The following is a 101,695-nucleotide window of genomic DNA, read 5'->3' as shown; positions in this document are numbered from 1 at the left end:
GATCGCGATCGGCTCATGCCTACGCCCCTGATCCTCGGACAACCGCTGACGAGCCTCCGCCAGCTCCACCATGACCTTCTTCAGATACGCCCGTAACTTGTCTTCATTCGCCATGGTCCGGCCTTTCCTGCGGTGCCCTCAGGGGAGACGTCATCGCCCGGTTGTCGATCAGGGCGAAGATCTCCTCGTCGGAGGCTGAAACGATCTCCTCGGCCGCGCCGTTGGATCCGTTCTGCGCGGCGGTGCTGACAGGGGAGGTGCCGATCCTGGTGAGCGCGCTCCGCAGGATGGCGACGAGCCGGCCGCGTACGGCGTCCGCTTCGCCGTTGGCGGCCCGCATCATGGACTCGGCCTGGTCCACCGCCGTCCGCAGGGCGTCCTCGGCGGAGGGCGTCTCGGGGGCGAGCGTGCGGAGCAGGTATTCGGCCAGGGAGCGGATCGTCGGATGGTCGAAGATCAACGTGGACGGCAGCCGCAGCCCGGTGCCCGTGGTGAGCCGGTTGCGCAGCTCCACGGCGGTCAGCGAGTCGAAGCCGAGATCGTTGAAGGCCAGGTCCGGGTCGACCTGGTCGGGGTCGCCGTGCGCGAGGACGGCGGCGACATGCGAGCGGACCAGCTCGGTCAGGTGGGTCAGCGCGCCGGCCTCACCGAGCGCGGCGAGGCGCTCGGTCAGCCCCGCCGGTCCCGCCGTTCCGGCCACGGCGCGGACGACCGGGCCGGTGGTACGGCGCGGCAGGCGTACCAGCCCGCGCAGCACTCCCGGCAGATCGCCACCTTCGGCCCGCGCCCGCAGCCCGGCCACGTCCCACCGGGCTACCACCACGACCGGCTCGGCGTCGCCGTCCAGCACGCCGTCGAACAGGGCCAGCCCTTCTTCGACCTGCAGCGGTCCGATCCCGGCACGAGCCAACCGGGTCACATCCAGACCACCGGTCATCCCGGACTCGACATCCCACAGCCCCCACGCCACCGACACCGCCGGCAGCCCCGCAGCCCGCCGATGAACGGCCAGCCCATCCAGGAAGGCGTTCGCCGCGGCATAGTTCCCCTGCCCCGCGTTACCCACGACCCCGGCCAGCGAGGAGAACAACACGAAGAACCGCAGCGACATCCCGCTGGTCAACTCATGCAGGAACCAAGCCGCATCCGCCTTCGGCCCCAACACCACATCCACCCGCTCAGGCGTCAGACTCCCCACCACACCGTCATCCAGAACCCCAGCCGCATGTACGACCCCCGCCAACGACCCCACCGAAGCCACGACATCTGCCAGCGCATCCCGATCCGACACATCACAAGCCAGCACCCGAACCCGAACCCCGACCCCTTCCAGATCGGCGACCAGATCCGAAACCCCCACAGCGCCCGGCCCCCGACGCGACACCAGCACCAGATCCCGAACCCCATGCCGCTCCACCAACCGCCGCGCCACCAACGCCCCCAGCCCACCCGTCCCGCCGGTCACCAACACCGCCCCATCCCCACCTGGAACGGACGGGAAAGCAGAGGCGGGGACACCGGGCGAAGCGGGGGGCTGAACGGATATTGAGGCAGGAGCAGAGATCGAAGCGGGGGGCTGAGTGGACGTTGAGGCAGGAGCAGAGATCGAAGCGGGGGGCTGAGTGGACGTTGAGGTCGAGGCGGTGAGTGGGCGGCGTACCAGGCGGGGGACGAGCACGGTGGTGTCCCGGGCGGACAGTTCCGGCTCGCCGGACGCGATGGCCCTGGCCAGCAGGCCCCAGCCGGAGAAGCCCGCGGCCACCTCGGCCAGCACGAACCGCCCCGGCTGCTCGCTCTGCGCCGACCGCACCAGCCCGCGCACCGCCGCGACCGCCGGCTCGCCGGCCCGGGTCAGGCAGACCAGCCGCGACCCGGCGAACCGCTCGTCACCGAGCCAGCCCTGCACCAGGTCGAGCGCCTGCCCCACCGCGTCGTGCGCGGAGTACGGCAGGTCGTCGGGGTCGGCGTGGCAAGGAGCCAGGACCACGTCAGGAACGCGGTCCACGGTCATCTCGGCCAGCGAGGCGAGGTCGTAATAGCGCGGCGGATCGATCCCGGCCGCCGCCAACTCGGCACCGAACTCGTCGGTCAACTCGTCAGCACCGACCAGCGCCCACCGAAGCCCCGCCAGGTCAGCCACCGCCCCGGCAACCAAGTCAGCCGGTCCCCCGGCGACCGGGTCTGCCGGGGCACCGGTGACCGGGTCTGCCGGGGCACCGGTGAACTCGGTCCACTCGATGGTGTGGGCGAGGGAGTCGGCGGGGCCGGCGGCGGCGTCCCTGGACATCCGGCGGAGCACCAGCGTCTCCACGCCCGCGATCCACTGGCCGGCCCCGTCGAACACGGTCAGCGACACCCGATCGTCACCCAGCCATTCGAGCCTGACCCGCAACGTCTGCGCCCCGACCGCGACCACCCGTACCCCGCTCCACGAGAACGGCAGCAGCAGGCCGGCGTCGTCCGCCGACTCCAGCACCACCAGGTGCAGCACCGCGTCCAGCAGCGCGGGGTGCAGCGTGAAGCGGCCGGCGTCACCACGCACCGATTCGGGCAGGGCGACCTCGGCGTACGCCGCGTCGTCCGCCCGCCAGGCGGCTCGCAGCCCCTGGAAGGCCGGCCCGTACGCGTAACCGCGCTCGGCGAGACGGCCGTACAGGTCGCCCAGGTCCACCGGGTCGGCGACGGGCGGCCAGCTGATCGGGGAAGCCGGGGCGGTGCCGGGGTCGGCGGTGAGCAGGCCGGTCGCGTGGCGGGTCCAGCCCGCCTCGGTGTCACCGGCCGGCCGGCCGTGCACGGTCACGGCCCGGCGCCCCTGCTGGTCCGGCCTGCCTACCGCGATCTGCAGTTGTACGGTCCCCGCCGCGGGCAGGAACAGCGGGGCTTCCAGCGTCAGGTCCTCGACCTCGGCGCACCCGGTCGCGGTCGCCGCTTCCAGCGCCAGCTCGACGAAGGCCGTGCCCGGCAGCAGCACCGTACCGTCCACCGCGTGGTCGGCCAGCCACGGCGAGCCGGCCGGCGACAGCTGCCCGGCCAGCAGGAACCCGTCCTCGGCCGCAAGCGGGACACTCGCCCCGAGCAGCGGATGACGCGAGGGCGCGAGCCCGCCACCGGCCGCGGCCGATTCCGCGTCGAGCCAGTGGCGCAAGCCCTTGAAGGCGTAGGTCGGGAGCGCGTCGTCGTGGTTCGCCGCCGCCCCGAGCACCGCCGCCCACGTCACGTTCACCCCGAGCACCCAAGCCTGGGCGGCGGCCTTGAACAGACGAACAGCCCCGCCGTCACCACGCCGCAACGTCCCAGCCGCCCCGCCAGACGCGCCCACAGCAGCCAGCGTGTCCTCAACGTGCCCGGTGAGCACCGGATGCGGACTGACCTCAAGGAACACCGGAACCCCAGAACCGTCCCCCGCCCGCCGCACCACCGTGACGCCAGAACCGTCCTCTGGCCGCCGCGACTCCGCGACGCCAGAAGCGGCGAGTGACTCCACCGCCTGCCGGAACAGCACCGGCTGCCGCAGGCCGGTGAACCAGTAGTCGCCGGTCAGCCTGGTGACGTCGATCGGGCCGCCCGCCAGGGACGAGCAGAACGTGACCTCCGCCGCGTGCGGCTGGAGCCCGTCGAGCGCCTCCAGCAGTTCCTCGCGCAGGGCGTCGATGTGCGGGGTGTGCGCGGCGTAGCCGATCGCGACCCGCCGGACCCGTACCGTGTCACCGCAGGCGGCGGCGAACTCGTCCAGCGCGTCGGCGTCGCCCGCCACGACCGAGCTGGCCGGTCCGCTGTGGATCGCGAGCCAGAGCCTGCCGGCCCACGGCTCCAGCATCCGCGCGGCCTGCTCCGTGTCGACGGGCAGGGCGAGCATGCCGCCCCGGTCGCCGAGCCGCATCAGCGCCCGGCTGCGCAGCACGACCACCCGAGCGGCTTCGTCCAGCGGCAGCGCGCCGGCGACGCACGCGGCGGTGATCTCGCCCTGGGAGTGGCCGAGCACAGCGGAGGGGTGCACGCCGAGCGAGCGCCAGACCTCCGCGAGGGAGACCATGACCGCGAACAGCACCGGCTGGATCACGTCCGATCCCTGCAGCGCGGGCGCGCCGTCCACGCGGCGCAGCACGTCCACCACCGACCAGCCGGTGTGGCGGGCCAGGGCGCGGTCACAGCGCTCCAGTTGCTCGCGGAAGGCGGCGTTGGAGCCGAGCAGGTCCACCGCCATGCCGTCCCACTGCGAGCCCTGCCCGGGGAAGACGAACACCGGCCGGGCCTCGGCGTACGCGACCCCCGTCGCGACCGCCGCATGCGGCGCGCCCTCGGCCAGCGCCGCCAGCCCCGCCAGCAGCTCGTCCCGATCCTGAGCCACGACCACCGCACGATGCTCGAACCTCGCCCGCCGCGCCAGCACCCGCCCCGCACCGGCCAGCTCCTCAGCCGCGACATCCTCGGCGTAGGCGAGCAGCCGCGCCGCCTGCGCGCGCAGTGCGTCACCGGACTTCGCCGACACCGGCCACACCAGCGGCTCCCCGGCGGCCTGCGCCACCGGCTCCGGATCGGGCGTGCCTTCCACGATGACGTGCGCGTTCGTACCACTGACCCCGAAACTCGACACGCCGGCCCGCAGCGGCCGATCGCCGGGCAGCTCGACGGCCTCGGTCAGCAGGCGTACTCCGCTGGACTCCCAGTCGACGTGCGGCGTCGGCTCCTTGACGTGCAGCGTCGGCGGGAGCGTGCGGTGCTCCAGCGCCTTGACCATTTTGATCACACCGGCCACTCCGGCGGCCGCCTGGGTGTGGCCGATGTTCGACTTCAGCGAGCCGAGCCAGACCGGGCTGTCCTCGGAACGGGCCCGGCCGTAGGTCGCCAGCAGTGCCTGCGCCTCGATCGGGTCGCCCAGCGTGGTCCCGGTGCCGTGCGCCTCCACCACGTCCACGTCGCCCGCGTCCAGCATCGCGTCGGCCAGCGCCTGCTGGATGACGCGTTCCTGGGCGGGGCCGCTGGGGGCGGTGAGGCCGTTGCTGGCGCCGTCCTGGTTGACCGCGCCGCCACGGATCATCGCGCGTACGGGATGGCCCAGCCGGCGCGCGTCGGAGAGTCGCTCCAGCAGGAGCACGCCCGCGCCCTCGGCCCATCCCGTGCCGTCGGCCTCGGCGGAGAACGCCTTGCAGCGCCCGTCGGCGGCCAGCCCGCCCTGCCTGCTGAACTCCACGAACATCCCCGGACTGGACATCACCGTCGCGCCGCCCGCGAGCGCCATCACGCACTCGCCGCGCCGCAGCGCCTGGACCGCCAGGACGATGGAGACCAGCGAGGACGAACAGGCCGTGTCGGTGGTGATCGCCGGACCGCACAGACCCAGCGTGTACGCGATCCGGCCGGAGACGACGCTGAGCGCGGTGCCGGTCAGCAGATGGCCGTCGGCGACTCCCCCGGTGCGGTACAGCGGCGGCCCGTAGTCGGGGGCCATCGCGCCCATGAACACGCCGGTGGCCGAGCCGCGCAGGTCGGCGGGGTCGATCCCGGCCCGCTCGATGCTCTCCCAGCAGATCTCCAGCAGCAGCCGCTGCTGCGGGTCCATGGCCGCCGCCTCGCGCGGGCTGATCCCGAAGAAGGCCGCGTCGAACCGGTCGGCGTCGTGCAGGAATCCGCCGTACCTGGTGTCGCTGGTGCCCGAGCGGTCCGGGCCGGTGGCGAACAGGGCGTCGACGTCCCAGCCACGGTTCGCGGGGAACTCACCGATCGCGTCCGCGCCGGTGCTGGCCAGCCGCCACAGGTCCGCGGGCGAGGTCACTCCGCCGGGGTAGCGGCACCCCATCCCGACCACCACGATCGGGTCGTCCGCCGCCTGCCGCCCGGTCGTCCGGGCCTGCCCGGCCGGCCGATCCGGCGTCGTGGCGGTGAGCAGGGCGTGCAGGTGGCCGGCGAGCCGGGCCGGCGTCGGGTGATCGAACAGCAGACCGGTCGGCAGCTTCAGCCCGGTCGCCGTACGGAGCCGGTCGCGCAACTCGACCGACGCCGCCGAGTCAAAGCCAAGATCCTTGAACGTACGGGAAGCCTCCACCGCACCGGCGTCCTCGTGCCCGAGCAACTTGGCCGCGGCCCCCCGTACCAGAACCCGCACCTCATCCAACTCCCACACGGGCCGCCCCGCACCTCCACCGGTGGAGGCATCGGCGTGGGCTTCCCGCTCGGAGGTTGCCGGGGAAGATCGCTCGGCGGCGGCCGGCGTCCGCTCGGGCGCCTCTGTCGCGTGCCGCGTGGGGGTCGCGGTCGTTCCTGCCGGTGGGTACGGGCGTCGCTGGAAGGGGTATGTGGGCAGGTCCACCAGGTGGGTGCGCGGCGTCTCATGGACGGCCGGCCACTCGACCGGGGCGCCCGCGGCGTACGCCTGAGCGAGTGAGCGCTGCACGCGGTCCGGCCCGCCCTCGCCACGGCGCAGTGTGCCGATCACCGCCACCTCGCGCCCGGCGTCCTCCGCCGTCTCCTCCACGGCCGTGGCCAGCACCGGGTGCGGGCTGCACTCCACGAACAGCTCGCAGCTCTCCTCGGTCGCCACCCGTACGGCCTGGGCGAAGCGGACCGGGTGGCGCAGGCTGCGGTACCAGTAGCCGGCGTCGAGCCCGGCGGTGTCCAGCCGCTCGCCGGTGAGAGTCGAGACGAACGCGGTCGTGACGTTCAACGGCCGGATCGGGGCCAGCGCGGCGAGCACGTCGTCGCGTACCTGCTCGACCTCGGCGGTGTGGGAGGCGTAGTCGACCGGGATGAGCTTGGTGCGGTGCTCGGGCAGCCGGTCGGCCAGCTCGGTGAGCAGTTCGCGGGATCCGGCGACGACCAGCGAGCGCGGCCCGTTGAAGGCCGCCACGGAGAGCCCTGCCTGGGCGCCGATGGCCCGCTCGACCACGTCGAGGGGGGCCGCGATCGACATCATGCCGCCCCGGCCCGCGATGCCGGTGATGGCACGGCTGCGCAGGGCCACGACCCGGGCCGCGTCGGGCAGGGTGAGGGCGCCGATGACGGTGGCGGCGGCGATCTCGCCCTGGGAGTGGCCGACGACCACGTCGGGTTCGACGCCGTGGGCGCGCCACACCTCGGCCAGGGCGACCATGACCGCCCACAGGGCGGGCTGGACCACGTCCACCCGATCCAGGCCGGGGGCGCCGGGCCGCTCGTTCAGCACGTCTACGAGGGAGTAGCCGGTGTGCGGCGCGAGGGCGTCCGCGCACTCGGCGACGCGCGCGGCGAAGATCGGCGACGCGGCCAGCAGCTCGCGGGCCATCCCGGGCCACTGCGATCCCTGCCCGGGGAAGACGAACACCCGCCGCCCGCCGGTCGCGGCGCCGAGCAGGACGTCGTCGTGCGGCCTGCCACCGGCCAGCGCCCGCAGCCCGGCCACCCTGGCCTCCCGCTCCGCGCCCAGCACCACCGCACGGTGCTCGAAGACCGCCCGGCTCCGCACCAGACCGGCCGCGATCCCCGCGAGATCGGCCCCCGGCTCCGCCGCCACCGCGACGAGCCGCCCCGCCATCTCCCGCAACGCCTCCGGACTCCGCGCCGACACCACCCAGGGCACCCCGGCACCGACACCCCCAGCCGCACCGGGCCGCACGGCCGACGGCAACGGCGACGGCGTGGGCGTGGGCGTGGGCGACGGCGTGGACGTGGGGGCGGGCGACGGCGTGGACGTGGGGGCGGGCGACTGGATGCGCGACGGTGTCACCGGCTGTGCGGGCGGCTGGGCGAGGGATGGGGTGGGTGGGGGTTCGGCGAGGAGGAGGTGGCAGTTGGTGCCGCCCATGCCGAAGGCGCTGACGCCTGCCACCAGAGGGCGATCACCACCAGGCCAGGGAGCGGTCTCGCGGACGACGCGCAGGCGCAGGTCCGGCAGCGGGATCTCCGGCGGCGGCGACTCGAAGTGCAGGCTGGCGGGCAGTTCGCGATGCTTGATGGCGAGCACCACCTTCAGCAGCCCGGCGATGCCCGCGGCGCCTTCCAGATGCCCGATGTTGGTCTTGACCGAGCCGACCGGCAGCGGCTCACTCGCCGGCCGGAAGGAGCCGTACGCCGCGCCGAGCGCCGCGGCCTCCACCGGGTCGCCGACCTTGGTGCCGGTGCCGTGCAGCTCGACGTAGCCGACGTCGCCCGGGGCCACGCCGGCGCGGGCGCAGGCCAGCCGGATGGCCTCCTCCTGCGCCCGCCGGCTGGGCACGGTGAGCCCGTCGCCGCCGCCGTCGTTGTTGACCGCCCCGCCGAGGATCACGGCGTGCACGGCGTCGCCCGCGGCCACCGCGTCCGCGAGCCGCTTCAGCACGACCAGCCCGCCGCCTTCGCCGCGGACGTACCCGTTGGCGCGGCTGTCGAAGACGTGGCAGCGGCCGTCCGGCGACAGCGCGCCGAAGCTGCCGATGGCGTCGGTGGTCGCCCCGCTCAGGTTGAGGTTGACGCCGCCGGCCAGCGCCAGCGCGGTCTCGCCGCCGCGCAGGCTCTCGCAGGCCAGCTGCACCGCGACCAGCGAGGACGACTGCCCGGCGTCGAGGGTCAGGCTGGGGCCGCGCAGGCCGAGGAAGTAGGAAATCCGGTTGGCGATCATGGCGCGGTTCGCCCCGGTGTACGCGTGCCTGCCCGGCTCGGCGCCGGCCCCGGCCAGCAACGCGGCGTGGTCGTTCGAGATGGCGCCCAGGAACACGCCGCCCACGCTGCCGCGCAGCCCGGTGGGCGCGGTACGGGCGTTCTCCAGGGCCTCCCAGGCGAGTTCGAGGACCAGGCGCTGGTGCGGATCCATCGCCGCCGCCTCGTTCGGCGAGATGCCGAAGAAGGCCGCGTCGAAGCCGTCGACGTCGGAGAGGAAGCCGCCGCGGCGGTAGTCCGCCGCCTCCGGCCACCGGCCCTCGGGCGCCTCGGTGACCGCGTCCACGCCCTCGCGGAGCAGCCGCCACAGCGCTCCGGGGTCGGCGGCCCCCGGCAGACGGCAGGCCATGCCGACGACGGCGATCGCGTCCGGACCGCCGGTGACCACCGGCCGCATCGACTCGTCAACCATCAATTCGCCACCCCAAGCCTCTGGCATCTTGACGCCGCCGCTTTGTCTGGATGAACTGCTCGACAGCCCGCCGATTCGGCGTTATCGCTTTGCCGGCACCCGGGCCATTGCTTAGTTATTGCGACTTTAGGGGCGACGCCGGTTCGGGCCCATGGTCCGCTGCTGGCACGTTGTTACCGCCATTACTTGCCAGCGCGCGAAGAGGCGACGGCCTTGACCCGCGTACGTCCCGTCCGCGATGAATAACGGGCGGAGAAAGCCGGCTCGAGGAGATCACATGACGGTCGAGGCACATTTGAGTCACGGCCAGCTCTTCAGCTGGCGGGAGATCGAGCGTTATCCGCGAGGATGGGGCCACGAGGCGAACCTCCCGGCGACGTGGGACCTGCGCGGCCTGACCCCGGCGCAGGTGGAACAGGCGCTCGGGCGGCTCGTCGACCGGCACGAGACGCTGCGCACCACCTACGAGGTACGCGACGGGCTGCCGGTCCAGCGGGTGCACGCGGGCGTGCCGCTGCCGGTCGAGCGGGTGGACCGCCTGGTCACCGACCCCACGGAGCACGAGCGGGTCAAGATGGAGCGGGTGGCGATCCCGTTCCCGATGACCGGCGACCTCAACTGGCGGGCCCTGATGGTCAGCTCCGAGGGCGCGCCGATGTACCTGAGCCTGACCTTCTCGCACCTGATCGTGGACGTGTGGTCGATCCATCATCTGCAGGACCAGTTCAAGGCGCTGGTGGCCGGGCGCCCGGCGGCCGAGGTCGAGCTCGGCTCCACCCCGCGTGAGCTGGCGCGGCGGCAGGCAGAGGCGTCCTGGCAGCCCGTGCAGGCCGCGTCCGAGCGCTACTGGCGCGGCGTGTTCGCCGACGGCCTGATGGACCGGTTGCCGACGCTGCCGGCGCGGGTGGAGCGCGAACGGCTGGAGCTGACGCTCACCTCGCGCCGCCTGGGCGGGCTGGCCGCGCAGGCCGGCCGGACGCACGGCGTCACCCCACCGGCCGTGATCATGGCTTTCATCGCCGCCGGTCTGGCCCGCCAGCTGGACACCGACCGGGTCACGATGAGCCTGATGTCCTCCAACCGGTTCGCCCAGGAGGACCAGCACAACATCGGCACGATGAACCAGCTCATCCCCTTCGTCACCGCCGTGGACCGTGGCGCCACGCTTGGCGAGCACATCAGGCGCCTGCACTGGGCCGCCGCCAAGGCCTACCGCTACTCCTGCTACGACTTCGACCGGGTCACGGCCATGGCCGCGGCGGCCGGGGAGGATCCCGGGCACGACTGCTGGGTCAACCACCTGTTCCGGGCCTGGTTCAACTACGTCCAGGTGGACCGGCGCCCGGCCGACCCCGCCGACCGGAGCCCGGCGACGCTGGCCTGGACGCCGCTGGCGCAGAGCTACGGGCAGGCGTTCCGGGTCCGCGTCGAGGTGGGGGACGGGGAGACCCGCGTGCTGATGCTGGCCGACCCCGAGGTGCTGCCCGCCGAGGCGATGACCGACATCATGCGTACGCTGGCGCTCGGCGTTCAGCTCGCGGTGACCGATCCCGGCCGCAGCCTGAAGGACCTGTGGAACGGCCACGGCGGCGACCTCCCCCCGGCCCTGTTCCCTCGCGACCTCCCCGCCCGACCGTCCCAACCGCAGTGACGACGTACGTCAATCGACCGGCACCCCCGTACCGACCGCCTGAAGGTGCCGACCGACGATGGGAGAGACCGTGGCACGCACCCTTTACCAGTGGTTCGCCGACTCCGCGGCACGTCACAGCGAGCGGATCGCGCTGGAGGCGGGCGGCACGAGCCTCACCTACGCCGAGCTCGACACGCTGTCCGCGCGGCTGGCGGCGGAGCTGGTCCGCGCCTGTGGCGGCCCTCCGGCCAGGGCCGGCCTGTACGCGGCGCGTACCCCCTTCGCGTTCGCCGGTTACCTGGCGATCCAGCGGCTCGGCGCGACCGCGGTGCCGCTGAACCCCGCCGTGCCCGAGGCGCGCAACCTGACGGTGGCCGCCAGAGCGAGTCTGGACGTGGTGCTCGCCGACGCCGGCCTGAGCCCGCCGCCGGCGTTTCCCGCCCCCCTGCTGGCGTCGAGCCTGGCCGACCCGCCCGCGCCGGGACCGCTCCCCGCCGGTGAGCCGGACCCGGACGGCCTGGCGTACGTGCTGTTCACCTCGGGCTCGACCGGCACGCCCAAGGGTGTGCCGGTGCGCCACCGCAGCGTGGACGCGTACCTCACGCACATCGTCCCGCGCTACGCACTGGCGCCCGGCTGCCGCGTCTCCCAGACCTTCGACCTGACCTTCGACCTGTCCGTCTTCGACATGTTCGCCGCCTGGGGCGGTGGCGCGACGCTGGTCGTCCCCGGCCGGTACGACCTGCTCAAGCCGGTGGCGTTCGTGAACCGCGAGCGGCTCACCCACTGGTTCTCGGTGCCCTCGGTGGTGTCGCTGGCCATGCGGCTTCGCCGCCTCGCGCCGGGGGCCATGCCGTCGCTGCGCTGGAGCCTGTTCTGCGGGGAGCCGCTGTCGCTGCGGCAGGCCGGCGCGTGGCAGGCGGCGGCGCCGGGCAGCGTGCTGGAGAACCTGTACGGCCCGACCGAGCTGACCATCAGCTGCACCCAGTACCGGCTGCCCGCCGATCCGGCCGCCTGGCCCGGCACGGCCAACGGCACCGTGCCCATCGGCCTGCCGTACCCGGGGGTCGAGCACGTGGTGCTCGACGGCGACGGACGGCCCGCCGACGAGGGCGAGCTGTGCCTGCGCGGGGTGCAGCGCTTTCCCGGGTACGCCGACCCGGCCGACGACGCCGGCCGGTTCGTCTCCTTCGACGGTGTACGGGCCCGCGACGGCGAGGCCGTGACCGAGGAGTCGTGGTACCGGACCGGTGACCGGGTCGCCTGGCGGGACGGCCTGCTGGTGCACCTCGGCCGGCTGGACCAGCAGGTGAAGATCTCCGGCCACCGGGTGGAGCTGGGCGAGATCGAGGCGACCCTGCGCGGGCTGCCGGGCGTGCTTGAGGCCGTCGTGCTCGCGCTGCCGGACCGGGACGGCGAGCTGGCGCTGGAGGCGGCCTGCACCGGCCACGGGCTGGACGGCGTGGCCCTGGCCAAGGGGGTCGCCGAGGTGCTGCCGGGCTACATGGTGCCGCGCACGGTGACGGTGCTGGAGGCGCTGCCCCTCAACGCCAACGGCAAGGTGGACCGGCGCGCCGTCGCAGGCGCCCTGCGCGCCTGACCGCACGGAACCAGCCTGAATCGGCTCTGGTCGGCGGAGCCGGGTCACCTGTGGGGCACCAGCGGGGCCACCGCCTCCCACAGTGAGCCCACCGTGGCGAACGTCGCCTCGTCGAGGATTTCGTCAGGCACCTGCACCCCGTAGGCGTCCTCGATGTCCACCAGCAGCCGCACCACGCCCATGGAGTCCAGGCCGAGGCCGGCCAGCTCGTCGAACGCGGCCAGCATCCCAGAATCGGCGAAGGGCAAATGCGGTCGCAGAATATTCTGGAATTCCTGAGGTATTTCGAACATCGTCACTTGGCACCTCATAGGAGAGCGTACTCCCACGATTTTCGCGGCCGTCCGCGACACCGGTCAAGGCGACGGACCGGCACCCCACTGGCAGGAAATAGCGGCCTGTTCCGGCCAGCGGGAACAGCTTGTCATACGCGTACGGAAAGCCAATGCTCAATATTGTCGACCTGTCCTCGCATACGCGGCGGTGGAGGCCCCAATTGTCCGCTGTGAAGTCCGCGAACCTCTGCTGGGGGCATCGCTACATGTGGCTGAGAATGCATCAGCTGCCGCCCGAGCACCAGCACGAGTCGCACATCCTGCTGCGCTTCCAGATCCCTCCGAGCCTCACCCTCGCCAACATCCGGGCGATGCTGCTCTCCTTGACCCGCCGGCACGAGGCGTTGCGGACCACCTTCGACGTCGACGGCGGCCCACGGCAGCGGGTGCACGCGCCCGGCCCGTGGCCGATCGTCCAGGCGAGCGTGGAGCGGGACGGGACGCCCCGGCCCGCGGACGTGATCGAGGAGCTGACCTCCCGGCCGTTCGACCTGGCCGCCGAGTGGCCGATCCGCGCCTGCGTCATCACCCGGGACGGCGCGCCGCAGCAGGTGGTCATCGTCTTCAACCATCTGGCCGTCGACATGTGGACGCTGGAGAAGGTCGAGCAGGAGCTGTGGGCGCAGGCCCAGGGTCTCATCTCACGCCGCCCCGCGTCGCTTCCCCCGGTACGGCAGCAGCCCACGGACCTGGCGCGCTGGGAGTCGTCGGCAGACGCCGCCGTGCCGGCCTCGCGCGCCATGGCGTACTGGGAGGAGCAGATCTCCCGCCTGCCCGCCGACCCGTTCGCCGCCCGCCGGCGGGCGGCCCCGCCCGAGGAGGCGCGGCACGCGACGCTGACCTCACCCGGGCTGCTGGAGGCGGGCCGGCGGATCGCCACCCGGCACAAGGTGTGGCCGTCGGCGGTCCACGTGGCCGCGCACACCGCCCTGATGGCCGCCTACACCGGGCAGGCCGCGCTCGGCCAGCTCGCGTTCTCGGGCAACCGTGCGGCGCACCCCTACCCCGACGTGCTCACCTGCATGTTCTCTCCCATGCTGGTGGGGATCGACTGCTCGGACGACCCGCCGTTCAGCGAGCTGCTGCGGCGGGTGACGAGCGGCTCCGAGCAGGCCGCCCGGCACGCGTACGTGCCGTACGACGAGGTGGTGGAGCTGGTGTCCCGGGAGGGTTCCCGGCGCGGCGAGCCCGTACGGCTCGGCTTGGAGGTCAACTTCCTCAACCAGCGCACCCTGTCCTACCGGGGCAGGCGCACCACGTTCACCTGGAACCGGCCGCCGACGGCGTGGACGCACCACGGCGGCGACACCTACCTGCGGATCGACGAGTGGCGGGACGCGGTCGTGCTGGCGCTCCAGGCGTCGTCCTCGGTCATGGACGCCGGGGCGGTGGAGGCGTTCCTGCGCGGCCACGAGGCCCTGGTGCTCGCCCACGACGATCCGGCGACCGACCTGCGCATCAGCCAGGTGGCCACACTGGCGGGCTTCGACCCCGCCGCCGGTTCCACCACAGCGCCCGCCGCCGTACCCACCGCTGGTAGCACCACAGCGCCCGTCGCCACACCCACCACGATGCCCGCCGTCACACCCGAGGCGGCCGAGGACGCCGTGCGGGCGCTGGCGCGGGCGGTGTGCCGGGTGCACGGCCTCGCCCGCCTCGACCCGTCGGACAGCTACGTCCTCGCCGGCGGCCGCGTCCTGCGCGCCCCGGAGGTGCTGGCCGATCTCAGCGACCGAGGCTGGCAGGGCCTGACGCCCCGCCTGCTGGCCGCACCCACGCCGCTGAAAGTCCTGGCCGGCCTGCTGGCCCCGGCCCGCCCCGTCACCGGCACCGCCGAGCCCGACCGCACGACCAACCAGAAACTCGGAGTGTGAAGACCATGGGTAACGTTGTCAGCGACCGGGTGACCAAGGCACACCGGCTCGTGGCCTCGGAGCAGGAGCTCCGCGAGGTGGTCGGCCGCGAGCTGCCCGACGCGGGCCTCAGCGAGCTGGTCATCATGGGTGGCCACTTCATGCTCTTCGAGGACGACGCCACGGGCCGCCTGGTCCCCGGCATCATCGAGGAGCAGCGGGGCGACGTCATGCGCCGCCGCGTCGCCGGCCGGGTGGGCGTCTTCCCCGGCTACACCTGGCGACTGTCGGCGGACCTGGCCCGCTCCTACACCGACGCGGGCACCGCGATCCGCCTCCTGCTGCTGGTCAACGACTGGCAGTACGTGCCCAAGACCGACCGGCCGGCCAGTGAGCTGCGCGCCGAGTTCTTCGCGGGGTTCACCGCGCTGCCGGACGACTACCTGAGCGCCCTGGCCGAGGCGGGCCTGTCCCCCGACGTCGTGCTGCCCAGCCGCAAGCACCCGCTCGCCTTCCCCGAGACCTGGCTGAAGTACCGCTTCCAGAAGGCGGCCGACAAGTTCGTCAAGCAGGGCCTGCTGGAGAAGCGTTTCCTCGACTCCGGCGAAGAGTCCGGTGCGGAGTCCGGTGAGGAGTCCGGCCGCGTGTCCGGCCGGGACACCGAGGTGGCCTTCCTCGACGCCGAGGGCAACTACCGCACGCTGATCAGCTGCGGGATCACCGGCTGCGCGGGCGAGATCACCGAGATGATCTCCGAGGTGCACCGGGCCGGTCACCGTTCGATCCTCATCTTCGCGCCGGGCGAGTGCCTGGTGCCGGTGCAGACCGGCGTGGAGATCGCCCTGAATCTGTACGATCTGCGCGGCATGCGGGTGGTCATCGCGGCGCCCGGCGGCAGCGGCGAGATGTCCGAGGACGAGATCTACGGCAACCTCGTCTCGGTCAGCACCTACAGGAGCTGACCACCATGAGAATCATCTACCTGGACAACTGCGCCACGACCCGCGTCGACGACGAGGTGGTCGACGCGATGCTGCCCTTCCTGCGCGAGGACTTCGGCAACCCGTCGTCCCCGCACCTGCTCGGCAAGCGCGCCCGCAGGGCGGTGGACGCCGCCACCGAGTCGGTGGCCCAGCTGATCGGCGCCGACCCCGAGAGCCTGGTGTTCACCTCCGGCGCGACCGAGAGCAACAACCTGGCGCTGCTGGGCATGTTCGGCCACGACGAGCGCTCCCCGGTCAACGCCGCCGTCTGTCCCACCGACCACAAGTCCTCGCTGTCGATCGGCCGTGCCCTGGCCGACCGAGGTCTGGACGTCGCGACGATGCGGGTGGGCCCGGACGGCCGGGTCGACCTCGGCCACCTGGCCGGCCTGCTGGACCCGTTCTCCCGGGTGGCCACCGCCGCCTGGGTGAACAGCGAGATCGGCACGGTCCAGCCCGTCGCGCGGATGGCCGCGCTCTGCCACGACGCCGGCGCCCTGCTGCACGTGGACGGCGCCCAGGCTGCGGGCCGGATCCCCATCGACGTGCGGGAAGCGGACGTCGACACGATGTCGGTCTCGGCGCACAAGGTGCACGGCCCCAAGGGCGTCGGCGCGCTGTACGTACGGCCGGAGATCCGGCACCGGCTGCGGCCGGTGCTGTTCGGGGGCGGGCAGTACGCGTTGCGCAGCGGGACGATCCCCACCCATCTGGTGGTCGGCATGGGCAAGGCGTGCGAGCTGGCGCTGGCCGGGCTGACGGCCGGGTGGCAGCGGGTGCGTGCGCTGCGCGCGACGGCGCTGGACCTGCTCGTGGCCGGTTTCCCCGGGGTCCGGGTGAACGGCGACCCGGACGGCGGTGTGCCGCACGTGCTGAACGTCGTGCTGCCAGGCGTGCGCGGCGAGAGCCTGGTGTCGAGCCTGCGCTCGGTGGCGCTGTCCACCGGGTCCGCCTGCAACTCCGGCTCCCAGGAGCCGTCCTACGTCCTGACCGCCATCGGGGTGCCCGCCGAGGACGCCAACAGTTCCGTACGGATCTGCCTGGATCCCCGGATGTCCACCGAGGACCTGGTGCTGGGCGTCGAGCTGGTCCTGGAGCGGGCCCGCGCCCTGGCCGACGTGGCCGTGGCGATGCACGGCCACCACGTACCACACGACGTACCACACGACGTGCCACACGGCGTACCACACCGCGTGCCGGAGCCTCTTGTCTAGCGGGCGGCCGTCCCCGCGCGTCCCGCTCGCGGGACGCCGGGGACGCGCGATCATCCGGCGGCCCCGAGATATCTCCGGGCCGCCTGGACGCCCGCCTGGAACCTGCTGGTGGCGTCCAGGTCGCGCATCAGCATGGCGATGTGCCGGCGGCAGCTGCGCACCGACATGCCGAGCTTCCTGGCCACGACCTCGTCGGTGTAGCCCTTGGCCATCAGCGAGGCGATGGCCTGCTGGAGGTCGTCGGCCACGTTGGCGTAGCCGACCTCGACGCCCTCCAGCGGCGTGGCGGTCTCCCACAGGTGGTTGAACAGGTCCAGCAGGAACTTGGCGATGCCGTGGCTGTGCACGCGGGCGACGCTGGCCTCCCCGTCGTCCTCCACGCCGAACATGACGACGAGCGCCCGGTCGAAGACGACCGCCGACCTGGGCACGTGGCTGACGGTGAAGACGGCCGCGCCGGCGTCGGTCAGCCGCTTCAGCAGCATGCGGGTGGACACGTCGGCGCGGCTGCGGTGCTGGCAGATGATGCGTACCGTGACCCCTCTGGCCAGCAGTGTCAGATACATCTGCGACAGGTCCTCGACATCGCCGCCGGCGGCCTGCATGGCCAGCACCTCGTCGCGGCAGGCGTCCCCGGCCATCTTCAGGAAGCCGCGCACCTCCATGGCGCCCACGAGGTACTCCACGGCGCTGGCGGCCGAGCTCCGGCCGGCGTCGCCGTACTCGGAGCGGAAGGCCCCCATCCGTTCGCGGATCTGGTCGATCAGCTCGCGGCGCTGGTAGATCTCACGCTCCACGGATGACACCAGGGAGGCGGAGGCCAGCTCAGGATCGACCGGCACGAACCGGCGGCCCTCGCTGTCGTCCACCCGGAGCAGCCGGCTCTCCACCAGGTTGGCCACCGCCTCGTGCGCCTCGCGCAGGCTCAGGCCGAGATCCTCGGCGGCCACCTCGACGGCCTCGATCACACCCTTGCGGGCGGCATAGCGGTAAATGTCCGTCACAGGGTCGCCGTCGGCGGGCGATCTGCCGGTGAACAATGTGGTCACACTCATGGGTCGGTCTTCCTCTCACCTGTTCATGAACTGCTCGGCCACCGAGATGACGTACTGGCCGTAGGTGGACTTCTCGAGTTCGACGCCGAGCCGATGACAGGCCTCGGCGTCTATGTAGCCCATTCGCAGGGCGATCTCCTCAAGGCAGGCGATGCGCACGCCCTGCCGCTGCTCCAGCAGCTGGACGTACTGGCTCGCCTGCAGCAGCGACTCGGGGGTGCCGGCGTCCAGCCAGGCGAAGCCGCGGCCGAGGTCGACCACTCTCGCCCTCCCCCGTTCCAGATAGGCGCGGTTGACGTCGGTGATCTCCAGCTCGCCGCGCGCCGAAGGGGTGATGTTCTTGACGATGTCCACGACGTCGGGGTCGTAGAGGTAGAGGCCGACGATCGCCCGGTTGGCGCGGGGCGTGCGCGGCTTCTCCTCGATGGACAGCAGCCGGCCGCCGGCGTCGGTCTCGGCGATGCCGTACCGGTGCGGATCGCGTACCGGATAGCCGAACAGCACGCAGCCGTCGACGGCGTCGCACTCCTGGCGCAGCCGCTCCTGGAAGGAGTAGCCGTGGAAGACGTTGTCCCCCAGTATCAGCGCGACCGGGTCGCCGCCGATGTGGTCGGCGCCGATCACGAGCGCCTCGGCGATGCCGTTGGGCTCGGCCTGCTCGGCGTAGTCCAGGCGCAGGCCGAGCCGGGAGCCGTCGCCGAGGAGGCGGCGGATCTGCGGCAGGTCCTCCGGCGTGGTGATCAGCAGAATGTCGCGGATCCCGGCCAGCATCAGCACCGACAGCGGGAAGTAGATCAGCGGCTTGTCGTTGACGGGCAGGAGCTGCTTGGAGACCGCGAGCGTCGCCGGCAGCAGCCGGGTGCCGCGCCCTCCCGCGAGAAGTATCCCCTTCATCCGTACCATCCCCCTCGTGACGATCAGGCGGCCCTGGTGCGCCGGTCGAACAGGAACAAAGAGCCGCCCAGCAGCAGAACGGCCATCCCCGCGAGCACGGCCACCTCGGGCAGGATCGCGCCGAGCCCGGTGCCGGGCCTGGCGAGCGTGAGCAGCGCGTCCATGCCCCAGGCGTGCGGGAAGGCGTGGCCGATGGCGTTGATGACCTCCCCGGAGGCCTCGCGCGGCCACAGGCAGCCGCCCAGCATGCCGAGCACGACCCCGAGCGGCGGGCCGATCGCCGGCGCCTGGTCGGGAGAGCGCAGCAGCGTGCCGACCAGGATCGCGGCACCGGTGGCGACCAGCGCGAACACCCCCACGACGACGGCCACGGCGAGCGGGTCGCCCCACCGCACGCCGAACGCCAGCGAGCTCACCACCATGATCAGCACGGCCTGGCCGGCCGCGACCAGGAACCTGCTCAGCGCCTCCCCGAGCAGCACCGACCGCTGGTGCACGGGTGCGGTCAGCGACCGTTGCAGCATGCCCAGCCGGCGGCTCTCCACCAGGGCCGCGGCGACCGCCATGGAGTTGATGAAGGTGAACAGCAGCAGATTGGCCGGGGCGGTGTAGGCGAACCCGCGCGGGTCACCGGCGGACGACGCCGAGTCGGTCACCGCGACCCGGCCCCCCTCGGCCTGGGCCTGGCGCACGTACTCCGCGGCCTGGGCGGGGGTGGCCCCCGCGACGCCGGCCGCCCGGGTGGCCTCCAGGACCGCGGCCACCTTGCCCACGGCGACGTCCACGGCGCTGCGGGCGGCCAGGCCGCTGCCGTTGGTCTGCGTCATGACCAGCTCCAGCCGGGTCGAGTCCGCCGGGATGATCAGGCCGGCGGCCAGGGCGCCCTCGCGCACGCCGGAGCGCAGCTCGGCCGCCGTGCCCATCGGCAGGACCTCCAGGTCCGGGTGGCGTCGCAGCTCGGCGGACACGGCCGTGGCGATCGGGCCGGAGCCCTCGGCCACGACCCCCACGGGCAGGCGGGCCGAGCCGGTGGTGCCACCGCCGAGCGCCATCCCGACGAAGACGATGGACACGAACGGCATGATCACCATGAAGAACAGGCCGACCCGGTCCCGCGTGTGCCGTCGCAGGTTGGCGGCCACCAGGGCCAGCACCGGCCGGGGCCGGCCTGGGGGAAGTGTGCTCAAAGCAGCAGTCCCTTCTTGAACCCGGCGAGAGCCAGCCCGCCCGCCACCATCGCGATGGCGCACAGCACGCCGATCGGCCCGGCGACCGCGCCGATGGACCCCGCCGCGCCGGAGCCGGCCAGCTCGGTGAGGGCCGTGGACGTCCAGCCGTTCGGGGTGAGCAGGGCCACCGCGCGCAGCGGCTCGGGCAGGTCGTAGAGCGGGACCAGGCTGCCGCCGAAGAACGCCGCCACGAACGAGACGACCATGATCACCCCGTCGGCCTGGGCGTCGGTCCGCACCCGGCTGGCCACCAGCATGGTGATCGCGGCGGCGGCCAGCACGTGCGCGACCAGCACCGCGAACACCGCGACGGGCTCGCCCCAGGTGGTGCCGAAGATGAGCGTGGAGGAGCCCCAGCAAACGCAGACGCTGACCACGGCCAGCGCGAACCCGACGGCCCCCTTGCCCACGACCGGCACCCAGGCCGCGACCGGGCCCGCGCGGATCCGGTCGAGGGTGCCGAGCTTGCGCTCGGTGAGCAGGCCGCGGAAGGAGGCGCCGACCACGAAGAAGGCGAACAGGGACGCCATGCCGGAGCCGTAGTAGACCGACAGGTCCACCTTGCCGCCGGAGAGAGGGTCGTCCGCGAGGCTGAGGAACGGGCCGGCCGCGCCGTTGCGCTCCACCAGCTCCTTGACCTCGTCGCCGGGCACTCCGGCGCGCAGGACCGCGCGGACCGCGAGGGTCCTGGCGTCCACCACCGCCGAGATCCGGTCCACGATGGCGCTCGCGACCACCCCGGCCAGCGGCGCCTCCGGCGAGGTCAGCACCGAGACGCCGCCGCCGCGCCCGGCCCCCACGCTCTGGCTGAAGCCGGCGGGGAAGACGATGGCCGAGCCGATCTCGCCGGCGTCCAGCGCCCGGCGCGCCTGCTCCTGTCCGGGCAGGTCACGCAGGGTCACCGCCCCCTTCAGCTCGTCGGAGGCCAGCACCTCGCGGCGCACGGAGGCGGGGAACTCGCCGCCGTCCAGGTCCACGAAGCCCACGGTGGCGCGCAGCGGCGGGTCGTCGCCGCCGAGCGCGAGGCCGAAGAGGGTGGCCAGCGTCACCGGCACGATCAGCGCGATGACGATCGCGGTGCCGTCCCGCAGCCGGGTGCGCAGTTCGAGCGCGCTCACCGTGACCATCGCCCGCCACATGTCAGTCCCGCAAGGTGGTGCCGGTGAGGTGCAGGAAGGTCGCCTCGAGATCGGGCTCGATGACCTGGGTGGCGGTGACCGTGGCACTGCCCTCCACGGCGGTGATCAGCGCGGGCAGCAGATATCTGCCACCCTCGGCGATCAGCCGTACGGACCCGGCGCCGGTCATGGCCGCCTCGATGACGCCCTCGACGGTGCGGAGCTTGGCGAAGGCCGCCGCCACGTCCCCGTCGAGCACCAGCTCGATCGTGTCGGCGCTGCCGACCATGGCGACCAGCTCGCGCCGGGTGCCGTCGGCGACGATCCGCCCGTGGTCGATGATCGCCACCCGCTCGCAGACCCGCTCGACCTCCTCCATGTAGTGGGAGGTGTAGAGCAGGGACATGCCGTCCTGGACCAGGAGCTCCAGCCCGTCCAGGATGGCCTTGCGGCTCTGCGGGTCCACCCCGACGGTCGGCTCGTCCAGGATCAGCACGTCGGGGCGGTGCAGGAGGGCCGCGCCGATGTTGATGCGCCGCCGCATCCCGCCGGAGTAGGTGTCCAGCCTGCCGTCGGCCCGGTCGGTCAGCCCGATCAGGTCCAGCACCTCCTCGATCCGCCCGGCCAGCCGGCGCCTCGGCAGGCCGAACAGCCTGCCGAAGAAGCGCAGGTTCTCGCGGCCGGTCAGCTCCGGATACAGCGCGATCTCCTGCGGGACATATCCGATCCTGGCCTTGGCCCGCCTCGGGTCGGCCGCCAGGTCCGTGCCGCCGACCAGGACCGTCCCGGCGTCCGGGCGCAGCAGCCCGACGAGCATGGAGATCGTCGTCGTCTTGCCGGCGCCGTTCGGGCCGAGCAGCCCGTACGCCTGACCGGGCGCTATCGCGAAGCCGACGTCATCGACCGCGGCCACGTCGCCGTACCTCTTGGACAGGCCCTCGCAGGCCAGCGTCGGCGTCATCGCGGACCCCAGCCTTCCGGCACCGTCAGGCCCGGCGGCTCGCCCTTGTCCGCGACGTTGCCGGCGAACACCTGCCGGGCCAGGTCGGCGCCGAGCTGGAAGTCAAGCGGGCTGTTCCCGGTGATCCGGTTCCACAGCACGTGGTTGTCCAGGGCGTCGTCGCCGCCCCACTCCTTGGAGGAGCCGATCACGAAGCCGGCGCCCATCACGGACTCCCCGCTGGGATGGTTGTCGTGGATGTGGTTGTCGACGACGCTGACCCGGTGGGTGCCGATCAGCGCCAGTCCGACACCGGAGATCGGCGGCCCCGCCGCGCCCAGCCCGTCGGGCTCGGCGCCGCTCGCCAGGTCGTTGCCGTGCAGCTCGTTGCCCGCCACCAGGCAGTCGCGCACCCCGCCCTCGGGCTCGCCCTCGTAGACCTGGTTGAGCAGCAGCACACCGATCGCGTTGCCGTGGCAGGAGTTGCGGACGACGCGGGCGCCGGAGGAGTTGTCGACGAAGATGCCGAAGGCGTTGGCGTAGGTCTCGTTGTCGGCGATCAGGCCGCCGGAGCGGGCGCAGAAGCTGAGGGCGACGCCGCCGTACTGGCTGCCCGTGGCCCGGCAGCGCAGCACCTGGCAGCCGCTCGACTCGCGCAGGTAGACGCCCCACACGGCGTTGTCCTCGGCGGCCACCTCGCGCACGGTCACGCCGGCGACGGTGTGGGCGTAGATCCCCGCCCCGGAGAAACCCCGCACGGCCAGCCCTTCGACCCGCACGTCCCCGATCCCCCCGCCACCCGTCCCGCCGCTTTCCTCGCCGTTTGTCCTGCCACCCGTCCCACCGCTTTTCTCGCTGCTCTTGTCGCCGCTTTTCTCTCCGTGTACGGTCACGCCGCTGACCACGTCGTCCGCCGCGTCGTGCAGCCGGGGGACGCCGGCGGGGCCGCCTTCACCCGGGACCAGCACGGTCCGGTCCGGTCCGGCGCCGATCAGGGTCACGCCCGCGTGCTTGATCCACACGTTCTGCCGGTAGACGCCCTCCTCCAGGACGATCCGCGCCCCGGGGCCCGCCTCGTCCAGCGCCCGCTGGATCGACTCTCCCGGCCGTACCGTCACCATCCGCGCCATCACACGCTCCCGTCCACGTACACGATCGCCAGCGATACGAACAGTCCGTCGCCGATCCCCCAGCGGGCGGCGCCGGCCACGGTCACGTCCGCGTCGCCCTCGGGGCGCAACCGGTGCAGGGCGGCCCGGCCGCTCGCGCCGCGCACGGCGTACGCGGCGCCCTCGGTCAGCGGCAGCCCGGTCGAGGCGGCCAGCTCCCCGGCGGCCTCCTCCAGCAGCGAACCGCCCCAACCGGCCGGCGGCCGGGGCGCGGCCTCGAAGTCATGCCAGGCGAACCCGGCCGGGCGACCGCCCACGGCCTTGATCAGGCTCTCCTTGACCGAGAACGCGGCCGGGCCCGGCCCCAGCTCACGCTCGGCGGCGGTGGTGAGACGGCGGTCGAACACCCGCCCGCCCCGCCGCGCCGCCCGGACGATCCGCTCCACCTCCACGATGTCCACGCCCATCAGCACGGCGGCGCTCATGCCAGTGCTCCGGCGCAGCGGGCCACGAAGGGCTCCAGGACGGCGGTGTACTCCTCGGCCCGCTCGACCATCGGGATGTGCCCGCTGTCCTCCACGAGCAGCACCTCGTTACGCGGATACTCGGCCAGCACCTCCAGCCACGGATCCACGGGCGTCATCCGGTCGTGCCGGCCCCAGACGTACATGGCGGGGCAGGCCACCCGGTCCAGCGCCGCCCTGACCTGATATTTGCGGGTCGCCTTGAGACTGCGGGCCATGCTCACCATCGACTCGGGTCGCCGCAGCATGTCGCCGACCTCCGCCATCCGCTCGGCGGAGAACAGGCTGCGCCCGCCGTGGAACAGCGCCGCCATCATGCGCTCGCCGAACTCGTCGCCGAACGGCCGCACGCTCCCCCTCCGGTCGAAACTCAGCCCGACGTCGGGGTCGGCGGTCAGGCCGGGCGCGCCGCTGACCACGATGCCGAGCACCCGGTCGGGGCGGCGGCCCGCCAGGTCGATGGCCACCAGACCGCCGAGCGAGTTGGCGCACAGCACGATCTCCGCCGCCCCGGCCGCGTCACACGCCCGCAGCAGCGCGTCGCCGAGCTGCTCGATCGAGCCGGCGATCCGGCGGTCGAGCGCGCAGATCGCCTCATGGGTACGCAACACCGGCCGACCGGCCGCCTCCAGCCGGCGGTAGGGGTGCTCCCAGATCCAACCACCCGCGAACAGCGCGGACATGAACACCACGGCCGGCCCGGGGCTGTCGCCGAGCCGATGCTCAGCGGTGAAGTCGATCATCAACGCTCCAGTTCACTTGCGTCGTCGGGTCACGAGGATCGCGGGGCTCGGCGGGCGGGGTTACAGCGTGGCGGCGGAATCGGGGGTCCAGCCGCACGCGCAGGGCGCGCCGGCGTCGGTCGCGACGACGGTCGCGCAGTTCGGGCAGCGGGCGTAGTCGCGGGCGGAGGCGGGATACCAGACGCTGGTGTGTACGCGGGTGCACAGGCCGCCCTTGAAGAAGCGGCGCATGGCCCGCTGGTGCGGCCGGGCATGGACCGCGCGCAGCGACTCCGGCCGGTCGAACGCGCTCAGCGTGAACTTGCGGCCGCCGGCGTCGAAGGTCGTCGCCCCGAGGAAGCCACGGGACGCCCGCAACGACTTGACGATCTCCACGCTGAGCAGGTCCACGTCGGCCGCCTCGACGTCGTCGCGGATCTCCAGCCAGGTCAGCACCAGTGCGCCAGGCCGCTCGGTGCGCCCGGTGGCGACCCTGGCGCTCAGGCCGTACTCGCGGGTCTCGTCGGCGGCCGGCACGAACCGCGCCGCGTAGCCGAGCGCCTCGGCGAGCGCCAGCCTGTCGTAGATCCGCTGTACGTGCGCGCCGTCCCGGCCGAGCGTCACCAGGTCGGTGCCGGACACGGCGACGGTCCCACCCGTCGCGGGCATCCCCAGGTACGCCCCGCGATGGTCGGCCCGCAACGTCCACGAGACGGTGACCGCGTCCTCGCCACCCGTCACCCTGTCCACGAGAAAGCGCGGCCCGGCGAACCGGGCCAGCACCCCGGCCGCGTACGCCACCAGCCCATCGCCGGCCAGCACGCCCCCGGAGTCAGGATCGGCATAGGACGCGACACTCGCCGCCACCGCCTCCGCGTCGCCCGCACTCCAGGCCGCCAGATGCTCCTCCGCGACCTTCCGTACGTCCACCTCACCCACGACGCCCTCCCACGTGACCCGGCAGACGACCGGAGGAAGGGGCCACGACTCGCGGGACATCCCCGGGCAGGTGAGGTACGACCGGCGGGGTGTCCTCGGGGAGGAGGGCGGAGGCGAGGGCCATGGCCAGGGCCTGGTCGTGGGTGTGGCTGATCGAGACGCGGATGCGCCGGCGGGGGTCGGCGCGGGTGGCCGGGGCCCCGGTCAGGTGCACGGCCGGCGGGTGGCCGTCAAGACAGGCGGCGTCGCCCAGGCAGGCCGGGGAAGGCCGGGGCAGGATCTCGACCTGGCCGAGATGCCCGGCGGTCGGCGGCAGGCCGAGCAGGCGCAGCACCGCCCGCTTGGCGGCCAGCCGCCCGGCCCAGTGCTCCAGCGTGCCCGCCGTGGACCTGACACGTTCGGCGGCGGTGTAGACGTCCGCCACCCGCATCCCGCCGAGCAGCTCGACGGGCCGGGTGAGGCCGGCGTAGCCGACGGCGGCGCTGCCCCAGCGGTTCACGCGGCCACCTCCTTGGCCAGGCGGCGCAGGGTGCCGGGGTCGGCCATGCTCAGGCAGCGGGCCCCGGCCCGGCGGGACAGCCCGGCCAGCACCTTGCTGTCGCCGACCTCGACCCCGGGGGCGATCGCGTCGACCGCGCCGACCGTACGGATCCATCGGACTCTGCCGGTGAGCTGGGCGACCAGCGCCTCGCGCAGCGTGCGAAGGTCGGTGGTGGGCTCGCCGGTGACGTTCGGCACGACGGGGACGCGGGGGGCGCGCATCGCGGCGGCCGCCACCGCCGCGGCCCACTTGGGGACGGCGGCGGCCATGAGCGGGGAGTGGTAGGCGTCCCCGACCTTGAGCGGCATGATCTTTGTTGCGTCGGTGGCGAGCTTCTCCAGCCGGTCCAGGGCGGGCGCCGCGCCGGAGACGACCACGTGGCCGGGCGCGTTCTCCAGACCCACCACGACGGGCTCGCCGGGGGCGGCGGCCTCGGCGGCCAGTTCCTCCACCCGTTCGACCGCCAGGCCCATCACCGCGCGCATCCCGCCACCGCCGCCCGCGACGGCCATGAGCCGGGCGCGCGTCTCCACCAGCCGTACGGTCTCCGCCAGGTCGAGCACGCCCGCCGCGTGCAGAGCGGTCAGCTCGCCCACGCTGTGCCCGGCCACGACGGCGGGCTCGTACCCCTCCTCGGCCAGTACGGCCAGGGCCGCGAGGTTGCAGGCGGTCACCGCCACCTGGGCGTGCTCGGTGGACACCAGGCGGTCGAGCGGGCCGCGCGCGCACAGCGGGGAGATCGGCCGCGACAGCAGCGCGTCGATCTCGTCCAGCCGGTCGCGGGCCACCGGCCTGCGGCGCAGCCACGCGCCCATGCCGACCCGCACGGTGCCTTGGCCGGGAAAGAGAAAGCCGAACATGACGTGCACCTCCTTTCGCTACGGCCGGCGTCGCGGCCGGCGCTCCTCGTGCGCCTCGCTACAGCCGGCGTCGCGGCCGCCGCTCCTCGTGCGCCGGACGTTCGGTGCCGAGGAAGCCGAGCAGCAGCTTGTTGACCTCGTCGGGGGCGTCGAGGGGCAGCCAGTGACCGGCGTCCTCGATCCGCTCGTAGCGCCAGGGGCCCTTGACGAACTTGCCCGATCCGGCCATGCCCTCCTCCAGCAGGGCCTTGTCGCCCGCGCCCCAGATGCCCAGCGCCGGCGCCAGGACCGGCGGGAAGGGGCGGGAGATGCGCAGCTCGGCGGCGGGCGAGCGGTTGGCGCGATACCAGTTGAGCCCGGCGGTCAGGGCGCCCGGCCTGGCCAGGTCGCGCACGTAACGGTCGTGGTCGCCGTCGCGCCCCATGATCTCCTTGAACAGCCGCCAGCCGTTGCGGCGCAGCAGCTCCTCGCTCACCCCGGGGAACTGGTAGAAGAGCATGTACCACGAGGCGGCCCGCTGCTCGATCGACGGCGTGGCGAAGACGCCGGGATGCCCGACCGACAGCGTCACCAGGTGATCGAGCCTGCGCGGCATGAGGAAGGCGTACATCCAGGCGATGGCCGCGCCCCAGTCGTGGCCGACGAGGTGCGGCCGCTTGACGCCGAGCTCGATGGTGAGCGCCACGATGTCGTTGACGATCGTCTGCATGCCGTACGCCTCGACCTCCTGCGGCTTGCCGGAGTCGCCGAAGCCGCGCAGGTCGGGCGCGATGACCCGGAAGCCGCCCTCGACCAGCGCGGGGATCTGGTTCCGCCACAGGTAGGAGGAGTCGGGGAAGCCGTGCAGCAGGACGACCGGGTCGCCTTCCCCCTCGTCGACGTAGGCGAGGTCGACGCCGTTGACGTGGACCGTCTTCTTCTCGATCATGCCGTCTCCCTGAACAACCGCTCAGCGAAGAACTCGCTGAAGCCGAACTCGGGTACCTCTTCGGGGGCGACCATGTTGAGCAGCCCGGTCACCTGCGCGGCGAAGTTCTTGGCCATCAGCTTGCGGACCCGGCGTCTGCGCTCGACGGCCGCGGGGCCGAACTCGACGTGCAGCCTGCTGATGATGGAGGCGCCGAAGTCGAGCCGCTCGATGCGGAAGGCCCGCTCCTCGGCGTACGGCGCGAACGCCGGAGGCGACCAGTCGGCGGAGCCGAGCAGGATGTCGCAGACGGTCCTGGAGTCGCGCAGCGCGCACGACAGGCCGGTGCCGAGCACGGTGTCGGCGTTGCCGGCCTCGTCGCCGATCAGCACCACGCCCTCGGTCATCGGCGGCCCCTCGGGGACGCTGGACACCGACGGCCACACCGACAGCGGCCCGGCCGGGATCGCCTCGGTCACCGCCTTGCCCCGGTCGGGCAGGCACTCCAGCTCGAAGGCGGCCAGGAACCGCGCCACCCCGCCGGGGCCCCGGTAGCGGTGCTTGTTCACGGTGGGGAAGTTGAGGTAGAGGCGGGCGCGGCCGTAGCCCTGCGGGAAGACCATGAACATGCGGTCGCCCTCGGTGCCCATGGCCTGCACGTCGGGCGGCCAGGCGTCCATGCCCTCGACCATCATGCCGCCGCCCCAGTGGTGCATGGAGTTGCGCATCGTGATGCCCGCCTGGCGGCCCACCGTACAGCCTCTGCCGGTCGCGCCGAGCACGATCCGCGGGCGCAGCTCGCGCGGCCCGTCCGGGGTGCGGTAGGAGACGACCGGGCGCGGGCCCGGCGTCACGTCGATCTTCGAGGCCGCCATCTCCAGCCGGGCGCCACTCTGTACGGCCTGCTCCGACATCAGCTCGCACACCGCGTGGTGCGGGAAGGACATCGGCCCGCCGATCCCGGGGATGAACCCGGTCATGTCCACGGCCTCGACCTCGTCCTCGGTGACGGCCTCGTCCCAGGTCATCCACTCGCGGATCTCCCAGCCGCCGCCGGCCCAGAAGCACTCGTCCACGCCCAGGCGGCGGGCTTCCCTGATGCCCCAGGGCGCCAGCCACTCGCCGCGTACCAGATCCTTGTAGGCGTCCTGCTTCTCCAGCAGGACCACGGACAGCCCGCCGGCGGCCAGCTTGCAGGCCGCCGAGGCGCCCGCGATGCCGCCGCCGACGATGACGACGTCGGGCTGCTCGACCATGTGCGTCAACTCCCCCACCTCTCCCAGTAGGTGCGCTCCGCCGCGCGGTGGCGGTCGGCCGGGCGAAAGTCGGTCCCCAGCGTGTAGGCGACCGGGATCATGCACACCTGCGTGACCCCGGTAGGGATGCTGAGCAGCTGCCCGACCTGCCGTTCGTGGGGGACGTGCAGGCAGGTGATGGTGCTGCCGAGGCCCCGGCTGCGCAGCGCGAGCTGGAAGGACCAGATGGCGGGGAAGATCGAGCCGTAGAAGATACTGGCCCTGGTCTCGCCGTGGCGCACCAGGTGGCCGGGGTCTTCGTCGGCCTTGTCCGCCATCCGGGCCCGCCACGCCTCGTTGATGGCCGTGACGTCCGGCGGGCGGCCCAGCACGCACGGGATGACCAGGGCCGGCACCGCCTCCAGCGTCTCGGTGAGCGCGTGCGCCGAGGCGTAGTTGCGCTTGGCCTGCGCGTCGTTGCGGCGACGGCCGGCGTTGGTCCAGATGTCGTTGCGGTGGAACGTCCAGGACGAGCGGATCATCTCGGCCAGCTTCAGCTTGACGGCCGGGTCGGTGATCACCAGCCAGCGCCAGTTCTGGTGGTTGTTGGCCGTCGGCGCCTGGACGGCGACGTCCAGCGCTTCCAGGATGACCTCGCGCGGCACCGGCCGGTCCAGGTCGAGCCGGCGGCGCACGGATCGCGTGGTCGTCAGCAGCCGGTCGGTCTCGGCGACATCGAAGGGCGGGGCGCCGCTCATGCCGCCCCCAGGAGTACGGCGCCGTACACCGAGCCGGGCGCGGCGGTCAGCGCGAGCGCCCGCGCCACCGGCTCGGGCAGCGCGGGGTCGGTCAGATAGCGGCCGGGCTCCCCGGCGACCGGCCGGGTGAGCCCGTCGAGCGCGGGCGCGATCCCGTCGCGGACGGCCAGCGCGCCCAGGGCGATGTTCATCGCCCCGCTGGCCGCCTGGCAGTCGCCGATCAGCGCGGCGGACGAGGTGAGCACCCCACCCGCCCCCATCGCCAGCACGGCCGCCGCTTCCCTTTCATCCTGAGCCGCCCCGACCACCACCCCGGGAGCCGCCCCCGCGAACGCCGCGATCCCCCGCCCCACCGCACTCGCCGCGTCAGCCGTGTCCGGCGGGGTGCTTGAAGGCGTGTCCGCCGTCGCGCGCGGCGGGGTGTCCGTCGGGTGGTGGGGGGCGTGGGAGGTGCCGAGCACGTGTGCGTACGGCCGGCCGCCGCGCTCGGCGCAGTGCTCGGCCGACTCGACCACGAAGGCCACCGCGGCCGACCCCGGCACCGGCTCGGCCGCGCCCGCCTCGTACGGGGTCGGCACGACGCCGTCCTGGTCGGCGTACCCGGCAGGACCGCCGGCCCGCTCGTCGGCCGCGACCACCAGGACCACCTCGGCCTTGCCCGCCCTGATCAACTCCAGGGCGCAGTCGAGCGCGATCGAGGCCGACGCGCCGCCGTTGCAGATGGTGGTGGTCGGCCCGCGCAGGCCCAGCGTCTGGCAGACGGCCCCGCCGGTGGCGTTCAACACGACGTTGGAGAAGCTGAGCACGGCCGGCTTGTTCGGGTTGAGCGCGATGCTCTGGTCGAAGCCGCCGGTGCTCTCGCTCGACCCGGCGCCGGTGGCGAAGATGAGCCCGACGTCGTCCAGCGCCTTCCTGGGCAGCTTCAGCCCGGCGTCCTCCCAGGCCAGCCGGGACGCGGCGATCGCCATGCGGGACAGGTGGTTCATGTGCCGCCACAGCGAGCGCGGCGCGTACGTCCGGCCGTCCAGCGACGGCGCGCGCCCGGCGGCCCGCCGTCCGGCGGAGATGGCCGCGCTCACCTCGGCGATGCCGGTGCCCGCGCCGGTGACCGGCCCGAGCCCGGTGATCACCGCCTCGCGGCGCGGCAGTTCTTCGTACGGGCGTGGCTCCCGGGGCCGGGTCAGCACGAGGGAGACGTTGTTGCCGCCGAACGCGTAGTTGTTCGACACGACCGTCTCGATGGTCATCGGGCGGGCCACGTTCGGCACGAAGTCCAGGTCGGTGGCGGGCGCGTCGCCCGGCTCGGTGTCGAAGCCGATCGTGGGCGGGGCGACGCCGTGGCGCAGCGCCAGCACCCCGGCCACCGCCTCGACCGCGCCCGCCGCCCCCAGCGTGTGGCCGAGGAAGGACTTGATGCTGCTGGTGGGCACCTGCCCGGCCCGCTCGCCGAAGGCCAGGCGCATCACCTTGGCCTCCATGGCGTCGTTGGCCGGGGTGCCGGTGCCGTGGCCACTGACGTAGTGCACGTCCTGCGGTGACAGGCCCGCGGCGGCGAGCGCGCGGCGCACGGCCGCGGCCCCTCCCCGGCCGGTCGGGTCGGGCGCGGTCGCGTGGTACGCGTCGGCCGACAGGCCGTAGCCCGCGACCTCGGCCAGCGGGACCGCGCCCCGGGCCAGGGCCAGGTCCAGCGGTTCGAGGAGCAGGAAGGCGGCCCCTTCGCCCAGGTTGAGTCCGTCGGAGCGGCTGTAGGGGCGGCACGGGCCGGTGCTGAGCGCCTGCAGTCCGGCGAAGCCCGCGTAGGTGCCGAACAGCAGCGGGTCCACGCCGCCGGCCAGGACGGCGTCCGCCTCGCCGGTCAGGATCTTGTCCATGGCGAGGCCGACCGCGTTGCCGCCGGCCGCGCACGCGGTCGAGACCAGGATGCGGGGGCCGCGCAGTTCCAGCCGCTCGGCCAGCACGTCGCCGGTGCGGTGCATGGGCTGGTAGCGACCCGCGACGTCCGGGGTCGCCTGGCACTTCCCGAGAATGACCCCGAACCGCCCCGGCTCAGCGATCACCGACCCCCCTGGGCCGCCCGCCGGCGCGCTCTCTTGGGTGCCCGCCTGGGTGCCCGCCTGGGTGCCCGCTTGCACGCCGGCGCGGGCGCCTGCCTGGGTGAGAGCCTGGCGGGCGGCGACGAGTGCCAGCTTGGCGGTGCGGTCGAGGCCGGCGTCGGCGGCGGGGAGCTGGGAGGTGATCCACTCCTCGGGCACCTGGCCGGCGTGCCTGGCCTCGAACACCGCGTACGCCTCGTCCAGCACGGGGGTGAGACCCCCCTGGCCGGTGGTGAGCCGCCGCCAGAATTCCGCGGGGTCGCGGCCGGCCGCGCAGATGATGCCCAGGCCGGTGACGACGACGGGCCGCAGCGCCATGCTTGTCTCCTTCTCGCGAGAAGCGGGCAGCCCGATCAGATGATCGGGATGCTCCAGCTCTTGGGCACGATGTAGGGGCTGGTCAGCGTGGTCACCCCGACGCCGCCGGCGGACAGTCGCAGCCCGGCGGCGGCCAGGTCGCGGTCCACGCGGGCCAGGCCGAGCGTGGTGCCGAGGCCGACGCTGTGCACGGCGTGCACGACTTCGCCGATGACCTGGTCGCCGGCCATGACCCGGGTGCCGGCCGCAGGCACGCCGTCGGCGCAGGTGAAGCCGATGGTGCGGCGGCCGGTCCCCGACTCGAACGCGGCCAGCACGGCCTCGCGCCCCACGAACGCCTCCTTGGTGACGTCGACCAGCCAGTTGGCGCCGATCTCGATCACCGTGGCGCCCGGGGTGGCCTCGTGGCGCGGCATCGGCTGGCGGACCTCCAGCATTGCCAGCTCCAGGGCCTCCTGACCGGCCGGCCGGGCGTGCTCCAGCGACAGCGACCACAGCCCGGCGGCCGCCTCCCGGGGGACGATCATCTGGTAGCCGTACTCGCCGGTGAAGCCCGTCCTGGCGAAGACGATGTCCACGTCGTCCCAGGTGGTCTCCACCACCGACTCGAACGGCAGCGAGGCCAGCTCGCCGTCGATCAGCCGGCCGACCACCCCCCAGGCGTACGGACCCTCCAGGCCGACGAGCACCAGCTCCGGGGAGCGGTCGGCGATCTCGATGCCGTCGTCGGCCTGCGCCCGCAGGTGCTCCAGCAGCCGCGTCCCGGCGCCGCACGAGCTCGCCAGGAGGATGCCGTCCTCCCGGCCGAAGGCGAGCACCTGGTCCACGACCTGCCCGGCGTCGTCCAGGACGAGGCTCATCATGCAACGGTCGGAGGTGAGGTACTCCACGTCGCGGGCCAGCACCCGCTGCGCGTACTCGACCGCGCCGGGGCCGGTGATCTCGATGAGCCGGTGCCCGCTGAGATCGAGGACGGCGGCGCGCTCCCTGAGTGCCGCGTACTCCTGCGACAGCGCGTCGGGCGCGGCCGAGAAACGCAGCGGCACGGTCACGTCGCCGACCTCGCCGTAGACGGTTCCCTCAGGATGGGTGGCCGCGAGGACGTTGACCATGGTTCACACCTTTCGCACAGAACGTTGACCGGCCGGATCGGCGATCGTGAGGATTCCTTCGGCGGCCACCTGACCGGCCACCCGGGCCGACACGCGGAACTCCGCGAATCCGCCGCCGCCTCCGGCGCGCTCGGCCGTGAGGGTGAGCTGGTCACCGGGGACGACCGGGCGCCGGAAGCGCATCGACTTGATGCCCGCCAGGTAGCTGATCTCGCTGGCCCCGGCCAGGGCGAAGACCACGCCGGCGAGCTGGGCCAGCGCCTCGGTGATCACGACGCCGGGCAGCACCGCCTCGTTCGGGAAGTGGCCCTGGAACCACAGCTCGGTGCCGGCGACGTTCTTGGTGGCGGTGCCCTTCACGCCGGGTTCCACCTTGCCGACCCGGTCCAGCAGCAGCATCGGCCAGCGGTGCGGCAGCACGGCGCGCACCTGGTCGTGGGTCAGCCCGGAGACCACGGGCAGGGCGGCGGGCTGCGCCTGGGTGAGCGTCATCCCTGGGCCCGCAGGGCGGGGTTGACCTCGTCCGCGAGCCGCGACACCGAGCCGAAGACGGCCATCTCGCTGTCGTACAGCGCGACCCCGAACTCCGCCTCGATGGCGACGTAGAGCTCCAGCACGTCGAGGCTGTCCAGCTCCAGGCCGCGGCCGAACAGCGGCTGGTCGTCGGTGATCCAGTCCGGCTCGATCTCCAGATCGAGCCGTGAGACGATCATCTTCTTGATCTGGCTGCAGGTCTGCTGCCGTTCGGCGGCCTTGGCGCGCAGCTCGTCGATGGTCATGATTCCTCCTGGTGCCTCGGGGCTTGCGTGAGGGAGAGGTGGGTGGTTCACCCGAGGCCGCCGCCGTGGGCGACCACCACCGAGCCGGACATGTACGACGCCTTGTCGGAGGCCAGGAAGGTGACGATCGAGGCGATCTCCTCGGGGCGTCCCATCCGGCCGAGGCGGATGCGCGACTCGTACTGCTTCCTGATGTCGGCGGGGACCCGGCGGGTCATGTCGGTGGCGACGAACCCGGGCGCGACCACGTTGGCCCGCACCCCGTGCGGGGCCGCCTCGTTGGACAGCGCGTGCGTGAAGGCGATGATCGCGCCCTTGGACGCCACGTAGTTGGTCTGGCCGGGGAAGCCGCCGTCCAGTCCGCTGGAGGAGGACAGGGTCACGATGGAACCGCTGCGCTGGTGCTGCATCAGCTTCAGCGCCTCCCGGCAGGCGAGGAAGGTGCCGACCAGGTTGGTGTCCACCGGGGCGCGGAACTGCTCCAGGCTCATGGCGATGAGATAGCGGTCCTGGGTGATGCCGGCGCTGGTCACCAGCACGTCGAGGTGGCCATGCTCGGCCCGGATGTCGCGGAACACGCGGCGTACGGACTCCTCGTCGGTGACGTCCGCCCGCACGCTCGACGCGCTGCCGCCCTCCTCCTCGATCCGGGCGACGACCTCCTTGGCGTCCTGCTCCGATCTGGCGTAGTTGACGATGACGTGGGCGCCCTCCCTGGCCAGGTCGAGTGCGACGGCCCGGCCGATCCCGCGCGACCCGCCGGTGACCAGGGCCACGGAGCCTTGGGTGAACAGCATCAGCGTCTCCAGGAATTCGGCAAGCGCAGAATGACTTATCTGGATCTTCCCTAGATAAGTTACTAAGTGGGGATATCACGCCTGTATCATGCGGATATCCTCGTATTGACTGAGGTAATCGGCATATTCGATGCTGACGCCATGGATCAGCATGAGGTGGACGTATTGGTGGTCGGGGGCGGGCCCGTCGGACTGTCCACCGCCGTCGAACTCTCCCGCCACGGAATATCCACCCTGCTGGTCGAAAAGCATGCGGGTACGGCGATTTTCCCCAAGGCCCGGCTCATCACCACCCGGACCATGGAGATTTTCCGGTCCTGGGGAATTCAGGACGAGGTGGAGAGCGCCGGAATGCCGCGCGAGGAGTTCCTGGCGGTGGGCGTCGGGAGCTGCCTGACGGCGGACGACTTCGTCCGGTCGGCGGCGGCGCTGCAGCGCGACGCCCCGCACAGCCCCACCTACACCTTCCTCTGCTCGCAGGACCTGCTGGAGGTCATCCTGCGCCGGCGCGCCGAGAAGGGACCGGCGGCGGACGTCCGGTTCGGGACCGCCATGACCTCCATGCGCGAGGTCGCGGGCGGGGTCGAGGCCGTGGTGTCCGCCGGGGGCCGGGAGACTTTGGTCCGTTGCCGCTATCTGGTGGCCGCCGACGGCAGCCGCAGCGGCGTGCGCGACCGGCTCGGCATCAAGGCCGAAGGGCCGCCGGTGCTCGGCCACATGATCAGCATCATGTTCGAGGCCGACCTGGGTTTCCTGCCGCCCGAGCGGCGGGCCGCGCTGTCCTTCCTGCGCGATCCGCCGTGCGCGGTGGAAGCGGTCGATCACGGGCGCCGGTGGATGGTGCAGACCGGGTACGAGCCCGAGGAGGGCGGCAGTCCCGCCGACTTCACCGAGGAGGTGTGTCTGGCCGCCGTGCGCGCCGCCGTCGGGGTGCCGGACCTGCCGGTCGAGATCCTCGGCGTGCTGCCCTGGCTGCAGCAGGCCAAGGTCGCCGACGGCTTCCAGTCCGGCCGGGTCTTCCTGGCCGGGGACGCCGCGCACGTGGCCACCCCGCAGGGCGGTTTCGGCATGAACTGTGGCATTCAGGACGCCCACAACCTCGCCTGGAAGCTGGCCGCCGTCCTGCGCGGCGCGGCCGGGCCGGCGCTGCTGGACACCTACACCGCCGAGCGCCGGCCGATCGCCGCCAGGACCGTGGACGAGAGCCTGACCAACGCGCTGATCACCTTCCAGATGATGGAGGGGCGGCTGTCCATGCGCGAGGCCGTCGACCAGCAGGCGGGCCGGCGCAGCTGCGAAGGGCTGGTGCTCGGCTTCGGGTACGACTCCGCCGCGGTGATCCCGGACGGCACCCAGGCCCCCGCCCCCGGCGACCCGTACCGCGTCTACGTCCCGTCCGCCCGCCCCGGCCACCGCGCCCCGCACGTGTGGCTGACGGGCCCGGACGGCCCCGTGTCCACCCTGGACCTGCTCGGCCCCTGCTTCACCCTGCTGACCGCGAACCCCTCCTGGTCAAGCGCCGCCCATGCCACGACTCGCCGTACCGGCTGCGCCCTGACACCGATCGAGATCCTCCCCGACGGCGGCGCGCCCGCCGCCACGAGCCGGGTCACGGAGTATGGCGGCCCGTACGCCTCCGCGACCTGGGCCACGGAGTACGGCGCCGGCGCGGCGGGCGCGGTCCTGGTGCGCCCGGACGGCCACGTCGCCTGGCGGACGGCGACCGCCTCCGACGACCCCGAGCACACCCTCACCACGGCCCTGACCACCATCCTCGCCAAGCCCTGACCCACCAGGGAGGTCAGGCGTGGGCGACGCGGGAGCGTAGGCGGGCGGCGCCGAGTCGGAGGGAGAGCGGGTTGCCGCAGGAGGTCGCCACGAGGTCGGTCACCGCCTGCGGCCCGAGGGCGGTACCGGCCGCGCCCACGAGCATGTCGGCCAGCTCGCGTGCCGCGTCCTCCTCCAGCGGCGCGAGGAACACCCGGTGCGCACCCTGCCTGGCGACCAGCTCGTCCAGAGGCGCGGCGGTGGTCACCACGACCCGGCAGGCCGCCCCGCCCGGCAGCAGGGACGCCACCTCGTCACCGGCGTTGTCCAGCACCACGAGCAGTTTGCGGCGGGCGGTCCTGCTGCGGTACAGAGCCAGCTTCTCGGCATGGTCGGCGGGGATGTCCTGCTCGCCGAGCGCCCGCAGAAAGCGGTCCAGTACGACGTGCGGCTCGATGCCGTCCAGGTCGGCGAAGAGCTGGCCGTCGGGGAACCAGTCGATCCGGGCGTGCGCCCACCGCAGCGCCAGCGTGGTCTTACCGACGCCCGGCGCGCCGCTGAGCACCATGGTGGCGGGCATCGCGGGCTCCGGATCGGGGCGCAGCGCGGCGTCGAGCCCGGCCAGTTCCGCCGCGCGGCCCACGAAGGGCAGGACCTGCGGCGGCAGCTGGCACGGCACGACCGGGGCGGGCGGCGCGGGCGCGGGCACAGGCGCGCGCATCAGCACGGACTCGTCGCGCAGGATCTGCTCGTGCAGCCGGCGCAGCGCGGGTCCGGGCTCCAGGCCGATCTGCTCCAGCAGGAAGCGCCGCGTCTCCTGGTAGGTGCGCAGCGCCTCGGCCCGCCGGCCCGCACGGTACTGCGCCAGCATGAGCTGGGCGCGCACCCGCTCACGGAACGGCGACTCGGCGACCAGCGCCAGCAACTCGGGGATCACCTGGTGGTGCCTGCCCAGCCCGATCTCCAGCTCCAGGCAGGTCTCCAGCGCCTCCAGCCGGCATTCGGCCATCCGCGCCACGTCGTACCGCAGGCCCCTGAGGTCCTCGAACGGGGTGCCGCGCCACAGCGCGAGCGCCTCCCGCAGCAGCGCGACGGCCCCTTCCTGGTCGCGGGCGGCCTGCTCGCGCGCCTGCGTCACCATGGCGGTGAACCTGAGCCAGTCGATGCCGTCGGCGGGCACGCGCAGCAGGTAGCCGGGGCTGGAGGTCTCGATCACGCCCGCGCCGAGCCTGCGGCGCAGCCGTGACACGCAGATGGCGATCTGCCGCCAGGCGCTGCTCGGGGCCGAGCCGGCCCACACCGCCTCGACGAGCCGCTCCACGCTCATCACCCGGTTGGCGTTCAGCAGCAGGCAGGCCAGGATGGCCAGCTCCCTGTTGGCGCTCATCGGCAGCTCGACGCCGTCCTTGAGCACTTTGAGCGGCCCCAGCACGTGGAACTCGAAGGCGGGTCCCGGCGCCTGCCCGATCATCGGCGCGCCCATCAGACCGCCCGTGCCAGGTGGCGTTCGAGCTCGTCGGCGGCTCGCGGGGTGCCGCCGGCGGCCCGGATGTCGCCGCGCATCGCCTCGGCGTTGCGCTTCACCCGAGGGTCGGCGGCCACCGCCAGGACCGCGTCGACCAGGCGCTCCGGGGTCAGCTCGGCCGGCTCGACGACCTGGCCCAGGCCCAGCTCGGCGACCCGGCGGGCGGGCGGCCGGTCGATGGCCGTGGCGGGCACCACGACCATGGGGCAGCCCCAGTACAGGGTCTCCATGGCGGTGCCCATGCCCCCGTGGGTGACCGCCACCGAGGCGTGCGCCAGCACCGCCAGGTGCGACACCCACCGGTGGACCTCGATCGTCGGCGGCAGCGGGCCGAGCTCGGCCGGGTCCATGCCGTCGCCCAGGGTGACCACGCCGTGCCAGGGCAGCTCCGCGAAGGCGCGCACGCAGGTGCGCACCAGGTCGGGCCGCCCGCTGGCCACGGTGCCGAAGGACAGCAGCGCGACCGGCAGCCCGTCGCCCGGCGGCTCCCATCCCGACAGGAACGCACGCTCGCCCAGGCACGGGCCGACGAACGCGAAGCGCTCGTCGAAGGTCTCGCCGGCGAACTGGAACGAGCGCGGCAGGTTGACCAGGTTGGCGTCCTGGACCTCCCACCACAGCTCGGCCGGATCGGCCCGCACCCCGTGCGCGAGAGCCAGCTCGCGGGTCCTGGCGAGCATCCCGTCCACCCATCCGGGCAGCTCGCGCACCGCCTCCTGCCCGCCGTAGATGGCGGAAAGGTACGAGAAATGCTCGTTGGAGGCGAACACCGGGATGAGCTGCGTGGCCGGCAGCCCCCACTTCCTGGCCAGGATGCGCCCGGCGTGCAGGATCGAGATGTCGTAGACGATCAGGTCGGGCCGGTCGCGCAGCCCGTCGGCCGCCCGCAGCATCGCCGCGCTCTCGTCCAGGAACAGGGAGAGCAGCCCCAGCGGGTCGTCCTCCAGCTTGCGCAAATCCACGGACCGGTAGGCCGAGTCATAGGCGAGCACGGTCGCGCCCGCCCCTTCGGCATGCCGCGCCATCGCGGGCGCGGTGAGATAAGTGACCCGATTTCCCCGGCGAACCAATTCCGCGACCACGGCGAGATGCGGAATGACATGGCCGTGATCGGGCTGACACATAAAAAGATAGTGTCGCTTCATGTGAGATCTTTCGCTGGATCCACGTATAGATAGCCATCTCAAGCTATTAACGGCGGCCGCAATACAGCACCCCTAATCTCCCCCTGATGCCGGGCCCGTTCTAGGGGTTCCGCGCGCCGACCGGCCATGCCTACCCTGACGGCACATCATGAGGAGGACGACGATGCCCACGCGGGTCTGGGACTATCTGCCGGAATACGAATCCGAGCGCCAGGACATCCTCGACGCGGTCGAGACGGTGTTCCGTTCCGGGCAGCTCGTCCTGGGCGCGAGCGTGCGCTCCTTCGAGGCGGAGTTCGCCGCCTACCACGGGGTGCGGCACTGCGCGGGCGTGGACAACGGCACCAACGCCATCAAGCTGGCCCTGCAGGCGCTCGGCGTCGGCAAGGGCGACGAGGTCGTCACCGTCTCCAACACCGCCGCGCCCACCGTGGTGGCCATCGACGCCGTGGGGGCCACGCCGGTCTTCACCGATGTGGACCCGCGCACGTACCTGATGGACGTGACCCAGGTGGAGGCCGCCATCACGCCGCGGACCCGGTGCCTGCTGCCCGTCCACCTGTACGGCCAGTGCGTGGACATGGCTCCGCTGGAGCGGCTGGCGGCCCGGCACGACCTGGTGATCCTGGAGGACTGCGCGCAGGCGCACGGCGCCCGCCACCATGGCCGGCGGGCCGGGTCGATGGGGCACGCGGCGGCGTTCTCGTTCTATCCGACCAAGGTGCTCGGCGCGTACGGCGATGGCGGCGCGACGATCACCTCCGACGACGAGGTGGATCGCGCGCTGCGGCGGCTGCGCTACTACGGCATGGAGCAGACCTACTACGTCGTGGAGACGCCCGGCCACAACGCCCGGCTGGACGAGGTGCAGGCGGAGATCCTGCGCCGCAAGCTGACCCGGCTCGACGACTACGTCGCGGGGCGGCGGGCGGTGGCGGCCCGCTACGCCGACGGCCTGGCCGGCACCGGCCTGGTGCTGCCCGAGACCGCCGCGGGCAACGAGCACGCCTATTACCTGTACGTGGTCCGCCACCCGCGGCGCGACGAGATCATCGAGGCGCTGCGCGGGCACGACATCCACCTCAACATCAGCTATCCGTGGCCGGTGCACACCATGTCGGGCTTCGCGCACCTGGACTACGCGCCGGGCCGCCTGCCGGTCACCGAGGCGCTGGCCGGGGAGATCTTCTCCCTGCCGATGTACCCGTCGCTGCCGCTCGGCGTCCAGGAGAAGGTCATCGCCGCCCTCCACGCCGTCTGTGACACGACCGGCCGCGACGCGACCCGCCGTGACGGGACCAGCCGCTGAGTGGCCGGCCGTATCGCTTACCCGCCGTGACGGGACCGGCGGTTCGGCTCAGCGGATGTATTCGGGCAGGAGGCCGCACGCGGCGGCCTCGCCCAGCGTGCGCGCGGTCCGGTCGCGCTCCGACAGGATCGGCGGCGGCCCGTCGGGCAACCGCACCCCGATCTCCTCGTCGAACACCGACAGCGTCAGCTCGTTCTCGGCCCGGTACTCCGCCGACAGCAGGTAACACACCACGCTGTCGTCCTCGAGCGCGACGAAGGCGTGGCCGACCCCCGGCGGGAAGTAGACGGCCCGGCCGGTGTCGGCGGCCAGCTCCACCGCGTCCCAGCGGGCGAACGTCGGCGACCCCACCCGCAGGTCCACCACCAGGTCCAGCACCCGCCCGCCCGCGCAGTGGACGTACTTCGCGGTGCCGGGCGGCGTGAGCGTGTAGTGGATGCCGCGCACCACGCCGCGCCGGGAGACGTTCCGGCTGACCTGCGCGACGGGGAACAGCGGCCGCCCGACCGCCGCCACGAACGCCTTCTGCTGGTACGGCGAGGCGAAGGTGCCGCGCTCGTCGCCGAAGACGTCCGGTTCGAAGGCGTACGCGCCGGCCACGGCCAGCTCGCGGTGCCTCACGGCCGCGCCCCGCCGAGACCGGTCATGAGGCGCCCACGGTGTGCACCGTGGGGACGTACAGGATCCACCGGCCACCCGCCTCGCGGAACGCCGTCTCCTTGGCCATGATCTCCTCGGCGTGGTTCCAGGCGAGCAGCAGCGCGTAGTCGGGATAGGGGTCGGCGAACGCCTCGGGCCCGCGGACCGGCAGGTGCGAGCCGGGCGTGAGCCTGCCCTGCTTGGCGGGGGTCGTGTCGCAGACGAAGGAGACCAGGTCCGGCCCGATGCCGCAGTAGTTCAGCACGGTGGCGCTCTTGGCGGTGGCCCCGTAGCCGTACACCCGGGCACCCTGCTCGCGCAGCCGCCGCAGCAGCGCCACGAGGTCGTCGCGGTTGGCGGCGACCCGCGCCGCGAAGGCGCGCAGCGTCGCCGGCTCGGTCAGCCGCGCGGCCCGCTCGGCCGCCAGCAGGCCGGCCACGGTTGAGCTCGGCGTGCGCGCGCCGCGCCTGGCCAGCGTGTAGCGGACCTCGCCGCCGTGCACCGGCAGCCGCTCCACGTCCACCAGCTCGAACCCGTGACGATCGGCCATGGCGCGGACGGAGGTGGCGCAGAAGAAGTAGAAGTGCTCGTCGTAGATCTGGTCGAAGGAGGCCCGCGCCACGATGTCGCCGAGGTAGGGGTCCTCGAAGACGAACACGCCCCCGGGACTCAGCAGCGCGTCCACCCCGCTCAGGATGGAGTCCATGTAGGGGATGTGGCACAGCGTGTTGGCCGCGTAGACGACGTCGGCGGGGCCGTCGGCGGCGCGGATCTCGGCGGCGACGCCGGCCTCGAAGAAGTCCTTGCGCACCCGTACGCCCCGGGCCGCCGCCACGTCGGCCACGCCGCCGGAGGGCTCGACGCCGAGGTGCCGGACGCCCTCGTCGGCGATGGTCGCGAGCATGGTGCCGTCGTTGCAGCCCAGCTCGACCACGAACGGGTCCGGACCGGTCAGCTCGGTGGCGAGCAGCCGCTTGGCCAGCGCGTCGAAGTGCGCGCGCATCACCGCCGACCCCGAGGAGAGGTACGGGTAGTCGTCGTGGAACATCCGCTCCCGGTCCACCTCGTGCAGGAGCTGCGCCATCGAGCAGTCCTCGCAGACCCCCACGGCCAGGTGGAAGAAGAACTCCGATGCCGTGCCGCCGGGGGTGACGAAGGCGTCGGAGACGGGTTGCCGCCCGAAGTCGGCGAACTGGTGCAGCCTTCCGGAGCAGATCCGGCACTCCATGCGATCCTCCTTGAGCGTGCGGGCCCGCGTCAGGGGTGGCGGTACCTCACCCATACGTCGCCGGTCTTCACGAATCCGGTGAGCCGGATGACCACGCCGTCGTGGGCCAGCGCCGCGGGCGGGCGGTTGAAGACGGCGCCCATCCAGCGCCGCACGACCTCGTCGTCGCGGACGATCCAGCCGGGCGGGACGATGAGGATGACGTCACCGAACCAGGAGGTGATCCCCAGGTCGATCACGACCTCCTGATGCGGGCAGTCCGCCCGGGTGAAGTCGATCTTCACCGTGCCGAACCGGCCCGCCTTGGCGCTGAGGTACGGCGGCACCGTCCAGCGCCCGTCCTGCACGACCTTGCCGCTGCGGGTGTGCAGCTCCAGCGCGCCGGTGGCGCTGGGGACGGCCATGGCGGCCGTGGGGACGGCCGGGGCCACGGCCCTCGTCTGCCACAGGTCCGCGACCAGCACGTCCAGCTGCCCTCGGGTCCGGGCGGTGAAGGTGCGGTCGACCCGCTCGTTGAACTCGTCGAGGGTGATCCGCCCGTCGCTGACCGCGACACGGAGCATCTCGGCCACCCTCTCGCGGTCCTGGTCACTTGCTCGCATGTCCGGCTGCTCGGTCATGGCGTCCACCCTAGAAGCCTATGAAGGGTCGTACCGGCGCAGAACCCCTATTCCATCGGGCTCGCAGGACAGGGGACGGGTGCGGGCGGGCAGGGGTTGAGCGGGGTGGCGGCCGCGTGGCAGGTTCGGCCATGACGGACCCGCGAGCGCTGAGGAGTGGCCATCATCGACGTGCGCGACTGGCTGGAGGAGGTCGCCGGCCACACCTTCATGGAGGTGACGCGGGTGCCTCTGGAGGAGTTGGCCGGATGGCGTGCCGACCCGGTGACGGGCGACCTCCGGCACCGCAGCGGGCGCTTCTTCACCGTCGAGGGCCTGGACGTCCGGCATCCGGCGGGGCCGGTGACCGCCTGGACGCAGCCCATCATCAACCAGCCCGAGGCGGGCATCCTCGGCATCCTGCTCAAGCGGGTGGACGGCGTGCCGTACCTGCTGATGCAGGCCAAGAACGAGCCGGGCAATCCCGACGGGCCGCAGCTCTCGCCCACCGTGCAGGCCACCAGGAGCAACTACACGCGGGTGCACGAGGGGCGGCCGGTGCCGTACCTGGACTTCTTCCGGGAGGCGCGCGGCCGGGTGCTCGCCGACGTGCGCCAGTCCGAGCAGGGCGCGTGGTTCTACCGCAAGCGCAACCGCAACATGGTGGTGGAGGTCGCCGCGCACGTCGAGGCGGCCGAGGGGTTCCGCTGGCTGCCGCTGCACCGGGTGCACGCGCTGCTGTCCGTGCCGGAGCTGGTGAACATGGACGCCCGTACGGTGCTGGCCTGCCTGCCGCCCCAGCCCGGCCCGGCGGCCGAGGGCTTCGGCGCGCTCGTGGCCTGCTCCCGCCTGCCGGGCCGCCCCGCCGTGCACACCACGGGCGAGATCTTGAGCTGGCTGAGCGGCCTGCGCTCCACGGCCGACATCCAGGCCCGGCCGCTCGCGCTCGGGCGGCTGCGCGCGTGGCGGCGGGCCGAGGGCCGCATCACGCACGACACCGGCAGGTTCTTCGAGGTCATCGGGGTACGGGTGCGCGCGTGCGGACGCGAGGTCGGCGGGTGGGACCAGCCGATGATCGCGCCCGTGGGCACCGGCGTCGCCGCGTTCCTGGTCAGGCGGATCGGCGGCGTGCTGCACGCCCTGGCGCACGCGCGGGTCGATCCCGGCTACACCGACGTGGTGGAGCTGGCCCCCACCGTGCAGTGCACTCCCGGCAACTACGACCACCTGCCGTCCCGGGCCCGGCCGCCGCTGCTGGCGGAGGTGCTCGCCGCCGAGCCCGGCAGCGTGCGCTTCGACACGGTGCTGGCGGAGGAGGGCGGGCGCTTCTACCACGCGCGCAATCGCTACCTCGTGGTGGAGACCGCCGAGGACCCGCTGCCCGGCCACCCGGACTTCCGCTGGGTGGCCCTGCACCAGCTCGACGAGCTGCTGCGGCACAGCTACTACCTGAACGTCGAGGCCCGCACCCTAGTCAGCTGCCTGCACGGCCTGGCGCACGCCGACCGGCTCACCGCAGCAGCTCGATGACCTTGCCGAAGTCCGCCATGGCCGGCTCCATCACGGTGAAGTAGGACAGGCCGAACCGCTCCCGGTGCCCGCGCACCTGCTCCGCGATCTGCGCCGGCGTCCCCACGAACAGCGTCGGCAGCTCCAGCAGCCGCTCCGGCGGCAGATCCGGGGCGTACCGGCGGACGGTCTCGGCGCCGGCCCGCCGGTCACCGGTCAGCACCGTGGCCTTGGACAGCACGTTCAGCTCGATCCGCGCGGCGCGCGGCCCGGCCACGGCCCGGACGAACTCCACCCGCCGCAGCAGCTCCGCCGCGTCGACCAGGGCGGTCCTGCCGTACTCCGCCCGGTAGGGGGCGCCGGTGAAGCTGACGATCTCGGCCCGCCGCGCGGCCAGCCGGAGCACGCGGTCGCCGTGGCCGCCGATCATGAGCGGTGGCCCCTTGCCCGCCAGCAGCGGGTCCAGCGCGCCGACCAGCTCCTCCAGCCGGCGCGTACGCGAGGCCGGGTCGTCGGGCAGGCCCAGGGCGGCGAACTCGGACCTGACGTAGCCCGTGCCGAGTCCCAGCTCCAGCCGCCCGCCGATGAGCCGGTCGGTGGTGGTGACGTCCCTGGCCAGCAGGACGGGGTGGTGGAACGCGGCGTTGAGCACGTACGTGCCGATGGCCGCGCGCTCGGTGGCCTCGGCGGCCAGCATCGCCGACGGGAAGGGCGAGAGCAGGTTCAGGTGGTCGGGCACGGCGATCACGTCGTAACCCAGCGCCTCCGCCCGGCGGCATTTGGTCATCCACTCGGCTCGGGAACAGTCCTCTGTGATGAGAACCACACCGAACCTGAGGGGGCCGGTCACACGTACCTCCACAGGGGCCTGTAACAGCAGGGATTCCCCCGAACAGTAACTAATTTCCACAATTCCCTGTAGCCCTGAAAGAATTCCCGCTCCCACTCGTACGGGAAATAAGGGCGAGTAGGGGTCTGGATCCACGACAATCTGCACAGACACCTGGCACCCCTACGACAACGTAGGGGGAAAAATCGTGCTTTAGCACATCACGGCCGTACCATGGTCTCGGGTTCCTCGGCAAGGCACCCGTGGAAATAGTCCCATTTGACTTAGCGGCTCAACACACTTTGACTAGAGCTGTCAACGAGTCGGGGGGCACGTGAAGGGAATTCGGTGCGCTACACGAGGCTAGGCCGAACGGGACCGGTGATTTCCGCGATCGGACTCGGCTCAATGGCCCTGAGCGGTGCCTACGGCCCCGTCGAGGCCACGGAGGCGGACCGGCTGGTCCGCCGGGCGCTCGACGCCGGTGTGACCTTCCTCGACACGGCCGACTTCTACGCGGCCGGCGAGGTGGAGCGGATGGTCGGCCGGGCCGTCGCCGGGCGGTCCGGCGAGGTCGTGGTGGCCACCCGCGGCGGCATGCGCGTGCGCGGCCCCCAGGAGACGGTGGAGGTCGACGAGCGCCCCGGCGACCTGGAGCGCGCCTGCGAGTCGTCGCTCCGCCGCCTCGGCATCGACCGCATCGGCCTCTACTACCTGCAGTGCCGTGGCTCCCGGGCGCCGATCGAGGACGGCGTGGCCCGGCTGGCCGAGCTGGTGCGGGCCGGCAAGATCGGCTACATCGGGCTGTCCAACGCCACCACCGAGCAGCTCCGGCGGGCCCACGCCGTGCACCCGATCGCCGCGCTCGCCATCGAATACTCCCTCTGGGGGACCTGCGTCGACGCCACGCTGCTCACCACCGCGCGTGAGCTGGGCGTCGCCATCGTGGCGGTCCGCCCGCTCGGCCGCGGCTTCCTGACCGGCCGGATCAGGACCGACCGGCTCACCCCGGGCGACTGGCGGCGCTCCGACCCCCGGTTCAGGCCCGAGCGGCTGCGGCTGCACGCCGGGCCGCTGCAGCGGCTGGAGACCGTGGCCGCCCGGCTCGACCTGGGCACGGGCCGGCTCGCGCTGGCCTGGTTGCTGGCGCGCGAGGAGCACATCGTGCCGGTGCCCAGCACCCGTGACCAGGTGCACCTGGAGATGAACCTCGCCGCCTCGGCGGTCGAGCTGCCACCGGAGGTCCGCGAGCGGCTGACCGGGCTGTTCCCCGGGAGCTTCCCCGCCGAATTGGCGCACTCGCCGGTCCCGCTGATCTGAGGCGCGGGTCAGTCCGGGTCGGTCCTGCCCTGCGGCATGATCAGGGAGGCGGCCAGCGCCTTGTTCACCGCGTCGATCCGCGAGACCGCGTTGAGCTTGACGAAGATGTTGCGCATGTGGCGCTTCACCGTCGCCTCGGCCAGGCCGAGCTTGCGGGCGATCTGGCTGTTGCTCAGCGCCTGCGCCGCGAGCTGGAGCACTTCCAACTCCTTGTCCGACAGCGTCGGCGCGGCCGCCGCCTCCACCTGGGCGACGCTGTTGCGCGAGACGGCGAGCACCACCCTGGAGGGGTCCTCGCGCACGCTGCGCACCGCCGCGATCAGCTCGTGCCGGTGCACGCTCTTGAGCAGATAGCCGCGGATCCCCGCGCCCAGCAGCCTGCTGAGCAGCTGCGGACCGTCGTACATGCTCAGGATGATGATCCTGGTGTCCGGCGACAGGGTGCGGATCCGGGAGACGGTCTCGGTGACCTCGTCGCCGGGGATCTCCACGTCCAGCAGCACGACGTCGGGGCGGGTGCCGGCGACCAGGGTGACGGCGGCCGTCGAGTCGCCGGCCTCGCCGACGATCCTCATGTCGCCCACGGACTCGAGAATCTCGCGCAGCCCCTCCCGGAACAGCGCATGGTCGTCCACCAGAGCGATGGAGATGGTCGTGTCAGCCGCCGTCCGGTCCACCGTTTTGCCTCTTGAGTGGGATGAACACTTCGACCAGGCAGCCGCCGCGCGGCGTGCTGGAGATCACGACCCGGCCGCCGAGCAGCGCGGCCCGCTCACGCATCGAGGCCAGGCCCACGCCGCCCTGCTCGCGGGCGGTCGCCGGGTCGAAGCCCCGGCCGTCGTCCTGCACCGACGCGATCAGCGCGTGCGGGGCGATGTCCACCCGGATGAACACCGACGCGGCGCCGGCGTGGGTGAGCGCGTTGCGCGCCGCCTCGCGGACGATGAGGAACGCCTCGCCGATGCTCGCCGGATCCGCCCAGGACTCGTCGCCGTTGACGTCGAGGCCGACGCACACGTCGTCGTCCTCGACCGTCTCCAGGAAGCTCAGCAGGGACTTCTCCAGGTCACCCGCCGGGGTGGCCGGGTGCAGCTCGGAGGTGATCTGCCGCAGATTCTCCATGATCTCCTGTACGGCCTGCTGCACGACCGCGATCTTGGCCAGGGCGCGCGCCGGGTCGGTGGCGTGGTAGACCTCCGACAGGGCCAGTTGCTGGTGGGCGACGCTGATGCCGTGCCCTATCCGGTCGTGCAGTTCCCGCGCGATGCGCCGGCGCTCGTCCTCCTGGGCCTGGTGCACCTGGTTGAGCAGGAAGCCGTTGTAGCTCTCCGACGCGTCACGGACCCGCCGCGACAGGCTCTCCTCCATGCCGGTGACGGCCAGCGCCAGCACCTCGGCGGGCTCGTCGAATTCGACGGCCATGCGCCGGGCGAGATGATTGACGGCAGTGCGGAAGAAAAGTGAGCCCGCCTCAAGAGAAGCGGCAGGGTGAACTCCTTCCGCGGCTCTGGCGTTTCCCACTTCACGCGCATGAAGTTTGTGCCGGTTACTGACCTGGACCTTTCCGGCGCGTAGCGTAGCGGCCACGTCCTCCAGAACGTACTGCGCGGTCAATAGGGCCTGACGCCTGGCCTGGGAAGCCGCGAAAACGGCGTTTCCGGTGGTCAGCAGGGCCGACTCGAATTCCGCGAGGATTTCGTCGCGACACGAATCGACGCATCTCGCCGGATCATCCGTTGCTTTGTGAGCCCCCTCCACTGACGTCCCCTCCGGCCGTGGGCCGAGTACAAGCACGCCTCCCACTATCGATCATCGGGGAGATCACCGCAACATATAGCGTCATATGTTCGACAAGACAGCCGTAATGTGAACAAGGTGTTGCGTGGCCATAAAGGTCTTGTATGGCCGCCGTCGCGCTCCGCGCTCCTGCTCAGCCGCCCGGACCCGGACGCGCGTCCCCGCCGCGACCACCGCCGTGACCCCGGCCGCCATCGCCGCCAGCACACCGGCCAGCCGCGCCTCCCAGATCACCACGGCCACGCAGAAGGCGGCCAGCAGCGTCAGCGCGGCCACCATCATCAGCCGGCTCGACACCCGCTCGCCGAGCAGCACGCCGACCGTGCGCCGGCCGGCCGCCGCGTCCCCCGGGATGTCGGACAGGTCCTTCGCCGGCACGCCGACCATGACCATCCAGCAGGTCGCGGTGGCGGCGAACACGATCAGCCCGGTCGGCGCGACCCCGCCGGTGTCGGCCGTCGCGACGGTGAACCCGGCGAGGTAGGACAGCAGCCCGGACAGCACGAGGACCGCCACCGTGCCACCGGAGCTGCCCTTCAGGGCGGCGGGCGGCCCCGAGTAGAGGTAGCCGAGCCCGAGGTTGACGGCGATGATCCAGCTCATCGGCCCGGGCAGGCCCACCGTGGCGACGAGCGCGAGGACGGCCGCCCCGGCGGCCACGGCCGTGGCCGTGCCGGGAGACAGGCCCCCCCTGGCGATCGGCCGGCCGGAGCCGTTGATGCGATCCTCGGTGATGTCGGTGACGCCGTTGAAGAGGTAGATCGCGAAGATCGAAAGCACCCAGGCGAGTCCCCCTTGCAGGACCCTGGCGGGCTCGGCGAGCGAGGTGATCGGCAGCGCCAGGGCGACCCCGGTCAGATAGCGGAGCGACGAGACGGCCAGCACGGACGGACGGGCTTCGGCGAGGCACAGGGCGACGACCCGCGCACCGGCGAGGACATCAGCGGGGAACGGGGCCGAGGGAGTCCATTTACCTGGCATAGCCGGATTGTCATCAGCGCCACGCCCGCTGATAAGGGGGCCACCTCGGAAGTTGTAGTGGGACTACGCCTTTCGATACCCCGGCCTGCCCCCTTGGATTTCAGCCACGAACTCATGGTGCACCGCCTTGTCCCGCTATGGCGACCCCTATAGTTTCGGCCTCGCCACGAGATAATCACCGGCGTCCCGGACCCGCCCCCTGACATGGACGCAGGGGAGGCTTTTCCCGTTGAAACCCGCGCAGTGCTGATATCGGAAATTCACCCGACACGGAACCACCGCCACGCGGCGGCCACCTCCTCCGGTGCGAACAGAACAGGACACCATCAGGAAGGACATCCGACCATGCAGGGCGCCGAACGCTACACCGGATTCACCCCGCTCGACCTGACCGACCGCACCTGGCCCAGCAGGCGCCTCCGCTCGGCCCCCCGCTGGCTCTCCACCGACCTGCGGGACGGCAACCAGTCCCTGGCCCGCCCGATGAGCCCGGACCGCAAGCTCATGATGTTCGACCTCCTGGTCTCCATGGGCTACACGGAGATCGAGGTCGGCTTCCCCGCCGCCAGCCGCGACGACCGCGACTTCGTACGGCTGCTCATCGAGCGCGACCTGATCCCCGACGACGTGCGGATCACCGTGCTGACCCAGGCCCGCGAGGAGCTGATCCGCGAGACCGTCGACTGCCTCAAGGGCGCGCCCCGGGCGATGATGCACATCTACAACGCCACCTCCCCGCTGTTCCGGCGGCTGGTCTTCGACCTCGACCGGGCCGGCTGCCGCGAGCTCGCGGTGCGCGGCACCCAGGTGATGATGGCGCACGCCGAACGCGTGCTGGGCGGCACCGACCTGGGATACCAGTACTCCCCCGAGCTGTTCAACGAGACCGAGCCGGACTTCTCCCTAGAGGTGTGCGCGGCCGTCATGGACGTCTGGCAGCCCGAGGCGGGCCGGGGCATCATCCTGAACTTCCCGACCACCGTCGAGCGCTCGCTGCCCAACGTCTTCGCCGACCAGATCGAGTGGCTGGACCGCAACCTGCCGCACCGCGAGCACGTGTGCCTGTCGGTGCACCCGCACAACGACCGGGGCACCGGCGTGGCATCGGCGGAGCTGGCCCTGCTGGCCGGCGCCGAGCGGGTCGAAGGCTGCCTGTTCGGCAACGGCGAGCGCGCGGGCAACGTCTGCCTGGTCACCCTGGGCATGAACCTGTTCTCCCACGGCGTCGACCCCGGCATCAACTTCTCCGACATCAACGCCGTGCGCCGCACGGTGGAGCGGTGCAACCAGCTCCCGGTGCACCCCCGGCACCCCTACGGCGGCGACCTGGTCTACACCGCCTTCTCCGGCTCGCACCAGGACGCCATCAAGAAGGGCTTCGACGATCGGGAGCGGCAGGCCGCCGCCACCGGGGTGGCGCCGGCCGAGCTGCCGTGGCGCATGCCGTACCTGCCGGTGGATCCCAAGGACGTGGGACGCACCTACGAGGCGGTGGTGCGGGTCAACAGCCAGTCGGGCAAGGGCGGCGTGGCCTACGTGATGAGCGCCTGGCACGGCCTCAACCTGCCGCGCGGGTTGCAGGCGGACCTGGCCGCCCGGGTGCAGGCACAGGCCGAGACGCTGGGCGGCGAGCTGTCCCCCGGCCGGATCGGGGCCCTGTTCCACGAGGTGTACCTCTACCAGGGCGACCCGTCCGCGCCGCTGCCGATCGGCAGGACGCCCCTGCCGGCCACCTTGTACGTCGACGGCGGCGTACGGATGAGCGAGATGAGCGGCCCCCGCGCCGACGCCGTGCGCACGATCGGCTCGGTGCTCGCGCCGTGGGGCGTCCAGGTGCGCGCGGTGCACCGCACCGCGCCGCCGCTGGACGAAGAGCTGACGCCGGAGCGGCCCGTGCTCGCCGGGCGCGCACCGGGCGATGTCGTCGTGTACGCCGAATGCGGCCTGGACACGGGTACGGCCTGGGGCGCCGGCATCGGCGCGGACGTGGCGGAGGCCGCGCTCTCGGCGGTGCGCGCGGCGAACCGCAGGCCGGCCGGTCGGCCCAGCCGTCCGGCGCCGGCCCGGCCCGGCCTGCCCGCCGAGCGCCCCCGCCTGGTGGCAGCCGGAGAGTGACCGCGCCTGGTGGCAGCCGGAGAGTGACCGAAGTCCCTCGGACGCACAAGGAGGACCCTGACTGTGGACGACCAACGGCAGGGCATGGCCCATCTCCGCAAGCTGCTGGAGGAATCGGTCGGCGGCCGGGGCCGGATCGCGATGGTGACGGGCGCCGTCGCCACCGGCAAGAGCGAGCTGCTGCACGGCTTCGCCGACCAGGCGCTGGAGCAGGGCGCGCTCCCACTGTCCGCGACGGGCTCGCGGGCGGAGCGCGACCTGCCGCTCGGCGTGCTCTCCCAGCTGGTGCGGAACACCCCGACCGACGAGCACCGTACGGCCACGCTGGATCTGTTGCGCGAGGGCTCCCACGCGCGGATGTCGCGGGATCCGGGGGCCGAGTCCTTCGAGCACGTGGACGTGCAGATCGTGGACGCGCTCTGCACGGTGCTGCTGAAGCAGTCGGAGCGCCGCCCGCTGGTCATCGTCGTGGACGACGTGCACCATGCCGACCGCGCCTCGCAGCTGTGCCTGTCCTACCTCGCCCGGCGGGTGACGTACGCCCGGATCATGCTCGTCTTCAGCGTCCCCGACCACCACGCGCACCTGCGGACGCTGTTGCACACCGAGATGGCGCGCCAGCCGCACTGTCACGCGGTGCGGCTGGCACACCTGTCGGCCGAGGGCGTGGCCGCACGGGTACGGCGGCGGGCGGGGGCGCAGGCGGCCGACCTCTTCGCCGCCCGGTGCCACGAGCTGAGCGGCGGCAACCGGCTGCTGGTGGACGCGCTGCTGGAGGACCTGCAGGCCACCGGCGAGCCCGGGGAGAGGTACGCCGACGCGGTGCTCGCCTGCCTGCACCGCGCCGACCCGGGCCTGCTGCCCGTCGCCCGCGCGCTGGCCGTGCTCGGCGAGCCCGGCACCGCCGGGCGGCTGCTCGGCCAGGGTGAGGCGACCACGGCCCGGGCCGCCCAGGCGCTGACCGGGGCCGGCCTGCTCGCCGGGGGCCGCTTCCGGCACGAGGCCGCCGCGTCCGCCGTGCTGGCCGGGCTGGACGGCGCGGAGCTGGTCGACCTGCACCGCCGGGCCGCCGAGCTGACCTATCAGGAGGGCGCGCCCGCCCCCGTGGTGGCCACCCATCTCCTCACCGCGAGCCACGCGGGCGACCCGTGGGCGCTGTCGGTGCTGGAGGAGGCCGCCAGGCAGGCGCTGCGCGACGACGGGGTCGAGTCGGCGATCGAGTATCTCAAGCTGGCCCTGCGGGCGTGCGACGACGGGCGGCGCCGGGCGCGGATCGCCACCACCCTGGTCCGGGCCACCTGGCGGATCGACCCCGGCACGCCGACCGGACACCTGGCCGAGCTGACCGAGGCGCTGCACAAGGGCGACCTGGGCGGCGCCGACGCCATCGTGCTGGCCAGGGCGCTGCTGTGGCACGGCCACGTCGCCGACGCCAAGGACGTGCTGAGCCGTCTGGGCGAGCTGGACCGCGAGGCTCTGGCGGAGCTCGCCGCGACGCGCGCCTGGTGCCGGGGCAGCTGGCCCGCCTTCCTGCCGCACCTGCCGGAGCCGCCCGCCGAGCAGGCGAGCGCCACGGCCCGTTCCCTGGGCGCCGACCGCCGGCTGGAGTCGGCCGACGCGCTGGCCTCGGCGCTGCGCGAGGGCCCGAGCGCCGAGCTCGCGCAGACCGCCGAGCGCGTCCTGCGCGGCTCCCGCCTGGACGAGATGTCCATGGACGCGGTGGAGTGCGCGCTGCTGACCCTGACCTTCACCGATCGGGCCGATCGGGCCGCGCCCTGGTGCGACGCCTTCGTCACGGAGGCCGCCGGCCGGCACGCGCCGAGCCGCCAGGCCAGGCTCTCGGCGATCCGGGCGGAGATCGCGCTGCGCCGGGGCGACCTGGCGGCGGCGGCGCGCGACGCCCAGCGGGCCCTCGATCTCATCTCGCCGGACAGCTGGGGGGTGGCCGTCGGCGCGCCCTTGGGCGTCCTGCTGATGGCCGGGGCGGCGATGGGCCGCCACCTCGACTATGTGCGGCAGGCGGCCCAGCCGGTGCCGGAGGCGATGCTGGAGACCCGGTTCGGCCCGCAGTACCTCTACGGCAGGGGCCGCTTCGCGCTCGTCTCCGGCCAGCCCCGGCAGGCGCTGCGCGACCTGCGGCTGTGCGGCGAGCTGATGGGCGCGTGGCGGATGGACGTCCCGGAGTTCATCCCGTGGCGGGTGGACGCGGCCGAGGCGCTGGTCCGGCTCGGCGAGGTCGAGGAGGCGCGGGCGCTGATCGACCAGCAGCTCGCCGGCGGCGGCAAGCGGTCCAGGCGGGTGTACGGCATGGCCCTGCGCGTGCTGGCCGCGACGGCCGAGCGCCGGCACCGCGCCGTACTGCTGCGCCGCGCCGCCGACCTGCTGCAGATCGGCGGCGACAGGTACGAGCACGCCAGGGCGCTGTTCGACCTCATCGACGCCTACCACGCGATCGGCGAGCACCGCAGGGCCGGGATGCTGGCCGGCCGGGCCCGCGCGCTGGCCACGGAGTGCCACGCGGGCGCCCTGGCCGACACCGCGCCGCGCGGCCAGCGCAACGGCGGCGCCGGCGGGCAGGCCGCCGGGCCCGTCATCAAGGCCGTGGCGTCCCCTGTCCTCAGCGACGCCGAGCAGCGGGTGGCGGCACTGGCGGCGGACGGATACTCCAACCGGGAGATCTCCGGCAAGCTCTTCATCACCGTCAGCACCGTGGAGCAGCACCTGACGCGGATCTACCGCAAACTCAACGTCTCCCGCCGCGACGACCTACCCCCCAGCCTGGCCGACCGAGCGGTGTAAAGCACCTCCACATCCCCGCCGCCCGACCTGCCCGCCCGAGCGACTGCCCAGCCCGACCTGCCCGCCCGAGCGGGTGCCCTGCCCAGCCTCCCGGACCGCGCGTCTTCACAACGGGATGTTGGAGTGGCGGCCGCGGGCGCGCGGTGCCCGGTCCAGCGCCTGGGCCAGCCTGAGCCGCGTGGTCTCCGGCGCGATCACCTCGTCGACCACGCCCAGGGCCATCGCCCGCGCCACCCCGCCGGCGGTCCGCCGCTGCTCCTCGGCCAGCCGGGCGCGCAACTCCTCGCGCTCCTCGTCGGAGGCCGCGGCCAGGGCCTTGCGGTGCAGGACGCCGACCGCGCTCTCCGCGCCCATGACGGCCACCTCCGCGTCCGGCCAGGCGAAGATCGCGGTGGCGCCGAGCGAGCGGGAGTTCATCGCGATGTACGCCCCGCCGTACGCCTTACGCGTGATCAGGGTGACGCGCGGCACCACGGACTCGGCGAAGGCGTGCAGCAGCTTGGCCCCCCGCCGTACGACCCCGCCCCACTCCTGGCCCACCCCGGGCAGGTAGCCGGGGACGTCGACCAGGACCACCAGCGGAACCCCCAGCGAGTCACACATCCGGACGAACCGCGAGGCCTTCTCCGCCGACAGCGAGTCCAGGCAACCGCCCTTGCGGATGGGGTTGTTGGCCAGCATCCCGACCGGACGGCCGCCGAGCCGGCCCAGCCCGATCAGGACGTTGGCCGCCCAGCGAGGTTGCAGCTCCTCGAAGACCGGCCCGCGGGCGTCGCCGTCCAGGATGGCGTGCACGAGCGGACGCACGTCGTACGCGCGCCGCGGCGAGTCGGGCAGCAGCGCGCGCAGGTCTCTCGGCTCGCGCAGCGCGGCCAGCTCGAACCGGCCCGGCGCGTCGCGCAGCAGCCCGGCCAGGCGGCGAGCCCGGAAACAGGCGTCGTCCTCGTCGGCGGCCGGCACGTGCACGACCCCGGATCTCGGGCCGTGCGCGTCGGGACCGCCGAGCGCGGCCATGTCGATCTGCTCGCCGGTGACGCTGCGGACGATGTCGGGGCCGGTCACGAAGACGCGCCCGGAGCCGGTCATGACGACGACGTCGGTCAGGGCCGGCCCGTAGGCGGCGGCCCCGGCGGCCGGCCCGAGGACGACCGAGATCTGCGGCACCACGCCCGAGGCCCTGGTCATGGCGGCGAACATGCGCCCCACGCCGTCCATCGACTCGACGCCGTCGGCGAGCCGGGCGCCGCCGGAGTGCCACAGGCCGATCACCGGGCAGCCCTCGGCCACGGCGAGGTCGGTGGCGACCACGACGTGCAGCGCTCCGGCCGCGCCGAGCGCGCCGCCCATCCGCCTGGCGTCGGTGCAGAAGGCGATGACGGGCCGGCCGTCCACCCGCCCCCGCACGGCCGTCACGCCGCTGTCGTCCTCGGCGTGCAGGGCGGCGGGCGTCCCGGGGTCGAGCAGCCGGGCCAGCCTGGTCATGGGGGCACGCGGGTCGCCGGCGGGCCTCTCGTCCGCCGGCCGGTCCGCCATCACGGGTAAGACGGTCATCTCTGATCCCCTGCGCTCGGTGGTCTCCCAGGGCACCTGCCGAATCGGTGGTCTCCCAAGGGCACCCACCGAATGTGTCAACGGTCCCCCTGGCCGCCAACCCCTATTCGCACCTGCGGCGATGGCAACTTGTGCACGCCGTTTTCGCTCGTTGACCGGGGTGACAGGGCGGGATTCGATATCACGATCTCACTTCCGAAAGGTGTGCGACATGTCTCCATGGTCGTTACCGATCGTCACCACCTTGCTGATCGCCACCGTGCTCCCTCCCGGAGCCGCGGCGATCGCCGATCCCGAGACCGCGACGGCGCACGACCCGGCCGCCCTGGTCAATGTCTTCCACGGCACGAAGGAGGCCGCGTCCGACTTCGGTCACGGCGGCGGCGGAGGCATGACCTTCCCCGGCGCCGTCCTCCCGTTCGGCATGATGCAGTGGAGCCCTGACACGGTCGAGGACGCCGGCGGCGGCTACCGCTGGGAGGACGACCGGTTGCGCGGCTTCTCCATGACCCACATCTCGGGGCCGGGGTGCACCGGCGCGCAGGACTTCCCCGTGATGCCCTTCTCCGGAAAAATCGGCCGATCGCCGGCGACGCACGGGATGGACTACGTCCAGTCCTTCAAGCACGCCAACGAGCAGGCCTCGCCCGGTTCGTACGCCGTCACCATGGACTCCGGCGTCAAGGCCGACCTGTCGGTCAGCATGCGGGCGGGCGTCGGCCGGTTCACCTTCCCCAAGGACAAGCCGGCCACGCTGCTGCTGAACACGAGCGGCTCGATCAACGGCGTGGACGACGGCGAGACCCGGATCAGCGGCGACACCGTCGAGGGCTGGGTGCAGACCGGTGGCTTCTGCGGCCCCCCGACGCGCTACAAGGTCTACTTCCACGCCACCTTCGACCGGCCGATCACCGGCTTCGGCACCTGGAAGGACGACCAGGTGCTGCCGGGCACGCGATCCGTCGAGAACGCCTCCAAGGCCAAGGTGCGGGGCCACGTCGTCACCTCCGACGACGTCGTGGTGAACGGGCCGGGCTCGGGCGCGTACCTGGAGTTCGACTCCGCCGCGCCGGTGCAGATGCGCGTCGGCCTGTCGTACGTCAGCGTCGACGGCGCCCGGAACAACCTGCGGACCGAGATCGCCGCCAAGAACCTGGAGCAGGTGGCGGCCGAGGCCGGCGCCGTCTGGAACAAGCGCCTCGGCCAGGTGACGATCAGCGGCGGCAGCGACGCCCAGCGGCGCACCTTCTACAGCAACCTCTACCACGCGCTGCTCCAGCCGTACGTCTTCGAGGACGCCGACGGCACCTACGTCGGCTCCGACTACAAGCCACGCACCGTGAAACCGGGACACCATCACTACGCGACCTTCTCCGGCTGGGACGTCTACCGCAGCGAGGTCCAGCTGCTGGCACTGCTCGCACCGGACGTGGCCGGCGACATCGCGCAGTCGATGTACGCCAACGCGCAGGCACTCGGCAACGTGTGGGACCGCTGGTCGCACCAGAACGCGGTCACCGGCGTCATGGTGGGCGATCCGTACCATGTGATCCTCTCCACCGTGTACGCCTTCGGGGCGCGTGACTTCGAGGCCGCGGACGCGCTGAAGGCGATGGCCGCCGCCGCCCGGCGCAGCGGCCCGATGGACATCGGCCACCCGCTGCTGGCCTACGACGAGCGGCCCGGAAACGCCGCCTACATGGCCAAGGGGTATGTGCCGTCGGACCCGTCCGCGACCCTGGAGTACGGCGTGGCCGACTTCGGCATCGCCCAGCTCGCCGCCCGGCTCGGCGACCAGCGGACGCGGGCGGAGTTCATGAAGCGGGCGCAGGCGTGGCAGCACCTGTACAACGCGGGCAACGACTGGATCCAGCCTCGGATGGGCGAGGGCTCGTTCAAGGCGCCCTTCGACCCGGCCGCCGCGGACGTCTACATGGAGGGCAACGGGGCGCAGTACCACTGGCTGGTGCCGCACAACGCGCGCGGCCTGTTCACCGCGATGGGCGGCACCGGCAAGGCGGTGGCGCGGCTGGACGACTACTTCACCGAGCTGAACGCCGGACCGCACCGCGCGTACGCCTACCTCGGCAACGAGGTCGCCCTGCAGTCGCCGTGGCTGTACGCGTGGGCCGGCCAGCCGTACAAGACGCAGGAGGTCGTACGGCGGACGCAGAAGGAGCTGTTCGGCCCCGGCGCCGACGGGCTGGTCGGCAACGACGACCTGGGCACGATGGGCGCCTGGTACGTGTGGTCGGCCATGGGCCTGTTCCCGGCGATCCCCGGCCGGGCCGAGCTGCTGGTGCACACGCCGCTGTTCGACCGGATCACCATCGACCGGCCCGGCGGCGACATCGTGATCAACGCGCCCGGCGCCGGTGGCGGTTACGTCCAGGCGCTGCGGGTCGACGGCGCCTCGACCTCCCGGGCGTGGCTGCCGGAGACGTTCGCCACCCGGGGCGGGCGGCTGGACTTCAAGGTGGGCACCACACCGAACCGGACTTTCGGCGCGAACCCGGCCGACGCGCCGCCGTCGTTCGACGAGGGCGGCGAGCCGTACCTGCTCGGGCTGGACCCGGGGAGCGGACCGGTGGCGCCGGGCGGCACGTTCGACGCCAACCTCACCGTGCGCTCCCTGGACCGGGCCGCCACGGTCGCGTGGCGCGCCACCCCGCCCGCGGGGATCACCGTCTCACCGTCGAGCGGCACCCTGCGGGTGCCCGCCAAGGGCGCCGTGACCACGAAGGTCAGGGTCACCGTGCGCCCGGACGTGGCGCTCGGCTTCCACACCGTGCCGATCGTCGCGGGCGAGGCCACCGGCGGCATCCGGCTCAACGTGGCCGAGCGCGGCACGCTGGCGTGGCATGCGAACAACGCCGGCATCGGCGACGCCGCGGCTCCTGACGAGGCCAACATCGACGGGCCCGGGTTCAGCTTCTCCGCGCAGGCGCTGGCCGACGTGGGGATCGAGCCCGGCGGCAGCGTCGACTGGAAGGGCTTCACCTTCACCTGGCCGGACCGCAGGCCGGGCGAGTGGGACAACCTGCGGCCGGGCACCGCGCCGATCGAGGTGGCCGCGCCCGACGGGGCGAGCAAGATCGCCTTCCTCGGCGCGGGGGTCAACGGCTGGCCCGAGTCGAAGGTCACGATCACCTACACGGACGGCTCGACGAGCACCGGCAAGCTGGGACTCAGCGAGTGGATCCTGGACTTCGGCGGCGAGCCGCCCGCGTTCGGCAACGAGATCGTGGCCGGCACGCCGTACCGGCTCTTCTGGGGCTCTTGGGCGCTCCAGCCGATCGGCGCGCACATGTTCGCGGCGCAGCCGATCGCGCTGGATCCGGCGAAAAAGGTGGCTAGCCTGACCTTCGCCCCGGCGGAGGACGGCGAGCTGCACCTGTTCGCCTGGGCCTTCTCCTGACGGCTCAGGGAGCCCAGACGGGCCGGGCGCCCCGGATGTTCAGCATGACGGAGTAGAGGGACGTGGTCGCCGTGATGAACACCCGGTTGCGCTTGGGCCCGCCGAAGACCAGGTTGGAGACGCTCTCCGGCAGGATCAGCCTGCCGAGGAGCGTCCCGTCCGGGTCGTAGCAGTGCACCGAGGAGCCGACCGCGGCCCACACGCGGCCCGCGTCGTCCAGGCGCAGGCCGTCGTAGCTGCCCTCGCCGCTGTGCTCGGCGAACACCCGGCCGCCCGCCAGCGTGCCGTCGTCGCGCACATCGAAGATCCGGATGTGGCGCTCCTCCGTGTCGGTGACGAGCAGGCTCCTCTCGTCCAGGGAGAAGGCCAGCCCGTTGGGCCGGCTGAAGTCGCCCGCGGCCAGACTCGTCCGGCCGCTGAGCGGGTCGATCCGGTAGACGTGGCAGCCGTCGACCTCCTGCTCGGCCCGGTGCCCTTCGTAGTCGCCCAGGATGCCGTACGGCGGGTCGGTGAACCAGATCGACCCGTCGGAGCGGACCACGACGTCATTGGGGCTGTTGAGGCGGTCGCCCTGCCAGCGGTCGGCCAGCGTGGTGACCGACCCGTCATGCTCGGTCCTGGTCACCCGGCGCGCGCCGTGCTCGCAGGAGATCAGCCTGCCCTCCCGGTCGAGGGTGTTGCCGTTGACGTAGCCGGACGGCTGTCGGAACGGCGCCACCGTGCCCGTCTGCTCGTCCCAGCGCAGCAGCCGGTCGTTGGGGATGTCGCTCCACACCAGGAAGCGGCCGGCCGGGAAGTAGACCGGCCCCTCCGCCCAGCGGGTGCCTCGATAGAGGCGCTCGACGTGCTTGTCCCCGCTGACGGCGGCGATGCGCTTGTCGAATGCCTCGAACTCCACAGGAATGAGATCCATGATGTACGGCCTCCCTCGGCTACGAGGGTTCATTCATAGCAAGATCACCGGTCGTGCACCAAGGACCTCAGGGGGGCCGGTCGACGGATAGGGGTGCCGACCCCTATCCACGCGGCGAGAACATCGAGGGTGGAGCTATGGGGATTCGAACCCCAGACCTCCTCCATGCCATGGAGGCGCGCTACCAACTGCGCCATAGCCCCTTGTGATGCGCCGCCAAGTGTATCGGAATCTTGGCACCGTCGCGTCACCCGCCCGGGGCGGCCCTCAAGGCGTCACGGTGGTGCGCATGGACAGCGACTGCCCGTCCCCGTCCAGGATCAGCTCCACCGTCACCCCGCCCAGCTCGGCGGCGTCGCGCACGTGGGTGCCGCCGCACGGGATCGACGCCTCGCCCTCCGGCAGCGCGCAGTGCCAGGTGCGGCGGGCGGTGAGCTCGGGGCCCGGCACGTCGATCCGGACCGGGGCGCCGGCCGTCACCCACGCCTGAAGCCGCTCGTTCACCTCGCGCCCGACCTCGGCGACGTCCAGCCCTTCGGCGGTGAACCCCTTCTTGCGCAGCGACTTGCCGAGCCGGTACTCGTCCGCGCTGGCGTGCGGCGTGATCCGCGACGAGGTGATCGCGCTCTGGTCGAAGTCGGGGTGCCCGAGCGCGTCGAGCCTCGCCTCCTTGCGCCACCGCCCGGCCAGGGCCGCGTTGAGCGCGAGGGCGGCGAGGTGGCAGGCGGTGTGCCCGGCCGACAGGGCGGCCCGGTGGCCGGCATCGACCTCCAGCTCCACCTCGGCGCCGACGGCCAGGGGGTCGCCGGTCACGTGCACGACCAGCCAGTCCCAGCCGTCCGCGCCGCGCCGTACCGGAATGTCGCCGCCCAGGAGGATCTCGCCGTCGGCGGCGCGCGCGCCCGTCACGCAGTCGAGGACGGGCAGGCCCCCGATGACGCCGCGGTCGGCGGGCTGGTCGGGCCAGGTGTGGTCGAGGGGGTGGAAGGGCGTCTCGGAGGCGACGAGCCCGTGCCGGCCCCCTACCGGCACGGACCCGACGATCTGGGCACGGCCACTGACATGACCGTGGGGAAAGGTGACGACTGTCGATTTCACGGTGTCATCCTGGCAGAGGCGCTTTCCGCTCGTCCTCCAGATAACGCTCGCGTCCCGCGTACAGGCCGGTCAGGAGCTGCACGAGGAGCACGGCGAAGATCAGCGTGTACGGCACCGCCCAGCCGCCGCTCGTCTCCCGGAGCACGCCCACGAGGAGGGGCCCGGCGCCGGCGATGAGGTAGCCGGCGCTCTGCCCGAAGGCGGACAGGCCGGCGGTCGCCTCGGGCGTGCGGGTGCGCAGCGCGAGCATCATGAGCGCCAGCGGGAACGAGCCCATGCCGATCGCCACGAACCCCACCCAGACCAGCGCGGTCGAGGCGGGCGCGGCCCACAGCCCGGCGAAGCCGATGGCGTAGGCCACGACGAGGCCGATGACGACGGGGCGCTGGTCGCGGAAGCGCGAGGCGATGACCGGCACCAGGATGGTGACCGGGATGTTCAGCGCGGTGAACGCGCCGAGGATCGCCCCGGCCCGGTCAGGGGTGTAGCCGCCGTCGGTGAGGATGGTGGCGAGCCAGCCGAACATGATGTAGGCGATCATGGACTGGGTGCCGAAGTAGATCGCGACCGTCCAGGCCAGCTTGCTCCTGGCGAGCCGGCGGATGCCGGACTCCGACTGGGCGGCGCGCCGTTCCGGCTCACTGCGCAGCAGCATGAGCCAGGGAACGACGGCGACGGCGGCCAGCGCCGCCCACACGCCGAGCGCGATGTGCCAGTCGCCGGACGCGCGCTCGATCGGCACGGTGGCCGCGGCGGCGAGCATGGTGCCGACGGCCAGCGCCGTGGTGTAGACGGTGGTCATGATCCCGATGCGCGCCGGGAAGTGGCGCTTGATCAGCGTGGGGATGAGCACGTTGCCGACGGCCCCGCCGGACAGCGCGACGGCGCTGCTGATCAGGAACACCGGCGCGGAGCCGACGAGCGACCGGACGAGCATGCCGACGCCGAGCGTGACCAGCGCGAGCAGCAGCAGCCGGTGCTCGCCGACGCGGCGGGCCAGCGTGGGCGTCACCGCGCCGACCGTGGCGAAGGCCAGCACCGGTAGCGTGGTGAGCAGGCCGGCGCCGGCACTGGTCATGCCGAGCGCGGTGGACAGCTGGTCGAGCAGCGGGCCGACGCTGGTCACGGCGGTGCGCAGGTTGAGCGCGGCGAGGACGATTCCGAGCACGAGAAGCCAGGCGAGGGACGTGGTTCTGCCTCGTGGGGCTTGGGTGAGCACGGTCATGCCGGGAGTGTCCTCCACTCATCAAATCATGGGATGAATTACATCCTAACAGCCCCCGAAAAGGGACAGTTATTCCCAGGCATGACGAAAGCCCCCGGCGAGCGCCGAGGGCTTTCGCGTGACCTACAGGACCGGCCGGGGTCCCTGGGCTTTCGCGCGATCTACAGGCCAGGGTCCCTTCAGGGCTTTCGTGTGACCTACAGGACCGGCCGGGGTGCCTGGGGCGGCTCGTCGCGCGGCGACACCGGGCTGGGAGGCGGCAGCGTGCCCTCCCGGGGGAAGCCGCCGCCGCCGATCGTGCCGGGCGGCACGGGCCGGTCGGTGACCCCGCCGCTGGAGCCGGGCTGGTGCGAGCCGGGCAGGTCGCCGCTGCCGGGGCCGTACTGGTGCGGGCCGGGCACGTCGCCGCGCCACGCGCCGGTCTCGCCGCCGCGCGACTCGATGAACGTCTTGAAGCGTTCCATGTCACCCTTGACCCGCAGCTTGACGATCTGCAGCCAGTCGCCGGCCTTCTCGACGAACCCGTCGGGGTCGTACTCCATCTGGAGCGTGACCCTGGTGGTCTCGGGGTTGAGCCGGTGGAAGGTGACCACACCCGACTGGTGCGGCTTGTCGATCGACCGCCAGGCGATGCGCTCGTCCGGGTGCTGCTCCGTGATCTCGGCCTCGAACTCGCGCTTCACACCGGCGATCTCGGTGATCCAGTACGTGCGCGTGTCGGTGACCTGTTTGATGGATTCGACGCCTTCCATGAACTCCGGAAAGCTCTCGAACTGGGTCCACTGGCCGTACGCGACCTTGACGGGGACGTTGACGTCTACGGAGTGTTCGATCGTACTCATGAAAGTAATCGCTGCCCCTGCGATCGCGCCGTTAACGTCGGCGCAGCAGCCAGTAGAGGCCCACGAGGGGCAGCACCAGGGGAATGTACAGGTAGCCGCTGCCGAAGCCCGACCAGACGGTGTCGTCGGGGAAGGCCGCCGGGACGAGCAGGCTGACCGTGCCGATGACGAGCACCCCGGCCAGCTCGATGCCCAGCGCCACGAGCGCCACCCGGCGCGCCCCGCGCGCGAGGGCGACGGTGAGCAGCACGTAGACCAGCGCGGCGAACGCCGACAGCGTGTACGCCAGCGGCGCCTCGCCGAACCTGGTGAGGATCTGCACGGTGGCGCGCGCCCCCGCGGCGAGCGCGAACAGCCCGTAGACGGCGATGAGCGCGCGGCCGGGCCCCGCGCCGAGCGCGTCGCTCACCCAGCCCCCTGCCAGATCTGCAGCAGCCGCCCCGTCATCACCGCGACGGCGAACCCGGCCACGACCAGGATCGCCGGGCCCCACCTGCTCCGCTCGGCCAGCGCCAGCCCGACGCCCGCGACCGGGATGAGGGCCACCCCGGCGAGGTAGCCGAACAGCGTGGCGGCGCCGCCGGCCGCCTCCTGCCCGCCGGCCACGGCCGCGATCACCAGGCCGGCCTGGACCAGGATGGCCACTTCGAGCACGGCGAACGAGACGAGCAGGATCATGCCCATGGTCCGGTCGCGGATCGCGGTGATCAGGCTCGCCAGCGCGAGCAGCAGCGAGCCGACGATGACGATCGTGGCGACGGTGGTGTTCATCGGGGAGAAGGCTATCGCCCGGCCGGGTCGCCCTCGATCCCGTCCGGCACCGCGGCGCTCGTAGGATCGAAGGCGTGGAAAGGATCCTCGTCAGCGCCTGCCTGATGGGCCGGCGGGTCCGCTTTGACGGCGGCGCCAAGACCAGCTCCGACGAGCGGCTCGCCGCCTGGCTGCGGGAGGGCCGGCTGGTGCCGTTCTGCCCTGAGGTCGAGGGCGGGCTGGGCATTCCGCGGCCCGCCGCGGAGATCGAGGGCGGGGCGGGCGGCGCGGCGGTGCTGTCCGGGGCGGCCCGCGTGCTCGCCGCCGACGGCTCCGACGTCACGGCCGCGTTCGTGTCGGGCGCGCGGGCCGCGCTGGAGGCCGCCCGCGCCTGCGGCACCCGGCTCGCGGTGCTGAAGGAGGGCAGCCCGTCGTGCGGCGCCCTGACGATCTATGACGGTACGTTCAGCGGCCGGCGCACCGCTGGTCAGGGCGTGACGACCGCGCTGCTGGAGGGCGCGGGCATTCGCGTGTTCACCGAGGATCGGGTCGACGACGCGGCCGCCTACCTGCGCGCCCTGGAGCCGTAGAACGCGCTTTTCAGAAAAATCCTCGTGTTGAGAACCGACGCCCCAGAATCGCAGTCATAGATGTGGGACGCACCGCTGAACGTGGGTCGAACGCTGCTGACACCCCGTGCCGGTGCGACCGGGGGCCCGGGAAACCACCGGAACACGGGGAGAGGACACTCGGCGATGCCAGTCGATCTGACCAGCGAACAACCCTTGGCCTGGGATTCGGCCACGCTCGACGCGGACACCAAGAAGATGCTCGACAACCTGCAGCCGAACATTCTGAAGGCGCACGTACGCGAGCACCTGTCCGTGCTGTTCGTCCGTTTCAACGACATCACGGCGGGCCGGCGCTATCTCCGGAAAATCGCCGAGACGAAGATGAAGTCGGCGCGCCGGCACCTCGAAGAGGTCCGGGACTTCACCACGAAGGGCCGCCAGGGCACCCCCTACGTGGGCCTCGGCATCAGCAAGGCCGGCTACCGCGACCTCGGTCACCCGGTCGAGGACATGCGCCTGTTCGGTGACCCGGCCTTCCGCGACGGCATGAAGCGCCGCGTCGCCGAGGTCCAGGACCCGCCGGTCGAGGAGTGGGACAAGGCCTACCAGCGGGAGATCCACGCCGTCATCCTCATCGGCGCCGCCGAGCGCGAGCCGGTCGAGGCGCTGCGCAGGGAGCTGATCCGCGACCTGCCCCCCAGCGCCAGGCTGCTGGGCGAGGAGACGGGGCAGGGCATGCGCAACCCGGCGGGCGACGGCATCGAGCACTTCGGTTACGTCGACGGCCGCAGCCAGCCGCTGTTCCTGAAGGACGAGGTGGACAAGGAGCCCAGGGAGCATTGGGATCCGGCGTTCCCGCTGAGCAACGTCCTGGTCGCCGACCCGCTGGCGGCCGATCCCGGGACCCACTTCGGCAGCTACTTCGTCTTCCGCAAGCTGGAGCAGAACGTCCGCGCCTTCAAGGAGATCGAGCAGGAGCTGGCCGACGACCTCGACCTGGAGGACGCCGACCGCGCCCGCGCGGGCGCCATGCTCGTCGGCCGCTTCAAGGACGGCACCCCCGTCACCCTGCACGGCGAGGCGGGCGGCGGCACGGTCGTCAACGACTTCACCTTCGACGCCGACGAGGGTGGCAAGTGCCCGTTCAGCGGCCACGTCAGGAAGACCAACCCGCGCTCGCACAGCCGCAACGTGATCATGGCCAGGCGCGGTCAGACGTACGGGCAGCGCGACGACGACCCGTGGGACGACGCACCGCCGCAGTCGCGCCCCAGCGGTGAGGTGGGCCTGCTGTTCATGGCGTTCAACAGCAGCCTTCAGGACCAGTTCGAGTTCACCCAGCAGAACTGGGCGAACAACCCCGGCTTCGAGGTCTTCGGCACCGGCCACGACCCGATCATCGGCCAGGGCGAACGGGACATCAAGGTCACCTTCCCCAAGGCGTGGGGCAAGCCCGGAATGTCGCCGCCACAGCGCCAGGTGGCCCAGACCGTCACCATGAAGGGCGGCGAGTACTTCTTCATGCCCTCCCTGGCCTACCTGCGCGCACTGTGATCCCGGGGCGCGCGGGACCTGCCCTCCCGCGCGCCCCTGCCGCCCTTCTCTGCTCCCGGTGAACGCCCTCTAAGATCGAGGGACTAAGGGGGCGGAAAGAACCATGTTGCGGGGATTTTTCAAGAACGAGGCGAGCAGCACCACCGTGTTGCTCGCCGCGACGGTCCTGGCGATGCTCTGGGCCAACTCCCCCTGGAGCGAGACCTACGAGGCCTTCTGGCACACCAGCATGGGGCTGTCCTTCGGCGACGCCTCCTTCTCCCTCGACCTGCGCCACTGGGTCAACGACGGGCTGATGACGCTCTTCTTCTTCGTCATCGGGCTGGAAGTCTCGTACGAGGTGCGGATGGGCCAGTTGCGGGACCGGCGGCTGATCGCGGTGCCCGCCATCGCGGCGCTCGGCGGGCTGCTCGTCCCCGCCGCCATCTACCTCGCCTTCAACGCGGGCGGGCCCGGCGCCGTCGGCTGGGGCGTGCCGATCGCCACCGACACCGCGTTCGTGCTCGGCCTGCTGGCCGTGGTGGGCGCCCGCTGTCCCGAGCCGCTCAGGGCGTTCCTGCTCACGCTGGCCATCGTGGACGACATCCTGGCCATCATGGTCGTGGCGATCTTCTACACGGAGAGCCTGTCGATCCCCTCACTGATCACCGCCGCCGCCCTGCTGGCCGCGATCATGACGCTGCGCTGGCTGAAGATCTGGCGCGCGCCCGCGTACATCGTGCTGGGGTTCGGGCTGTGGCTGGCGACGCTGGAGAGCGGCGTGCATCCCACCCTGGTGGGCATCGCGCTGGGCGTCCTGGTGTTCGTGTACGCGCCCAGCGACCACAAGCTGCTGCGGGCCGGCGAGGCGGTGCAGGAGTTCACCAGCTCCCCCAGCCCCGCGGCGGCGGCCCAGGCCACCCGGCTGGTGCGGATGGCCGTCTCCGTCAACGAACGGCTGCAGATGCGGCTCCACCCGTGGACCGCGTTCGTCATCGTGCCCATCTTCGCGCTGGCCAACGCCGGGATCCGGCTGGACGCCGAGACGCTGCGCAACGCCGCCACCTCGCCCATCGCCATCGGCGTGGCGGTCGGCCTGCTGGCCGGCAAGCTCATCGGCATCACCATCGGCACCTGGCTGCCGCTCAGGCTCAACTGGGGCGTCCTGCCCGGCAACCTGGTGTGGGGCCAGCTCCTGGGCGGCGCGGCGGTGTCCGGCATCGGGTTCACGGTCGCGCTGTTCATCGTGGACCTGGCCTTCGAGGACCCGCGCCTGCACAGTGAGGCCAAGATCGGCATCCTGGTCGGGTCGCTGCTGGCGGCGCTGCTCGGCTGGATCGTCTTCCGGATGGCCTGGGACCGGGGCGGCGTCTGCGCCCCGCCGGACGCCGAGCCCGAGGAAGAGCTGCCCGTGCTGCTCAGCGAGCCCGTCGGGCCGGACGACCACATCCGCGGGCCGAAGAAGGCGGCCGTCACCCTCGTCGAGTACGGAGACTTCGAATGCCCCTACTGCGGGCGGCTGCACCCCATCCTTGAGACGCTGCGCCAGCGGCACAAGGACCTGCGGATCGTCTTCAGGCACTTCCCGCTGCGCACCCTGCACCCCCGTGCCGTGCCCGCCGCGATGGCCGCGCAGGCGGCCGCCGACTCCGGCAGGTTCTGGGAGATGCACGACATCCTCTTCGACAACCAGCGCTTCCTCACCGACGAGGACCTCGGCCGCTATGCCGACCAGCTCGATGTCGACCCGTGGTCCGAGATTCACCGCCACCAGACCAGGGTCGGCAGGGACGAGGCGTCGGGCCGCGCGAGCGGCGTGCGCGGCACCCCCACGCTCTTCATCAACGGCGTTCGCTATCAGGGCGGGCTGGACCTGGAGTCGATCAGCAAGGCGGTGGATGAAGCGCGGCCCCGACAACCGTAAGTCGCCCCACCGTCTGGAGACCTCCCGCAAGATGTTGAGCTATCTGATCCCCTCCCTCCTGTGCCTGGTGCCCGTCATCGGCATCGTGGTGACCGCGATGGCACGGCGCACCCATGGGCGCGCGGCGATCATCGGCATGCTGGGCTGCGTCGCGCTTCTGCTGAGCGCCCTGGCACAGGTCGGGCAGGCCATCCTTCTCGCGTCCATGTCTCCCAGGGACGGCTACACCGTCATCGCGGTCATGTCGCTGCTCATGACCGTGCTCAGCCTCACAGGGATCACTCTGCTGATCTGGGGCGTGGTCGCCCGCCGCCCGGCCGCCCAGCCACAGCCACCGGCCTGGCAGCCGTACGGACAACAGCCCAGCAGTCCGCAGCCGTACGCACAGCAGCCCGGCAGTCCGCAGCCGTACGCACAGCAGCCCAGCAGTCCGCAGCCGTACGCACAGCAGCCCAGCGGCCCGCAGCCGTACGGACAACAGCCCGGCGGTCCACAGCCGCATGGACAGCCGCTGCCGGGGCAGCAGCCATATGGTCGGCCACCCCAGCCGCCGTACGGCGGTCAGGGCTGACTCGCCGTAAATGTGGCAGTGTTAACTGAAATATCCACTCATGGTTGAAGGGTTCATGGATCCAGAGCAGCCCGATCCAGACCAGACCATCATGGTTCCCCGGAACGGCATGCCCCAGCAGCAGCCGGCACCCCCGGCCCCGCACGCCGGGTCGCTTGACCCCGCCCACACGCAACGCCTGCCGTACACCCCTGACATGCTCCCCGACGTGCCCGTCTACGAGGCGAAGCAGCCGCGGTCGGGCTGGTGGTGGCTGATCGTCGTGGGCGGGATCGCGCTGCTGGTGGCGGCGCTGGCCGTCGGCGTCGTGCTGTGGAGCAGCGGCAACAGCGACGCGGCCACCGGCGCGGCGGCCACGTTCACGCCTGGGTGAGATCCCTGGTGAAGTCCATGGTCCAGTTCGTCTCCCAGCTCTGCTCGCCGTCCACCGAGAAGGCCTGCTCCCAGCGGCAGGAGTCCGCGCCGAACACGGTCCAGATGAACCGGCAGCGCACCGGCGTGCCCTCGTAGGAGTCGTCGGCGTAGAACTCGCCCCGGTTCCCGTCGAAGGCGCCGACCATGGGCGGCAGGCCGAGCACGCCCGTGGCGCTGCTGGCCCAGTAGATGGACCACTGCCGCGTCTCGGGGTTGAAGATGCGCAGGGTCAGCCCGCTGAACCCCTTGGTGGGGAAGACGATCTCGTCGAAGTTCGCGGCGCCGTCGAAGTGGCGGGTGCCGACGGACCGGCCGGGGAACTCGTCCCAGTCGTCGCTGCCGACCAAGGCCTTGGCCAGTCGGCGGTTGGTGACGTTCCAGGTGCCTGCGAGGAAGTCGAAGTCGTTCATGAGAGAACCGTAGGGCAGGGTCACTGACAGGTAGTGTCAGTGTAATGCGCGCTTCTCGACTGGTTTCGATCTTGCTGCTGCTGCAGACGCGGGGCCTGATGACCGCCCAGGAGCTGGCCGGGCGGCTGGAGGTCTCGGTGCGGACCATCTACCGGGACATGGAGTCGCTGCACGCCGCCGGGATCCCGCTCTACGGCGACGCCGGTCCCAAGGGCGGCTACCGGCTGCTCGACGGCTACCGGACCAGGCTCACCGGGCTGACGACCGACGAGGCCGAGTCGCTGTTCCTGGCCGGGCTGCCGGGGCCGGCCGCCGAGCTGGGGCTGGGCGCGGTGGTGACGGCGGCCCAGCTCAAGCTGATGGCGGCGTTGCCGGTCGAGCTGCGCGACCGGGCCGGGCGGATCCAGGAGCGCTTCCACCTGGACGCCCCGACGTGGTATCGAGACTCCGAGCCGGTCAGCCACCTGCCCGCCGTGGCCGACGCCGTCTGGAACGAGCACCGGATCCAGGTGCGCTACCGCCGCTGGAAGGCGCCCCAGGAGGTGGAGCGCCGCCTGGAGCCGTACGGGCTGGTCGTCAAGGCCGGGCGGTGGTATTTGGTGGCCCGCAGCGGCGAGGACGTGCGCACCTACCGGGTGTCGCAGATCCTGGACCTGCACCCGCTGCCCGAGCGCTTCACCCGGCCGGACGACTTCGACCTGACGGCTTACTGGCAGGCCTACCTGGCGGAGTTCGAGGCCCGCCTGCGGCGCGGGGAGGCGGTGGTGCGACTGTCGCCGGGCGGGCTGGAGCGCCTGGCCAACCTCATGACGCCCGGCGTGGTGACGGCGGCCCGGCAGAGCGCGGAGCCGCCGGACGCGCAGGGCTGGACGCGGGTGACGGTGCCCATCGAGTCGATCGGCCACGCGGTGGGCGAGTTCCTCCGGCTCGGCGCCGACGCCGAAGTCCTCTCCCCCGCCGAGCTACGCGACCGCGTGGCCGCCACCGCCGAACAACTCACCCTGCTGTACGGGCCGGCACGCAAAACCCCAGACGACCTGGCCACCCCCGCCGAACAGGTCACCCCGCTCCACGAGTCATGACGTGAAACAGCCGGGCGGCCTGGCCGCCCCCGCCGAACGGGTCACCCCGTCCCACGGGTCATGACGTGGAACCGCCGGGTGACCTCGTACCCGGCCTGGCGGTAGAGGTGACCTGCCGGGCTCGCCTCGTCCCCCCACAGGAACCACGCGGTACGCAGCCCTTCGGCGCGCATCCTGGCCATGGTCAGATGGAGCAGGATCTTGCCGAGCCCGGTGCCCCGCTCCTTCACATCCACCCCGAACGGCCCGAACCTCTCCCCGACCCCCTGATAAGCCCCGAATACCGCGAACCCCACTATGTGATCTTTTTTCGCGATAACCATCCGCTGAGGGTCGGCGTGCCGCCTGATCGCCTCACCCCAGTCGGGGTTGAAGGCCCTGGCCGCGAACCCGATGAGCTCCGGCAGCTCACCGTCCGTCGGCGGGCGGAAGACGTACCCCTCGCTCTCCCGCGCGGCCCGCAGCCGCAGCACCTCGCCGGGCGTCACCTGGCCGACCAGCGTGCGGCCCATGGCGACCGGCGAGGAGCGGATCTCGAAACCGAGCCCCCGCAGCAGCCCGAACCCGCCGGGATAAAGCTCCACATCCACCCCGGGCAGCACATAGTGGGGCGTGTACGAGGCGAAGTCGACGCGCGTCCTGCCCCGCTCGCGCAGGAAGTCCAGCGCCTCGCCGAGGAGCCGCCGGCCCAGGCCACGCCCCCGCCGCTCCGGCACGACGAAGAAGAACGGGATCCACCCCGTCTCCGGCTCCAGATCGGTCCCCGGCCCCGGCGGAACCAGCCTGCGAACCCCGTACGCGCATCCCACCACCCGGCCGTCCACCACCGCGACCCGCAGCCCCTCGGGGTCGAAGTTGGGATCGAGCAGCACGCACTCGCGCACCCACCCAGCAGTCGTGGGGTCCCCCGGCATGCTCCGGTTCCACGCATCCACCAGCCCGAGCTCATCCCCCGCCACGAACGCCCGCACCGCCGCCATCCCCGATTCCTCCCCCCAAGCCTCCAGCCACCCTCCCGACCCTCACCCACCACGGTCAAGCCATGAGAGACAACAATTTTCTCCGTACGCTCACATACCGAAACTTTCTTTCATCGTCACCCACGGAGCTTGACGCTGACCTGGCCGCCCACCTCGTCGAAGCCGAGCGCCCGAGCCACCCGGCGGGACGCCTCCGGCCGGGCCCGCCACTGCGGAAGCAGCCCGCGCTCCAACGCGTCCGCGACCGCCGCGGAGGCCACGACCTTGGCCAGACCTTCGCCGCGACGGCCTGCGGCGGTGAGCACCGACACGTGGGCCGCCGTGTCCAACCACGGCCGATATCCGGCCACGGCGACCACCTCCAGCCCCTCGCGCACCACGAACGCGTCCGAAACGATCTCCCTGAGCCCGCTCTCGCCGGCCTCCGCCGGATCCGACGCGTCCAGCAGCTCCCGCACGCGCACATCCCCCGACGGAAGCCGCTCGACAGCGGCACCCCCATGGACGGCAACGAACCCGGCGGCGTCGACGTACGCCAGCGACGCAGGCCCAAGAACGTCCTCCACGGCCAGCGCCCGCGGCAACCCCCAAAGATCGCCTAGACCGATCAGCCATCGCGGCGCCCCGTCGCGGCCCTCAGAGCCGGTCAGCCCTGGCGGCGCCCCGCCGTGGTCGCCGAGGCCGTGGTCGCCGAGGCCGGTCAGCGCGGCCCGCAGCGGGGCGGCCGAGTCCTCGTCGGGCACCGTCGCGAGCACCGCCCCGCCGATCGCGACGACTCCCGCCCATCCGTCAGGGCACAGCCGCGATTCGGGGGAGACGACCACCCGTGCCTGCCCCGGCTCGGGAAACCCTCCCGGAACCTGGGCCAGATCCACCCACAGTCGGCGGGCGCGGTCGAGAAGCATCTGAGACATCCCCTTAGACCCCGGTCCGCATCGGCCCGCCGTTGTACGTCATGGCGTCCAGGAAGGCGGTGATGAGATCCACCTCGGTCCCTGCGGCGTCCGCGTACGCCCGGTGCAGGTTGAGCACCACCCTCTCGGCGTCCGCCCACTGCGCGAACTCCCCGAGGTCGGCCCCCTGCGCCGCCTCCAGCGGCGTGCGCCCCTCCTGCCGCCCCCTGCCCGCGACCTCGGCCAGGAACCGGTAGTAGCGCTCATGCGCCGCCAGCACGCCGGGCAGGGAACCCGCGTCCGCCAGCGGCCCATGACCGGGGACGACATGCTCGGGCTCGAAGGCCGCCAGCCAGTCCAGCGACCGCAGCGCCCCTTCCACCGACCCCATCAACAGCATCGGGGTCAGCCCGTGGAACAGCAGGTCACCGGTGAACAGCACACGCTCCTCCGGCAGCCACGCCACCACGTCCCCCGGCGTGTGCGCGGTATGCCCGGGATGCCGCAGCTCGATCCGCCGCCCGCCGGTGAAGAGCGTCAACTCCGACGAGAAGACCACCGACGGGGTACGGCGTGTCACGTTCCCCCAGTCGGGCACCGGCTCCCAGACCGGCGGGCACCCGTCGATCAAGGGGTCGACGAGCAGCGCCTCCCGCATCGCCGTATGCCCGAAGATGACCGTCTCGTCGGGCAGCAGGCTGTTGCCGTAGGTGTGGTCGCCGTGCTGGTGGGTGTTCACCGCCATCCGCACCGGCGCGCCGCCGGTGGCCGCCGCGACCGCCCCCAGGAACCTGCGGGTACGCGGCTCGGTCGCGCAGGTGTCGACCAGCACCGTCCCCTCGTCGCCGGTCACCACCCCGGCGTTGTTGACCCACCAGGTGCCGTCCGGCTGCACCCACGCGTACACCCCGGGCGTGATCTCGTGCAGTCCCGCCTCATCCGGCTGATTCCCCATCACTGTTTCCTCCCCCAGGCTTCGCGCATGTCAGCACCCGTGACATGAGCGGAAGAATCACGATCTTTCAAGATCTAACACCAGAGCAGTTGGGCCACGCGCCAGAACGCCGCAAGCCGCTCCGGGGCATGGCAGGGTGGCGGTCATGTTGATCGTGATGAGCGGCCTGCCGGGCGCGGGCAAGAGCACGGTGGCCGAGGAGCTCGGCCGCCGGATCCCCGCGCCGGTGCTGTCGGTCGACCCGGTCGAGGCCGCGATGTGGCGCGCGGGGATCGACCGCGACCAGCCGACCGGTCTGGCGGCCTACGTCGTGGTGGAGGCGCTCGCCGCCGGGATCCTCGCGCTCGGCCAGCGGGTGATCGTGGACGCGGTGAACGACGCCGAACCGGCCCGCGAGCAGTGGCGGGCCCTGGCCCGGCGCAGCGGTGCCGCGCTGCGCCTGATCGAGGTGACCTGCTCCGATCCGGACACGCACCGGCGACGGCTGGCGGGCCGCCACCGCGACCTCGACGGCTTCCCGGAGCCGACCTGGGACTCGGCGCAGGCCCGCCGCGCCGCCTTCACGAACTGGCGCGAGGACCGCCTGGTCCTGGACTCCGTAGCCTCGCCGGCGGACAACGTACGCACCGCCCTGTCGCACCTGGGACTCGAACGCTGACACACGAAAGGCCTGTGGACACCGCCCACAGGCCTTCTCAGGGGTGGAGCTATGGGGATTCGAACCCCAGACCTCCTCCATGCCATGGAGGCGCGCTACCAACTGCGCCATAGCCCCTGGTCGCCGCGTCGAGCAAGCTCTTCGCGGCGCTCGGAGAGCATATAGCCATCCACGGGATTCGCCTAATCAGCCCGTACGGCGCGGGCCGTACGGGCTGATCGGGACCTTCACTGCCGCCCTTCGGCGTCAGGACTGTCGTCGCCGCTGATCGGCTCGGGCAGGGTGCCGGCGTTGTGCTCCAGCAGCCGCCACCCTCGCCGTCCCTGCTCCAGCACGGACCACGAGCAGTTGCTGAGCCCGCCGATGGCGGACCACGACTCCTGCGGCAGGCCGAGCAGCTCGCAGATGCCCAGCCGCAGCGCCGCGCCGTGGGAGGCGACGACCAGCAGCCCGTCATCGTCGAGCTTGGCCGCCCAGCGGCGCATGGCCGCGGCCACCCGGGCCGCCACCTCCGTCACGGGCTCGCCGTCAGGCGCCTCCCAGGCGACGTACTCCTGGGGCCAGCGCTCGGCGATCTCCCCGCGGGTGAGGCCCTCCCACTGCCCGCCGCCGCGCTCGCGGAAGTCCTTGTCCACCGCCACGTCGAGCCCGGCGAGGCGGCCGAGCGCCAGGGCGGTGTCATTGGCCCGCTGGAGGTCGGAGGAGACGATGAGGGTGGGCCGCAGCGCGGCGAGCAGCGAGGCCGCCCTCGCCGCCTGGGCGATGCCCGTCTCGTTGAGCTGGATGTCGGAGTGGCCCTGGAAGCGCTGCTCGACGTTCCACAGGGTCTGCCCGTGTCTCAGGCAGACGATCCGCTTGCTCAAGTGCGGGCCCTCTGGATGTTGGCCTGCATGATGCTCTCCGGCAGACCGATCGCCGGGCAGTCCTTCCAGAGCCGCTCCAGCGCGTAGAAGGTGCGGTCTTCCTCATGCTGGACGTGCACGACGATGTCGATGTAGTCGAGGAGCACCCAACGGCCTTCGCGCTCGCCCTCCCGGCGTACCGGCTTGGCGTCCGCCTCGGTGCGCAGCCGGTCTTCGATCTCGTCGACGATGGCGCGGACCTGACGATCGTTGGTTGCGGAGCAGAGCAGGAAAGCGTCGGTGATGACGAGCTGCTCGCTGACGTCGTAGGCGAGGATGTCGTCGGCCAGCTTGTCCGCCGCGGCCTCTGCGGCGATTCTTACGAGCTGGACGGCTCTGTCGGTTGCTGTCACGATGCGGGTCGGTCCTCCTGTGTCGACAACATTCCCTCATGTTGAGGGTACCCGTTACGGCCGTGACGGCCCACGTGTGACGTGATCGGTTCAGCCATGGGCGTGATACAGCCCGCGTTTGTTGATGTACTGCACGATTCCGTCGGGCACGAGGTACCAGATGGGCTCCCCTTCCTCCACCCGCTGCCGGCACTCCGAGGAGGAGATGGCCAGCGCGGGGATCTCCAGCAACGTCACCTTGCCCTCGGGCAGCCCCGGGTCGTGCAGCGTGTGACCGGGCCGGGTACAGCCGACGAAGTGCGCGAGCTCGAACAGCTCATCGGCGTTCTGCCAGTCGAGAATGGCGCCGAGGGCGTCCGCTCCGGTGATGAAGTACAGCTCCGCGTCGGGACCGTACTTCTGCGAGATGTCGCGCAGCGTGTCGATGGTGAAGGTCGGCCCCGGACGGTCCACGTCCACCCGGCTGACGGAGAAGCGGGGGTTGGACGCGGTGGCGATCACGGTCATCAGATAACGGTCCTCGGGCGCGGAGACCTCGCGCTCCGCCTTCTGGTACGGCCGGCCCGTGGGGACGAAGACGACCTCGTCGAGCTCGAAGTGGTGCGCCACCTCGCTGGCGGCGACCAGGTGGCCATGATGGATGGGATCGAAGGTGCCTCCCATCACTCCCACACGTCGCTTCCCCTGGTTACCAGGCGCGTTCATCATGAAACGGACCTTAGTCGGACGCCTTATCACAACATGAGGTGACCCCCCTCGGTGATGGCCGCGCATCACTCCCGTTGCGGACGTAGCATGCCGGGCATGACGACCACCCCGGACCGCAACCGCGTCCAATTGCCCGGCATCTCGTCCCGTGCCTACGAACACCCCGCAGACCGGTCGGCCCTGGTCGCTCTGCGGAAGTTGAGCGGGTTCGACACGGTTCTCAAGCAAATGTCCGGCCTCATCAGCGAGCGCCGCCTGCGCCTGATGTACCTCGCGTCGGCCGTGCGGGTGAGCGAGACCCAGTTCCGCTCCCTCTACGACATGGGCCGCGACGCCGCCTACACCCTTGACCTGCACCGCATTCCCGAGATCTACGTCCAGCAGGACCCGCAGGTCCAGGCCAAGGCCATCGGCTTCGACGACCCGTTCATCGTCGTGACCACCGGCCTGCTCAACCTCATGAACGAGGAGGAGCAGCGTTTCGTCATCGGACACGAGACCTCGCACATCCTGTCGGGCCACGCCGTCTACCGGACGATGCTCGACATCCTCACCCGCCTGGCCTCCCGCGTGGCCTGGATCCCGCTCGGCTACATCGGCCTGCGCGCCATCGTGGCCGGCCTGGAGGAGTGGTACCGCAAGTCGGAGCTCTCCTCCGACCGCGGCGGCCTGCTCACCGGCCAGGACCCCGAGGCGGCCAAGCGCGCGCTGATGAAGCTCGCCGGCGGCGACTACACCCACGAGATGAACATCGAGGCCTTCCTCGCCCAGTACCAGGAGTACGACACCGCGGGCGACCTGCGCGACGGCTTCCTCAAGGTGCTCAACCTGCTCGGCACCACCCACCCGTTCGCCGTGGTGCGCGTGGCCGAGCTGGACAAGTGGCAGCGCAGCGGCGAGTACGAGCGCATCATCGGCGGCGACTACCCGCGCCGGGAGGACGACGCCAACGCCAGGGTCACCGAGGAGATGAAGGCGGCCGCCGATTCCTACCGCAGGTCCTGGTCGGAGTCCCAGGACCCGTTCATCGGCGTACTGCGTGACGTGGCCGAAGGCGCCGTCGGCGCGGGCGAGCGCATCTTCAACAGGTTCGCGCGCCGCGACGGCCAGAGCTGACGGGCGACCACACCCCACGCGACGGCCGGCTGACCGACAGAACCCGCACCCGGCGCGACAGCCGCCGGGTCAGAACAGCAAAGGCTCAGAGCAGCAGGGCGATCGCGCGCACGGCAGCCGCGCACAGGGCGACGAAGCCGCCCAGCACGGCCAGTGCGCGCAGCCCTTCCCTGCGCAGCTCCGGCATCCGGGCGCCGATCCGCTCGATCTCCCGGCCGGTGATGCCGCCGCAGAGCATGCCGAACACCACGCCCGCCACGGTGACCGGCGCGGGCTGCTGCCACCACAGCGAGTCGATCACGCCGCCGCCGGTGACCCAGAGCGCGCCGCCCGCCGCCACGGCGACGGGCGCACCGGGCCACACGACCGCCGTCGTGCCCGCGCCCACCAGCGCGAACGGGAACAGCAGCACCCGCAACGTCACCTGTACCCGCCGCGAGGTGCGCTTCCTGACCATCCAGTGGCCCATCCAGAGGGTCCTGGTCAGCACCACGAACACGGCGGTGATGCCGATGGAGGCGATCGGCCACATCACCGAGGCCACCACACACGGCACGGCCAGCACGGCGAGCAGCACCAGCGCCGTGTTGCCGGCCGGCAGGGTGGTGGCCTCGGACCTGAGCCGGGCCTCGCGGGCGGCCGTCTGGGTCCTGGTGCGGGCCCGTACGGCCGTCTGAGCGCCCTCCCGGACGCGGCTGCGCACCGCGGCACCCCTGCCGTCACTGCCCAGCCGGCTCCGCACCCCTGTCTTGCCGTCATCCCCGGCCCGCCCCCGAGACGACGGCACCTTGCCATCGTCCCCACGCACCCGGGACGACGGCGCCTTCCCGTCCCCCCGGGGAGACGGAACCTTTCCCTCGTCACCGCGCCCCCGGGCCTTCACATCCTCACCACGACCCCGGGCCTTCACCTCATCACCACGGCCCCGGGGCGTCAGCCCCTTCCCATCGTCGCCACGACCCCGCGCCGTCCCCTCCTCCACGCCACGGCCCCGCGGCGACGGCACCTTCCCGTCAGTGGCCGCGCGGGCGGTGGCCGTACGGGGGCGAGGTGAGGGCACCTTGCCGTCGGCGCGCGGCCGAGGTGTCGCGGGCTCCTCGCCGGCGCGACCGCGCGGCGGCACGGACTTGGCGTCCTCTCCGGTACGGCCCCGCGCCTCCTCCTCTGCGGGCCCGGACCGGCCCCCGGGCTCGGCCTCGGTGGCGCTGGCGCTGGTCGCCTTGGCCAGCCGGGCCAGCCGGTCGGCCAGCAGCGCCGCGGTGGGCCGCTTGCCCGGCTCGCGGTTGAGCGCCGCCCGCACCAGCGGCAGCAGCGCCACCGGCACGCCCTTGAGGTCGGCGTGGCCGTTCAGCACCGCGTACATCTGCGCTTCGGGCGTGCCGCGCCCGAACGTCGGCCGCCCGGTGGCCGCGAACGCCACCGTCGCCGCCCAGGCGTGCACGTCGGCGGGCGACTCCACCTGCTCGTCGGCGAAGATCTCCGGCGCGGTGTAGCCGGGCGTGCCGAGGAAGGTGCCGGTCATGGTGAGCCGGGTGGCGTCGATCACCTGGGCGATGCCGAAGTCGATGAGCACCGGGCCGTCGTTGCCCATGAGGATGTTGCCGGGCTTGAGGTCGCGGTGCACGATCCCGGCCGCGTGGATGATGGCGAGCGCGGTGGCGATGCCATGCGCGAGATCGACGAGCTGCGACAGGTCGAGCGACCCCTGCTTGCGTACGAGGTCCAGCAGCGTGGCACCCTCGATGTGCTCCATGACCAGGTAGGGGCGGGCACACGACAGGTCGGCGTCGAGGACCTTCGCCACGTACGGGCTCTCGACCCTGCGCAGTGCGCGGACCTCGCGTTCGAGCCTGATGCGTGAGGATTCGTCCTCGTTGAGATCGTGCAGCACCTTGAGTGCGACACGCTCACCACGGCGAGCGCTCGCGAGGTAGACCTCGCCCATGCCGCCGCGGCCAAGCCGCTCCAGCAGGGTGTAAGGCCCGACCTTGCCGAGCTTGCTCACCGTCCCTCCCCGCTCGGCGCGCCCATAAGGGACACAACCCTAGCGCCGCGACGGTCAAAGACGTCGGCGGCGCGCCGAAGGTCCGGCCGCGAAGGTGGGAACCCTTCGCCGGCAGGCTGTCGAGCCCTGCTCCCGCCCCAGCCGCCTACGGCCCTGCCCCCTGTCCGATCCGGTCAGCTGCCCGACCCGGCGATGACCGTGCCCTCTGAGGTGCGCAGGTGGCCCTCGCCGGTGTAGACCCACTTGGTGGAGGTCAGCTCCGGCAGGCCCAGCGGGCCGCGCGCGTGCAGCTTCTGGGTGGAGATGCCGATCTCCGCGCCGAAGCCGAACTCGCCGCCGTCGGTGAACCGGGTCGAGGCGTTGACCGCGACCGCCGCCGAGTCCACCAGCGCCACGAACCTGCGGGCCGCCTGCTGGGAGCGGGTGACGATCGCCTCGGTGTGGCCGGAGCCGTAGCGCCTGATGTGCGCCACGGCCTCCTCCAGCGAGCCGACCACCGCGGCGGCGATGTCGTAGGAGAGATATTCGGCGAAGAAGTCCTCCTCGGTGGCCGGCACCACCTCCCCGTGACGAGCGATCGCCTCGTCACCGTGCACCGTCACACCCGCCGCCCTGAGCGCCTCCAGCGCTTTCGGTACGAACTCCGCCGCCACATCGGCGTGCACCAGGAACGTCTCAGCCGCATTGCACACCGAGGGCCGCTGCGCCTTGGCGTTGACCAGGATCTCCACGGCCAGCTCCTGGTCGGCCGCGGCGTCGATGTAGACGTGGCAGTTGCCGACGCCGGTCTCGATCACCGGCACGGTCGACTCCTCGACCACCGAGTTGATCAACGACGCGCCGCCACGCGGGATCAGCACGTCGACCAGCCCGCGAGCGCGCATCAACTCCTTGACCGAGTCCCGGGTGAGGCCCGGCACGAGCTGCACGGCCCCGGCCGGGACCTCGGTGCCCGCCAGCGCCTCCTGCATGACCTTCACCAGCGTGGTGTTGGAGGAGTAGGCGCTGGATGAGCCCCGCAGCAACGCCGCGTTGCCGCTCTTGAGGCAGAGCGCGGCGGCGTCGACGGTGACGTTGGGGCGGCCTTCGAAGATGATGCCGATGACGCCCATCGGCACCCTGAGCTGGCGCAGCTCCAGCCCGTTGGGCAGTGTGGAGCCGCGCACCACCTCGCCCACCGGGTCGGGCAGGTCGGCCACCTGCCGCACCGCCTCGGCGATGGCGGCGATCCGGGCCTCGTCCAGCCGGAGCCGGTCCACCATGGCCTCGGCGGTGCCCTGCGCCCTGGCCTGCTCGACGTCCTTGGCGTTGGCCTCGACGATCTCGGCGGTGTGCGCGACCAGAGCATCGGCGATGGCACGCAACGCCCGGTCCTTGGGCGCCCGCGGCAGCGGGGCCAGCTCGGCGGCAGCCTCCCGCGCGGCATGGGCGACCCGTAGGAACTCTGTTGTCATCAGGTACCTCCCTGGAGACTCCGGCGTTCAGGCTGGAGAGGAAACGGACTCCTGCGGGGCAGGGTAGGGGTAGGCGATTGGCCGTTAGGAGAACCGCCGTCGAAACGGTCAGATGAGCGCATCGGGTTCTCCTCGAGTGGTGTAGGCGTAACCGTCGCCGCGTTGTAGCCGTCGGACGTGTCGGTGTCCGATGCCCTGCACGGTCCCGGCCGCGGTGGTGATGTTGAAGCTGCCGCTGGTGCGGACCGCGACCCGCCCGGTCCAGGTCCCGGTTTTCTTGCCTGCCGGGACGATGGCGCGGACCAGGTCGCCGGTGGCGAATCCGCGGATCTGTTTGACGCGCGGCAGTCTCAGTCGGGGGAAGCCGAAGGCGTTGGTACGGGTCCGGCAGTAGGAGCCCCGGCCTGTCGCGGCGGCGACCAGCACGGTGGCGGGCCGGCCGGTCACCTGGTCGAGCACTCCTACGTGCAGCGCGTCCAGGGTGTGTGACTTGGTGGCGCCGGTCCGTGACCGGTTCCATTTGGTGCGCCCGCCGGAGGCGGTGTGGACGGGCAGGCCGGTGGCGGCCAGGGCCCGCCACAGCGCCCACCGGGTGGCGTTGACCGCCGCCGCGTCCCGCAGCGGGGCCTTGGCCTGGGCCAGTACCCGCGCCAGGACCTTCGGCCGCCCGGCCAGGAAAACCTCCACCGGCATGCTGCTCTTGGCCTGGTTGCAACTGATGCAGGCCACGACCAGGTTGCTGACGCGGTCCGGCCCGCCCCGGCTGCGGGGGTGGATGTGATCGATGTTCAGTGGCACGCCGCTGGCGGCGCAGTAGGCGCAGGCCCGGCCCCACTTGGCCAGCAGGAACTCGCGCACCTCATATCCGGCCAGGGTGCCCTGCTGATACTCGGCGCCTGCCAGTGGGCGGCCGGCGGACATGGCGTGGGTGTCGAACGCGACCCGCTCCACGTGCACCGCCCGCACCGGCGCCCATCGGGTCAGCCGGTCCACCCAGGACATGGTGGTGTCCACCCGGTGCCGCAGCGACGGCGCCAGCCACCCTCGCGGCCGGGTTCGGTTGCGGAAACGTGGCGCCCGGTGGCGCAGGTTCGCCGACCTGCGGCGTCGCCGGTATCCGGCGCGGGCGGCCATGCTGTCGCGGATGCGCCCGCCCCGGTGGTCGAGTTGCACCGCCACCAGCCCGGTCCGGGTGCCCTTGTCGTTGGTGAAGACGGCGATGCCGGTGTGCTTGCTGCCGGGGTCGAGGCCGACCTCGACGCCGGGTACCGCGCTGGAGCCGGCGCCCCGGTCTTTCAGCCGGACGACCAGAGGGGTGCGGCGGTGAATGACCGCCCGGCCCGAGGCCAGCAGTTTGCGCGCCATCGCCGGGCGGGCGGGTTGAAGCGGGATGCCGTGCCTGTCGAGCACGAACACGCGCGGTTGGTATGCCCCAAGTGCGGCGGGAATGCCGCAGCCTCCCTCGACGTCGTGCGACGCCTCGGGGTAACGCCCACCGCCTGGTACGGTACGGCGGGTCTCCCCTCGCCCATGTTCCACGCCGGATACCCCATCGCGGGGGCGCCGGTGTCCCGTTTCGTCCCGACCCGGGTTGTCTGCTGACACCGATTCCAGAGCGGCAGGCTGAGGAAGCACCTGCCGGTGGGTCTGCTGTCCTACGTGAAACGTAGCCATCAAGGATGCACCTCCTGTTCGTGATGGCTCGGGCTGGTCAATACGAGCTCAAAGCACCTAGCGGTCCCTCAAGCTCCGGCCTTCAGACCGGGGTCGTTGACGCCTTCACTCCGCGTGTACTCGTCGTCGGACCTCAGCTGGTGGACTCCAGTATGACGATGTCGTCACGGTGAATCAGCTCGCGTTCATATTCCGGACCGAGGGTGACGGCCAGCTCTTTGGTGGAGCGCCCGAGCAGCTCGGGGATCTCGCCGGCGTCGAAGTTGACCAGTCCGCGCGCCAGCACCCGGCCGCGCGGCCCGCACAGGTCGACCGGGTCGCCCGCGGCGAACTCGCCCTCGACCGAGGTGACCCCGGCGGGCAGCAGCGACTTGCGCCGGGTGACGACGGCCTCGACCGCGCCCGCGTCGAGATGCAGCCGCCCGCGCCCGGTGGCCGCGTGGGCCAGCCACAGCAGCCGGGTGCCCGGATGGCGGCCACCCGGGTGGAAGAAGGTGCCGACGTCGGCGCCGGCCAGCGCCTGGGCGGCGTGCGCGGCTGCGGTCAGCACCACCGGCACGCCCGCGCCGGTGGCGATCTTGGCCGCCTGCACCTTGGTGATCATGCCGCCGGTGCCGACCCGGCCGCCGCTCCTGCCGAGCTCGACACCCACCAGGTCCTCCGGCCCGCGGATCTCCGCCAGCCGGCGCGACCCGGCACGGCTCGGCGGGCCGTCGTACAGCGCGTCCACGTCGGAGAGCAGGACCAGCGCGTCGGCCCTGATGAGGTGCGTGACCAGGGCGGCCAGCCGGTCGTTGTCGCCGAAGCGGATCTCGTCGGTGGCGACGGTGTCGTTCTCGTTGACGATCGGCACGATGTCGAGATCCAGCAGCCGGTCCAGGGTCCGCTGGGCGTTGGCGTGGTGGGCCCGCCGCATCATGTCGTCGGCGGTCAGCAGCACCTGTCCGACGCGCAGGCCGTACCGCGCGAAGGAGGAGGTGTAGCGGGCGACCAGCACGCCCTGGCCGACCGACGCGGCGGCCTGCTGCGTGGCGAGGTCGCGAGGTCGCGAGGCCAGTCCGAGCGGGCCGAGACCCGCCGCGATCGCCCCGGACGAGACCAGCACGATCTGCGTGCCCGCGCGGCGGCGGGTCGCGAGCACGTCCACGAGCGCGTCGACCCGGTCCACGTCGATCGTGCCCGCGGGCGTGGTGAGCGAGGACGATCCGACCTTGACGACGACCTTGGACGCTGAGCTGAGCTGTTCACGCACGTCCAAACCCTATCCGAGGCTGTCCCACACCCACGCGCCAGCAGCCACCCGCGCGATGGTCGGCCGGCAGCCGGCACACCAGCCGCTGCCGGCGGCCGTCACACCAGCCGCTGCCGGCGGCCGTCACATCAGCCGCTCTCGGCCTGGCTCACCGTCCGCCGGTACACCTGCCGTTCACCGCCCGCCGGCGGCCGTCACATCAGCCGGTTGTCGGAGCCGCGCGGTCCCTGCCGCACCGCCTCGGCATTGAGGGTGGGCTGCCAGTCGAAGACGTACCCGCCCTCCATCGGCCCGATCACGACCTCCGCCCCGGCGGTGGCGCCGGCCTTGACCAGCTCCTGCTCCACGCCGAGCCGCTCCAGCCGGTCGGCGAGATAGCCCACGGCCTCGTCGTTGGTGAAGTCGGTCTGCCTGATCCACCGCTCCGGCTTCTCGCCGGTCACCTGGAACATGCCGTCGTTCACCCGGCGCACCCGGAATCCGGCCTCGCCGAGCTGCTTGGGCCTGATGACCAGCCGCGTCGGCTCCTCGACCGGCCGGTTGGCGCGGGCCGCGGTCACCCACTCCCCCATCGCGAAGGTCAGCTCGCGCAGCCCGTCGTGGGTGGCGGCGGACACGGTGAAGACCCGCAGCCCCCGCGCCTCGAACTCGGGGCGCACCAGCTCGGCCAGCTCGCGGGCGTCGGGCACGTCCGACTTGTTCAGCACGACCATGCGCGGGCGGCCTTCGAGCTTGCCATAGGCGTGCAGCTCGGCCTCGATCACCTCGTAGTCGGTGACGGGGTCGCGCCCCGGCTCCATGGTGGCGCAGTCGATGACGTGCACGAGCATGTCGCACCGCTCGACGTGGCGCAGGAACTCGTGGCCCAGTCCCTTGCCCTCGGAGGCGCCCGGGATCAGCCCCGGCACGTCGGCGACGGTGAAGATGTCCTCGCCCGCCGTCACCACGCCCAGGTTGGGGATCAGGGTGGTGAACGGGTAATCGGCGATCTTGGGCTTGGCCGCGCTCAGCGCCGCGATCAGCGACGACTTGCCCGCACTCGGGAAGCCGACCAGCGCCACGTCGGCGACGCTCTTGAGCTCCAGCATGACGTCCAGCTCGTCACCGGGCTCGCCGAGCAGCGCGAACCCGGGTGCCTTCCGCTTGGCGCTGGCCAGCGCGGCGTTGCCGAGCCCCCCGTGGCCCCCCTGCGCGATCACGTAACGCGTCCCCACGCCCACCAGGTCGACCAGCACCTCGCCGGTCTGGGCGTCCTTGACGACGGTCCCGCTGGGCACCGGCAGGATCACGTCCCCGCCGTTGGCCCCGTCCCGGTTGGAGCCCTGGCCCTGCTTGCCCTTGTCGGCCTTGCGGTGCGGGCGGTAGTGGTATTCGAGCAGGGTGGCGGTGTTGGGATCCACTTCGAGGATCACGTCGCCGCCGCGCCCGCCGTCGCCGCCGTCGGGGCCGCCCAGCGGCTTGAACTTCTCCCGGTGCACGGAGGCGCAGCCGTTCCCCCCGTCACCGGCCCTGACATGCAGGATCACCTGGTCCACGAAGTCCGGCATTTCCGCTTCTCCTCCATCGGCCCCTGGGGGCGCCTCATGCGACCTCGCCAACGGCGGGTCCTGCCTCAAGCAGAGGCGCGGCACCGGTCACGGCGCCGCGCCCCAAACAGCGAAAGGGTGGATCGGCAGGCGATCCACCCTTTCTACAACCCGCGACGCGGCGTATTTACTCCGCGACGGGGACGATGCTCACGGCGCGACGACCGCGCTTGGTGCCGAACTGCACGTGGCCCGCGGACAGCGCGAACAGCGTGTCATCGCCACCACGGCCGACGTTGTCGCCGGGGTGGAAGTGGGTGCCACGCTGACGGACGATGATCTCGCCCGCGTTGACCAGCTGGCCGCCGAAGCGCTTGACGCCCAGGCGCTGAGCGTTGGAGTCGCGGCCGTTCCGGGTGGACGACGCGCCCTTCTTGTGTGCCATCTCTCTAGCTCCCGATCAGGCCTGGTCGATACCGGTGATCTTCACCTGGGTGTACCGCTGACGGTGCCCCTGGCGCTTCTTGTAACCGGTCTTGTTCTTGTACTTGAGGATGCGGATCTTGGGGCCCTTGGTCTCACCGAGGATCTCGGCGCTGACCATGAACTTGCCCGCCTCCGTGGTGACATCGCCGTCGTTGACGACGAGCACCGTCGGCAGCGAAACCGAAGAGCCGACATCGCCGGCGACCTTGTCCACTTCGAGGACGTCACCGACGGAGACCTTCTGCTGCCTGCCGCCGCAACGAACGATCGCGTACACCGCGGAACCCTTCTACTGACTCACTGTTGCGAACACCGGCCATCCCATGCGGAATGGCCGTTGACTCCGAATGCTGCGCCCGTCATTCGGCTCATCTGGAACCGACGAACCGTGGGGCGCGCCAACAGGGCACGTCACCCGACGCACCGGTTGTCTAGGGTACCGGATTAACGGCGCCCTAGGCGAACCGGACGATTCATCGGACAGTCCACCGAGCAGCGCTGCTACTCGCCGGACCTGGCTCGGCGGGAGCGTCGCCGCCCCCTGCCGGATGTCTGGCCGGCCTGGTCGTCCTCAGCCGGGACGTCTTCAAGCGCATCGGTCACGGTATCACGACCTGCGGAGTCCTTGGCCGCGGAGACCTTCTCCGAGACCGCCTTCTCCACCGCCATCTTGCCCTGGGTGCCACGCGGCTCGGGCTTGTGCTCGACCGGCTCCGTGGAGACGATCAGGCCACGCCCGTTGCAGCAGTCACATGGCGTCGAGAACGCCTCCAGGAGGCCCTGACCGACCCGCTTACGCGTCATCTGGACCAGACCCAGCGACGTCACCTCGGCCACCTGGTGCTTGGTCCTGTCGCGCGCCAGGCACTCCAGCATCCGCCGCAGCACCAGATCGCGGTTGGACTCCAGCACCATGTCGATGAAGTCGATGACGATGATGCCGCCGATGTCGCGCAACCTGAGCTGGCGGACGATCTCCTCGGCCGCCTCCAGGTTGTTGCGGGTGACGGTCTCCTCCAGGTTGCCGCCCTGGCCGGTGAACTTGCCGGTGTTGACGTCGACGACGGTCATCGCCTCGGTCCGGTCGATCACCAGGGAGCCGCCGCTCGGCAGCCACACCTTGCGCTCCATCGCCTTGCCGAGCTGCTCGTCGATCCGGTACGACTCGAACACGTCGCCCTGCTCGCCGTCCCACTTCGACAGCCGCTCGCCCAGGTGCGGCGCGACGTACTGGACGTACTCGTCGACCGTCTCCCAGGCGTCCTCGCCCTGGACGACCAGCGAGGTGAAGTCCTCGTTGAAGACGTCACGGACGACCCGGACGGTCAGGTCCGGCTCGGCCGACAGGAGCTCGGGCGGGCTGGCGTTCTTGGCCTTCTTCTGGATGGCCTCCCACTGCGCCGACAGGCGGGCCACGTCGCGGGCCAGCTCCTCCTCCGAGGCGCCCTCCGCCGCCGTGCGGACGATCACGCCGGCGTTCTCGGGCATGACCTTCTTCAGGATGCTCTTGAGCCGGGTGCGCTCCTTGTCGGGCAGCTTGCGGCTGATCCCGGTCATCGAGCCGTCGGGCACGTAGACCAGGTAGCGGCCGGGCAGGCTGATCTGCGAGGTCAGGCGGGCGCCCTTGTGACCGATCGGGTCCTTGGTGACCTGCACCAGCACCGACTGGCCGGACTTCAGCGCCGACTCGATGCGCTTGGGCTGGCCTTCCATGCCGGCGGTGTCGAAGTTGACCTCACCGGCGTAGAGGACGGCGTTGCGGCCCTTGCCGATGTCGACGAAGGCGGCCTCCATCGACGGCAGCACGTTCTGGACCTTGCCCAGATAGACGTTGCCGACGTAGGACTGGCTGGCCTCCCGGTTGACGTAGTGCTCGACGAGCACGCCGTCCTCCAGCACCGCGATCTGCGTGCGGTCGCCCGTACGGCGCACCACCATCATCCGGTCGACGGACTCCCGGCGGGCCAGGAACTCCGACTCGGTGATGATCGGCGGACGCCTGCGGCCCAGCTCGCGGCCCTCGCGGCGGCGCTGCTTCTTGGCCTCCAGCCGGGTGGAGCCGCGCACGCTCGTCACACCGTCGGTGGCCACGTCCTGCGAGGCGGCGCGTCCCGAGCGAGGCGCGCGGATGCGCACGACCGTGTTGGGCGGGTCGTCCCCAGCGGGCTCGGCGACCTCCTCGTCGGAGCCACGCCTGCGCCTGCGGCGACGGCGACGGGAGCCGGTGCCCTCTTCCTGGGACTCCTCGGGCTGCTCCTCCTCGCCCTCCTCTTCGCCGTCCTCGGCGTCCTCGCCGTCGTCCTCGGCATCATCACGCTCACGCGACTTGCCACGGCCCCGGCCGCCCCTGCGGCGACGCCGGCGGCGGCTGCCGCCCTCATCGTCCTGCTCGTCGGAGCCGTCGAGGTCGCTCTCGTCCTCGGCGCCGGCCTCCTCGGCCGTCTCCACGCTCACCTCGGCGACCGGCTCCAGCTGCGCCTGGGGCTGCGGCTCCGGGCGCACCGGCTTGGCCTGCGTCGGGTCGGGCGCCTGGAACAGCGGCGCGAAGATGGCCGCGGGCCGCTGGAAGGCCGTCCCCGGCTGGTCCTGCCTGCGCACGGTCAGCCCGAACGGGTCGGACAGCAGATTCGGCTTGTCCTCCTCGTCCAGGTCCTCCCCGGCGGGCTCGTCGTCGAGCGGCTCGTCCTCGGGCAGAATCTCCAGAATGTCCTCGTCGGCGTCAGCTCCGCCGGCTCGCCGCGCGGCCGCCTCACCGACACCGGCAGCAGCCTGCGCCGCCACCGCTTCATCAGCCGGTACGGTCCCGGCACGCGCCGCACTCGCCCCGCCGGTCCCGGCACGCTCGGCGCCCGCCAGGTCCGCCTCGGCGGAATCGGCCGACAGGCGCGTCGCGTCCAGTTCGGCCTCCGGCTTCTTCCGGGTGCGGCGCCGCCTGGCGGGGGCCTCCTCAGCGGCCTGCTCGCCACCCTCGACGGCGCCGGCGTCCGCCGGGCTCTCCGCCACGCCGGCGGCCTGCGCGGCGCTGTCCGCGCCACTGAGGGCGTCCTGCGCCCCGGCGGCGCCGTCCGCAGCGGCCTCCTCGACCTTCTTGCTGGTACGGCGGCGCGTCGTGGTCACGGTCGACCGGGTCCGCGCGCCCCGCTTGGGCTTGTCCGCCTCCACCGCAGCGGCCACGGCCTCCTCGACCGGGCTGACCACCGCCTCAGCGGAAACGTCGGACGCCTGCGGCTCAGTGGCGGACATACCTACAGCGGCGGGCGTACCCACAGCGGTGGACGTACCGGAAAGTCCGGACGCACCTGCAGCGGACGTACCGGACGTGCTCGCGGGGGGCTCGTCGGGTGTGCCGGCGGCGCGCTGCGCCGCCGCCGTGCTGGGCACGGACCGTCCCTCGGTCACCGAGGGGGCGGCCTGTGCGGCGAGGGCGGTGGCCGGCGCCGAAACCGGCTGCTCGGGCAGCTCGGGTGGCGGACCGGCCGGTCGGCTGGCCGCTCGGCGGCGCCTGGTCACCGTGGTCTGTTCTGTTGTCTCCCCGTCGGGGCCAATGGCCCCGGCGTTGGGCTCGTTCTCGTCGAGCATGCGGGCGCTCTCCCGTCAGCCCCCGGGCGCGTCGCCGCGCCGCGCAGGAGCCATCGTGTCTCGTTGTCCGCCACGCCCCCATTCGAGGGCATGGCGCCAAGTCCTGTCAGTGGTAGCGCCCCGCGGGGCGCCTTCCTTAACCGACGTCGTGCTCACCCGCCGGTCCCGCCTCGCCGCCGCGCGTAGTCTCGCGGTCCAGGTCGAGCGGGTCGGCAAGCGCACCGGTGCTGTCGTCCAGCGGCCCCTGCGCCAGCCTGGTCACCTCGGGGGGGACCGGCGGCGCGAAGTCGGCCACAAGGCGCAGCCCTGTGAGCACATCGTCGGGTCGAACGGCAGGCGTCATGTGCCGAACAACCATGCGCAGTATGACACACGACTGTCCAGCCACCTGAGCTGCAGTTCCCTCTGTTCCCTCTGCTCCCTCGGGCACCGTGAGTCTCAGCACGGCCTCCCGAGCGTCGAAGCGGCGTGGCCCCTTCTTCATGAGGCGCTCGACCTCCACGGTGCCGGCCGCGAGAAACTTCTCCACCGCTGTCACGGCGAGGTCGCGATCGGCATCACGCAGGCGCACCTCCCACTCGGAGACTTCCAGGCGGTCGGCCAGCGCGCCGGGGCCGGCCTCGACAACGTCGAGCACATCCAGGCCCGGCGGCAGCGATCCGTCAAGGTCGGTCCTGACCTGCTGCGGATCGCACGGCGTCGTGACGCCGATCTCGAGGTATTCGGCTTCGCTGGCAACGCCGGTCGGCGCCGCTCCCGCGTAGGAGATCTTCGGATGAGGCGAGAAGCCCGCACTGTAAGCCACCGGAATGTCGGCACGGCGGACCGCTCTTTCGACGGCCCGCGAGATGTCGCGGTGACTGGTGAAGCGCAGGCGTCCGCGCTTGGCGTAGCGCACACGCAGGCGCTGCACCGTTGGCGCGGGCGGAGGCCCATCTGGAACAGGTTTCAGAGCCTTGTCGTCCTTCCCTTGTCGCAGTTCCTTCGTCTCAGGATATGCCGCCCGGAGGCCTGCCCGGCTCAGGATCATGTACGGCGAGACACCGGGCGCGCACTCAGCGCCGCTAGACGACGGTCAGGGGAAGGAGTTTCTTACCGGTCGGACCGATCTGGATCTCCGTCCCCATGGTGGGACAGACGCCGCAGTCGTAGCAGGGGGTCCAGCGGCAGTCCTCGACCTCGCCGCCGTTGACGGCCTCCTGCCAGTCCTGCCAGAGCCACTCCCGGTCGAGCCCCGCGTCGAGGTGGTCCCAGGGCAGGACCTCGTTCTCCTCGCGTTCGCGCACGGTGTACCAGTCGACGTCGACGCCGGCCTTGGCCGCCGCCGCCATCCACCGCTCGTAGGAGAAGTGCTCGCTCCAGCCGTCGAAGCGCGCGCCGTCCTCCCAGACGTTCCGGATGACGGCGCCGATCCGGCGGTCGCCGCGCGAGAGCATGCCTTCGACGATCGACGGCTTGCCGTCGTGGTAGCGGAAGCCGATGGCCCGGCTGTATTCCCTGTCTGACCTGAACGACTCGCGCAGCGCCTTGAGCCGCCGGTCCACGGTCTCGTGGTCGGCCTGCCCCGCCCACTGGAACGGGGTGTGCGGCTTGGGCACGAACCCGCCGATGGAGACGGTGCACCGGATGTCGCGCGACCCGCTGGCCTCGCGGCCCGCCTTGATGACCTTCTTGGCCAGGTCGGCGATGCCGAGCACGTCCTCGTCGGTCTCGGTGGGCAGGCCGCACATGAAGTAGAGCTTCACCTGCCGCCAGCCCTGGGAGTAGGCGGCGGTGACGGTGCGGATGAGGTCTTCCTCGGTGACCATCTTGTTGATCACCTTGCGCAGCCGCTCGGAGCCGCCTTCGGGAGCGAAGGTGAGGCCGGAGCGCCTGCCGTTGCGGGAGAACTCGTTGGCCAGGTCGATGTTGAAGGCGTCGACGCGGGTGGAGGGCAGCGACAGCGAGGTGTTGGTGCCTTCGTACTGGTCGGCCAGGCCCTTGGCGACCTCGCCGATCTCGCTGTGGTCGGCGGACGACAGCGACAGCAGGCCGACCTCGTTGAAGCCGGACTCCTTGATGCCGTTCTCGACCATGGCGCCGATCGTGGTGATCGAGCGCTCGCGCACCGGACGGGTGATCATCCCGGCCTGGCAGAACCGGCAGCCGCGGGTGCAGCCGCGGAAGATCTCCACGCTGAACCGCTCGTGCACCGTCTCGGCCAGCGGGACCAGCGGCTTCTTCGGGTAGGGCCACTCGTCGAGGTCCATGACGGTGTGCTTGTGCACCCGCCACGGCACGTCGGCCCGGTTGGGCGCCACGCGCTTGATGCGACCATCAGGGTGATAGTCCACATCATAAAATTTCGGGATATAAACCCCGCCGGACTCGGCCAGCCGCATCAGCAGCTCGTCCCGCCCGCCGGGCTTGCCCTCGCTCTTCCACTCCCGGATGACCTCGGAGATGGCGATCGCGATCTGCTCCCCGTCGCCCAGCACCGCCGCGTCCAGGAACTCGGCGACCGGCTCGGGGTTGAAGGCGGCATGACCGCCCGCGAGCACGATCGGATCGTCCTCGCCCCGGTCCGCGGCCAGCAACGGGATGCCGGCCAGATCCAGCGCGGTCAGCATGTTGGTGTAGCCGAGCTCGGTGGAGAACGACAGGCCCAGCACGTCGAAGGCACGCACCGGCCGGTGGGCGTCGACGGTGAACTGCGGCACGCCCTCGGCGCGCATCAGCGCCTCAAGGTCGGGCCAGACGGCGTAGGTGCGCTCGGCCAGCGTGGCGGGCAGCTCGTTGAGGATTTCGTAGAGAATCGCGACACCCTGGTTGGGCAGCCCGACTTCGTAGGCGTCCGGGTACATCAGCGCCCAGCGCACGTCGGTGGTGTCCCAGTCCTTCACCGTCGAGTTGAGCTCACCCCCGACATACTGGATGGGCTTCTGCACCTTCGGCAGCAGCGCTTCCAGGCGGGGAAAAATCGACTCGACAGGCATACGTCCCACACTAGCGGGGCCCATGACATGGCCGGTACTCGTCACACGCCCCTCCTAGGCGTACGACTGCTGCTCGCGCACCCTGATGCCCTGCAGCAACCCCACCGCGATCAGGTTCGCGAACGTGGCGGTGCCACCGTAGGAGACGAACGGCAGCGGCAACCCGGTGATCGGCATGATGCCGATCGTCATCCCCACATTCACGAACATCTGGAACGCGAACCAGCACACGATCGTGCCCGCGACCAGCGTCCCGAACCTGTCGTCACACTGCCTGGCGATCTTCAGGCCGCGCAGCAGCACCACGCCGATCAGCAGCACGACCGTCGCCGCCCCCAGGAAGCCGAACTCCTCGCCCGCCACGGTGAAGATGAAGTCGGTGTGCTGCTCCGGCACGAACCTGCCCGTCGTCTGCCCACCCCCCAGCAGTCCTTTGCCGAACAGTTGCCCGGAGCCGATCGCGATGAGCGACTGCGTGCTGTTGTAGCCGACCCCGCGCGGGTCGACGCTCGGGTCGAGGAAAGCGGTGAAACGCGCGAGCTGGTACGGCTCCAGCAGCTCGAAGAAGAACACGCTGGCCACCCCGGCCACGCCGACCAGCGTCAGCAGGGCGATCACCCGCTTACGTACTCCCGAGATCATCAGGGCGGAGGCCGAGATCGCCGCCAGCACCAGCGCGGTGCCCAGGTCGGGCTGCAGCATGACCAGCGCCAGTGACATCGCCGCCACCACCAGCGCGAGCAGCACGTCGAGGCCACGCGGCCGATCGGTGCCCTCGACAGGCTGGGCGAGCAGCATGGACGTGATCAGCAGCAAACCGACCTTGGCGAACTCCGAAGGCTGCACCGCGAACCCGCCGCCCAGCAGGATCCACGAGTGCGAGCCGTTGATCGTCGCCCCCAGCGGCGTGAGCACCAGCCCCAGCCCTATCAGCGAGACCAGGAAGACCAGCGGCGCGTACGCCCGCACCGCCCGATAGTCCATCATCGACACCCCGGCGCACAGGAACACCCCGATGCCCTGGTTGAGCAGGTGCTTCTTCAGCAGCCCGGTGGAGCCGGGCGCCCACGTCCTGGTCGACGACCACACCAGCAGAGCTCCGATCACCGACAGCGCGATGACCGCGACCAGCAGCACCCCGTCCAGCCGCCACACGATCGACTCCGGGCCGAACGCCCGCCGGGCGAGCGAGCGCCGCCTGCCCCTCAGGGCCCCGCTGGTCATTCCCTGATCACCGTTCCGTCGGGAGCGAACGCCGGCAGCTTCGACACGGGCTTGCCGCCGGGCAGCGCGGCGGGCTTCTTGATGCCGAAGATGCCCTCGTAGATCTCCCGGGCGGCGGGGGCGGCGGTCTGGGCGCCCATCCCACCCTGCGAGACCATGACGACCACGACGAAGCGCGGGTTCTTCGTCGGCGCGAAGGAGGCGAACCAGGAGGTGTCAGTCTTGCCCCAGACCTCCGCCGTACCGGTCTTGCCGCCGATGCGCACCTTGTCCATCGGGAACCCGCTGAACGCCCCGGCCGCGGTGCCGTCGGAGGCCACCTGGCTCAGCGCGTTCTTGATGTAGAGCCGCTCCTTCTCCTGGAGGGGCAGCTTGCCCACCACCGGGACGGGGACCTTCTTGACCACCTTGCCGTCAGGCCGCACCAGCGCCCACCCGATGCGCGGGCTGCGCACCTTGCCGTCGGTCACCAGCGCCGCGTACGCCCTGGCGAGCTGCAGCGGCGTCACCAGCACGTCGCCCTGCCCGATGGAGAAGTTGGCCGAGTCACCGGGCCGCAGCACGAACCCTTCGGTGCAGTTCTCGTGCGCCAGGCGCTTGAGAAAGGCCGCCCGCGCCGCGTCCTTCACCTCGGGGTAGCCGGTGCCGGCCCGCTTGCAGTTGGTGGCGCTGGTCAGCGCCCACGTCTCCTTCTTCCAGCGGCGGTCGGGGATGCGCCCCGACGACTCGCCCGGCAGGTCGATCCCGGTCGGGCTGCCGAACCCGAACTTCCTGGCCGTGTTGGCGAACACCTCCTTGGCGTTCTTCTTCGGGCTGCGGCCGCCGTCGCGCGTGTACTCCTCGAAGGCCGCCCGGTAGAAGATCGTGTCGCACGACTTCACCAGCGCCAGGTGCAGCGACAACGTGCCGAGGGGGATGCCGCGGAAGTTGTTGAAGGCCCTGCCGCCCACGTTGACCGAGCCCGGGCAGCTGTACTTCCCGTTCAGCGGATAGCCGGCCCGCAGCATCGACGTCACCGACGACACCTTGAACGTCGAGCCGGGCGCGAACTGCCCGTTGATCGCCCGCGACACCAGCGGCTTGCCCGACTTTTCCGACAGCAGGTGGCGGTACATCCGCTCGGAGATGCCGCCCGCCCAGACCGCCGGGTCATAGTCGGGCGCACTGGACAGCGCCAGCACCCGCCCGGTCTGCGGGTCGAGCACCACGGCGGCGCCGCCGTCGGCCTGCGGCGCGGACTTCATCGCCCTCTGCAGCGCCTTCTCCGTCACGGCCTGGATGCGGGAGTCGATGCTGGTCACGAGATGGTCGCCGGCGACCGGCTCCACCTCCTGCTCCACGCCCAGAGCCTTGCCCATCCGGTCCACCTGCACCCGGCGCAGCCCCGCCTTGCCCCGCAGCTCCTCGTCGTAGACGTACTCGATGCCCTCACGACCGGCCAGGTCCACGCCGGAGAACGTGGCCTTCAGCCCGACCCGCTTCTCCAGCTCGGCCTCGGTGACCGGAGACAGGTAGCCGAGCATCTGCGCCCCGGCCCGGCCGCCCGGATATTCCCTGACGGCATGGATCTCCGCCGAAACCCCGGGAAACTCCTCCTGCCGCTCCAGGATCTGCAGCGCCTCGCGGGTGTCGACCTTCTCGTCGAGCGGGACGGGTTGGTACGGGGAGCCGGTCCAGCAGGGCTTGGGCACCTTCGGCCCGCAGGGCGTGATCCGCTTGGCCAGGTGGGCGACCGGCCTGCCGAGCACCTGCGACAGTTTGCCCAGCACCTTCCGCCCCTGGTCCTTCATCCTGGTGAGGCCGGTCCGGTCCACCGAGACGACCAGCGCGGTCTTGTTGCGCACCAGCGGGCGGCCCGACGAGTCGAGGATCTGGCCCCTGACGGCCGGCACGATCACGACCCTCGTCCGGGTCTCGGTCGCCCGATTCATCAGCTCCGGCCCCCGGACGACCTGCACCTGCCACAGCCGCACGGTCAGCGCCGCGAGCAGGATCAGCACCAGCGCCTGCAGCACGATCAGCCTGGTCCGCATCCTCGTCATATCGTGTACCTCGGCTGCTGCTGCCTGACGCGGGTGGTCAGCCAGATCACCACGGGGGCCAGCACGAGCGTGTACACGATGGTCACGGGCACCTGCTCGGTCAGCGTGGCGACCGTCACCCTCGGATCGGTGAGCAGCCCGCCGACCGCCGCCGCCAGCAGGGGCGCGAGCAGCACGCACAGCACGACGGTGGCGACCCGGCCGCCGGCGCCGCGCCCCGCCACATAACCGACCAGCGCGAAGACGAACGCGTACAGCCCCGCCAGATGCGCCGTCGGCGGCACGATGTCCACCAGCAGCCCCGTGCAGAACCCGATCACCGCCCCGGCCACCGGCCCGCGCAGCAGCGCCACGCCCACCACGGCCAGCAGCACCAGGTCCGGCGCGCCCCCCGCCGGCAACGGCAGCTGGTTCACCAGCATGACCTGCGCCAGCACCGCCGCGACTATGACCACGATTCCGGTCATCGTGCTCCCTCCCTGCGCGGCAGCACCGCGTCTCTCGGGTCGCGCGCGGGACCCCGCACCACCACGCCGACCACGTCCAGCGCCGTGAGGTCCGCGAACGGCTTGGCGTAGGCGATCCTGGTCAGCGCGCCCGGCGTCGGCTCCACCCGTTCGATCACCCCGATCGGCACCCCCGGCACGTACGGCGCGCCATGGTGCGACCCGAAACTGACCAGGCGCCCGCCTCTGGTCATCGGCGCCGTCGAGTCGAGCAGCCGGAAGCGCAGGAGCCGGCCGTTCTCCCCCACTCCGTGCACGACGCCGATCTCCTGACCGCCCTCCAGCCGCGCGCCGGCGGCGGAGGCCGGGTCGCTCAGCAGCACCACGGTCGACGTACGGCTGGACGCGTGCACGACCCGGCCGATCAGCCCGTCGCCGTTGAGCACGGTCATGTCGGCGCGCACGCCGTCGTCGGTGCCGGCGTCGAGCTCGACGGCGTCCTCGAAGCCCGGTTCGCCGCGCCTGGCGATCACATTGGCCGTCACGACCTTGTAGCCGCCGAGCCCGGCGAGTCCCAGCAGCCGTTTGAGCTCGGTGGATCGGGTCTCGTCAAGCTTGTTGGCCGCCAGGCGGGCGCGCAGCTCGGCGTTGTCCTTCTTGAGCCGCGCGATGTCCTCACGGGCGCGCGGAGCGGTGATGACCCCGTGCACGAACCCGCCCACGGACCGGGTCACGGCTCCGCCCACCTGCTCCGTCGTACCGAACGCCCACGCGCCGGCGGCGCGCAGCTGTCGCATCGGCGAGTCCTCGCCGGTGCGGTGGTCCACCGTCAGCATGACCAGCGCCGCCGTCAGTAGCAGTCCCAGGATCAGCCGTGCGTGGCGCGAGTCCCTCATCAGCGTCGCGACTCCGGCACCAGCACCTGCTGCAGTGCCTCGAAGTCCTCCACACACCTGCCCGAGCCGAGCGCGACCGAGTCGAGCGCGTTCTCCACCAGATGCACCGGCATGCCCGTCTCCGCCTTGACCCGCTCGTCCATGCCCCTGAGCAGCGCGCCGCCGCCGGTGAGGGCGATGCCGCGGTCCATCAGATCGCCGGACAACTCCGGCGGGCATCTGTCGAGCGTCGTCTTGACCGCGTCCACGATCGCGTTGACCGGCTCCTCGGTGGCCTTGCGGATCTCCTCACCGGACACCACGATCGTCTTGGGCAAGCCGCTGACCAGGTCACGCCCGCGGATCTCGGCGTGTGCCTCACCGTCACAGGGGAAGGCCGAGCCGATCGCCATCTTGATCTCCTCGGCGGTGCGCTCGCCGAGCATGAGCGAGAACTCCTTCTTGACGAAGGTGATCACCGCCTGGTCCAGCTCGTCACCGCCGACCCTGATCGACTGGCTGGTCACCACGCCGCCCATCGAGATGATCGCCACCTCGGTGGTGCCGCCGCCGATGTCCACCACCATGTTCCCGGTCGGCTCGTGCACCGGCAGACCCGCCCCGATCGCCGCGGCCATGGGCTCCTCGACGATGTAGACCTTTCGCGCGCCCGCCTGGTAGCCCGCCTCCTTGACAGCCCGCTGCTCCACGCTGGTGATGCCACTGGGGACGGCGATGATGATGCGCGGCTTCGCGAAATGGCGGCGTTTATGCACCCTCTGGATGAAATATCGCAGCATTCGCTCGGTTACGTCGAAGTCCGCGATCACGCCGTCCTTGAGCGGCCGGACCGCGACGATGTTGCCGGGTGTCCGGCCGATCATGCGTTTGGCCTCGATGCCGACCGCGACGATCCTGCCGGTGGCAGTGTTGATGGCGACGACCGACGGCTCGTTGAGCACGATGCCGCGGCCGCGCACGTAGACCAGTGTGTTTGCGGTACCGAGGTCGACCGCCATGTCACGGCCGAGAAAGGCGAGCTTGCTGCCCATGGGGAACGGAGCCTTCCGTGACGTCGTTCGCCGAATGACTACGGATCGAATTCGAATCGTAACGTGACGTACCCACCAGGCCGCGCAATGAGCCCGTGTGCCCCACAAAATTCTCGCGCCCCTCAGCCAACTCCATCTTTGCCCGGTATGCCGGAGCTGGGCACTTCTCGGGCCGGAAACGAGAAGTGCCCGCTCGGCACAAGGCCGGCGGGCACCACATACAGTGGGGAGATCGGCTCCCCGGCGAGGCTCAGAAGCGGTCGGGGAAGAAGATCTTGATCTCCCTGGCGGCCGACTCGGGCGAGTCGGAGCCGTGGACGACGTTCTCGCCGATCTCGAGGGCGTGGTCGCCGCGGATCGTGCCGGGAGCCGACTTCACCGGGTCGGTGAGACCGGCCAGCGCGCGGAACGCCTCGACGGCCCGGGGGCCCTCGAGCACCAGCGCCACCAGCGGGGCCGAGGTGATGAACTCGACGAGCTCGCCGAAGAACGGCCGCTCGGAGTGCTCGGCGTAGTGCGCCTTGGCGGTGTCGACGTCGAGGGTGCGCAGGTCCATCGCCACGACCTTGAGGCCCTTGCGCTCCACACGGGCGATCACGTCGCCGATGAGGCCGCGCTTGACCCCGTCGGGCTTGATCAGGACAAGAGTGCGCTCGGACACGTGGAATTCTCCTTTGAGACAGGTCTGGTCGCGGCCCGGCTCGGAAGAACGCCGCCGCGTCGCTTGAACTGCGGCTCAGCTTACCGTCCCGCGGCGGTTCTCCAGTTTCGGCCGCTACGCCGAAGCGCCGTCCTCCGGCGACGGCGCGGGCGCCGGCACAGGCGCGACCGCACCGCTTTCACGTACGTCATCCTGCCGCTCGCGGCCGGCCTCCTGCGTGGCACGGGCACGGCCGGACAGCAGCGCGGCCATGACGATCACCACCACCATGAGGAACCCGCCGACCAGCGCCCACAGGTGCAGCGCGGAGACGAAGCTGTCGACGAGCTCCTGCGCCGAGGTGACGCCCCGCAGCATCGTCAGCTGCACCCCCGTGCCCAGCAGATAGCCGGCGAGCACGGCAGGCAGGCACAACGCCAGCGCGAACAGCGCCGTCCCCACCCCCGCCTGACCGAGCACCGCCGTGAGCGCCACCGAGGCGCCGACCGCGAGCAGGGCGAATGGCACGACCAGCACCAGCCCCTCCGGCGACGGCGTCAGGAACCGCATCGAGGAAAGCCCCGCCAGCATCGCCAGCAGCCCGAGCGACGTGACCCAGGTGTGTGCGACGGCGAACACCCGCACCAGCACCGCGGCCGCCACCGCCAGCAGCGCCGCCACACAGAACGGCAGCCACAACCCCGACAACCCGGGCCCGCCGAGCCCACGCATCTCCACGTACGTCACCTGAGCGATGCTGGGCAACAGCACCACCCCGACCGCCACCATCGTGTACGACGACGCACGGCCCGCGCGGTCACCGGTGGACGCCAGCGCGAGCACGCCCGCGATGGCCAGCACCGCCAGCAGGATCACCAGCTCGGCACGCCAGTCCTGACTCGCGGTGCTGATCGCGAGCACCGCGATGCCGGCCGCGGGCGCGGTGGCCTTCAGCAGTCGGCCGCGCTCCTCGAACAGCGCCACCGGCGCCGCGGGCCGTCCCGCGGTCATCCACAGCACGAAGTAGACGGCGGCGAGCGCGAGCGCGATGCCGGTCAGCAGCGGGAACGGCTGCAGCGTGACCTGCCAGCGCGTCACCCCGTCAAGCGGCCACAACGCCAGGGCCTGGGCGCCCAGCAGGCTCAGCGCCAGCATGCCGGCCCACAGGGCGCGCAGCACGGGCGGCCGCGCCCAGACGGCGACCAGGGTGGCGGGCAGCAGCAGCCCCGCTCCGATGCCGTGGGCCACGCGCAGCACGCCGACCAGGAAGACCGACCCGGCGTAACCACCCGCCGCGTCGGCGACCGCCAGCAGCGCCAGCCCGCCGACCAGGAGATGAGCGGCTCCGACCCGGCGCAGCGCCAAGGCGGCGAACGGCACGGTCAGCATCATCGCCGGAAGGGCGAGCCCGTGGGCCCGCATCAGCTCCACGCGATCTATCCCGTCGGGCAGCAGCGCCGCGACGACGGACACGGTGTTGGGGATGGCGACGATCGCCAGCGGCAGCGCGGCCACGATGAGCAGCGCGAGCACGGCGTCGGAGAACCATCCGAGCCGCGTGCCGGACTCAGCCGCATCCGCGGACCGATGAATTGAGGGGACGGCCATGAGGCTCGACTTTAGCGGGAAGTCACGCCCTCGACACGGCGAGCGACGAATATCGCCGTGATCCACAACGCCGTGAAGAGCGCACCCAGGAAGAACATCGCCGTCACCATGAAACCGGAGCAGATCGCCAGAACCTGCACGACACTCCCCAAGATGTATCCGGCCGGATGCTTGAGCAACCCCGCGGCGACCACGCACAGCACGGCCAGCCCGATGCCGACCGTCACCGCCAGCGCCGGCGCGACCCCGCCGACGGAGATCGCCACCGGAGTCATCAGCGCTGTGACGATCGCCTCCATCCCGAGCACGCTCGACCCCAGCCTGCGCATACCCGGCGTAACCTGGAACGACAGCGGCGAGCCCATCAGGCGCCCTCCGCCTTCAGCAGGTGGCGGGCATCCCCCGCCGTGACCACGGACCCGGTGATCAGCACCCCGGTGCCGCTGAACTCCCCTTCGGCGTCCGCCATGCCGATCGCCTCGTCGATGGCCTCGTCCAGGCGCTCCACCACATGCACCCGGTCCTCACCGAAGAGCGGCACGGCCAGCGCCGCCAGCTCGTCAGGAGACAGGGACCTGGGCGACGAATTACGGGTGACGACGATCTCGTCCACCATCGGCTCCAGCAGCTCCAGCAGCCCGTCGACATCCTTGTCCGCCATGACTCCCACGACGGCGATGACCTTCTCGAAGCCGAACGCCTCCTGCAGCGACTCCAGAGCCGCCTCCATGCCACCCGGATTGTGCGCGGCATCCACCACGACAGTCGGATTACGGCGTACGACCTCCAGCCGGCCCGGCGAGGTCACCTGGGCGAACGCCTGCCGCACCAGCTCCACGTCCAGCGGATCGTCGCCGCCGGTCAGCGCCTCCACCGCGGCCAGCGCGCACACGGCGTTGCTCGCCTGATGGGTGCCATAGAGCGGCAGGAAGACCTCGTCGTAGACGCCCTTCAAGCCTCGCAGGGTGAGCAGCTGGCCGCCCAGCGCCACCTCACGGCTCAGCACGCCGAACTCCAGCCCTTCACGGGCCACCACCGCGCCCTCATCGGCGGCCCGGCGCATCAGCACCTCGGCGGCGGGCAGCTGCTGCTGCGCCAGCACCGTAGTGCTGCCGGCCTTGATGATGCCCGCCTTCTCGTTCGCGATGCTCGGGATGTCGGGACCCAGCCGGTCGGTGTGATCCAGCGAGATCGGAGTGATGACGGCCACGGTCCCGTCGGCGACATTCGTGGCGTCCCAGGAACCGCCCATGCCGGCCTCGACGACCGCCACATCGATCGGCGTGTCGGCGAAGGCGGCGAACGCCATGGCCGTGAGCAGCTCGAAGAACTGGATCCGCCGCCCCTGCGTGTCGACCAGCTCGACGTACGGCGCGATCTCCTCATAGACCTCGGCGAAGCGCTCCTCGCTCAGCGGCTCACCGTCGATCGTGATCCGCTCGCGCATCGACACCAGGTGTGGGCTGGTGAAGCGGCCCACCCGCAGGTTGCGCTCCTTGAGCAGCGCTTCGGTCAGGCGCGCCGTGCTCGTCTTACCGTTGGTGCCCGCGATGTGAATGACGGGATAGGCCCGCTGCGGGGAGCCGAGCAGATCCACCAGGGCCGCGATCCGGTCCAGCGTCGGCTCGAAATCCCACTCGACGCCACGCTCCATGATCGCGCGTTCAACTGCACGAAAGTCCACCCCTCAACCCTACTGACCACCGCGACCGCTTCCCACGTGGGTCGAAGCGTGGGCCGTGGAAGCGGCAGAGGGTGGGTCAGCGTCTTGGGAGCCGACTGGCCGGCGGCGAAAAGCTCCAGAAATGCAGGTAGGGCCCCGACACATGTCGGGGCCCTACCTGAAAGATTGTCCGGCGG

At 71.9% G+C, this 101,695-nt stretch carries 84 protein-coding genes and 2 tRNA genes; 20 read left to right on the top strand and 66 right to left on the bottom strand.

What is annotated here, in order from left to right; genetic code table 11:
* Nucleotides 1-114: polyketide synthase docking domain-containing protein (locus IEY87_RS47375; RefSeq protein ID WP_189144748.1), on the bottom strand; the 114-nt coding region annotated here is incomplete at its 3' end.
* Nucleotides 104-9,019, bottom strand: a complete 8,916-nt coding sequence (locus IEY87_RS43440) for a type I polyketide synthase (RefSeq protein ID WP_225278230.1) — start codon at nt 9,017-9,019, stop codon at nt 104-106. The genes IEY87_RS47375 and IEY87_RS43440, both read right to left, overlap by 11 nt.
* A gap of 277 nt (nt 9,020-9,296) precedes the next feature.
* Between IEY87_RS43440 and IEY87_RS43435 the strand changes: the two genes are divergently transcribed.
* Both IEY87_RS43435 and IEY87_RS43430 read left to right on the top strand, forming a co-directional pair.
* Entirely contained in the window at nt 9,297-10,670 is a 1,374-nt protein-coding gene (locus tag IEY87_RS43435) for a condensation domain-containing protein (RefSeq protein ID WP_189144746.1), read from the top strand.
* A gap of 70 nt (nt 10,671-10,740) precedes the next feature.
* Complete coding sequence (locus tag IEY87_RS43430; protein ID WP_225278229.1) at nt 10,741-12,252, top strand: AMP-binding protein; 1,512 nt, start codon at nt 10,741-10,743, stop codon at nt 12,250-12,252.
* Between the two features lie 44 nt (nt 12,253-12,296).
* Here the strand turns inward: IEY87_RS43430 and IEY87_RS43425 are convergent, their stop codons facing one another.
* Nucleotides 12,297-12,500, bottom strand: coding sequence for a phosphopantetheine-binding protein (locus tag IEY87_RS43425; RefSeq protein ID WP_225278228.1), 204 nt, complete (start codon nt 12,498-12,500; stop codon nt 12,297-12,299).
* A 305-nt stretch (nt 12,501-12,805) separates the two neighbouring features.
* Between IEY87_RS43425 and IEY87_RS43420 the strand changes: the two genes are divergently transcribed.
* From IEY87_RS43420 to IEY87_RS43410, 3 genes are read left to right on the top strand one after another with little or no spacing between them, the layout of a single operon-like run.
* Entirely contained in the window at nt 12,806-14,461 is a 1,656-nt protein-coding gene (locus tag IEY87_RS43420; protein ID WP_189144743.1) for a condensation domain-containing protein, read from the top strand.
* Nucleotides 14,462-14,466: 5 nt separating this feature from the next.
* Nucleotides 14,467-15,402 (top strand): LPD16 domain-containing protein, encoded by a 936-nt coding sequence (locus IEY87_RS43415; RefSeq protein ID WP_189144742.1) that lies wholly within the window; start codon nt 14,467-14,469, stop codon nt 15,400-15,402.
* A 5-nt stretch (nt 15,403-15,407) separates the two neighbouring features.
* Nucleotides 15,408-16,637, top strand: coding sequence for a cysteine desulfurase family protein (locus tag IEY87_RS43410; RefSeq protein ID WP_189144741.1), 1,230 nt, complete (start codon nt 15,408-15,410; stop codon nt 16,635-16,637).
* A gap of 50 nt (nt 16,638-16,687) precedes the next feature.
* Here the strand turns inward: IEY87_RS43410 and IEY87_RS43405 are convergent, their stop codons facing one another.
* The 19 genes from IEY87_RS43405 to IEY87_RS43315 are packed head-to-tail and all read right to left on the bottom strand — an operon-like array spanning nt 16,688 to nt 34,567.
* Nucleotides 16,688-17,692 (bottom strand): hypothetical protein, encoded by a 1,005-nt coding sequence (locus IEY87_RS43405; RefSeq protein WP_189144740.1) that lies wholly within the window; start codon nt 17,690-17,692, stop codon nt 16,688-16,690.
* 15 nt (nt 17,693-17,707) lie between these two features.
* Nucleotides 17,708-18,586, bottom strand: a complete 879-nt coding sequence (gene rfbA / locus IEY87_RS43400) for a glucose-1-phosphate thymidylyltransferase RfbA (RefSeq protein ID WP_189144739.1) — start codon at nt 18,584-18,586, stop codon at nt 17,708-17,710.
* 23 nt (nt 18,587-18,609) lie between these two features.
* The gene (locus IEY87_RS43395; RefSeq protein WP_225278227.1) at nt 18,610-19,773 is read right to left on the bottom strand and encodes an ABC transporter permease; all 1,164 of its coding nucleotides are present in this window, start codon (nt 19,771-19,773) and stop codon (nt 18,610-18,612) included.
* Nucleotides 19,770-20,942, bottom strand: coding sequence for an ABC transporter permease (locus IEY87_RS43390; RefSeq protein WP_189144738.1), 1,173 nt, complete (start codon nt 20,940-20,942; stop codon nt 19,770-19,772). Before IEY87_RS43390 ends, IEY87_RS43395 begins: the two co-directional genes overlap by 4 nt.
* A 13-nt stretch (nt 20,943-20,955) precedes the next feature.
* A complete protein-coding gene (locus IEY87_RS43385; protein WP_189144737.1) occupies nt 20,956-21,894 on the bottom strand; it encodes an ABC transporter ATP-binding protein in 939 nt (312 codons plus the stop codon).
* A complete protein-coding gene (locus IEY87_RS43380; protein WP_189144736.1) occupies nt 21,891-23,003 on the bottom strand; it encodes a right-handed parallel beta-helix repeat-containing protein in 1,113 nt (370 codons plus the stop codon). The genes IEY87_RS43385 and IEY87_RS43380 overlap by 4 nt, the downstream gene beginning before the upstream one ends.
* The gene (locus IEY87_RS43375) at nt 23,003-23,467 is read right to left on the bottom strand and encodes a 4'-phosphopantetheinyl transferase superfamily protein (RefSeq protein ID WP_189144735.1); all 465 of its coding nucleotides are present in this window, start codon (nt 23,465-23,467) and stop codon (nt 23,003-23,005) included. The genes IEY87_RS43380 and IEY87_RS43375 overlap by 1 nt, the downstream gene beginning before the upstream one ends.
* Entirely contained in the window at nt 23,464-24,249 is a 786-nt protein-coding gene (locus tag IEY87_RS43370) for an alpha/beta fold hydrolase (protein ID WP_189144734.1), read from the bottom strand. The genes IEY87_RS43375 and IEY87_RS43370 overlap by 4 nt, the downstream gene beginning before the upstream one ends.
* 60 nt (nt 24,250-24,309) lie before the next feature.
* Entirely contained in the window at nt 24,310-25,167 is an 858-nt protein-coding gene (locus IEY87_RS43365; protein WP_225278226.1) for an ester cyclase, read from the bottom strand.
* On the bottom strand, nt 25,160-25,666 hold the full coding sequence (locus tag IEY87_RS43360; RefSeq protein ID WP_189144732.1) for a holo-ACP synthase: 507 nt from the start codon (nt 25,664-25,666) through the stop codon (nt 25,160-25,162). Before IEY87_RS43360 ends, IEY87_RS43365 begins: the two co-directional genes overlap by 8 nt.
* Nucleotides 25,663-26,568: an ACP S-malonyltransferase gene (locus IEY87_RS43355; RefSeq protein WP_189144731.1), complete on the bottom strand. Its 906-nt coding sequence runs from the start codon at nt 26,566-26,568 to the stop codon at nt 25,663-25,665. Before IEY87_RS43355 ends, IEY87_RS43360 begins: the two co-directional genes overlap by 4 nt.
* 58 nt (nt 26,569-26,626) lie before the next feature.
* The gene (locus tag IEY87_RS43350; RefSeq protein ID WP_189144730.1) at nt 26,627-27,496 is read right to left on the bottom strand and encodes an alpha/beta fold hydrolase; all 870 of its coding nucleotides are present in this window, start codon (nt 27,494-27,496) and stop codon (nt 26,627-26,629) included.
* On the bottom strand, nt 27,493-28,731 hold the full coding sequence (locus tag IEY87_RS43345) for an FAD-dependent oxidoreductase (RefSeq protein WP_189144756.1): 1,239 nt from the start codon (nt 28,729-28,731) through the stop codon (nt 27,493-27,495). Before IEY87_RS43345 ends, IEY87_RS43350 begins: the two co-directional genes overlap by 4 nt.
* Before the next feature lie 5 nt (nt 28,732-28,736).
* Nucleotides 28,737-29,468 (bottom strand): nitroreductase family protein, encoded by a 732-nt coding sequence (locus IEY87_RS43340; RefSeq protein WP_189144729.1) that lies wholly within the window; start codon nt 29,466-29,468, stop codon nt 28,737-28,739.
* Entirely contained in the window at nt 29,465-31,879 is a 2,415-nt protein-coding gene (locus IEY87_RS43335) for a beta-ketoacyl-[acyl-carrier-protein] synthase family protein (RefSeq protein ID WP_189144728.1), read from the bottom strand. Before IEY87_RS43335 ends, IEY87_RS43340 begins: the two co-directional genes overlap by 4 nt.
* A gap of 35 nt (nt 31,880-31,914) precedes the next feature.
* The gene (locus IEY87_RS43330) at nt 31,915-32,991 is read right to left on the bottom strand and encodes an aminomethyl transferase family protein (protein ID WP_189144727.1); all 1,077 of its coding nucleotides are present in this window, start codon (nt 32,989-32,991) and stop codon (nt 31,915-31,917) included.
* 3 nt (nt 32,992-32,994) lie between these two features.
* Nucleotides 32,995-33,483, bottom strand: coding sequence for a 3-hydroxyacyl-ACP dehydratase FabZ (gene fabZ / locus IEY87_RS43325; RefSeq protein ID WP_189144726.1), 489 nt, complete (start codon nt 33,481-33,483; stop codon nt 32,995-32,997).
* Nucleotides 33,480-33,770 (bottom strand): acyl carrier protein, encoded by a 291-nt coding sequence (locus IEY87_RS43320; RefSeq protein WP_189144725.1) that lies wholly within the window; start codon nt 33,768-33,770, stop codon nt 33,480-33,482. Before IEY87_RS43320 ends, fabZ begins: the two co-directional genes overlap by 4 nt.
* 47 nt (nt 33,771-33,817) lie before the next feature.
* Nucleotides 33,818-34,567: a 3-oxoacyl-ACP reductase family protein gene (locus tag IEY87_RS43315; RefSeq protein ID WP_189144724.1), complete on the bottom strand. Its 750-nt coding sequence runs from the start codon at nt 34,565-34,567 to the stop codon at nt 33,818-33,820.
* 141 nt (nt 34,568-34,708) lie between these two features.
* Here IEY87_RS43315 and IEY87_RS43310 point away from each other — a divergent pair, with 141 nt between their 5' ends.
* A complete protein-coding gene (locus tag IEY87_RS43310; RefSeq protein WP_189144723.1) occupies nt 34,709-36,355 on the top strand; it encodes an FAD-dependent oxidoreductase in 1,647 nt (548 codons plus the stop codon).
* 13 nt (nt 36,356-36,368) lie between these two features.
* Here IEY87_RS43310 and IEY87_RS43305 read toward each other — a convergent pair whose 3' ends face one another.
* Nucleotides 36,369-37,817, bottom strand: a complete 1,449-nt coding sequence (locus tag IEY87_RS43305) for an AfsR/SARP family transcriptional regulator (protein WP_189144722.1) — start codon at nt 37,815-37,817, stop codon at nt 36,369-36,371.
* Nucleotides 37,817-38,983 carry a macrolide family glycosyltransferase gene (locus IEY87_RS43300; protein WP_225278225.1) on the bottom strand — a complete coding sequence of 389 codons (1,167 nt, stop codon included), beginning with the start codon at nt 38,981-38,983 and terminating at the stop codon, nt 37,817-37,819. The genes IEY87_RS43305 and IEY87_RS43300 overlap by 1 nt, the downstream gene beginning before the upstream one ends.
* A 184-nt stretch (nt 38,984-39,167) precedes the next feature.
* Between IEY87_RS43300 and IEY87_RS43295 the strand changes: the two genes are divergently transcribed.
* Nucleotides 39,168-40,313 (top strand): DegT/DnrJ/EryC1/StrS family aminotransferase, encoded by a 1,146-nt coding sequence (locus IEY87_RS43295; protein WP_189144720.1) that lies wholly within the window; start codon nt 39,168-39,170, stop codon nt 40,311-40,313.
* A gap of 48 nt (nt 40,314-40,361) precedes the next feature.
* Here IEY87_RS43295 and IEY87_RS43290 read toward each other — a convergent pair whose 3' ends face one another.
* The 3 genes from IEY87_RS43290 to IEY87_RS43280 are packed head-to-tail and all read right to left on the bottom strand — an operon-like array spanning nt 40,362 to nt 42,800.
* Nucleotides 40,362-40,934: a dTDP-4-dehydrorhamnose 3,5-epimerase family protein gene (locus tag IEY87_RS43290; RefSeq protein ID WP_189144719.1), complete on the bottom strand. Its 573-nt coding sequence runs from the start codon at nt 40,932-40,934 to the stop codon at nt 40,362-40,364.
* A 22-nt stretch (nt 40,935-40,956) separates the two neighbouring features.
* The gene (locus tag IEY87_RS43285; protein ID WP_189144718.1) at nt 40,957-42,180 is read right to left on the bottom strand and encodes a class I SAM-dependent methyltransferase; all 1,224 of its coding nucleotides are present in this window, start codon (nt 42,178-42,180) and stop codon (nt 40,957-40,959) included.
* Between the two features lie 29 nt (nt 42,181-42,209).
* On the bottom strand, nt 42,210-42,800 hold the full coding sequence (locus tag IEY87_RS43280; RefSeq protein WP_189144717.1) for a DUF1707 SHOCT-like domain-containing protein: 591 nt from the start codon (nt 42,798-42,800) through the stop codon (nt 42,210-42,212).
* Nucleotides 42,801-42,956: 156 nt separating this feature from the next.
* On the opposite strand from IEY87_RS43280, the gene IEY87_RS43275 reads away from it, so the two are divergent.
* Nucleotides 42,957-44,309 (top strand): NDP-hexose 2,3-dehydratase family protein, encoded by a 1,353-nt coding sequence (locus tag IEY87_RS43275; protein ID WP_225278224.1) that lies wholly within the window; start codon nt 42,957-42,959, stop codon nt 44,307-44,309.
* Here IEY87_RS43275 and IEY87_RS43270 read toward each other — a convergent pair.
* Entirely contained in the window at nt 44,290-45,075 is a 786-nt protein-coding gene (locus IEY87_RS43270) for a TIGR03621 family F420-dependent LLM class oxidoreductase (protein ID WP_229699460.1), read from the bottom strand. The two genes, IEY87_RS43275 and IEY87_RS43270, sit on opposite strands and share 20 nt — an antisense overlap.
* Nucleotides 45,076-45,465: 390 nt before the next feature.
* Here IEY87_RS43270 and IEY87_RS43265 point away from each other — a divergent pair, with 390 nt between their 5' ends.
* Nucleotides 45,466-46,437 carry an aldo/keto reductase gene (locus IEY87_RS43265; RefSeq protein WP_308113019.1) on the top strand — a complete coding sequence of 324 codons (972 nt, stop codon included), beginning with the start codon at nt 45,466-45,468 and terminating at the stop codon, nt 46,435-46,437.
* An 8-nt stretch (nt 46,438-46,445) separates the two neighbouring features.
* Here the strand turns inward: IEY87_RS43265 and IEY87_RS43260 are convergent, their stop codons facing one another.
* From IEY87_RS43260 to IEY87_RS43250, 3 genes are all read right to left on the bottom strand, one after another.
* Nucleotides 46,446-47,114 (bottom strand): response regulator transcription factor, encoded by a 669-nt coding sequence (locus IEY87_RS43260; RefSeq protein WP_189144714.1) that lies wholly within the window; start codon nt 47,112-47,114, stop codon nt 46,446-46,448.
* The gene (locus IEY87_RS43255) at nt 47,095-47,859 is read right to left on the bottom strand and encodes a sensor histidine kinase (RefSeq protein ID WP_189144713.1); all 765 of its coding nucleotides are present in this window, start codon (nt 47,857-47,859) and stop codon (nt 47,095-47,097) included. Before IEY87_RS43255 ends, IEY87_RS43260 begins: the two co-directional genes overlap by 20 nt.
* A 417-nt stretch (nt 47,860-48,276) precedes the next feature.
* Nucleotides 48,277-49,215, bottom strand: a complete 939-nt coding sequence (locus IEY87_RS43250; RefSeq protein WP_189144712.1) for a UbiA family prenyltransferase — start codon at nt 49,213-49,215, stop codon at nt 48,277-48,279.
* A 345-nt stretch (nt 49,216-49,560) separates the two neighbouring features.
* Here IEY87_RS43250 and IEY87_RS43245 point away from each other — a divergent pair, with 345 nt between their 5' ends.
* The gene (locus tag IEY87_RS43245) at nt 49,561-51,330 is read left to right on the top strand and encodes a 2-isopropylmalate synthase (protein WP_189144711.1); all 1,770 of its coding nucleotides are present in this window, start codon (nt 49,561-49,563) and stop codon (nt 51,328-51,330) included.
* 63 nt (nt 51,331-51,393) lie between these two features.
* Nucleotides 51,394-54,129, top strand: coding sequence for a helix-turn-helix transcriptional regulator (locus IEY87_RS43240; RefSeq protein ID WP_225278223.1), 2,736 nt, complete (start codon nt 51,394-51,396; stop codon nt 54,127-54,129).
* 105 nt (nt 54,130-54,234) lie between these two features.
* On the opposite strand, the gene IEY87_RS43235 is transcribed toward IEY87_RS43240, so the two are convergent.
* Nucleotides 54,235-55,680: an acyl-CoA carboxylase subunit beta gene (locus IEY87_RS43235; protein ID WP_263653321.1), complete on the bottom strand. Its 1,446-nt coding sequence runs from the start codon at nt 55,678-55,680 to the stop codon at nt 54,235-54,237.
* Between the two features lie 211 nt (nt 55,681-55,891).
* Here IEY87_RS43235 and IEY87_RS43230 point away from each other — a divergent pair, with 211 nt between their 5' ends.
* Nucleotides 55,892-59,098 (top strand): GH92 family glycosyl hydrolase, encoded by a 3,207-nt coding sequence (locus IEY87_RS43230; protein WP_189144710.1) that lies wholly within the window; start codon nt 55,892-55,894, stop codon nt 59,096-59,098.
* Nucleotides 59,099-59,102: 4 nt separating this feature from the next.
* Here IEY87_RS43230 and IEY87_RS43225 read toward each other — a convergent pair whose 3' ends face one another.
* The 7 genes from IEY87_RS43225 to IEY87_RS43195 form a co-directional block, all read right to left on the bottom strand.
* Nucleotides 59,103-60,011 carry an SMP-30/gluconolactonase/LRE family protein gene (locus IEY87_RS43225; RefSeq protein WP_189144709.1) on the bottom strand — a complete coding sequence of 303 codons (909 nt, stop codon included), beginning with the start codon at nt 60,009-60,011 and terminating at the stop codon, nt 59,103-59,105.
* A gap of 130 nt (nt 60,012-60,141) precedes the next feature.
* Nucleotides 60,142-60,214, bottom strand: a tRNA-Ala gene (locus IEY87_RS43220).
* Nucleotides 60,215-60,278: 64 nt separating this feature from the next.
* A complete protein-coding gene (locus tag IEY87_RS43215; RefSeq protein ID WP_225278222.1) occupies nt 60,279-61,043 on the bottom strand; it encodes an alanyl-tRNA editing protein in 765 nt (254 codons plus the stop codon).
* Between the two features lie 70 nt (nt 61,044-61,113).
* Nucleotides 61,114-62,334, bottom strand: a complete 1,221-nt coding sequence (locus IEY87_RS43210; protein ID WP_189144752.1) for a CynX/NimT family MFS transporter — start codon at nt 62,332-62,334, stop codon at nt 61,114-61,116.
* A gap of 197 nt (nt 62,335-62,531) precedes the next feature.
* The gene (locus IEY87_RS43205) at nt 62,532-63,176 is read right to left on the bottom strand and encodes an SRPBCC family protein (RefSeq protein ID WP_189144707.1); all 645 of its coding nucleotides are present in this window, start codon (nt 63,174-63,176) and stop codon (nt 62,532-62,534) included.
* Between the two features lie 31 nt (nt 63,177-63,207).
* Nucleotides 63,208-63,585, bottom strand: coding sequence for a hypothetical protein (locus tag IEY87_RS43200; RefSeq protein ID WP_189144706.1), 378 nt, complete (start codon nt 63,583-63,585; stop codon nt 63,208-63,210).
* Nucleotides 63,582-63,947, bottom strand: a complete 366-nt coding sequence (locus IEY87_RS43195; RefSeq protein ID WP_189144705.1) for a hypothetical protein — start codon at nt 63,945-63,947, stop codon at nt 63,582-63,584. The genes IEY87_RS43200 and IEY87_RS43195 overlap by 4 nt, the downstream gene beginning before the upstream one ends.
* Before the next feature lie 74 nt (nt 63,948-64,021).
* On the opposite strand from IEY87_RS43195, the gene IEY87_RS43190 reads away from it, so the two are divergent.
* From IEY87_RS43190 to IEY87_RS43170, 5 genes are all read left to right on the top strand, one after another.
* A complete protein-coding gene (locus IEY87_RS43190) occupies nt 64,022-64,516 on the top strand; it encodes a 2-thiouracil desulfurase family protein (RefSeq protein ID WP_189144704.1) in 495 nt (164 codons plus the stop codon).
* Between the two features lie 165 nt (nt 64,517-64,681).
* Nucleotides 64,682-66,052 carry a Dyp-type peroxidase gene (locus tag IEY87_RS43185; RefSeq protein ID WP_189144703.1) on the top strand — a complete coding sequence of 457 codons (1,371 nt, stop codon included), beginning with the start codon at nt 64,682-64,684 and terminating at the stop codon, nt 66,050-66,052.
* 103 nt (nt 66,053-66,155) lie between these two features.
* On the top strand, nt 66,156-67,955 hold the full coding sequence (gene nhaA / locus IEY87_RS43180) for a Na+/H+ antiporter NhaA (RefSeq protein ID WP_189144702.1): 1,800 nt from the start codon (nt 66,156-66,158) through the stop codon (nt 67,953-67,955).
* Entirely contained in the window at nt 67,930-68,526 is a 597-nt protein-coding gene (locus IEY87_RS43175; RefSeq protein ID WP_189144701.1) for a hypothetical protein, read from the top strand. Before nhaA ends, IEY87_RS43175 begins: the two co-directional genes overlap by 26 nt.
* A 55-nt stretch (nt 68,527-68,581) precedes the next feature.
* The gene (locus IEY87_RS43170) at nt 68,582-68,899 is read left to right on the top strand and encodes a hypothetical protein (protein WP_189144700.1); all 318 of its coding nucleotides are present in this window, start codon (nt 68,582-68,584) and stop codon (nt 68,897-68,899) included.
* On the opposite strand, the gene IEY87_RS43165 is transcribed toward IEY87_RS43170, so the two are convergent.
* Entirely contained in the window at nt 68,886-69,350 is a 465-nt protein-coding gene (locus IEY87_RS43165; RefSeq protein WP_189144699.1) for a hypothetical protein, read from the bottom strand. The two genes, IEY87_RS43170 and IEY87_RS43165, sit on opposite strands and share 14 nt — an antisense overlap.
* A gap of 44 nt (nt 69,351-69,394) precedes the next feature.
* Between IEY87_RS43165 and IEY87_RS43160 the strand changes: the two genes are divergently transcribed.
* A complete protein-coding gene (locus tag IEY87_RS43160) occupies nt 69,395-70,432 on the top strand; it encodes a helix-turn-helix transcriptional regulator (RefSeq protein ID WP_189144698.1) in 1,038 nt (345 codons plus the stop codon).
* A 41-nt stretch (nt 70,433-70,473) separates the two neighbouring features.
* Here the strand turns inward: IEY87_RS43160 and IEY87_RS43155 are convergent, their stop codons facing one another.
* From IEY87_RS43155 to IEY87_RS43145, 3 genes are all read right to left on the bottom strand, one after another.
* A complete protein-coding gene (locus IEY87_RS43155) occupies nt 70,474-71,412 on the bottom strand; it encodes a GNAT family N-acetyltransferase (protein ID WP_189144697.1) in 939 nt (312 codons plus the stop codon).
* 116 nt (nt 71,413-71,528) lie between these two features.
* Nucleotides 71,529-72,317, bottom strand: a complete 789-nt coding sequence (locus IEY87_RS43150) for a GNAT family N-acetyltransferase (RefSeq protein ID WP_225278220.1) — start codon at nt 72,315-72,317, stop codon at nt 71,529-71,531.
* A 13-nt stretch (nt 72,318-72,330) separates the two neighbouring features.
* Nucleotides 72,331-73,260, bottom strand: a complete 930-nt coding sequence (locus IEY87_RS43145) for an MBL fold metallo-hydrolase (protein ID WP_189144695.1) — start codon at nt 73,258-73,260, stop codon at nt 72,331-72,333.
* Between the two features lie 145 nt (nt 73,261-73,405).
* On the opposite strand from IEY87_RS43145, the gene IEY87_RS43140 reads away from it, so the two are divergent.
* A complete protein-coding gene (locus IEY87_RS43140) occupies nt 73,406-73,918 on the top strand; it encodes a P-loop nucleotide/nucleoside kinase family protein (RefSeq protein WP_189144694.1) in 513 nt (170 codons plus the stop codon).
* A 44-nt stretch (nt 73,919-73,962) separates the two neighbouring features.
* Here the strand turns inward: IEY87_RS43140 and IEY87_RS43135 are convergent.
* The 4 genes from IEY87_RS43135 to nadD form a co-directional block, all read right to left on the bottom strand.
* A tRNA-Ala gene (locus IEY87_RS43135) sits at nt 73,963-74,035 on the bottom strand.
* A gap of 110 nt (nt 74,036-74,145) precedes the next feature.
* On the bottom strand, nt 74,146-74,781 hold the full coding sequence (locus tag IEY87_RS43130; RefSeq protein WP_189144693.1) for a histidine phosphatase family protein: 636 nt from the start codon (nt 74,779-74,781) through the stop codon (nt 74,146-74,148).
* Complete coding sequence (gene rsfS / locus IEY87_RS43125; RefSeq protein ID WP_189144692.1) at nt 74,778-75,173, bottom strand: ribosome silencing factor; 396 nt, start codon at nt 75,171-75,173, stop codon at nt 74,778-74,780. Before rsfS ends, IEY87_RS43130 begins: the two co-directional genes overlap by 4 nt.
* A gap of 90 nt (nt 75,174-75,263) precedes the next feature.
* On the bottom strand, nt 75,264-75,881 hold the full coding sequence (nadD, locus tag IEY87_RS43120) for a nicotinate-nucleotide adenylyltransferase (RefSeq protein ID WP_189144691.1): 618 nt from the start codon (nt 75,879-75,881) through the stop codon (nt 75,264-75,266).
* An 87-nt stretch (nt 75,882-75,968) separates the two neighbouring features.
* Here nadD and IEY87_RS43115 point away from each other — a divergent pair, with 87 nt between their 5' ends.
* Nucleotides 75,969-76,997, top strand: a complete 1,029-nt coding sequence (locus IEY87_RS43115) for a M48 family metallopeptidase (RefSeq protein ID WP_372462299.1) — start codon at nt 75,969-75,971, stop codon at nt 76,995-76,997.
* An 85-nt stretch (nt 76,998-77,082) separates the two neighbouring features.
* Here the strand turns inward: IEY87_RS43115 and IEY87_RS43110 are convergent, their stop codons facing one another.
* The 19 genes from IEY87_RS43110 to IEY87_RS43020 all read right to left on the bottom strand — a co-directional run bounded on the left by IEY87_RS43110 (nt 77,083) and on the right by IEY87_RS43020 (nt 101,489).
* Nucleotides 77,083-79,002, bottom strand: coding sequence for a serine/threonine protein kinase (locus IEY87_RS43110; protein ID WP_189144689.1), 1,920 nt, complete (start codon nt 79,000-79,002; stop codon nt 77,083-77,085).
* Nucleotides 79,003-79,175: 173 nt separating this feature from the next.
* Nucleotides 79,176-80,456 carry a glutamate-5-semialdehyde dehydrogenase gene (locus IEY87_RS43105; protein WP_189144688.1) on the bottom strand — a complete coding sequence of 427 codons (1,281 nt, stop codon included), beginning with the start codon at nt 80,454-80,456 and terminating at the stop codon, nt 79,176-79,178.
* Nucleotides 80,457-80,564: 108 nt separating this feature from the next.
* Nucleotides 80,565-81,872: an RNA-guided endonuclease IscB gene (iscB, locus tag IEY87_RS43100; RefSeq protein ID WP_225278219.1), complete on the bottom strand. Its 1,308-nt coding sequence runs from the start codon at nt 81,870-81,872 to the stop codon at nt 80,565-80,567.
* A gap of 391 nt (nt 81,873-82,263) precedes the next feature.
* The gene (gene proB, locus IEY87_RS43095; protein WP_372462298.1) at nt 82,264-83,382 is read right to left on the bottom strand and encodes a glutamate 5-kinase; all 1,119 of its coding nucleotides are present in this window, start codon (nt 83,380-83,382) and stop codon (nt 82,264-82,266) included.
* Nucleotides 83,383-83,576: 194 nt separating this feature from the next.
* On the bottom strand, nt 83,577-84,929 hold the full coding sequence (obgE, locus tag IEY87_RS43090; RefSeq protein ID WP_189144685.1) for a GTPase ObgE: 1,353 nt from the start codon (nt 84,927-84,929) through the stop codon (nt 83,577-83,579).
* Between the two features lie 166 nt (nt 84,930-85,095).
* Entirely contained in the window at nt 85,096-85,353 is a 258-nt protein-coding gene (rpmA, locus tag IEY87_RS43085; RefSeq protein WP_189144684.1) for a 50S ribosomal protein L27, read from the bottom strand.
* A 15-nt stretch (nt 85,354-85,368) separates the two neighbouring features.
* Nucleotides 85,369-85,671: a 50S ribosomal protein L21 gene (gene rplU / locus IEY87_RS43080; RefSeq protein ID WP_189144683.1), complete on the bottom strand. Its 303-nt coding sequence runs from the start codon at nt 85,669-85,671 to the stop codon at nt 85,369-85,371.
* A gap of 224 nt (nt 85,672-85,895) precedes the next feature.
* Nucleotides 85,896-88,973 carry a ribonuclease E/G gene (locus tag IEY87_RS43075; RefSeq protein ID WP_308113018.1) on the bottom strand — a complete coding sequence of 1,026 codons (3,078 nt, stop codon included), beginning with the start codon at nt 88,971-88,973 and terminating at the stop codon, nt 85,896-85,898.
* Between the two features lie 136 nt (nt 88,974-89,109).
* A complete protein-coding gene (locus tag IEY87_RS43070) occupies nt 89,110-89,886 on the bottom strand; it encodes a TIGR03936 family radical SAM-associated protein (RefSeq protein ID WP_225278218.1) in 777 nt (258 codons plus the stop codon).
* Between the two features lie 151 nt (nt 89,887-90,037).
* Entirely contained in the window at nt 90,038-91,948 is a 1,911-nt protein-coding gene (locus tag IEY87_RS43065; protein ID WP_189144681.1) for a TIGR03960 family B12-binding radical SAM protein, read from the bottom strand.
* Nucleotides 91,949-92,002: 54 nt separating this feature from the next.
* Nucleotides 92,003-93,172 carry a rod shape-determining protein RodA gene (rodA, locus tag IEY87_RS43060; RefSeq protein ID WP_189144680.1) on the bottom strand — a complete coding sequence of 390 codons (1,170 nt, stop codon included), beginning with the start codon at nt 93,170-93,172 and terminating at the stop codon, nt 92,003-92,005.
* The gene (gene mrdA, locus IEY87_RS43055) at nt 93,169-95,214 is read right to left on the bottom strand and encodes a penicillin-binding protein 2 (protein ID WP_189144679.1); all 2,046 of its coding nucleotides are present in this window, start codon (nt 95,212-95,214) and stop codon (nt 93,169-93,171) included. Before mrdA ends, rodA begins: the two co-directional genes overlap by 4 nt.
* The gene (gene mreD, locus IEY87_RS43050; RefSeq protein ID WP_189144678.1) at nt 95,211-95,681 is read right to left on the bottom strand and encodes a rod shape-determining protein MreD; all 471 of its coding nucleotides are present in this window, start codon (nt 95,679-95,681) and stop codon (nt 95,211-95,213) included. Before mreD ends, mrdA begins: the two co-directional genes overlap by 4 nt.
* A complete protein-coding gene (gene mreC / locus IEY87_RS43045; RefSeq protein WP_189144677.1) occupies nt 95,678-96,556 on the bottom strand; it encodes a rod shape-determining protein MreC in 879 nt (292 codons plus the stop codon). Before mreC ends, mreD begins: the two co-directional genes overlap by 4 nt.
* On the bottom strand, nt 96,556-97,587 hold the full coding sequence (locus tag IEY87_RS43040) for a rod shape-determining protein (RefSeq protein WP_189144676.1): 1,032 nt from the start codon (nt 97,585-97,587) through the stop codon (nt 96,556-96,558). Before IEY87_RS43040 ends, mreC begins: the two co-directional genes overlap by 1 nt.
* A gap of 250 nt (nt 97,588-97,837) precedes the next feature.
* A complete protein-coding gene (gene ndk, locus IEY87_RS43035) occupies nt 97,838-98,248 on the bottom strand; it encodes a nucleoside-diphosphate kinase (RefSeq protein ID WP_157246518.1) in 411 nt (136 codons plus the stop codon).
* 114 nt (nt 98,249-98,362) lie between these two features.
* Entirely contained in the window at nt 98,363-99,835 is a 1,473-nt protein-coding gene (locus IEY87_RS43030; RefSeq protein WP_189144675.1) for a hypothetical protein, read from the bottom strand.
* 11 nt (nt 99,836-99,846) lie between these two features.
* Nucleotides 99,847-100,200, bottom strand: coding sequence for a DUF4233 domain-containing protein (locus IEY87_RS43025; protein ID WP_225278217.1), 354 nt, complete (start codon nt 100,198-100,200; stop codon nt 99,847-99,849).
* Entirely contained in the window at nt 100,200-101,489 is a 1,290-nt protein-coding gene (locus IEY87_RS43020) for a bifunctional folylpolyglutamate synthase/dihydrofolate synthase (RefSeq protein ID WP_189144749.1), read from the bottom strand. Before IEY87_RS43020 ends, IEY87_RS43025 begins: the two co-directional genes overlap by 1 nt.
* Nucleotides 101,490-101,695 lie beyond the last annotated feature (206 nt).

Source organism: Nonomuraea glycinis (genome assembly GCF_014646515.1).
Taxonomy (GTDB): Bacteria; Actinomycetota; Actinomycetes; order Streptosporangiales; family Streptosporangiaceae; genus Nonomuraea; species Nonomuraea glycinis.
Note: the sequence above shows the minus strand (reverse complement) of the source record. Positions and strands in the feature narration are given on the sequence as shown.

Excerpts from the sequence above, each read along its gene's own strand:
- IEY87_RS43440 (WP_225278230.1), bottom strand. The coding sequence starts at position 9,019 with ATGGTTGACGAGTCGATGCGGCCGGTGGTCACCGGCGGTCCGGACGCG.
- IEY87_RS43435 (WP_189144746.1), top strand. The coding sequence starts at position 9,297 with ATGACGGTCGAGGCACATTTGAGTCACGGCCAGCTCTTCAGCTGGCGG.
- IEY87_RS43420 (WP_189144743.1), top strand. The coding sequence starts at position 12,806 with ATGCATCAGCTGCCGCCCGAGCACCAGCACGAGTCGCACATCCTGCTG.
- IEY87_RS43415 (WP_189144742.1), top strand. The coding sequence starts at position 14,467 with ATGGGTAACGTTGTCAGCGACCGGGTGACCAAGGCACACCGGCTCGTG.
- IEY87_RS43410 (WP_189144741.1), top strand. The coding sequence starts at position 15,408 with ATGAGAATCATCTACCTGGACAACTGCGCCACGACCCGCGTCGACGAC.
- IEY87_RS43405 (WP_189144740.1), bottom strand. The coding sequence starts at position 17,692 with ATGAGTGTGACCACATTGTTCACCGGCAGATCGCCCGCCGACGGCGAC.
- rfbA (WP_189144739.1), bottom strand. The coding sequence starts at position 18,586 with ATGAAGGGGATACTTCTCGCGGGAGGGCGCGGCACCCGGCTGCTGCCG.
- IEY87_RS43390 (WP_189144738.1), bottom strand. The coding sequence starts at position 20,942 with ATGGTCACGGTGAGCGCGCTCGAACTGCGCACCCGGCTGCGGGACGGC.
- IEY87_RS43385 (WP_189144737.1), bottom strand. The coding sequence starts at position 21,894 with ATGACGCCGACGCTGGCCTGCGAGGGCCTGTCCAAGAGGTACGGCGAC.
- IEY87_RS43380 (WP_189144736.1), bottom strand. The coding sequence starts at position 23,003 with ATGGCGCGGATGGTGACGGTACGGCCGGGAGAGTCGATCCAGCGGGCG.
- IEY87_RS43375 (WP_189144735.1), bottom strand. The coding sequence starts at position 23,467 with ATGAGCGCCGCCGTGCTGATGGGCGTGGACATCGTGGAGGTGGAGCGG.
- IEY87_RS43370 (WP_189144734.1), bottom strand. The coding sequence starts at position 24,249 with ATGATCGACTTCACCGCTGAGCATCGGCTCGGCGACAGCCCCGGGCCG.
- IEY87_RS43355 (WP_189144731.1), bottom strand. The coding sequence starts at position 26,568 with ATGTTCGGCTTTCTCTTTCCCGGCCAAGGCACCGTGCGGGTCGGCATG.
- IEY87_RS43350 (WP_189144730.1), bottom strand. The coding sequence starts at position 27,496 with ATGATCGAGAAGAAGACGGTCCACGTCAACGGCGTCGACCTCGCCTAC.
- IEY87_RS43345 (WP_189144756.1), bottom strand. The coding sequence starts at position 28,731 with ATGGTCGAGCAGCCCGACGTCGTCATCGTCGGCGGCGGCATCGCGGGC.
- IEY87_RS43340 (WP_189144729.1), bottom strand. The coding sequence starts at position 29,468 with ATGAGCGGCGCCCCGCCCTTCGATGTCGCCGAGACCGACCGGCTGCTG.
- IEY87_RS43335 (WP_189144728.1), bottom strand. The coding sequence starts at position 31,879 with ATGGCGCTGCGGCCCGTCGTCGTCACCGGCCTGGGCATCATCTGCGCG.
- IEY87_RS43330 (WP_189144727.1), bottom strand. The coding sequence starts at position 32,991 with ATGGTCAACGTCCTCGCGGCCACCCATCCTGAGGGAACCGTCTACGGC.
- fabZ (WP_189144726.1), bottom strand. The coding sequence starts at position 33,483 with ATGACGCTCACCCAGGCGCAGCCCGCCGCCCTGCCCGTGGTCTCCGGG.
- IEY87_RS43320 (WP_189144725.1), bottom strand. The coding sequence starts at position 33,770 with ATGACCATCGACGAGCTGCGCGCCAAGGCCGCCGAACGGCAGCAGACC.
- IEY87_RS43315 (WP_189144724.1), bottom strand. The coding sequence starts at position 34,567 with ATGCTGTTCACCCAAGGCTCCGTGGCCCTGGTCACCGGCGGGTCGCGC.
- IEY87_RS43310 (WP_189144723.1), top strand. The coding sequence starts at position 34,709 with ATGGATCAGCATGAGGTGGACGTATTGGTGGTCGGGGGCGGGCCCGTC.
- IEY87_RS43305 (WP_189144722.1), bottom strand. The coding sequence starts at position 37,817 with ATGGGCGCGCCGATGATCGGGCAGGCGCCGGGACCCGCCTTCGAGTTC.
- IEY87_RS43300 (WP_225278225.1), bottom strand. The coding sequence starts at position 38,983 with ATGTGTCAGCCCGATCACGGCCATGTCATTCCGCATCTCGCCGTGGTC.
- IEY87_RS43295 (WP_189144720.1), top strand. The coding sequence starts at position 39,168 with ATGCCCACGCGGGTCTGGGACTATCTGCCGGAATACGAATCCGAGCGC.
- IEY87_RS43285 (WP_189144718.1), bottom strand. The coding sequence starts at position 42,180 with ATGGAGTGCCGGATCTGCTCCGGAAGGCTGCACCAGTTCGCCGACTTC.
- IEY87_RS43280 (WP_189144717.1), bottom strand. The coding sequence starts at position 42,800 with ATGACCGAGCAGCCGGACATGCGAGCAAGTGACCAGGACCGCGAGAGG.
- IEY87_RS43270 (WP_229699460.1), bottom strand. The coding sequence starts at position 45,075 with ATGACCAAATGCCGCCGGGCGGAGGCGCTGGGTTACGACGTGATCGCC.
- IEY87_RS43255 (WP_189144713.1), bottom strand. The coding sequence starts at position 47,859 with ATGGCCGTCGAATTCGACGAGCCCGCCGAGGTGCTGGCGCTGGCCGTC.
- IEY87_RS43250 (WP_189144712.1), bottom strand. The coding sequence starts at position 49,215 with ATGCCAGGTAAATGGACTCCCTCGGCCCCGTTCCCCGCTGATGTCCTC.
- IEY87_RS43245 (WP_189144711.1), top strand. The coding sequence starts at position 49,561 with ATGCAGGGCGCCGAACGCTACACCGGATTCACCCCGCTCGACCTGACC.
- IEY87_RS43235 (WP_263653321.1), bottom strand. The coding sequence starts at position 55,680 with ATGACCGTCTTACCCGTGATGGCGGACCGGCCGGCGGACGAGAGGCCC.
- IEY87_RS43230 (WP_189144710.1), top strand. The coding sequence starts at position 55,892 with ATGTCTCCATGGTCGTTACCGATCGTCACCACCTTGCTGATCGCCACC.
- IEY87_RS43225 (WP_189144709.1), bottom strand. The coding sequence starts at position 60,011 with ATGGATCTCATTCCTGTGGAGTTCGAGGCATTCGACAAGCGCATCGCC.
- IEY87_RS43210 (WP_189144752.1), bottom strand. The coding sequence starts at position 62,334 with ATGACCGTGCTCACCCAAGCCCCACGAGGCAGAACCACGTCCCTCGCC.
- IEY87_RS43205 (WP_189144707.1), bottom strand. The coding sequence starts at position 63,176 with ATGAGTACGATCGAACACTCCGTAGACGTCAACGTCCCCGTCAAGGTC.
- IEY87_RS43195 (WP_189144705.1), bottom strand. The coding sequence starts at position 63,947 with ATGAACACCACCGTCGCCACGATCGTCATCGTCGGCTCGCTGCTGCTC.
- IEY87_RS43185 (WP_189144703.1), top strand. The coding sequence starts at position 64,682 with ATGCCAGTCGATCTGACCAGCGAACAACCCTTGGCCTGGGATTCGGCC.
- nhaA (WP_189144702.1), top strand. The coding sequence starts at position 66,156 with ATGTTGCGGGGATTTTTCAAGAACGAGGCGAGCAGCACCACCGTGTTG.
- IEY87_RS43175 (WP_189144701.1), top strand. The coding sequence starts at position 67,930 with ATGAAGCGCGGCCCCGACAACCGTAAGTCGCCCCACCGTCTGGAGACC.
- IEY87_RS43170 (WP_189144700.1), top strand. The coding sequence starts at position 68,582 with ATGGATCCAGAGCAGCCCGATCCAGACCAGACCATCATGGTTCCCCGG.
- IEY87_RS43165 (WP_189144699.1), bottom strand. The coding sequence starts at position 69,350 with ATGAACGACTTCGACTTCCTCGCAGGCACCTGGAACGTCACCAACCGC.
- IEY87_RS43160 (WP_189144698.1), top strand. The coding sequence starts at position 69,395 with ATGCGCGCTTCTCGACTGGTTTCGATCTTGCTGCTGCTGCAGACGCGG.
- IEY87_RS43155 (WP_189144697.1), bottom strand. The coding sequence starts at position 71,412 with ATGGCGGCGGTGCGGGCGTTCGTGGCGGGGGATGAGCTCGGGCTGGTG.
- IEY87_RS43150 (WP_225278220.1), bottom strand. The coding sequence starts at position 72,317 with ATGCTTCTCGACCGCGCCCGCCGACTGTGGGTGGATCTGGCCCAGGTT.
- IEY87_RS43145 (WP_189144695.1), bottom strand. The coding sequence starts at position 73,260 with ATGGGGAATCAGCCGGATGAGGCGGGACTGCACGAGATCACGCCCGGG.
- IEY87_RS43140 (WP_189144694.1), top strand. The coding sequence starts at position 73,406 with ATGTTGATCGTGATGAGCGGCCTGCCGGGCGCGGGCAAGAGCACGGTG.
- nadD (WP_189144691.1), bottom strand. The coding sequence starts at position 75,881 with ATGATGAACGCGCCTGGTAACCAGGGGAAGCGACGTGTGGGAGTGATG.
- IEY87_RS43115 (WP_372462299.1), top strand. The coding sequence starts at position 75,969 with ATGCCGGGCATGACGACCACCCCGGACCGCAACCGCGTCCAATTGCCC.
- IEY87_RS43105 (WP_189144688.1), bottom strand. The coding sequence starts at position 80,456 with ATGACAACAGAGTTCCTACGGGTCGCCCATGCCGCGCGGGAGGCTGCC.
- obgE (WP_189144685.1), bottom strand. The coding sequence starts at position 84,929 with ATGCCGGACTTCGTGGACCAGGTGATCCTGCATGTCAGGGCCGGTGAC.
- rpmA (WP_189144684.1), bottom strand. The coding sequence starts at position 85,353 with ATGGCACACAAGAAGGGCGCGTCGTCCACCCGGAACGGCCGCGACTCC.
- IEY87_RS43075 (WP_308113018.1), bottom strand. The coding sequence starts at position 88,973 with ATGCTCGACGAGAACGAGCCCAACGCCGGGGCCATTGGCCCCGACGGG.
- IEY87_RS43065 (WP_189144681.1), bottom strand. The coding sequence starts at position 91,948 with ATGCCTGTCGAGTCGATTTTTCCCCGCCTGGAAGCGCTGCTGCCGAAG.
- rodA (WP_189144680.1), bottom strand. The coding sequence starts at position 93,172 with ATGACCAGCGGGGCCCTGAGGGGCAGGCGGCGCTCGCTCGCCCGGCGG.
- mrdA (WP_189144679.1), bottom strand. The coding sequence starts at position 95,214 with ATGACGAGGATGCGGACCAGGCTGATCGTGCTGCAGGCGCTGGTGCTG.
- mreD (WP_189144678.1), bottom strand. The coding sequence starts at position 95,681 with ATGACCGGAATCGTGGTCATAGTCGCGGCGGTGCTGGCGCAGGTCATG.
- mreC (WP_189144677.1), bottom strand. The coding sequence starts at position 96,556 with ATGAGGGACTCGCGCCACGCACGGCTGATCCTGGGACTGCTACTGACG.
- IEY87_RS43040 (WP_189144676.1), bottom strand. The coding sequence starts at position 97,587 with ATGGGCAGCAAGCTCGCCTTTCTCGGCCGTGACATGGCGGTCGACCTC.
- IEY87_RS43030 (WP_189144675.1), bottom strand. The coding sequence starts at position 99,835 with ATGGCCGTCCCCTCAATTCATCGGTCCGCGGATGCGGCTGAGTCCGGC.
- IEY87_RS43025 (WP_225278217.1), bottom strand. The coding sequence starts at position 100,200 with ATGGGCTCGCCGCTGTCGTTCCAGGTTACGCCGGGTATGCGCAGGCTG.
- IEY87_RS43020 (WP_189144749.1), bottom strand. The coding sequence starts at position 101,489 with ATGGAGCGTGGCGTCGAGTGGGATTTCGAGCCGACGCTGGACCGGATC.